At 68.8% G+C, this 111142-nt stretch carries 108 protein-coding genes (2 of these 108 running past the window's edge); 60 read left to right on the top strand and 48 right to left on the bottom strand.

What is annotated here, in order from left to right:
* The 3 genes in view from M2351_RS00500 to M2351_RS00510 are tightly spaced (at most 7 nt apart) and all read right to left on the bottom strand, a layout consistent with a single transcriptional unit that may run on beyond the window.
* On the bottom strand, positions 1–761 hold the 5' portion of the coding sequence (locus M2351_RS00500; RefSeq protein WP_264654224.1) for a shikimate dehydrogenase. Its footprint begins 79 nt before the window's first position; 761 of the gene's 840 nt are visible here — the first part of the coding sequence; the start codon lies at positions 759–761; its stop codon lies off the left edge, out of view.
* A 7-nt stretch (positions 762–768) separates the two neighbouring features.
* Positions 769–1371: a Maf family protein gene (locus M2351_RS00505; RefSeq protein ID WP_264654225.1), complete on the bottom strand. Its 603-nt coding sequence runs from the start codon at positions 1369–1371 to the stop codon at positions 769–771.
* Entirely contained in the window at positions 1368–2246 is an 879-nt protein-coding gene (locus M2351_RS00510; RefSeq protein ID WP_264654226.1) for a pyruvate, water dikinase regulatory protein, read from the bottom strand. Before M2351_RS00510 ends, M2351_RS00505 begins: the two co-directional genes overlap by 4 nt.
* Before the next feature lie 448 nt (positions 2247–2694).
* Between M2351_RS00510 and hemE the strand changes: the two genes are divergently transcribed.
* The 3 genes from hemE (at position 2695) to hemJ (ending at position 5315) form a co-directional block, all read left to right on the top strand.
* Positions 2695–3720 carry a uroporphyrinogen decarboxylase gene (hemE, locus tag M2351_RS00515; protein WP_264656809.1) on the top strand — a complete coding sequence of 342 codons (1026 nt, stop codon included), beginning with the start codon at positions 2695–2697 and terminating at the stop codon, positions 3718–3720.
* Between the two features lie 85 nt (positions 3721–3805).
* Positions 3806–4846: a ferrochelatase gene (gene hemH / locus M2351_RS00520; RefSeq protein WP_264654227.1), complete on the top strand. Its 1041-nt coding sequence runs from the start codon at positions 3806–3808 to the stop codon at positions 4844–4846.
* 40 nt (positions 4847–4886) lie between these two features.
* Positions 4887–5315, top strand: a complete 429-nt coding sequence (gene hemJ / locus M2351_RS00525) for a protoporphyrinogen oxidase HemJ (RefSeq protein ID WP_264654228.1) — start codon at positions 4887–4889, stop codon at positions 5313–5315.
* Positions 5316–5459: 144 nt separating this feature from the next.
* Here hemJ and M2351_RS00530 read toward each other — a convergent pair whose 3' ends face one another.
* Positions 5460–8222: a cation-transporting P-type ATPase gene (locus M2351_RS00530; protein WP_264654229.1), complete on the bottom strand. Its 2763-nt coding sequence runs from the start codon at positions 8220–8222 to the stop codon at positions 5460–5462.
* 385 nt (positions 8223–8607) lie between these two features.
* Between M2351_RS00530 and rho the strand changes: the two genes are divergently transcribed.
* Positions 8608–9864, top strand: a complete 1257-nt coding sequence (gene rho, locus M2351_RS00535) for a transcription termination factor Rho (RefSeq protein WP_264654230.1) — start codon at positions 8608–8610, stop codon at positions 9862–9864.
* Between the two features lie 140 nt (positions 9865–10004).
* On the opposite strand, the gene secB is transcribed toward rho, so the two are convergent.
* Both secB and M2351_RS00545 read right to left on the bottom strand, forming a co-directional pair.
* Positions 10005–10484 carry a protein-export chaperone SecB gene (gene secB, locus M2351_RS00540; protein ID WP_264654231.1) on the bottom strand — a complete coding sequence of 160 codons (480 nt, stop codon included), beginning with the start codon at positions 10482–10484 and terminating at the stop codon, positions 10005–10007.
* Between the two features lie 144 nt (positions 10485–10628).
* On the bottom strand, positions 10629–11198 hold the full coding sequence (locus tag M2351_RS00545) for an FxsA family protein (protein ID WP_264654232.1): 570 nt from the start codon (positions 11196–11198) through the stop codon (positions 10629–10631).
* A 239-nt stretch (positions 11199–11437) separates the two neighbouring features.
* Between M2351_RS00545 and M2351_RS00550 the strand changes: the two genes are divergently transcribed.
* Positions 11438–12142 (top strand): Tim44/TimA family putative adaptor protein, encoded by a 705-nt coding sequence (locus tag M2351_RS00550; protein WP_264654233.1) that lies wholly within the window; start codon positions 11438–11440, stop codon positions 12140–12142.
* 29 nt (positions 12143–12171) lie between these two features.
* The gene (gene mltA, locus M2351_RS00555) at positions 12172–13374 is read left to right on the top strand and encodes a murein transglycosylase A (protein WP_264654234.1); all 1203 of its coding nucleotides are present in this window, start codon (positions 12172–12174) and stop codon (positions 13372–13374) included.
* Between the two features lie 202 nt (positions 13375–13576).
* Here mltA and M2351_RS00560 read toward each other — a convergent pair whose 3' ends face one another.
* Genes M2351_RS00560 through hisB form a run of 7 tightly spaced genes read right to left on the bottom strand, consistent with a single transcriptional unit; the run spans position 13577 to position 17692 of the window.
* A complete protein-coding gene (locus M2351_RS00560; RefSeq protein WP_264654235.1) occupies positions 13577–13945 on the bottom strand; it encodes a histidine triad nucleotide-binding protein in 369 nt (122 codons plus the stop codon).
* A 13-nt stretch (positions 13946–13958) separates the two neighbouring features.
* Positions 13959–14306 (bottom strand): phosphoribosyl-ATP diphosphatase, encoded by a 348-nt coding sequence (locus tag M2351_RS00565; RefSeq protein ID WP_264654236.1) that lies wholly within the window; start codon positions 14304–14306, stop codon positions 13959–13961.
* Positions 14299–15084 (bottom strand): imidazole glycerol phosphate synthase subunit HisF, encoded by a 786-nt coding sequence (gene hisF / locus M2351_RS00570; protein ID WP_264654237.1) that lies wholly within the window; start codon positions 15082–15084, stop codon positions 14299–14301. Before hisF ends, M2351_RS00565 begins: the two co-directional genes overlap by 8 nt.
* Positions 15084–15833 (bottom strand): 1-(5-phosphoribosyl)-5-[(5-phosphoribosylamino)methylideneamino]imidazole-4-carboxamide isomerase, encoded by a 750-nt coding sequence (gene hisA / locus M2351_RS00575; protein ID WP_264654238.1) that lies wholly within the window; start codon positions 15831–15833, stop codon positions 15084–15086. The genes hisF and hisA overlap by 1 nt, the downstream gene beginning before the upstream one ends.
* A gap of 14 nt (positions 15834–15847) precedes the next feature.
* Positions 15848–16390, bottom strand: a complete 543-nt coding sequence (locus M2351_RS00580; RefSeq protein WP_264654239.1) for a GNAT family N-acetyltransferase — start codon at positions 16388–16390, stop codon at positions 15848–15850.
* 3 nt (positions 16391–16393) lie between these two features.
* Positions 16394–17038 (bottom strand): imidazole glycerol phosphate synthase subunit HisH, encoded by a 645-nt coding sequence (gene hisH / locus M2351_RS00585; RefSeq protein ID WP_264654240.1) that lies wholly within the window; start codon positions 17036–17038, stop codon positions 16394–16396.
* Positions 17039–17068: 30 nt separating this feature from the next.
* Positions 17069–17692, bottom strand: a complete 624-nt coding sequence (gene hisB, locus M2351_RS00590; protein ID WP_209767982.1) for an imidazoleglycerol-phosphate dehydratase HisB — start codon at positions 17690–17692, stop codon at positions 17069–17071.
* A gap of 147 nt (positions 17693–17839) precedes the next feature.
* Here hisB and M2351_RS00595 point away from each other — a divergent pair, with 147 nt between their 5' ends.
* From M2351_RS00595 to hslU, 3 genes are read left to right on the top strand one after another with little or no spacing between them, the layout of a single operon-like run.
* Entirely contained in the window at positions 17840–19357 is a 1518-nt protein-coding gene (locus M2351_RS00595) for a serine protease (RefSeq protein WP_264654241.1), read from the top strand.
* A gap of 60 nt (positions 19358–19417) precedes the next feature.
* Positions 19418–19966 (top strand): ATP-dependent protease subunit HslV, encoded by a 549-nt coding sequence (gene hslV, locus M2351_RS00600; protein WP_264654242.1) that lies wholly within the window; start codon positions 19418–19420, stop codon positions 19964–19966.
* 51 nt (positions 19967–20017) lie between these two features.
* The gene (gene hslU, locus M2351_RS00605; RefSeq protein WP_264654243.1) at positions 20018–21370 is read left to right on the top strand and encodes an ATP-dependent protease ATPase subunit HslU; all 1353 of its coding nucleotides are present in this window, start codon (positions 20018–20020) and stop codon (positions 21368–21370) included.
* Positions 21371–21640: 270 nt separating this feature from the next.
* Here hslU and M2351_RS00610 read toward each other — a convergent pair whose 3' ends face one another.
* From M2351_RS00610 to znuC, 8 genes are all read right to left on the bottom strand, one after another.
* Positions 21641–23179, bottom strand: a complete 1539-nt coding sequence (locus tag M2351_RS00610; RefSeq protein ID WP_264654244.1) for a sensor histidine kinase — start codon at positions 23177–23179, stop codon at positions 21641–21643.
* Between the two features lie 165 nt (positions 23180–23344).
* Positions 23345–23746, bottom strand: a complete 402-nt coding sequence (locus M2351_RS00615) for a helix-turn-helix domain-containing protein (RefSeq protein ID WP_264654245.1) — start codon at positions 23744–23746, stop codon at positions 23345–23347.
* 13 nt (positions 23747–23759) lie between these two features.
* The gene (locus M2351_RS00620) at positions 23760–24323 is read right to left on the bottom strand and encodes a Smr/MutS family protein (RefSeq protein WP_264654246.1); all 564 of its coding nucleotides are present in this window, start codon (positions 24321–24323) and stop codon (positions 23760–23762) included.
* Between the two features lie 115 nt (positions 24324–24438).
* Positions 24439–25113: a LutC/YkgG family protein gene (locus tag M2351_RS00625; protein WP_264654247.1), complete on the bottom strand. Its 675-nt coding sequence runs from the start codon at positions 25111–25113 to the stop codon at positions 24439–24441.
* 2 nt (positions 25114–25115) lie between these two features.
* Positions 25116–26537, bottom strand: a complete 1422-nt coding sequence (locus M2351_RS00630; protein WP_264654248.1) for a LutB/LldF family L-lactate oxidation iron-sulfur protein — start codon at positions 26535–26537, stop codon at positions 25116–25118.
* 4 nt (positions 26538–26541) lie between these two features.
* Positions 26542–27312 carry a (Fe-S)-binding protein gene (locus tag M2351_RS00635; protein WP_264654249.1) on the bottom strand — a complete coding sequence of 257 codons (771 nt, stop codon included), beginning with the start codon at positions 27310–27312 and terminating at the stop codon, positions 26542–26544.
* An 80-nt stretch (positions 27313–27392) separates the two neighbouring features.
* On the bottom strand, positions 27393–28178 hold the full coding sequence (gene znuB, locus M2351_RS00640) for a zinc ABC transporter permease subunit ZnuB (protein WP_264654250.1): 786 nt from the start codon (positions 28176–28178) through the stop codon (positions 27393–27395).
* Complete coding sequence (znuC, locus tag M2351_RS00645) at positions 28171–28920, bottom strand: zinc ABC transporter ATP-binding protein ZnuC (RefSeq protein WP_319801859.1); 750 nt, start codon at positions 28918–28920, stop codon at positions 28171–28173. The genes znuB and znuC overlap by 8 nt, the downstream gene beginning before the upstream one ends.
* 169 nt (positions 28921–29089) lie before the next feature.
* On the opposite strand from znuC, the gene znuA reads away from it, so the two are divergent.
* Complete coding sequence (gene znuA / locus M2351_RS00650) at positions 29090–30040, top strand: zinc ABC transporter substrate-binding protein ZnuA (protein ID WP_264654252.1); 951 nt, start codon at positions 29090–29092, stop codon at positions 30038–30040.
* 54 nt (positions 30041–30094) lie between these two features.
* Positions 30095–30892, top strand: a complete 798-nt coding sequence (dapB, locus tag M2351_RS00655; protein ID WP_264654253.1) for a 4-hydroxy-tetrahydrodipicolinate reductase — start codon at positions 30095–30097, stop codon at positions 30890–30892.
* Positions 30893–30997: 105 nt separating this feature from the next.
* Here the strand turns inward: dapB and M2351_RS00660 are convergent, their stop codons facing one another.
* From M2351_RS00660 to M2351_RS00675, 4 genes are all read right to left on the bottom strand, one after another.
* Positions 30998–31510 (bottom strand): universal stress protein, encoded by a 513-nt coding sequence (locus M2351_RS00660; RefSeq protein ID WP_264654254.1) that lies wholly within the window; start codon positions 31508–31510, stop codon positions 30998–31000.
* 1 nt (position 31511) lies between these two features.
* Positions 31512–32210 (bottom strand): TIGR02186 family protein, encoded by a 699-nt coding sequence (locus tag M2351_RS00665; RefSeq protein WP_406567389.1) that lies wholly within the window; start codon positions 32208–32210, stop codon positions 31512–31514.
* Between the two features lie 95 nt (positions 32211–32305).
* Positions 32306–33223 carry a sulfite exporter TauE/SafE family protein gene (locus M2351_RS00670; protein WP_264654256.1) on the bottom strand — a complete coding sequence of 306 codons (918 nt, stop codon included), beginning with the start codon at positions 33221–33223 and terminating at the stop codon, positions 32306–32308.
* A gap of 65 nt (positions 33224–33288) precedes the next feature.
* On the bottom strand, positions 33289–34287 hold the full coding sequence (locus M2351_RS00675; protein ID WP_264654257.1) for an adenosine kinase: 999 nt from the start codon (positions 34285–34287) through the stop codon (positions 33289–33291).
* 197 nt (positions 34288–34484) lie between these two features.
* Here M2351_RS00675 and fabF point away from each other — a divergent pair, with 197 nt between their 5' ends.
* The 3 genes from fabF (at position 34485) to M2351_RS00690 (ending at position 37642) form a co-directional block, all read left to right on the top strand.
* Positions 34485–35741, top strand: a complete 1257-nt coding sequence (gene fabF, locus M2351_RS00680) for a beta-ketoacyl-ACP synthase II (protein WP_264654258.1) — start codon at positions 34485–34487, stop codon at positions 35739–35741.
* A 118-nt stretch (positions 35742–35859) separates the two neighbouring features.
* Complete coding sequence (locus tag M2351_RS00685; RefSeq protein ID WP_264654259.1) at positions 35860–36588, top strand: EI24 domain-containing protein; 729 nt, start codon at positions 35860–35862, stop codon at positions 36586–36588.
* Between the two features lie 175 nt (positions 36589–36763).
* Complete coding sequence (locus tag M2351_RS00690) at positions 36764–37642, top strand: bactofilin family protein (protein ID WP_264654260.1); 879 nt, start codon at positions 36764–36766, stop codon at positions 37640–37642.
* Between the two features lie 189 nt (positions 37643–37831).
* On the opposite strand, the gene nth is transcribed toward M2351_RS00690, so the two are convergent.
* Positions 37832–38467: an endonuclease III gene (nth, locus tag M2351_RS00695; protein ID WP_264654261.1), complete on the bottom strand. Its 636-nt coding sequence runs from the start codon at positions 38465–38467 to the stop codon at positions 37832–37834.
* A 112-nt stretch (positions 38468–38579) separates the two neighbouring features.
* Between nth and M2351_RS00700 the strand changes: the two genes are divergently transcribed.
* Together M2351_RS00700 and M2351_RS00705 are read left to right on the top strand one after the other, a co-directional pair.
* On the top strand, positions 38580–39095 hold the full coding sequence (locus M2351_RS00700; RefSeq protein WP_264654262.1) for a DUF2244 domain-containing protein: 516 nt from the start codon (positions 38580–38582) through the stop codon (positions 39093–39095).
* Between the two features lie 100 nt (positions 39096–39195).
* The gene (locus tag M2351_RS00705; protein ID WP_264654263.1) at positions 39196–40074 is read left to right on the top strand and encodes a bifunctional transcriptional activator/DNA repair enzyme AdaA; all 879 of its coding nucleotides are present in this window, start codon (positions 39196–39198) and stop codon (positions 40072–40074) included.
* A gap of 6 nt (positions 40075–40080) precedes the next feature.
* Here M2351_RS00705 and M2351_RS00710 read toward each other — a convergent pair whose 3' ends face one another.
* Positions 40081–41553, bottom strand: coding sequence for a fused MFS/spermidine synthase (locus M2351_RS00710; RefSeq protein WP_264654264.1), 1473 nt, complete (start codon positions 41551–41553; stop codon positions 40081–40083).
* A gap of 2 nt (positions 41554–41555) precedes the next feature.
* Positions 41556–42803, bottom strand: a complete 1248-nt coding sequence (locus M2351_RS00715; protein WP_264654265.1) for an adenylate/guanylate cyclase domain-containing protein — start codon at positions 42801–42803, stop codon at positions 41556–41558.
* Between the two features lie 102 nt (positions 42804–42905).
* Between M2351_RS00715 and M2351_RS00720 the strand changes: the two genes are divergently transcribed.
* Positions 42906–43460 carry a NifU family protein gene (locus M2351_RS00720; protein ID WP_264654266.1) on the top strand — a complete coding sequence of 185 codons (555 nt, stop codon included), beginning with the start codon at positions 42906–42908 and terminating at the stop codon, positions 43458–43460.
* A gap of 148 nt (positions 43461–43608) precedes the next feature.
* Here the strand turns inward: M2351_RS00720 and M2351_RS00725 are convergent, their stop codons facing one another.
* Together M2351_RS00725 and ddpX are read right to left on the bottom strand one after the other, a co-directional pair.
* Positions 43609–44673 carry a polysaccharide deacetylase family protein gene (locus M2351_RS00725; protein WP_264654267.1) on the bottom strand — a complete coding sequence of 355 codons (1065 nt, stop codon included), beginning with the start codon at positions 44671–44673 and terminating at the stop codon, positions 43609–43611.
* A 213-nt stretch (positions 44674–44886) separates the two neighbouring features.
* Entirely contained in the window at positions 44887–45438 is a 552-nt protein-coding gene (ddpX, locus tag M2351_RS00730) for a D-alanyl-D-alanine dipeptidase (RefSeq protein WP_264656810.1), read from the bottom strand.
* 158 nt (positions 45439–45596) lie between these two features.
* Here ddpX and tsaB point away from each other — a divergent pair, with 158 nt between their 5' ends.
* Together tsaB and M2351_RS00740 are read left to right on the top strand one after the other, a co-directional pair.
* On the top strand, positions 45597–46295 hold the full coding sequence (gene tsaB, locus M2351_RS00735; protein WP_264654268.1) for a tRNA (adenosine(37)-N6)-threonylcarbamoyltransferase complex dimerization subunit type 1 TsaB: 699 nt from the start codon (positions 45597–45599) through the stop codon (positions 46293–46295).
* Positions 46292–46756, top strand: a complete 465-nt coding sequence (locus M2351_RS00740; RefSeq protein WP_264654269.1) for a GNAT family N-acetyltransferase — start codon at positions 46292–46294, stop codon at positions 46754–46756. The genes tsaB and M2351_RS00740 overlap by 4 nt, the downstream gene beginning before the upstream one ends.
* A 3-nt stretch (positions 46757–46759) precedes the next feature.
* Here the strand turns inward: M2351_RS00740 and M2351_RS00745 are convergent, their stop codons facing one another.
* Positions 46760–47050 (bottom strand): sulfurtransferase TusA family protein, encoded by a 291-nt coding sequence (locus M2351_RS00745; RefSeq protein ID WP_264654270.1) that lies wholly within the window; start codon positions 47048–47050, stop codon positions 46760–46762.
* A gap of 55 nt (positions 47051–47105) precedes the next feature.
* On the opposite strand from M2351_RS00745, the gene M2351_RS00750 reads away from it, so the two are divergent.
* The 13 genes from M2351_RS00750 (at position 47106) to trmB (ending at position 59245) form a co-directional block, all read left to right on the top strand.
* Entirely contained in the window at positions 47106–47522 is a 417-nt protein-coding gene (locus M2351_RS00750; protein WP_209767750.1) for a MucR family transcriptional regulator, read from the top strand.
* Between the two features lie 503 nt (positions 47523–48025).
* Positions 48026–48832: a GNAT family N-acetyltransferase gene (locus M2351_RS00755; RefSeq protein ID WP_454464579.1), complete on the top strand. Its 807-nt coding sequence runs from the start codon at positions 48026–48028 to the stop codon at positions 48830–48832.
* A gap of 7 nt (positions 48833–48839) precedes the next feature.
* Positions 48840–49670: a lysophospholipid acyltransferase family protein gene (locus tag M2351_RS00760; protein ID WP_264654272.1), complete on the top strand. Its 831-nt coding sequence runs from the start codon at positions 48840–48842 to the stop codon at positions 49668–49670.
* Between the two features lie 109 nt (positions 49671–49779).
* Positions 49780–49992: a YgaP family membrane protein gene (locus tag M2351_RS00765; protein ID WP_264654273.1), complete on the top strand. Its 213-nt coding sequence runs from the start codon at positions 49780–49782 to the stop codon at positions 49990–49992.
* Positions 49989–50531, top strand: a complete 543-nt coding sequence (locus M2351_RS00770; protein ID WP_264654274.1) for an RNA polymerase sigma factor — start codon at positions 49989–49991, stop codon at positions 50529–50531. The genes M2351_RS00765 and M2351_RS00770 overlap by 4 nt, the downstream gene beginning before the upstream one ends.
* A 142-nt stretch (positions 50532–50673) precedes the next feature.
* Entirely contained in the window at positions 50674–52080 is a 1407-nt protein-coding gene (miaB, locus tag M2351_RS00775; protein WP_264654275.1) for a tRNA (N6-isopentenyl adenosine(37)-C2)-methylthiotransferase MiaB, read from the top strand.
* Entirely contained in the window at positions 52077–53153 is a 1077-nt protein-coding gene (locus tag M2351_RS00780; RefSeq protein ID WP_264654276.1) for a PhoH family protein, read from the top strand. The genes miaB and M2351_RS00780 overlap by 4 nt, the downstream gene beginning before the upstream one ends.
* Positions 53153–53683: an rRNA maturation RNase YbeY gene (gene ybeY / locus M2351_RS00785; protein WP_264654277.1), complete on the top strand. Its 531-nt coding sequence runs from the start codon at positions 53153–53155 to the stop codon at positions 53681–53683. The genes M2351_RS00780 and ybeY overlap by 1 nt, the downstream gene beginning before the upstream one ends.
* Entirely contained in the window at positions 53680–54597 is a 918-nt protein-coding gene (locus tag M2351_RS00790; RefSeq protein WP_264654278.1) for a hemolysin family protein, read from the top strand. The genes ybeY and M2351_RS00790 overlap by 4 nt, the downstream gene beginning before the upstream one ends.
* 245 nt (positions 54598–54842) lie before the next feature.
* Positions 54843–56423, top strand: coding sequence for an apolipoprotein N-acyltransferase (gene lnt / locus M2351_RS00795; RefSeq protein ID WP_264654279.1), 1581 nt, complete (start codon positions 54843–54845; stop codon positions 56421–56423).
* A gap of 111 nt (positions 56424–56534) precedes the next feature.
* Entirely contained in the window at positions 56535–57026 is a 492-nt protein-coding gene (locus tag M2351_RS00800) for a helix-turn-helix domain-containing protein (protein ID WP_264654280.1), read from the top strand.
* A 266-nt stretch (positions 57027–57292) separates the two neighbouring features.
* Positions 57293–58462: a methionine adenosyltransferase gene (gene metK / locus M2351_RS00805; RefSeq protein ID WP_264654281.1), complete on the top strand. Its 1170-nt coding sequence runs from the start codon at positions 57293–57295 to the stop codon at positions 58460–58462.
* Between the two features lie 72 nt (positions 58463–58534).
* Positions 58535–59245: a tRNA (guanine(46)-N(7))-methyltransferase TrmB gene (gene trmB, locus M2351_RS00810; protein WP_264654282.1), complete on the top strand. Its 711-nt coding sequence runs from the start codon at positions 58535–58537 to the stop codon at positions 59243–59245.
* Here the strand turns inward: trmB and M2351_RS00815 are convergent.
* Positions 59223–59552, bottom strand: a complete 330-nt coding sequence (locus M2351_RS00815) for an antibiotic biosynthesis monooxygenase family protein (RefSeq protein ID WP_264654283.1) — start codon at positions 59550–59552, stop codon at positions 59223–59225. The genes trmB and M2351_RS00815 overlap by 23 nt on opposite strands.
* Before the next feature lie 298 nt (positions 59553–59850).
* On the opposite strand from M2351_RS00815, the gene rimP reads away from it, so the two are divergent.
* From rimP to M2351_RS00860, 9 genes are all read left to right on the top strand, one after another.
* Positions 59851–60336: a ribosome maturation factor RimP gene (gene rimP / locus M2351_RS00820; protein WP_264654284.1), complete on the top strand. Its 486-nt coding sequence runs from the start codon at positions 59851–59853 to the stop codon at positions 60334–60336.
* Between the two features lie 56 nt (positions 60337–60392).
* Positions 60393–61928: a transcription termination factor NusA gene (gene nusA, locus M2351_RS00825; RefSeq protein WP_264654285.1), complete on the top strand. Its 1536-nt coding sequence runs from the start codon at positions 60393–60395 to the stop codon at positions 61926–61928.
* An 81-nt stretch (positions 61929–62009) separates the two neighbouring features.
* A complete protein-coding gene (locus M2351_RS00830) occupies positions 62010–62711 on the top strand; it encodes an RNA-binding protein (RefSeq protein WP_264654286.1) in 702 nt (233 codons plus the stop codon).
* Positions 62712–62725: 14 nt separating this feature from the next.
* On the top strand, positions 62726–65539 hold the full coding sequence (gene infB / locus M2351_RS00835; protein ID WP_264654287.1) for a translation initiation factor IF-2: 2814 nt from the start codon (positions 62726–62728) through the stop codon (positions 65537–65539).
* Positions 65540–65685: 146 nt separating this feature from the next.
* Complete coding sequence (rbfA, locus tag M2351_RS00840) at positions 65686–66258, top strand: 30S ribosome-binding factor RbfA (protein ID WP_264654288.1); 573 nt, start codon at positions 65686–65688, stop codon at positions 66256–66258.
* The gene (gene truB / locus M2351_RS00845; protein WP_264654289.1) at positions 66248–67186 is read left to right on the top strand and encodes a tRNA pseudouridine(55) synthase TruB; all 939 of its coding nucleotides are present in this window, start codon (positions 66248–66250) and stop codon (positions 67184–67186) included. The genes rbfA and truB overlap by 11 nt, the downstream gene beginning before the upstream one ends.
* A gap of 15 nt (positions 67187–67201) precedes the next feature.
* Positions 67202–67471: a 30S ribosomal protein S15 gene (gene rpsO, locus M2351_RS00850; protein WP_209770494.1), complete on the top strand. Its 270-nt coding sequence runs from the start codon at positions 67202–67204 to the stop codon at positions 67469–67471.
* 284 nt (positions 67472–67755) lie between these two features.
* A complete protein-coding gene (gene pnp / locus M2351_RS00855) occupies positions 67756–69879 on the top strand; it encodes a polyribonucleotide nucleotidyltransferase (RefSeq protein WP_264654290.1) in 2124 nt (707 codons plus the stop codon).
* A 349-nt stretch (positions 69880–70228) separates the two neighbouring features.
* The gene (locus M2351_RS00860) at positions 70229–71428 is read left to right on the top strand and encodes an IS256 family transposase (protein WP_264654291.1); all 1200 of its coding nucleotides are present in this window, start codon (positions 70229–70231) and stop codon (positions 71426–71428) included.
* Positions 71429–71540: 112 nt separating this feature from the next.
* Here M2351_RS00860 and M2351_RS00865 read toward each other — a convergent pair whose 3' ends face one another.
* The 4 genes from M2351_RS00865 to ypfJ form a co-directional block, all read right to left on the bottom strand.
* Positions 71541–74243 (bottom strand): pentapeptide repeat-containing protein, encoded by a 2703-nt coding sequence (locus M2351_RS00865; protein ID WP_264654292.1) that lies wholly within the window; start codon positions 74241–74243, stop codon positions 71541–71543.
* A 98-nt stretch (positions 74244–74341) separates the two neighbouring features.
* The gene (locus tag M2351_RS00870) at positions 74342–74674 is read right to left on the bottom strand and encodes a DHCW motif cupin fold protein (RefSeq protein ID WP_264654293.1); all 333 of its coding nucleotides are present in this window, start codon (positions 74672–74674) and stop codon (positions 74342–74344) included.
* Positions 74675–74775: 101 nt separating this feature from the next.
* The gene (locus M2351_RS00875) at positions 74776–75498 is read right to left on the bottom strand and encodes a pyridoxamine 5'-phosphate oxidase family protein (RefSeq protein WP_264654294.1); all 723 of its coding nucleotides are present in this window, start codon (positions 75496–75498) and stop codon (positions 74776–74778) included.
* Positions 75499–75636: 138 nt separating this feature from the next.
* A complete protein-coding gene (ypfJ, locus tag M2351_RS00880; RefSeq protein WP_264654295.1) occupies positions 75637–76548 on the bottom strand; it encodes a KPN_02809 family neutral zinc metallopeptidase in 912 nt (303 codons plus the stop codon).
* A 129-nt stretch (positions 76549–76677) separates the two neighbouring features.
* On the opposite strand from ypfJ, the gene M2351_RS00885 reads away from it, so the two are divergent.
* Complete coding sequence (locus tag M2351_RS00885) at positions 76678–77229, top strand: TspO/MBR family protein (protein WP_264654296.1); 552 nt, start codon at positions 76678–76680, stop codon at positions 77227–77229.
* 3 nt (positions 77230–77232) lie between these two features.
* On the opposite strand, the gene M2351_RS00890 is transcribed toward M2351_RS00885, so the two are convergent.
* A complete protein-coding gene (locus M2351_RS00890) occupies positions 77233–78270 on the bottom strand; it encodes a lysine-2,3-aminomutase-like protein (protein WP_264654297.1) in 1038 nt (345 codons plus the stop codon).
* Positions 78271–78333: 63 nt separating this feature from the next.
* Between M2351_RS00890 and M2351_RS00895 the strand changes: the two genes are divergently transcribed.
* The 6 genes from M2351_RS00895 to M2351_RS00920 all read left to right on the top strand — a co-directional run bounded on the left by M2351_RS00895 (position 78334) and on the right by M2351_RS00920 (position 84363).
* Complete coding sequence (locus tag M2351_RS00895) at positions 78334–79092, top strand: glycerophosphoryl diester phosphodiesterase (RefSeq protein ID WP_264654298.1); 759 nt, start codon at positions 78334–78336, stop codon at positions 79090–79092.
* Between the two features lie 221 nt (positions 79093–79313).
* Positions 79314–80711, top strand: a complete 1398-nt coding sequence (locus M2351_RS00900; RefSeq protein WP_264654299.1) for an NAD(P)H-dependent flavin oxidoreductase — start codon at positions 79314–79316, stop codon at positions 80709–80711.
* 224 nt (positions 80712–80935) lie between these two features.
* Entirely contained in the window at positions 80936–81367 is a 432-nt protein-coding gene (gene irrA, locus M2351_RS00905) for an iron response transcriptional regulator IrrA (RefSeq protein ID WP_264654300.1), read from the top strand.
* 364 nt (positions 81368–81731) lie between these two features.
* A complete protein-coding gene (locus M2351_RS00910) occupies positions 81732–82145 on the top strand; it encodes a rubrerythrin family protein (protein WP_264654301.1) in 414 nt (137 codons plus the stop codon).
* A 233-nt stretch (positions 82146–82378) separates the two neighbouring features.
* The gene (locus M2351_RS00915; RefSeq protein ID WP_264654302.1) at positions 82379–83734 is read left to right on the top strand and encodes a heterodisulfide reductase-related iron-sulfur binding cluster; all 1356 of its coding nucleotides are present in this window, start codon (positions 82379–82381) and stop codon (positions 83732–83734) included.
* A gap of 11 nt (positions 83735–83745) precedes the next feature.
* Positions 83746–84363, top strand: a complete 618-nt coding sequence (locus tag M2351_RS00920; RefSeq protein ID WP_264654303.1) for a DUF3501 family protein — start codon at positions 83746–83748, stop codon at positions 84361–84363.
* A gap of 109 nt (positions 84364–84472) precedes the next feature.
* Here the strand turns inward: M2351_RS00920 and M2351_RS00925 are convergent, their stop codons facing one another.
* Entirely contained in the window at positions 84473–85057 is a 585-nt protein-coding gene (locus tag M2351_RS00925) for an SH3 domain-containing protein (RefSeq protein WP_264654304.1), read from the bottom strand.
* Positions 85058–85291: 234 nt separating this feature from the next.
* On the opposite strand from M2351_RS00925, the gene M2351_RS00930 reads away from it, so the two are divergent.
* Positions 85292–86281, top strand: coding sequence for a 2-hydroxyacid dehydrogenase (locus tag M2351_RS00930; protein WP_264654305.1), 990 nt, complete (start codon positions 85292–85294; stop codon positions 86279–86281).
* Positions 86282–86492: 211 nt separating this feature from the next.
* On the opposite strand, the gene M2351_RS00935 is transcribed toward M2351_RS00930, so the two are convergent.
* The gene (locus M2351_RS00935; RefSeq protein ID WP_264654306.1) at positions 86493–86945 is read right to left on the bottom strand and encodes a Uma2 family endonuclease; all 453 of its coding nucleotides are present in this window, start codon (positions 86943–86945) and stop codon (positions 86493–86495) included.
* Positions 86946–86984: 39 nt separating this feature from the next.
* Positions 86985–89684 carry a bifunctional acetate--CoA ligase family protein/GNAT family N-acetyltransferase gene (locus tag M2351_RS00940; protein ID WP_264654307.1) on the bottom strand — a complete coding sequence of 900 codons (2700 nt, stop codon included), beginning with the start codon at positions 89682–89684 and terminating at the stop codon, positions 86985–86987.
* A gap of 324 nt (positions 89685–90008) precedes the next feature.
* Here M2351_RS00940 and M2351_RS00945 point away from each other — a divergent pair, with 324 nt between their 5' ends.
* A complete protein-coding gene (locus M2351_RS00945; RefSeq protein ID WP_264654308.1) occupies positions 90009–90950 on the top strand; it encodes an L-lactate dehydrogenase in 942 nt (313 codons plus the stop codon).
* 337 nt (positions 90951–91287) lie between these two features.
* Here the strand turns inward: M2351_RS00945 and M2351_RS00950 are convergent, their stop codons facing one another.
* Together M2351_RS00950 and ppa are read right to left on the bottom strand one after the other, a co-directional pair.
* Entirely contained in the window at positions 91288–91788 is a 501-nt protein-coding gene (locus tag M2351_RS00950) for an O-acetyl-ADP-ribose deacetylase (protein WP_264654309.1), read from the bottom strand.
* Positions 91789–91830: 42 nt separating this feature from the next.
* Positions 91831–92388 carry an inorganic diphosphatase gene (gene ppa / locus M2351_RS00955; RefSeq protein WP_264654310.1) on the bottom strand — a complete coding sequence of 186 codons (558 nt, stop codon included), beginning with the start codon at positions 92386–92388 and terminating at the stop codon, positions 91831–91833.
* 278 nt (positions 92389–92666) lie between these two features.
* Here ppa and M2351_RS00960 point away from each other — a divergent pair, with 278 nt between their 5' ends.
* Positions 92667–94394, top strand: coding sequence for an extracellular solute-binding protein (locus M2351_RS00960; protein WP_264654311.1), 1728 nt, complete (start codon positions 92667–92669; stop codon positions 94392–94394).
* A 180-nt stretch (positions 94395–94574) separates the two neighbouring features.
* Here M2351_RS00960 and M2351_RS00965 read toward each other — a convergent pair whose 3' ends face one another.
* The 3 genes from M2351_RS00965 to M2351_RS00975 form a co-directional block, all read right to left on the bottom strand.
* On the bottom strand, positions 94575–95258 hold the full coding sequence (locus M2351_RS00965; RefSeq protein ID WP_264654312.1) for a cytidylate kinase-like family protein: 684 nt from the start codon (positions 95256–95258) through the stop codon (positions 94575–94577).
* Positions 95259–95389: 131 nt separating this feature from the next.
* Positions 95390–96928, bottom strand: a complete 1539-nt coding sequence (gene ubiB, locus M2351_RS00970; protein ID WP_264654313.1) for a 2-polyprenylphenol 6-hydroxylase — start codon at positions 96926–96928, stop codon at positions 95390–95392.
* 3 nt (positions 96929–96931) lie between these two features.
* A complete protein-coding gene (locus M2351_RS00975; RefSeq protein ID WP_264654314.1) occupies positions 96932–97747 on the bottom strand; it encodes a class I SAM-dependent methyltransferase in 816 nt (271 codons plus the stop codon).
* 160 nt (positions 97748–97907) lie between these two features.
* Here M2351_RS00975 and M2351_RS00980 point away from each other — a divergent pair, with 160 nt between their 5' ends.
* From M2351_RS00980 to M2351_RS01020, 9 genes are all read left to right on the top strand, one after another.
* On the top strand, positions 97908–99941 hold the full coding sequence (locus M2351_RS00980; RefSeq protein WP_264654315.1) for a tetratricopeptide repeat protein: 2034 nt from the start codon (positions 97908–97910) through the stop codon (positions 99939–99941).
* Between the two features lie 90 nt (positions 99942–100031).
* A complete protein-coding gene (gene mutM, locus M2351_RS00985) occupies positions 100032–100874 on the top strand; it encodes a bifunctional DNA-formamidopyrimidine glycosylase/DNA-(apurinic or apyrimidinic site) lyase (protein ID WP_264654316.1) in 843 nt (280 codons plus the stop codon).
* Positions 100875–100888: 14 nt separating this feature from the next.
* Positions 100889–101344 (top strand): hypothetical protein, encoded by a 456-nt coding sequence (locus M2351_RS00990; RefSeq protein ID WP_264654317.1) that lies wholly within the window; start codon positions 100889–100891, stop codon positions 101342–101344.
* An 81-nt stretch (positions 101345–101425) separates the two neighbouring features.
* Positions 101426–102202 (top strand): enoyl-CoA hydratase, encoded by a 777-nt coding sequence (locus M2351_RS00995; protein ID WP_264654318.1) that lies wholly within the window; start codon positions 101426–101428, stop codon positions 102200–102202.
* Between the two features lie 173 nt (positions 102203–102375).
* Positions 102376–102636 carry a 30S ribosomal protein S20 gene (gene rpsT, locus M2351_RS01000; protein ID WP_264654319.1) on the top strand — a complete coding sequence of 87 codons (261 nt, stop codon included), beginning with the start codon at positions 102376–102378 and terminating at the stop codon, positions 102634–102636.
* A gap of 875 nt (positions 102637–103511) precedes the next feature.
* Complete coding sequence (gene dnaA, locus M2351_RS01005) at positions 103512–104987, top strand: chromosomal replication initiator protein DnaA (RefSeq protein ID WP_264654320.1); 1476 nt, start codon at positions 103512–103514, stop codon at positions 104985–104987.
* A 136-nt stretch (positions 104988–105123) separates the two neighbouring features.
* Positions 105124–106059 carry a GGDEF domain-containing response regulator gene (locus tag M2351_RS01010; RefSeq protein ID WP_264654321.1) on the top strand — a complete coding sequence of 312 codons (936 nt, stop codon included), beginning with the start codon at positions 105124–105126 and terminating at the stop codon, positions 106057–106059.
* A 128-nt stretch (positions 106060–106187) separates the two neighbouring features.
* The gene (locus M2351_RS01015; RefSeq protein WP_264654322.1) at positions 106188–107384 is read left to right on the top strand and encodes an extracellular solute-binding protein; all 1197 of its coding nucleotides are present in this window, start codon (positions 106188–106190) and stop codon (positions 107382–107384) included.
* A gap of 138 nt (positions 107385–107522) precedes the next feature.
* Complete coding sequence (locus M2351_RS01020; protein ID WP_264654323.1) at positions 107523–108575, top strand: ABC transporter ATP-binding protein; 1053 nt, start codon at positions 107523–107525, stop codon at positions 108573–108575.
* 9 nt (positions 108576–108584) lie between these two features.
* Here M2351_RS01020 and M2351_RS01025 read toward each other — a convergent pair whose 3' ends face one another.
* The 3 genes from M2351_RS01025 to M2351_RS01035 all read right to left on the bottom strand — a co-directional run.
* Positions 108585–110276, bottom strand: a complete 1692-nt coding sequence (locus tag M2351_RS01025; RefSeq protein WP_264654324.1) for a copper resistance protein CopC — start codon at positions 110274–110276, stop codon at positions 108585–108587.
* Between the two features lie 24 nt (positions 110277–110300).
* On the bottom strand, positions 110301–110828 hold the full coding sequence (locus M2351_RS01030) for a YcnI family copper-binding membrane protein (RefSeq protein ID WP_264654325.1): 528 nt from the start codon (positions 110826–110828) through the stop codon (positions 110301–110303).
* A 189-nt stretch (positions 110829–111017) separates the two neighbouring features.
* A protein-coding gene (locus M2351_RS01035; RefSeq protein ID WP_264654326.1) for a DUF2946 family protein crosses the window boundary here: on the bottom strand, positions 111018–111142 show its end. 271 nt of this gene lie beyond the right edge of the window; the window shows 125 of its 396 coding nt (coding positions 272–396); its start codon lies beyond the right edge, outside the window; it ends in the stop codon at positions 111018–111020.

Raw genomic sequence — 111142 nt, forward strand, 5'->3', positions numbered from 1 at the left:
GCCTGATGGAGCAGCATGCCGACGCCGTCCACCACGCGGTTGCCGCGGGTCTGCGCCGCCTCCAGCAGCGGGGTGATCAGGGGCGTGTAGACGATGTCGGTGACGACCGCCGAGGCTGGCAGGGCGCGCAGGTCCAGATCCAACGGCGGCTGGCCGGCCATGCCCTGGGTGGTGGTGTTGACGACCAGGGCCGCCCCCTCCAGCAGGGTTTCACGTGAAACCCAATCGGCGACTTCGATGGCGCCGCCAATATCTCCGGCGAGTTCCTCCGCCCGCGCCTTGGTCCGGTTGACCAGCCAGACCAGCGGCGCGCCCTCGTCCAGCAGCGAGGCGACGACCGCGCGCGCCGCCCCTCCGGCGCCGATCACCAACGCCGGCCCATCGGACGCCTTCCAGCCCGGCGCGCCACTCTTCAGGTTCTCGATGAAGCCGAAGCCGTCGGTGTTGCGGCCCTCCAGCGTCCCGTCCTCGCCGACCACGATGGTGTTCACCGCGCCCATGCGCTTGGCCGTGGCGTCCAGCCGGTCCACCGTGCGGTAGGCCGCCTCCTTGTGCGGGACGGTGACGTTGCAGCCGCGGAAGCCCAGCGCGGGCAGGGCGCGGATGGCCTGCTCCACGCAGTCGGGCGGAACGGCCAGCGGCACGTAGGCGCCGTCGATCCCGTAGCGCTCCAGCCAATGCCCGTGCAGCCGGGGGGAGCGCGAATGCCCGACCGGCCAACCCATGACGCCGGCCAGCCTGGCCTTGCCGCTGATCATCATTCCGCCCTCACTCCCCAATCACCCCATGCACGCGCAGGAACCCGAGCAGCGGCAGAAGCGGCAGCCCCAGGATCGTGAAGAAGTCGCCGTCGACGCGCTGGAACAGCTGCGCCCCCAGCCCTTCCAGCTGGTAGGCGCCGACGGAGTGCAGCACGCCGTCGCCGGTCTGGTCCAGATAGGACTCCAGGAAGGCGTCGCTGAAGGGGCGCATGGCCAGGCGGGCGCGGTCCACCTGGTGCCACAGCCGCTCCCCGTCGCGCACCACGACGGCGCAACTGACCAGCCGGTGCGTCTTGCCGCGCAGATCCTTCAGCTGCTCCCGCGCGGCGTCGCGCCCGGTCGGCTTGTCGAACCAGCGGCCGTCGCATTCCAGCATCTGGTCGGCGCCGATCACCAGCGCGCCCGGATGCTTGCGGGTCACGCGCTGCGCCTTCAGTTCGGCCAGCGTCTCCGCCACCTCGTCCACGCCGATGCCCTCGGTGCGGGCGGCGAGCTTGATTTCCTCCTCGTCCACCGCGGTGGGGGCCAGGGTGACGCGCACGCCGGCGCGCTCCAGCATCTCCGCGCGCGTCTTCGAGCCGGACGCCAGGACGACCGCCGGACCGCTCACGGCACACCGCCGGGCTTGCCGCCGCCGCCACCACCCGGAAGCACACCGCCCGGCAGACCGAGGCCGCCGGACTGGCGCCGGGCGAGCAGCATCATGATCTCCGCCGCGGTCTCCTCGATGGAGCGGCGGGACACGTCGATCACCGGCCAGCCGCGCCGGCTGAACATGCGCCGCGCGTCGGTCACCTCGTTGCGCACCACCTCCGGGTCGGCGTAGGTGGAGCTGTCGTTCTGGTTCAGCAGCTTCAGCCGGTTGCGCCGGATCTGGACGAGCCGGTCCGGGTCCTTGGTCAGGCCGACGATCAGCGGGCGGGTCAGCTTCTCGATCTCCGGCGGCAGGGGGCAGCCCGGCACGATCGGAATGTTCGCCGCCTTGATGCCGCGGTTGGCCAGATAGATGCAGGTCGGCGTCTTGGAGGTGCGCGACACGCCCATCAGGATGACGTCGGCCTCGTGCAGGTCCCAGTTCGACTGGCCGTCGTCGTGGGCCAGCGCGAAATCCATGGCGTCCATGCGGCCGAAATACTCGGCGTCCAGCGCGTGCTGGCGGCCGGGCTGGCGCTGCGATTCCACGCCCAGGAAGGCGGCCAGCGCGTTGATCAGCGGATCCAGCACCGGGATGCAGGGCACCTGCACCTCACGGCAGAAGTCCTGGAGCCGGCGGCGCAGCGTCTCGTCCACCAGCGTGAACATGACGAGGCCGGGATGCTCCTGGATGCCTTCCAGCACCATGTCGAGCTGCCGGTCGGTGCGCACGAGGTTCCAGAAATGCTCGACCGGACGCACGTCGTCGAACTGGATGACGCAGGCGCGGGCCACGCTGTTGATCGTCTCGCCCGTCGCGTCGGACACAAGATGCAGATGGAACTGTCTCATCCGTCCCCAAAGTGTTGTGGAGAACCCGATCCAAACCTGTGGATATCGGGGATCCCCGGATTCTATCCCCCAGGGCGGGACTCACCGCCCCCGCTGGAGCCCCCTTCGGGATGATTCCGCCGCCCTCTTCGGAAGATGGGAACAACCGGCCGCGCGGACCATGTTATCCACGGGATTCCCAGGCTTCGTGATATAGCATTTCCGCCGTTTCCGGCGAAAGCGTCCGGAGTCGTCCACAGAAGGCCGAATCGGTCCCCAGGAATCGAGTCCGCCTGTGGATGAATCCGGGCAAAGCGGGGATTCCCGCTATCCACAGGCTCCCACTACCCCATCTTCCTTTCTCATCTTAAAAAGAATACTGAGTAGGGGAGATAAGCCCGGGCGCTGGGATTCCGGGGAAAACTCCATCTGTAGGGAACGATCCGCCGTGTCCGAAATTCTGAAGCCGATGCTCGCCGCGCTCGCCGGCGAGGTGCGTTCGCGCCCGCCCTTCTGGCTGATGCGCCAGGCCGGGCGGTACCTGCCGGAATACCGCGCCCTGCGGGCCAAGGCGGGCAGCTTCCTGGACATGTGCTACAACCCGGACCACGCGGTGGAGGTGACGCTCCAGCCGCTGCGCCGCTACGACATGGACGCGGCGATTCTGTTCTCCGACATCCTGGTGGTGCCGCACGCGCTGGGGCAGCCGCTGGCCTTCCAGGAAGGCGAGGGGCCGAAGCTGGACCCTGTGAGAAACGTGGAAGACCTGAAGCGCCTGTCCCGCGACCGCTTCCACGAGCGGCTGGAGCCGGTCTACGAGACGTTGCGCCGGCTCTCCAGCGCGATTCCGGAACACACCACGTTGATCGGCTTCGCGGGCGCGCCCTGGACCATCGCCTGCTACATGGTGGAAGGGGCAGGGTCCAAGGAATACGCGTATGTGAAGCGCTGGGCCTACAGCGACCCCGCCGGATTCGGCATGCTGATGGATCTGCTGGTCGAGACGACCGCCGATTACCTCTGCACCCAGATCGAGGCGGGGGCGGAGGTTGTGCAACTGTTCGACAGCTGGGCGGGCGTCCTGCCGGCCGGGGAGTTCCGCCGCTGGGTCATCGAGCCGACGCGGCGGATTGTCGCACTGGTGAAGGCGCGCCACCCCGGAATCCCGGTCATCGGTTTCCCGCGCGGTGCGGGCCTCTGCTATGAGGACTACGTGTCCGGGGCTGGGGTGACCGCGGTCGGGCTCGACACCACCGTCCCGCCTCTCTGGGCGGCCCGCAACCTGCAATCCCGCGTGCCGGTGCAGGGCAACCTGGATCCGATCATGCTCGCCGTCGGTGGCGAGGCGCTGCGCACGGCGGCTACGGACATCCTGGAGACGCTGTCCGGCCGGCCCTTCGTCTTCAACCTGGGCCACGGCGTCATCCAGACGACCCCGCCGGAGCATGTGGCGGAGCTGGCACGGCTGATCAAGGAATGGCCGAACCGCGGATAGATTCCGCAGCTGGGGGGCTGGACATGGGCGCGGCCGCGCTCCAGTTTACGGCACCATGTCCGCCCCACCATCCGGTTCCCGATCGATGCAGCGCGTAGCCGTCGTCCTGTTCAACCTCGGCGGGCCCGACAGCCCGGAGGCCGTGCGGCCGTTCCTGTTCAACCTGTTCGCCGACCCGGCGATCATCCGCATCCCGAATCCGTTCCGCACGATTCTCGCCAGCTTCATCTCGGGCCGGCGCGCCAAGGCGGCCAAGGCGATCTACGCCGAACTCGGCGGCAAGTCGCCGCTGCTGGAGAACACCGAGGCGCAGGCCGCGGCGCTGGAATCGGTTCTGAAGGGGCAGGGGATGGAGGCCAAGGTCTTCATCGCCATGCGCTACTGGAACCCGATGAGCGCCGAGACGGCGGCCCGGGTGAAGGAGTATGCGCCGGATCTGGTCGTGCTGCTGCCGCTCTACCCGCAATTCTCCACCACCACCACGGGCTCCAGCGACCGCGTCTGGCGGGAGGCGGCGAAGACGGTGGGGCTGACCGCGCCGACGCGGCTGCTCTGCTGCTACCCGACCCAGGCGGGCTTCATCGACGCGTCGGCCGCGGTGATCCGGCTGCTGTACGAGCAGGCCGGCAAGCACGGCAAGCCGCGCGTGCTGTTCTCCGCCCACGGGCTGCCGAAGAAGGTCGTGGCCGGCGGCGACCCCTACCAGTGGCAGTGCGAGCGCACGGCGGAATCCATTGTCGCCGCGCTGGGCATCGACGACCTGGACTGGGTCAACTGCTACCAGAGCCGGGTTGGCCCGCTGGAATGGATCGGCCCCTCGACCGACGCGGAGATCCGCCGCGCCGGCCAGGACGGCGTGCCGATCCTGGTGGCGCCCATCGCCTTCGTGTCGGAGCATTCCGAGACGCTGGTGGAGATCGAGATCGAATACCGCCACCTTGCCAAGGAGGTCGGCGTGCCCTGGTTCGGCCGCGTGCCGACGGTAGGGGTGGAGCCGGCCTTCATCGAAGGGCTGGCCCGGCTGGTCCGCCTGTCGGTCGGAAACAAGGCGCCCATCTGCGCCCAGAACGGCGGCAAGGTCTGCCCGGACGGCTTCTCCGGCTGCCCGCAGCAGGCCCGCGCGTAAATCCACGGAGAAGGGCCAAGAAATAGAGAAGGGGACTTCGGTGCTGTACGACTGGATCAAGGCGCTGCACGTCATCAGCATCATCGCCTGGATGGCCGGGATGCTCTACCTGCCGCGCCTCTTCGTCTACCACTGCGAGACGGCGCCGGGCTCCGACTCCTCGGAGCGGTTCAAGGTGATGGAACGCCGCCTGATGCGCGCCATCATGAACCCGGCGATGATCGCCGCCTTCGTCTTCGGCATCACGCTGATCGCACTGAATCCGGGCTGGATGAGCCAGGGATGGCTGCACGCCAAGATCCTGTTCGTGCTGGGCCTCGCCGCCGTGCACGGCATGATGTCGCGCTGGCGCAAGGACTTCGAGGCCGACCGCAACACGCACCCCCAGCGCTTCTTCCGCATCATGAACGAGGTGCCGACCCTGCTGATGATCGGCATCGTCATCCTCGTCGTGGTGAAGCCGTTCTGACGCTCCTTTGCCCTTCTCCCCTCCGGGGCTCGCCGCCGACCGCGAAGCGGGATGAGCGCCAAAGGCGATCATAGGCGGCGAGTGGTTGGGATGAGGGGGCGGCCGAAGGCCGGAAACGCCGCCTCATTGCAGCGCTTGGACGCCCTACAGGCGCCCCCTCACCCTCTCACCAGGGGGGAGAGGGGATTCGGAGCGCCGGAATCGCCGCGTCAGGGCCTTTTCCGCCTCAACCACCAGGAACACGGCCACGGCTGCCGCGGCCATCCAGGCCCAGTCGGCAGCACCCGCCGGCGCGGTGCCGAACAGCCGCTGCAGGGGCGGGGCGTAGGTGAAGGCCAGCTGCAGGGCTAGCATCAGCGCTATGGAAATCCACACCGGCCGGCTGCCGAACAGTCCCGCCCGGTTCAGCACCGACCCGGAAATCGACCGCGCGTTGAACAGGAAGGCGATCTCGCCCAGCACCAGCGCGTTCACCGCCATGGTGCTGGCGACCTCCGGCGGGTCGCCATGGCCCTCGTGGAGGCGGAAGAAGCCGAAGCTGGCGGCCACCAGCAGGGCCATCACCAGCACCATCCGCGCGATCAGGACGGGCGGCAGGATGGGCTCCGCCGGCGGGCGGGGTGGGCGGTCCATCACGCCGGGCTCCGGCGGTTCGAAGGCCAGCGCCAAGCCAAGCGTCACCGCGGTGACCATGTTGACCCACAGGATCTGCACCGGCGTGATCGGCAGCGTGTAGCCGCTCAGCACCGCCACCATGATCACCAGCGCCTGGGCGCCGTTGGTCGGCAGCAGGAACAGGATCGTCTTGCGCAGATTGTCGTAGATGGTGCGGCCTTCCTCCACCGCGCGGGCGATGGAGGCGAAGTTGTCGTCGGCCAGCACCATGGCGGCGGCCTCCTTCGCGGCCTCCGTCCCCTTGTGGCCCATGGCGATGCCGATGTCGGCGCGCTTCAGCGCGGGCGCGTCGTTGACCCCGTCGCCGGTCATGGCGACGGTCTGCCTGGCCGCCTGGAGCGCCTGGACAAGCCGCAGCTTGTGCTCCGGCGCCGTCCTGGCGAAGACGTCGCGGTCGCGGGCCACGGCGCCCAGGGCCTCGTCGTCGAGCCCGTCCAGCTCCGCCCCGGTCACCGCCGGGCCGGACAGGCCGAAGCGGCGCCCGATGGCCTGCGCGGTGCCGGCGTGGTCGCCGGTGATCATCTTCACCCGAATGCCCGCGGCCTGGCAGCGCCGGACGGCGGCGATGGCCTCCTCCCGCGGCGGGTCAATCAGCCCGCACAGGCCAAGCAGCGTCAGCCCACCATCCAGCTCCTCCACGGACAGGCCGCCGGTCACCGACGGATCGGTTTGAACCGCCAGCGCCAGCACCCGCTGCCCCTCGGCCGCCAGCGCATCCACCCGTGCCAGCCACGCCGCCGCGTCGAGCGCTTCCGGCCCGCCCGGTCCGAGAACGCGGTCGCACAGGGCGAGCAGCCGCTCCGGCGCGCCCTTGACGTACAGCACCCACCCGCCGGACGTACGGTGCAGGGTCGCCATGAACTTGTGCTCGGACTCGAAGGGGATGACGTCGACGCGCGGGTGTGCTGCGGCCTCCGCCGCCGGGTCGAGCCCCGCTTTGCGGGCGAGCGCCAGCAGGGCGCCGTCGGTCGGGTCGCCGGATACGGTCCAGTCGCCGGATTCGTCCCGGTGCAGGGCCGCGTCGTTGCACAGTAGGGCGGCGCGGGCGAGGTCCGCCAGGACCGGTTCCCCGAACGGCTCCACCGCCTCCGCTCCCCGCCGGAAATCCCCCTCCGGCCGGTAGCCGTCGCCGGTCACCGCGTAATCCGCCGCCGCGGTGACGACCGTCTGCACGGTCAGCTCGTTGCGGGTCAGCGTGCCGGTCTTGTCGGAGCAGATCACTCCGACCGAGCCCAGCGTCTCCACAGCCGGCAAACGGCGGATGATGGCGTTGCGTCGGGCCAAGCGGGTGACGCCGATGGCCAGCGCGATGGTCATCACCGCCGGCAGCCCCTCCGGAATCGCGGCGACGGCCAGCCCGACCGCGGCCATGACCATCTCCGCCCAGGGCTCGCCCCGCAGCAGCGTGCCGTACAGGAAGGTCAGCGCGGTCAGCACCAGGATGCCGGCGGTCAGCCAGCGGCCGAACACGGCCATCCGTGCGAGCAGCGGCGTGGTCAGCGTCTCCACGCCCGCCAGAAGCCGGCCAATGCGCCCCAGCTCCGTCGCGTCCCCGGTGGCCACTACCACGCCGACGGCCTGCCCCTGGGCCACCAGAGTGGCCGAATAGGCCATGCCGGTGCGCTCGGCCAGCGGGGTGGCGGGGTCCACCGCGTCGGTGTTCTTGGCGACGGGCACGGACTCCCCGGTCAGCGCCGCTTCCTGGACGCGCAGCCCCCTGGCGTGGATCAGCCGCAGGTCGGCCGGCACCCGGTCGCCGGAGCTGAGCGCCACCCGGTCGCCGGGGACCAGCTCGTCGGCCGGGACGGTGATCCGCCGGCCGCCGCGCAGCACGATGGCCTGCGGCGACAGCATGCCGCGGATCGCGTCCAGCGCCTGCTCGGCCTTGCCCTCCTGCACGGCGCCGATCAGCGCGTTGATCAGCACCACGCCGGCGATCACCGCGGCATCGACCAGTTCCCCCAGCGCCAGCGTCACCAGGCCGGAGGCGATCAGCACGTAGATCAGGATATTGTCGAACTGCGCGGCGAAACGCCGCAGGGCGGAACGCCGGGGCGGCGGGGTCAGCCGGTTCGGCCCGACACGCTCCAGCCGCGCCCGCGCCTCCGCCGCCGACAGGCCGCCCTCCGGGCTGCCCAGGGCGGCCAGCGTGTCGGCCGCGGGCTGCGCGTGCCAGGGCAGGGGGACGATGGAGGTGGGCTGGGGTGGCGCGGCCGGGGCGTGGCGGTCCATGATGGTCGCTCCCTCACTCCATCGGTGTCCGGATCCTTGCAACCGTGTACGTTGGAACCGGTGGGGCCGTACCTCAGGGGTTGCGGCAAAATGACCCGGCGGAATCCCCTTCCGGAACCGCCTATTCGTGATTCCTGCACGGTTTCGCTTTCGTTTGACTTGCAGACGGCGATCCGCTAACCATTTCAATCACCACGGGGCGGCAAGCCTCGCGGGTACCCACGCCCACATCCGCCGTTCCGTCCCTCCCCAACGAACTGGGCGCGACGACCGAAGGCCCTTTGCGCCGCCTTCAGCGCCGTCCGACGCCCAACCGACGCACCCTGCGCCGGCCCGGGACTCATGGCACTCCCCCGCATGACGACGATTCCCTAAGGCACCACCCATGCATCTCCAAGAGCTGAAGTGCAAGAGCCCCGCCGAACTTCTGGCGTTCGCGGAGGAGCTGCAGATCGAGAACGCCAGCACGCTCCGCAAGCAGGACATGATGTTCGCCATCCTGAAGCAGCTGGCGGAAAACGACGTTCCGATCTTCGGCGACGGCGTGCTTGAGGTTCTTCAGGACGGTTTCGGGTTCCTGCGCTCGCCCGAGGCCAACTATCTGCCCGGTCCCGACGACATCTACGTCAGCCCCAGTCAGGTGCGCCGCTTCAGCCTGCGCACCGGCGACACGGTGGAAGGACAGATCCGCTCGCCCAAGGACGGCGAACGCTACTTTGCCCTCCTCAAGGTCAACACCATCAACTTCGATGCGCCGGACAAGGTCCGCCACCGCATCAACTTCGACAACCTGACCCCGCTCTACCCGGAAGAGCGGTTGCGCATGGAAGTCGACGATCCGACCAAGAAGAACTACACCGGCCGCATCATCGACTTGGTGGCGCCGCTCGGCAAAGGGCAGCGTGGGCTGATCGTCGCCCCGCCGCGTACCGGCAAGACGGTGATGCTGCAGAACATCGCCCATTCCATCGCCACCAACCATCCCGAAGCCTACCTCATCGTGCTGCTGATCGACGAGCGGCCGGAAGAGGTGACCGACATGGCCCGGTCGGTGCGCGGCGAGGTCATCAGCTCCACCTTCGACGAGCCGGCGACCCGCCACGTCCAGGTCGCCGAGATGGTGATCGAGAAGGCCAAGCGCCTGGTCGAGCACAAGCGCGACGTCGTCATCCTGCTGGACAGCATCACGCGCCTGGCGCGCGCCTACAACACGGTGGTGCCGTCGTCGGGCAAGGTGCTGACCGGCGGCGTGGACGCCAACGCGCTGCAGCGGCCGAAGCGCTTCTTCGGCGCGGCCCGCAACATCGAGGAGGGCGGCTCGCTGACCATCATCGCGACCGCGCTGATCGACACCGGCAGCCGCATGGACGAGGTGATCTTCGAAGAGTTCAAGGGCACCGGCAACTCCGAGATCGTGCTGGACCGCAAGCTCTCCGACAAGCGCACCTTCCCGGCCATCGACATCTCCAAGTCTGGCACCCGCAAGGAGGAACTGCTGGTCGACAAGGGCACCATCTCGAAGATGTGGATCCTGCGCCGCATTCTGATGCCGATGGGCGTGACCGACGCCGTCGACTTCCTGGTCGACAAGCTGAAGCACACCAAGTCGAACTCGGAATTCTTCGAGAGCATGAACCAGTAGGGTCTGGTGTCCCGCTTGCGGGCGCTGACGGCGTCAGGCGGCCTTTGGCCGCCGAGAGCCCCGAGAGAGGGGTAGGACAGGACACAAAAAAGGCGGGAGGCCCGAAAGCCTCCCGCCTTTTTCTTTGGTCTTAGTGACCCTTACGCTTCGGCCGACGGCTGCGGGCCGGTCTGGCGGCGGTACAGGTCCACGAAGTCGATCGGGTTGATCATCAGCGGCGGGAAGCCGCCGTCCTGGGTGCAGGCGGCCACGATGGCGCGGGCGAACGGGAACAGCATGCGCGGGCCCTCGATCAGGAGAACGGCGCGGTGATGCTCCTGCGGCAGGCCCGGCAGCTGGAACAGGCCGCCGTAGGCGACCTCCACCAGGAAAGCGACGCCGTCGCCCTGCTTGGCCTCGCAGTGCAGCTTCAGGACGACCTCGTAGACGTCCTCGCCCATCGGCTGGGCCTGGACGTCCACGCCGATGTTGACCTGCGGCTGCGGCTGGCCGGGCAGAAGGCTCTGCGGCGCGTTGGGGTTCTCGAAGGACAGGTCCTTCACATACTGCGCGAGCACGTGCATCGGCAGCGAGCTGGCGGCTTCCTGCTGGTCTTGGCCGTTGGTCTGCTGATCGGACATCAAACAACTCCTGGCCGCGGGGCGGCGTGACGGTGGTCGGTGTTCAAGACCCGCTGGCTACCACGGATCCGCCGCACCGACAATGGAAAGCCGGGGGGAAAGCCGGGGGGAAAGAGCCGGTGCGGAGGGAAAGCTCCACCCGCATCACGGGCGGAACTTGGAGTCCGGCGGGGCCCAGCGCGACTCCCCGGCTCCGGACCCGATCCGCGGCTCGTCGCCGGCCTTCTCCTCCTCCGGCGTCACGTCGTGGTAGTCGGCGTCGATAACACCCGGCTGGGGCCGGTTGAAGGGATCCGGGCCGGGGCCGCCCGGACCGTTGGTCCAGCTGCGGCCCCCCATCTGGCCGTGCACACGGAAGGACGTGCTGCCCTTCATACGGTCGAACAGCCAGCGGCCCAGCGCGTTGCGCAACGGCCGCACGAACAGCAGAAGCCCGACGATGTCGGTCAGGAATCCTGGGATGATCAGCAGGATGCCGGCGGCCACGACGCAGAAGCCCTCGAACACCGCGCCCATCGGCACCTCGCCGCGTTCCGCGGCCTCCTGGGCGCGCTTCAGCACGGACAGCCCCTGCCAGCGAATCAGGACCGATCCCAGGATCGCGGACAGGATCACCAGCCCGACCGTGGGGCCGGAACCGATCCAGTCGCCGACCTCGATGAAGACGGCGATCTCCGCAATCGGCAGGAGAAGCAACAAAAGCAACGGATTCATGGTGTCCTTGCTCTTTCAACCTCAAGGGCCTATCTAGGCTTGGGTAAGCCGCAAGGCGTCGGGGGACGGAGGGCATGGCCGGTACGGATAGGCCGGTCCGGTGTACGGTCAGGGTACACTTAATGCGCACCCGACGGCGGATCCAGTAGGGGATCGCGGCCCTGACCAGCATTTGTACGCCGGCCCTCGGGCACACCGCCCCGGGGGCGCCGGCCTCCAGTCACCCGGAAGGATGGACGATGGGAGATGGGTTTGTGTTCGTCGAAATCCTGATCTTCGCGATGATCGCGGCGTTCCTCGTGTACCGCTTGCGCAGCGTGCTCGGCCGCCGCACCGGCGAGGAACGGCAACGGCCAAACCCCTTCACGTCCCGTCCGGATGCGCCCCGCGCCGGCGCGCCGGACAACGTCGTCCCGATGCCCGGCCGCGACCGCCCGGCCCAAGCCGCGTCCGCTCCCGTTTCGCCGGCCCAATCTCATGACGAGCCGGTGTCGCTGCACGCCGCGCTGGCGCAGATCGCCGCCGCTGACCCGTCCTTCGACGAGAAGCATTTCCTCCAGGGCGCCTGCGGTGCCTTCGAGATGATCGTGGAGGCCTTCGCCAAGGGGGACACCGCCACGCTGCGCCCGCTGCTGGCCGACGACGTCTACGACAACTTCGCCCGCGCCGTCCGCGAGCGCCAAGCCGCCGGGGAGACGCTGGAGACGCGCATCGAGCGCATCGCCGACGCCGACGTGGTGGAGGCCCGTATGGACGGCCGCACCGCGCTGGTCACCGTGAAGTTCGTGTCGGAGCAGATGAATGTCGTGCGCGACCGCAACGGTGCCGTGGTTGACGGCGACCCGAACGCCGTGGTCGAGGCGGTGGACGTCTGGACATTCGCCCGCAACACCCGCGCCAGCAACCCGAACTGGTCGCTGGTCGAGACGCGCACCACGCACTGATTACGACCCGCACTGATCACGACGTCTTGATGATCCCGACATTTCTGATCCGTTTCAGCGCCGCGGCAGCCCTTGCCGCGGCGTTTTTCGTGGCGTCCTGCGAGCGGAAGGAGGAGGCGAAGGCCCCGCTGCCGCCCGACAAGCTGGTCCTGAAGCCTGTGGCCTTCACCGACCTGCCGGGCTGGACCGCCGACCGCGTGGCCGACGCCGTGCCGGCCTTTCGCCGCTCCTGCGCCAAGCTGGCGGCGCTGCCGGCGGACCGGCCGGTCGGGCCTGACGGGGTGGGGGGCCGGGGTGGCGACTGGCAGGCCCCCTGCGCGGCGCTGGCGGCGCAAATCCCCGGCGACGACGGGGCAACCCGCGCCTTCTTCGAACAGTGGTTCACCCCCTACGCCGCGGCCAACAACGACACCCGGCGCGGCCTCTTCACCGGCTATTACGAGGTGGAACTGGCCGGCAGCCGGACGCCCGACCCAGCCTTTCCGGTTCCGCTCTACAAACGGCCGAGCGATCTCATCCTGGTGGACCTCGGCGACTTTGCCGACCGTTGGAAGGGGGAACGCACGGCCGGCCGGGTTATCGACGGGCGCCTGAAGCCCTTCGAGGACCGCGCCGCCATCGAGGCTGGGGCGCTGCGCAACAAGGGGCTGGAGCTGCTGTGGCTGCAGGACCCGATCGCCGCCTTCTTCCTGCACATCCAGGGATCCGGCCGCGTGCGCTTCCCCGACGGGACGGAGACGCGCGTCGGCTACGCCGCGCAGAACGGCCACAAGTACGTCGCCATCGGCAAGGAGTTGATCGACCGCGGCGAAATCCCGCGGGAGCAGGTGTCGCTCCAGTCCATCCGTGCCTGGCTGAAGGCCCACCCGGACAAGGCGCCCGACCTGATGAACAGCAATCCCTCCTACGTCTTCTTCCAGGAGCTGAAGGGGGAGGGGCCGAACGGCGCGCAGAACGTGGCGCTGACCCCTGGCCGCAGCCTGGCCGTGGACTCCAAGTTCCTGCCCTACGGCGTGCCGGTCTGGCTCGACGCCGAGGATCCGCTCGATCCACAGGCGCGGCTACGCCGCCTGCTGGTCGCCCAGGACACCGGCGGCGCCATCCGCGGCCCGGTCCGCGGCGACGTCTTCTGGGGCCACGGCGAGGAGGCGGAGAAGCGCGCCGGCGTGATGAAGAGCGCGGGGGAATACTACATCCTGCTGCCTAAGACGGTCGCCGCGCCGGGTTCGTAGAGGGTCTTTTTCGGCGAGCGAAGTGGTCGTGTTGGGCCCCCACCCTGACCCTCCCCAACTTCGCGGGGGAGGGGATTTCTCCTCCCCCCGTCGAAGATGGGGGGAGGTCGGGAGGGGGGCCCAGCGCAACCACGTCTCGCAAACAGCAAGGGCGCCGGGGTTTCCCCTCGGCGCCCTTCATGTTTCACGTGGATCACCCGGCTCAGGCCGGGTTCAGCATCCGGCCGAGGTGGCGTCCGGCGAAGACGTGGATGTGGAGGTGCGGGACCTCCTGGTTCGCGTCGGGGCCGCAGTTGGACAGGATGCGGTAGCCGGGCTCGGCGGCGCCGGCCTGGCGCGCGACCTCGCCGACGGCGCGGAACAGGCCGGCGATCTCCGCCTCGGTCGCGCGGGCGGTGAAGTCGTCCATGTCCACATAGGCCCCCTTGGGGATCACCAGGATGTGGGTCGGGGCCAGCGGGTTGATGTCGTGGAAGGCGAGCGCGTGCTCCGTCTCCATGACCTTCTTGCAGGGGATTTCGCCGCGCAGGATGCGGGCGAAGACGTTGTTGCTGTCGTAGGTTCGGGCCATCGGTCTCTCTCCCTTATGCCTTGCGCGCCTTTTTCTCGGCAATGCCGCTGGTGCCCTCGCGCTGGGCCAGCTTTTCCCATACCTCGGCCGGTTCCAGCCCGGCGTCGGCCCACAGCACCATCAGGTGGTAGAGCAGATCGGCGGATTCCGAGGCGAGCGCCGCCTTGTCGCCGCGCACCGCCTCCAGGATGGCCTCCACCGCCTCCTCGCCAACCTTTTGGGCGATCTTGGAGGTGCCGCGGCTGAACAGCTTGGCGGTGTAGGAGGTCTCCGGGTCGGCGCCCTTGCGCGCCTGGACGGTGGCGAACAGGCGGTCCAGAACCTCCGCGTTCACCGCCTTGGACTTCTTGTCGTCACCCATGGGCCACCTCAGGCGCGCGGGCGGGGCGCACCGGGATGCCGGCGTCGGCCAGCGCGGCCTTGGCTTGCCCGATGGTGTAGGTGCCGAAATGGAAGATGGAGGCCGCCAGCACCGCCGTGGCGTGGCCCTCGCGGATGCCCTCCACCAGATGGTCCAGCGTGCCGACGCCGCCCGAGGCGATGACGGGGATGCGCAGGCCGTCGGCCACCTTGCGGGTCAGCGCCAGGTCGAAGCCGCTCTTGGTGCCGTCGCGGTCCATGGAGGTCAGCAGGATCTCGCCGGCCCCGTAGGACTCCATGCGCTTGGCCCACTCCACGGCGTCGATGCCCGTGGCCTTGCGGCCGCCGTGGGTGAAGATCTCCCAGCGGCCGGGCTCCACCTGCTTGGCGTCGATGGCGACGACGATGCACTGGGCGCCGAACTTCTCCGCCGCCTCCTGCACGAACTCCGGCCGGTGGATGGCCGCGGTGTTGATCGACACCTTGTCGGCGCCGGCCAGCAGCAGCTTGCGGATGTCCTCCACCGCGCGGACACCGCCGCCGACGGTCAGCGGCATGAAGACCTGCTCCGCCGTGCGGCGCACGACGTCGTAGATGGTGTCGCGGTTCTCGTGGCTGGCGGTGATGTCCAGGAAGGTCAGCTCGTCCGCGCCTTCCCGGTCATAGACGCGGGCTTGCTCGACGGGATCGCCGGCGTCCACCAGATCGACGAAGTTGACCCCCTTCACCACCCGGCCGTCCTTGACGTCCAGGCAGGGGATGACGCGCATCTTCAGCATCAGTCGGCATCCCCGGAGACGGTGTTGGAGGACAGCAGCTCCAGCGCTTCCTTCGGCTCGATCCGGCCGTCGTACAGCGCGCGGCCGCAGATGACGCCCTGGATGCCCGTGTGCTCTTCCCGCTTCAGCGCGACCAGGTCGTCGATGGACGACACGCCGCCCGACGCGATCACCGGCGTGGTCAGGTGGAAGGCGAGGTCGGAGGTCGCCTCCACGTTCACGCCGCCCATGGCGCCGTCGCGGTTGATGTCGGTGTAGATGATGGCGGCCACGCCGCTGTCCTCGAACTTCAGCGCCAGATCCAGCGCCCGGATGGTCGAGGTCTCGGCCCAGCCGGCGACGGCCACGAAGCCCTCGCGCGCGTCGATGCCGACGGCGACCTTGCCCGGGAACTCCCGGCAGGCCTCCTTGACCAGCTCCGGCTCGCGCAGCGCCACGGTGCCCAGGATGACGCGGCTGATGCCCTTCTCCAGCCACATGCCGATGGTCTTCAGGTCGCGGATGCCGCCGCCCAGCTGCACCGGGATGTCGACGGCGCCGAGGATGCCCTCCACGGCCCCCCCGTTGACCGGCTTGCCCTCGAAGGCGCCGTTCAGGTCGACCAGGTGGAGCCACTCGAAGCCCTGGCTTTGGAACAGGCGGGCCTGCTCGGCCGGGTCCGTGTTGAAGACGGTCGCCTGGCTCATCTCACCACGCAGGAGCCGGACGCAGGCACCGTCTTTCAGGTCGATGGCGGGATAGATGATCATCGCGGTGTCTCGTCCTATGGCGTGTCGGGGGGCGTGTCGGGGGTGAGGTCCTTGGCGTAGAAGTGTCCGGCAAGCCGATGGCCGTCCACCAGCGCATAAAAGGGGTGGGTGCCCCAGCGCTTGAACCCAAGATCCTCGTAGAGCCGGATGGCGGCGTCCTGCGTCTCGCGCACGTCGAGGTTCAGGACCCGGAAACCGGCGGTGCGGGCCTCCGCCTCCACCGCCTGGGTCAGGCTGCGGGCGAGGCCGTGGCCGCGTGCCCAGGGGGCGACGAAGCTGGTGGTCAGGCTGGCGGCGTGGGCCTGCGCCTCGTTGTTGCGCGCCGGCTTCACCAACTGGGCGGAGCCGGCGATGACGCCGTCCAGCCGCGCCACGAACAGGATGCGCTCCGGCACGACCAGGACGCCCTTCCAGTAGCGCTCCATGATGTCGCGCGACGGCGGGGCGACCCAGCCGAAGCCGCCGCCGACCTTGATGGCGTCGTCCGCGGCGTCGCACAGGTCGTGCAGGTCGCCGGTCTTCAGCGCTTCGACGCGCTCGATGGCGATCTCCGCCATGGGTTACACCCGCCAGGTCAGGAAGTTGGCGACCAGAGCCAAGCCGGTCGCCTGGCTCTTTTCCGGGTGGAACTGGGTGCCCACCAAGTTGTCGCGCCCGATCACCGCGGCGAACGGCCCGCCATAATCGGCGGTGGCGATCACATCGTCCGGGTTCTCCACCGCAAAGCGGTAGGAGTGGACGAAATAGGCGTGCGCGCGGTCGGGCAGTCCGGCCAGGATCGGGTGCGGCCGGCGGATGTCCAACTCGTTCCAGCCCATGTGCGGAATTTTCAGGCTGGCGTCGGCCGGCTCCAGCTTGGCGACCTCACCCTTGATCCAGCCCAGCCCCTCGGTGACGCCATACTCGCGCCCGCGCTCGGCCATCAGCTGCATGCCGACGCAGATGCCGAGGAAGGGGCGGGCCTTGACGTGCACCACCTCCTCCAGCGCGTCGAGCATGCCCGGCACCTCGGACAGGCCGCGCTTGCAGTCGGCGAAGGCGCCGACGCCCGGCAGCACGACGCGGTCGGCCTTGCGCACCGCGTCGGCGTCGGAGGTCACCAGAACCTGGACACTTGCGTGGGACTCCGCCGCCGCACGCTCCAGCGCCTTGGCGGCGGAACGCAGGTTGCCGGAGCCGTAATCGATCAGCGCAACGGTTTCCATGGAACGAAAGCTTTCAGCAAAGAACCGGCTTCAGAGGGACCCGCCGAGAGTCCCCTTGGTGGAGGGCACGGCGTCGCGCTTGCGCGGGTCGATTTCAATCGCGGCGCGCACCGCGCGGGCAAGCGCCTTGTAGCAGCTTTCCACGATGTGGTGGTTGTTTTCGCCGTAGAGGTTTTCAACGTGAAGAGTCACGCCGGCGGCCATGGCGAAGGCCTGGAACCACTCGCGGAACAGCTCCGTGTCCATGTCGCCGATCTTGTCGCGGCTGAAATTCACCTTCCAGATCAGGTAGGGCCGGTTGGAGAAGTCCAACGCGACGCGCGTCAGCGTCTCGTCCATGGGGATGTAGGAATGGCCATAGCGCTGGATGCCCTTGCGGTCGCCCAGAGCCTTGGCGACGGCCTGGCCGATGGCGATGCCGCTGTCCTCGGTCGTGTGGTGCGCGTCGATGTGCAGGTCGCCTTCGGCCAGGACCGTCAGGTCCATCAGGCTGTGGCGCGACAGCTGCTCCAGCATGTGGTCGAGAAAGCCGACCCCCGTCTTCACGTCGTAGACGCCGGTGCCGTCTAGGTTCACGGCAACCCGGATGCGGGTCTCGGTGGTGTTCCGCTCGATCGAGGCGCGGCGGCCGCCATTGGCAGGGCTCTGGTCCATGGAGTCGGTATTTAGCAGGAAGCGCGCCCCCACGCCAGCGGCGCACGGCCGGTATTCGCGGGGAAAGGGCGTGGGATCGGCGCCGACGTTGCCGACCGTGCGTGTGCCGGCTATCATCATGCACACGTAGGACGAGCATAACCGAATATGCCATTGTTCCGACATCGCTTTTTAACGCTGGCCGTGGCACTTCTGCTGGCCGCCTGCGCCACGGGCGGCGACCGGCCGCAACCGCCCGGCGCCCCACCGGTGGCGCGCGGCTCGACGGAGCCGGTCCGCTTCGACGATCTCTCCCTCGGCTCCATGCGCCGGGGCACACGGATCGGGAGCTACGTCTGGAGCGTGGAGTGCTGGCCGCCCTACGAGGACGTCTATTGGACGAGCGCGCGGAGCCTGCACGAGAACTCCACCTTCACGGAGCGCTTCGCGGAGGTGCTGGGCGACGCCGGCTTCGACGTGGCCGGGCGCGTCGCCGGCGACCACGAGCGCGGCCTGGACCGCAACCGCGCCCGCTACGTCGTCCAGGGTGACCTGCGCGGCATCGACCTGGAGCTGTGCCGCCGCCGCAACTGGCTGACGCTGGGTGACAAGGGCGTGTCCGGCACCGGCAGCGTCCGGGTTGACTGGTTGGTCTACGAGGTGGCGACCGGGCGGCTCGTCCACCGCGTCGCGACCAGCGGCGTGGCCCGGAACGGCACCGGGGTGCCGCAGGGCGACGTCCTGCTGATCGAGGAGGCCTTCAGCACCGCCGCGGAAGCGCTGGGCGCCGACCCTGGCTTCCGCGCCGCCGTGTCGCGGGGGAGTGGGCTTGTGTCAACCGGCCCCGCGGCGCCGTCACGAGTGTCAAGTCGACCGCTTGCGTCAACAATCCCCCTTGTGTCAATTGACGAACCGTCAAGTCCGGGTTTCGTCAACCCGGGCGGAGCGTCAAGCGGTGGGCCGCACCTGGCGCCGCTCACACCACAGCCCGCGGCGCTGGCCGTGCGCGGTCCCGCCCCGGCGGACGGCTACGCCGACGACCCAGCGGCTCCCGTTTCCGCCGCCCTGGTGCGGGTGGGGGAGGGGAGGGGCGTCGTGATCGGGGAGTTGGACGGCCAAGCGGTGATCCTAGCGACGCTGGCCGGGCTCGACACGATGGTTGCCGTTCACCCCGCGCCGGGCGTGGCCCTCAATGGTGTGGTCGTGGCGCGCGACGCGGCGAGTGGGACTTCGCTGGTCCGGGTGCCGGCCCGCCTGACCGCCGCTCCCCTGCGCGGCGGCGAGGCCGCGGTCAGCGAGCCCGTAACGGTGCTGGCGAAGACCGGGGACGTCGCCTCCTCCGGCATGGTGGCTTCCCTCCGCCCCGACCCGCGCAGCGGTCTGGACCTGATCCAGGTGGAACTTGACGATATGGACCGCGAACCGGCCCCCGGCGCGCTACTGGTGGACGAAGCGGGGAACCTGCTCGGTTTCGGCCACGGACCGGCGGTCCCCGGCGGTGCGCACGGCTTGTCCGCCTTCCTGCCCATAGGGCCGATGTTGACACGACTGGGCGTGGAGTTGACACAAGCCCCCGCGGGAGCGCCGACACGCGCGTCCGCTGCCCGTCTTCGGGCACCTCTTCGGGCCCGTCTTCGAGCCCAGGGGGACAGGAGTCTTGACGGGGACCGGCCTCCCCCCACATAGACCCGTGACCCAATGTGCCTTTACCGGGCACGGTCACCTTACCTTTCGAACACGGTCCCAATGACATCGCACGATCCCATCCAGTGGCACGGCACCACCATCCTGTCGGTCCGCAAGAACGGCCAGGTGGTGATCGCCGGCGACGGTCAGGTGTCCGTCGGCCAGACGGTCATGAAATCGAACGCCCGCAAGGTGCGCTGGCTCGCCGGCGGCACCGTGATGGCGGGCTTCGCCGGCGCCACCGCGGACGCGTTGACCCTGTTCGAGCGTCTGGAAGCGAAGCTGGAGCAGCATCCCGGCCAGCTGACCCGCGCCTGCGTGGAGATGGCCAAGGACTGGCGCACCGACCGATACCTGCGGCGGTTGGAGGCCATGATGGCCGTTGCCGACCGCCACGTCAGCCTGATCCTGACCGGCAACGGCGACGTGCTGGAACCGGAGGACGGGCTGATCGGCATCGGCTCGGGCGGTGCCTTCGCCCTGTCGGCGGCGCGCGCGCTGATCGACGTCGAGGGTTTGGACGCGGAGGCCGTGGCCCGCAAGGCGATGAAGATCGCCGCCGGCATCTGCGTCTACACCAACGAGAACGTCACCCTCGAAAAGATCTGATCGCGTCCCATTCCGATGACCACCTCCCACCCCCAGCCCGGGTCCGCCGCCATGACCGCCGCTTCCTCCACCGGCTCCGCCGCGTCCAGCACCGCCGCCTTCAGCCCGCGCGAGATCGTGTCGGAGCTTGACCGCTACATCGTCGGCCAGCACGAGGCCAAGCGCGCGGTTGCCATCGCGCTGCGCAACCGCTGGCGCCGCCAGCAGCTGCCGGAGGGCCTGCGCGAGGAGGTCCTGCCGAAGAACATCCTGATGATCGGCCCGACCGGCGTCGGCAAGACCGAGATCGCCCGCCGTCTGGCGAAGCTGGCCCAGGCGCCCTTCCTGAAGGTCGAGGCGACCAAGTTCACCGAAGTCGGCTATGTCGGCCGCGACGTGGAGCAGATCGTCCGCGACTTGGTCGAGGGTGCCATTGGCATGACCAAGGAGCGCCTGCGCAAGGAGGTCGCCGCCAAGGCCGAGCTGCGCGCCGAGGAGCGGGTGGTGGACGCGCTGTGCGGCGAGAACGCCAGCCCCGAGACGCGCCAGAAGTTCCGCAAGATGCTGCGCGAGGGCACGCTGAACGACCGCGAGATCGAGGTGCAGGTCGCCGACAGCGGCGCCGGCAGCCTGCCGACCTTCGACATCCCCGGCATGCCCGGCGCCCAGATGGGCATGCTCAACCTGAACGACATCTTCGGCAAGGCCTTCGCCGGCCGCACCAAGCCCCGCCGCATGACCGTCCAGGAAAGCTACAACGTGCTGATGGCCGAGGAGTCGGACAAGCTCCTCGACCAGGAAAAGGTCGTTTCGGAAGCGATCCAGTCTGTGGAGCAGAACGGCATCGTCTTCCTGGACGAGATCGACAAGATCTCCGCCCGCTCCGACTACAAGGGCGGTGCCGACGTCAGCCGCGAGGGTGTGCAGCGCGACCTGCTGCCGCTGATCGAGGGCACGACCGTCAGCACCAAGCATGGCGCGGTCAAGACCGACCACATCCTGTTCATCGCGTCGGGCGCCTTCCACCTTGCCAAGCCGTCGGACCTCCTGCCGGAGCTGCAGGGCCGCCTGCCGATCCGCGTGGAGCTGAAGGCCCTGTCCCAGGACGACTTCAAGCGCATCCTGACCGAACCGGAAGCGAGCCTGATCAAGCAGTATAAGGCCCTGTTGAAGACGGAGGAGGTCGACCTCGTCTTCACCGACGACGCCATCGACGAGCTGGCACGCTTGGCCGCCGACATCAACGCCACGGTGGAGAACATCGGCGCCCGCCGCCTGCACACCGTGCTGGAACGCCTGCTGGAGGAGATCAGTTTCACCGCCAGCGACAAGGCCGGCACCACCGTTACGGTCGACGCGGCCTACGTCCGCGACCAGGTGGGCGGTCTGGCAAAGAACGCCGACCTGTCGAAGTTCATTCTGTAAGGGCTGTCGCGCCGGGCCCCTCTCCCGACCTCCCCCCACTTCGCTCTCGCGCAAGCGAAGCTTGCGCTGACGCGTCAGGCGGACCCTTTGGGTCCGCCGAGAGCGGGGGGAGGGGCTTTGGTCGCGGAGTGGCGGAGTCCCCTCCCTCGCCTCTCGCGCATGCGAAGCGTGCGCTGACAGCGTCAGGCGAACGCCTTTGGCGTTCCCTGAGAGCCGAAGGTGGGGGAGGGTTAGGGTGGGGCCCAACTCCCGGCGCTTTCCTGAAACCCCTCACCAATCGGCCAAAAACCGGTCCTTCGGCAGGTGGATGATCACGCGGGTGCCGCCGCCGTCGCGGGCGCGGATTTCCAGGCGGCCGCCGTGCTGCTCCACCAGGGACTTGGCGATGGACAGGCCGAGCCCGATGCCTTCGAAGCGGCGGGCGAGCGTCGATTCGCCCTGGACGAAGGGTTGGAACACCGTTTCCAGCCGGTCCTCGGGGATGCCGACGCCGGTATCGAACACCTCCGCCACCAAGGCGCCCTCGGCGTCCACGCGCGCCGACACGCCGATGCGGCCACCCTCCGGCGTGAACTTGATGGCGTTGGACAGCAGGTGCAGAAGCACCTGCTTCAGCGCACGCGGGTCGGCCAGCAGAGGCGGCAACTCCACCCCGATGTCGGCCTCGACGCGCAGCTTGCCGCGCTCCGCCCGCTTGGCGACCAAGCGCAGGCAGGTGACCACCACGTCGCGGAAGTCGCACAGCGCGTCCTCCAGGTCGACGCGCCCGGCCTCGATGGTGGCCATCTCCAGGATGTCGTTGATGTTGGCCAGCAGAAGCTCGCCCGACCGTTTGATCTCGGCCGCATAATTCATGTACATCGGGTTTTCCAGCGCCCCCAGCATCTGCTGATGGATGACATCGGCGAAGCCCAGGATGCCGTTCAGCGGCGTGCGCAGCTCGTGGCTCATGTTGGCGAGGAAGGCGGTCTTGGCGCGGTTGGCCAGCTCCGCCGCCTCCTTCGCCTCGATCAGCGCCCGTTCGGCCGCCTTGCTCTCACCGAGGTCGCGCAGCATGGCGACGAAGACGTGGAAGCCCGGCAGGTCGATCTCCGACAGCGAGAGCCAGGCCGGGAAGTCGGTGCCGTCGCGCCGTCGCGCCACGATCTCGCGCCCGATGCCGATGACGTGCTTCTCGCCCGTTTCCCGGTAGCGACGCATGTAGGCGCCGTGCCGCTCCGCCTCGTCCGGGGGCATCAGGGACACAATGTGCCGCCCGGCCAGCTCGTCCTGGCGGTAGCCGAGCAGCCGCTCCGCCGCCTTGTTGCTGGCCATGACGACGCCGTGCGCGTTCACCGTCAGAATGGCCTCGACCGCCTGCTCCACGATGGCCCGGTTGCGCGCCTCGCTGCGCTGCAACTGCTCCTCCGCCGCCCGGGCGGAGGTCACGTCCTCGATCACCGCGCTGAGCGCCAGGAGCCGCCCGTCCGGGCCGCGCAGCGCCAAGGGGCGCATCGACGCGCGCATCACCGTTCCGTCGGCGCGCAGGAACCGCTTCTCGAAGGCGGCCAGCCGCGCCTCGCCCCGCACCACCCGGTCGAAGCGCTCGCGCTCCCAAACCCAGTCGTCGGGGTGGGTGATGGCGGACAGGGGCTGGCCGGTCAGCGCGTCCGGGCTGTAGCCCAGGTTGGCGGCGAAGGCGGCGTTGGCGGCCAGGATCGCCCCGTCGAGCCCGGCGACCACGATGCCGACCGACGCGTTGTTGAAGATCATTCGGAACAGGGCGTCCGTGCCGCCATCCTGCGGCATCCAGCCGGCCGCGGCGGTCATCGGACGATCCTGTCGGGACGGGCGGGGACAATACGCACCATGGGCGGGATTCATAGGCCCTAACGCCCGCGAAATCGACCCGAAAGGGCGGTGTGGGCAGTTCCCGGGTTGCGACCTATTATCCCACAAAGCGTCTCGGGGTATGGGCCGCCATGACAGCTGTCGTCACCGGCGCCGTACGCCCGCCCGGCGCCGGGCCACGGACACGCCACCGGCCGCCTCGTCGAGCACGCCGAGCAGCCGGTCGAGCGTCGGGTCGTCCAGTTCCTGGATGCGCTCGGCCAAGCGGTTGGCCAGTTCGGTCGCCTTGGGGCTGAGCCCGGCGGTGTCAACCGTCACGCGCGGGTGCGACAGGGCGGCCAGCCGCTCCAGATCCTCGGCCTCGTCCCAGATGATCCCGAAATAGGCGCAGATCTGGCGGACCAGCTGCGGGGAAGGCTGGCCGCGCTTGCCGTGCTCCAGCGCCGACAGGTAGGCCGACGAGATGTGCAGGTCCGCCGCCATCTGCTTGAGCGTGACGTCCTTGCCCTCGCGCAGGGCGCGGACCCGTTCGCCGAAGGGGGTCATGGCGGCCCTTGTCCTACCGGTGGTCGCGGCGGCGCTTGATCAGCACGTACAGCGCGCCGTCCCCGCCGTGGCGCGCCTGGGCCGGACGTACGGCCAGCACCATGGGGCGCAGGGGAGAGTCGGCCAGCCAGCGCGGCACCGACTGGCGCAGAACGCCCGCACCGCCGCTGTACGTGCCCTTGCCGGTGATCACCAGCACGCAGCGCCGCCCCTCGTGCCAGGCGCGGTGGACGAAGCCCGACAAGGCGCCGTGCGCCTGCACCTGGGTCATGCCGTGCAGGTCGATGCGGCCGTCGATCTCCATCTCGCCGCGCTTGAAGCGGTCGGCGGTGCGGCGGTCGATGTTGTCGGTGTTGCCGACCGTCAGCGGCGGCTGGCTGGGGCGCCGGCCCATCGGCGCGCCGCCCTTCGGCGGAACGGTGGGGGGAGGGGAGGCAGTGGTGGCGACCGGCTCCGGCTCCATGGCCGGGGCCGGTGGCGGGTCCTCGACGGTGCGGCCGGGCATCGGGTCCGCGTCGCGCATGGCGATCCGCCACAGGCGCCGCTCCTCGGTGGTGACCGAGCGGCGGCGGGTCATCTCAAGGGCCTCGGCGCAAGTGGCGCGCTGGCCGGGAGGCGGAGCGGATCGGACACGGGTTGACGCAAGTTCCGGCACGGAGTTTTAGGGATAAACCCTTGAACAAGCGGCCCTGTCAATCCTCCACCAACAGAATGTGCAGCCGCCGCGGCCCATGGGCGCCCAGCTCGATGCGCATCTCGATGTCGCCGGTTCGTGACGGACCCGTAATGAAATTGACCGTGCGCGGCATGGTGCCCGCCACTCCCAGACCGCGCAGCCGGTCCCAGGCGTCCTCCATGGTGCCGACGACTTGGCTGCGCGTCAGCACCACGATGTGCGTGTCGGGCAGGAAGTTCAGCGTGGTCGGTCGTTCCGCCCCCGAAAGGAGCATGAGGGAACCGGTCTCCGCCACGCCGGCGAAGGCGCCGGTCACCGACGCGCCGTCGCTGTCGCGGGCGCGCCCTTTCGAGACCGTAAGGGTCGGCCGCTCGTTCCAGGGGATGGCGTCGAGCGCCGCGTCCGGGGCGACGCGGATTTCGGCCGGCAGGTTCAGGCCGGCCAGATACTCGGCCACGGCGCGCGGCACGTCGCCCAGGGCCGGCAGCCGCTCCACCGTCGCCGCGACCTCCGTCGCCATGGCGACGAAGAGGTCGACCTGCTGGTCTTGTGGCAGCTGGGCGCGGGCCGGGACGAGGTTGCGCGGGTGGACGGCGAGGCGTTTGCGCGCCTCGTCCGATCCTTCCGCGGAGCCCAGCGCCTTGCGGATGCCCCCGAGGATCTGGGCGCGGGCGGAGGAGGTGTCGGCCATGGTCAGCGCTTTCCCTTCTTCTCGGCCCACATCTGCTGGAAGGTCTTGCCCTCCGGCGCCGGCATGTCGCGGTACTGCGTCCAGCCCTGGGCCAGCGGCAGTTTCGCGAAGCGCCCCTTGCCGCGGCCGAGCGCGCCCAGCGCCCGCACGGCCATGCGCGTCGCCGCGTGGTACAGCGCCGGGCGCCGCGCGAACCAGGCCCACAGGCCCAGGCCCTTGCGCATGGCCGCGGGCTGGAGGCCCTGTTCGAACTCCTTCTCCCGCCAGTGGCGCATCATCTTCGGCAACGGGATACGCATGGGGCAGACCGCCTCGCACCGCCCGCAGAAGGTGGAGGCGTTGGGCAGGTGTCCGGCCTCCTTCACGCCCAGCAGGGCCGGCTGCATCACCGACCCGATCGGCCCCGGATAGACCCAGCCGTAGGCGTGGCCGCCGACCGCGCCGTAGACCGGGCAGTGGTTCATGCAGGCGCCGCAGCGGATGCAGCGCAGCACCTCCTGGAACTCCGTCCCCAGCAGCGCCGACCGCCCGTTGTCGAGCAGCACGACGTGGAACTCCTCCGGCCCGTCCAGGTCGCCGGGGCGCCGCGGCCCGGTGGAGAAGGTGGTGTAGGCCGACGCCTCCTGCCCCGTGGCGGAGCGCGCGAGCAGGCGCAGCACCAGGGCGGCGTCCTCCAGCGTCGGCACGATCTTCTCGATGCTGGCGATGACGACGTGGACGCGCGGCAGGATTTGCGTCAAGTCGCCGTTGCCCTCGTTGGTGACGATGACGGTGGACCCCGTCTCCGCGATCATCAGGTTGGCGCCGGTGATGCCGACGTCGGCCTGCTGGAACTTGCGGCGCAGCACCGTCCGCGCCTCGGCGATCAGCACCTTGGGGTCGTCCAGCACGCGGTCGGGGGGCAGGTCGGTGTGGGCCTGCCGGAAGGTGCCCTCCACGTCCTTCTTCGACAGGTGGAAGGCCGGCGCGATGATGTGGCTGGGCGGCTCGTGCCGCAGCTGGATAATGTATTCGCCGAGATCGGTCTCGATCGGCGTCAGGCCGTTGGCCTCCAGGTAGTCGTTGATCCCGATTTCCTCGGAGACCATCGACTTGCCCTTGGTGACCGTCTTGGCGTTCGCCGCGCGGCAGATGCCCAGGATAGCGTCCCGCGCCTCCTGGTCGGTGCGGCACCAATGGACGTGGCCGCCCTGCCCGGTCACCTTGGCCTCAAAGGCCTCCAGGTAGGTGTCCAGGTTCGCCAGGACGTGGTTCTTCAGGTCGCGGCCCTGATCGCGCAGGGCCTCGAACTCCGGCAGGCGATCGGCGGCCTGTTTGCGGCGGTTGACGAAACCAGCCGGCGCGATGGCCAGGACCTTTTGCAGACGCTCGTCGCTCAGCGCCTTGCGGGCGTTCTCGGGAAAAGCGTGGGTGGTCGGCTGCATGGTTTCACGCCTTCTCGCCGATGGGAGGGGTGTCGGTGACGCCGGCCAGCACCTCCGCCACGTGGCGCACGCGGATGGCGGAGCCCTCGCGCTTCAGCTTGCCGGCCATGTTCAGCAGGCAGCCCATGTCGCCGGCCAGAAGCGTATCCGCCTGGGTTCCCTGGATGTCGGCGGTCTTGGCCTCGACCATGCGGTTGGAGACGTCCGGGTACTTGACGCAAAAGGTCCCGCCGAAGCCGCAGCAGACCTCCGCCCCCGGCAACTCGTTGAGCGTCAGCCCTTCCACGGAGGCCAGCAGGCGGCGCGGCTGCTCCTTGACGCCCAGCTCGCGCAAGCCCGAACAGCTGTCGTGGTAGGTGACGGTGCCGTCGTAGCGCGCGCCGGTGTCCGTCATCCCCAGCACGTCGGCCAGGAAGGAGACCAGCTCGTAGGTCCGCGCCGACAGGCGCTGCGCCCGCGCCGCCCAGGCCGGGTCGTCGGCCAGCAGCTCCGGATAGTGCTTCTTGATCTGCCCGCCGCAGGAACCGGAGGGCACGACCACATAGTCGAATCCCTCGAAGGCCGCGATGGTGTTGCGGGCAAGCTCCTGCGCCGTCCTGCGGTCGCCGGAATTGAAGGCCGGCTGCCCGCAGCAGGTCTGCGCCGACGGCACCTCCACCGTGCAGCCGGCATCCTCCAGCAGCTTGACCGCGGCGAAGCCGACGGTCGGGCGGAACAAATCGACAAGGCAGGTGACGAACAGTCCGACTCGGGGTGCGGGGTGCTTCTCGGCCATGATGTCCCGTTCTTCTTGGGTGCTGATCCCCTCGACCGAGGACTGTAGGTGGTCGTACCGGGGATGGCAACGGGGTGGGCTCAGGACCGCACCGGCACCACCGCACTCGCCAGGAACAGGGCTGCCGCAGCGACCACGACGCTCGGGCCGCCGGGCAGGTCCCAGGTGAGGGAGGCGTACAGGCCGCCCAGCACCGCGGCCATGCCGAACACCGAGGCCAGCCCCGCCATCATCTCCGGCGTGCGGGAAAACCGACGCGCGGCGGCGGCGGGGATGATCAGCAGGGACGTGATCAGCAGGATGCCGACAATCTTCATCGCCGCCGCGATCACCAGCGCGATCAGCAGCATGAAGGCCAGACGCAGCGCCTCCACCGGCATGCCCTCGACCCGCGCCAGATCCTCGTCCACCGTCACGGCCAGCAGGCGGCGCCACAGCAGCACCAGCCCGCCCAGCGCGACGGCCCCACCGCCGTAGATCCAGGCGAGATCGGCCGGCGTGACCGACAGGATGTCGCCGAACAGGTAGGAGATCAGGTCGACCCGCAGAGTCTCCAGAAAGGCGATGGCGACCAGCCCCAAGGACAAGGAGGAATGCGACAGGATGCCCAGCACGGTGTCCGACGCCAGCGCCCGGTGCCGCTGCAGGCCGACCAGCGCCAGGGCCAGCGCGACGCAGACCCCGACCACCCCGACCAGCGGGTTGACGCCCAAGAGGAAGCCGAGCGCCACGCCCAGCAGGGCGGAATGGGCCAGCGTGTCGCCGAAATAGGCCATCCGCCGCCACACCACGAAGGATCCCAGCGGCCCAGCCATCAACGCGATGCCGCAGCCGGCGGCCAGCGCCCGCAGGACGAAATCATCCATGGCAGCAATCCCCGTCGTGGCCCTGCACCACGGTGCCATTGGCAGCGTGCGCATGGTCGTGGTGGTGGACATAGACCGCGAGGTCGTCGGCGTGACCGCCGAACAGGCTGCGGTATTCGGGGTGGCGGCGCACGTCCTCCGGCGTGCCGTGGCAGCAGACGTGCCGGTTCAGGCACAGCACCCGGTCGGTGCGCGCCATCACCGTGTGCAGGTCGTGGCTGACCAGCAGGACGCCGCAGCCGTGCGTCCGGCGGAGAGTCTCGATGCGGCCGAACAGCTCCGCCTGACCGTGCACGTCCACCGCCTGGTCGGGCTCGTCCAGCACCAGCAGGTCCGGGTCGCCCAGCAGGGCGCGGGCCAGCAGCACGCGCTGAAGCTCCCCGCCCGACACGTTCTGCACCGGACTTCCCGCCAGATGGGCAACGCCGGCCTCGGCCAGCGCCGCCTCCACCCGGTCGGCGGTCACCGGCCGCCACAGCGCCAGAAAGCGGCGGACCGTCAAGGGCAGGGTTGCGTCAACTGTCAAGCGCTGCGGCATGTAGCCGATGCGCAGCCCCGGCCGCTTGCCCACCGTTCCCGACGCGGTGCGGACGAGGCCCAGCACGGCGCGCACCAGCGTCGTCTTGCCGGCGCCGTTCGGGCCGATCAGCGTAACGATCTCCCCCGGCCGTACCTGGAGGTCGACGCGGTCGAGGATGACGCGGCCGCCCAGCCGCACCGTCAACTCTCTTGCGTCAATCAAAGGTGCGTCAACAAGGGGGGCGGGTGTGTCAACCGGCTGGGTTGCCGACGGAGCGGCCGTGCCATGAAGCTTCATTGACATGTTATGTTATAACGTGACATTGATCCGGACGATCAACCCTATGCGCCCGAAACGGCCGACTGTCCAGCCAGACATGAGGAACTCACCCATGCGCCTCGCGCTGCCCGCCGCTTTTGTTGCCCTGCTCGCCGCAACTCCGGCGCTGGCCGACGTGCCAAAGGTCGTCGCCTCGATCAAACCAGTGCACGCCCTGGTCGCGGCGATCATGCAGGGGGTGGGGGAGCCGTCGCTGATCGTGCGCGGCGCGGCCTCCCCCCACACCTACGCGCTGAGGCCGTCGGACGCCCACGCGCTGGCCGAGGCCGACCTGGTCTTCTGGATCGGGCCGGAACTGGAGGGCTTCCTCGCCAAGCCGCTGGAAGCCACCGCCACCAAGGCCACGGCCGTGGAGCTGATGGAGGCGCCGGGCGTCACGCTGCTCGACGCCCGCGAGGGCGGCGCCTGGGATCCGCACGACCACGGCGCCGGAAACGATCATGGACATGACCATGCGCATGGGCACGGCCATGATGAGGGGCATGAGGAGGTCAACACCCACGTTTGGCTCGACCCCGACAACGCCCGCGCCATGGTGGTCGCCATCGCCGACGCGTTGGAGGCCAAGGATGCTGCACACGCCGACGCCTACCGGGCCAACGCCGAGCGCACCGCCCGCGGTCTCGCCGCGCTGGACGCGGAACTGAAGGCCACGCTCGCTCCGGTCCAGGACAAGCCCTTTATCGTCTTCCACGACGCCTACCAGTATTTCGAGGCGCATTACGGCCTGAACGGAGTCGGCGCCATCACCGTCAACCCGGAACGCCGCCCCTCGGCCAAGCGCCTGTCCGACATCCGCGCCAAGATCACGTCGCTGGGCGCGGTCTGCGTCTTTGCGGAGCCGCAGTTCGAACCGGCCCTGGTCGACACCATCGTGCAGGGGACGAAGGCCAGGAAGGGCGTGCTCGATCCCGAAGGCGCCGGCCTCTCCGACGGGCCGGACCTTTACCCCACGCTGCTGCGCAACATCGCAGCCTCGCTCAAGGGCTGTCTCGCCTCTTAAGCCGGGCGCCCGGCTGTGCTAGACCCTGGTGGTGCTTTTTCGAGGGAGGCAGGCATGAAGATCGGGGTCGTCGGGTGCGCGGGGCGCATGGGGCAGATGCTGGTGCGCGAGATCGCCGCGACGCCCGGCTGCACGCTGGCCGGCGGGACGGAGCGGGTCGGCGGCCCGGCGCTCGGCAAGGACATCGGCACGCTGGCCGGGATCGACCCGCTGGGCGTCGTCGCCATCGACGACGCGGCGGCCCTGTTCGCGGAGGCCGACGCGGTGATCGACTTCACCAGCCCGGACGCCACCGTGCGCCACGCGGCGCTGGCCGCCCAGTCGCAGACCGTGCTGGTCGTCGGCACCACGGGCATCGGCCCGGCCCAGCAGGAGGCGATTGCCCAGGCCGCCACCCACACGCCCATCGTCCAGTCGCCGAACATGTCGCTGGGCGTCAACCTGTTGCTGGCGCTGGTGGAGCAGGTCGGCCGCGCGCTGGGCGACGACTTTGACGTCGACATCCTGGAGATGCACCACCGCCACAAGGTGGACGCGCCGTCGGGCACGGCGCTCGGCCTCGGCCGCGCCGTGGCGGCGGGTCGCGGGGTGGATTTGGAGGATGTCTGGCAGAAGGTCCGCGACGGCCACCCCGGTGCGCGCCCGCGCGGCGAGATCGGCTTCGCCACGCTGCGCGGCGGCGACGTCATCGGCGACCACACGGTGGTCTTCGCCGGTGACGGCGAGCGGGTCGAGCTGACCCACAAGGCGTCGGGGCGCCAGATCTACGCCAAGGGGGCCGTCCGCGCCGCCCGCTGGGCCAACGACAAGACCCCGGGCCTCTACAGCATGAAGAACGTGCTGGGGATGTAACGCGGGCGGAGGGAAGATTCACCACCAAGACACCAAGACACCAAGAGGCCACGATATGCAGGGCGCGAGGACTCTTGGTGCCTTGGTGTCTTGGTGGTGAAAAACTTACGTGATCGCGTCCAGCGCGTCGTCGCTCAAGCCCCCGGGGACGATGGTCAGCGGGATGCGCAGGCGGGTCAGGCCGCGGCCGGTGAAGTAGGCGATCAGCGGCCCCGGCCCCTCCGGGTCGGTGCCGGCGGCCAGCACGAGGATGGAGATGCTCGGCTCCTCCTCGATCAGGGCCAGCACCTCGTCTCGGGGATTGCCCTCGCGCACGTAGAGGGCGGGCAGGGTGCCGGTCAGCCGGTTCACGTCGCGGGCGAGCTTCTGGAGCTTCTGCTCCGCCTCGCTGCGCTGCTCCTCCTTCATCAGGTTTTCCACCGCCAGCCAGCTCTGCATCTCGGCGGGTTCCAGCACGGTGACCAGCGCCACCTTGCCGCCGGACTTGCGCGCGCGCAGGCAGGCGTAGCGCAGCGCGACGGGCAGTTCGGGGCTGTCGTCCACGACGACGAGGAAGATGCGCACCGGCGGCTTCGGGGCCGATTCCTCCGGGTTGGTGGATGCGGTCGGTTCGTTCATGTCACACCCTCCGGAAAGCGGCGCCGGCCAGCCAGCCCGCGGCGATTGCGCCGATCACCGCCGCAACACCGTAGAAGACGGGCTGGTTGCGGGCAAAATCAAACACTTCCGCGCTGAATCCCACCTTGGAGACGACGAGCGGCGTGGTCTGGGCGCTGACCACCTCGCCCTCGCGGATCAGCATCGCCTCCACATTATACAGCCCCGTCGGCACGTTGGCGGGAAAGAAGATGTTGGTCCGGAACAGCCGCTCGCCAAGGAAGGACACCTGGCCCAGCGTGATGCCGTACAGGCCGGCGCGCTGCTTGTTGCGGATCAGCGCGGAGCGGAACAGGGCCAGCTGCTCCGGCGCCAGCTGCTCGCGCGGGCCGAGCTGGAGGTTCGGCAGGCCGATCTGGTGGCGCTCCAGCACCGGCTTGGTGACGAACTGGTCGAGCGGCCGGTTGGTCGCGACCATGTAGAAGCTCGGCACCTGCTCGAACCGGACGCTACGGGCGTTCAGCCAGATGCCGGCGATGCGCTCCTTGCGGCGCACGGTCACCGGGCCGCGCGGGCCGGTCACCACGATGGCCACGTCGCCCGCCCCGTCGGTGGTGCCGAACAGCACGACCTCTGTCCCGGTGAAGCCGGTGGTGATGGCGATCAGGTGGCTCGACAGGTCGGCGACGAGCTGCTGCGCCCACACCGTGCCCGCCACCATGGCCGCGATCGCGACCCCGCCGGCCAGCCCGGCCAGCCCGCCACCGATCCGGACGGCCCAGACGGCTTTCCGGCTGTGGTCTTTCCGGCTGGGCCTCACGAAATCCTCGTGGAGATGGTGAACAGGTCGTCGGGCTCGACCACAAGGTCCACGGCGAGCTTCAGGGCGACCGCGACGACCAGCGCCGCCAGCAGCAGGCGCGCCTGCTCGCCGCGCAGCTTGCCGCCGGCCTTGGTGCCGAACTGCGCGCCGATCACGCCGCCGACCAGCAGCAGCAGGGCCAGCATGGCGTCCACGGTCTGGTTGGTCGCCGCCTGCAACAGCGTGGCCATGGCCGTGGTGAAGATGATCTGGAACAGCGAGGTGCCGGCGACCAGCCCAGTGGGCATGTTCAGCAGGTAAATCATCGCCGGCACCAGAAGGAAGCCGCCGCCGATGCCCATGATCGCCACCAGCATGCCGCCGACCGCGCCGATGCCGGCCGGCAGCAGGGCGGAGATGTAGAGCTTGGAGCGCTGGAAGCGCATCTTCAGCGGCAGCCCGTGCAGCCAGATGTGCCGGTGCAGCTTGCCGCGCTTGGCGGTGGGGGCGCGGCGGCGGATCAGCGCGCGGCTCGATTCCACCAGCATCATGGCCCCGATGGTGCCCAGGAAGAAGACGTAGGCCAACGTGATCGCCACGTCGATCTGGCCGATGCGCTGCAACAGCGCGAAGATCCACACGCCGACGACGGTGCCGACCATGCCGCCCAGCAGCATGACGATGCCCAGCTTCACGTCCACGTTGCCGCGCCGCCAGTGGGCCAGCACGCCGGACACGCTGGCCGCGACCAGCTGGTTCGCCTGGGTGCCCACGGCGACGGCGGGCGGCACGCCGATGAAGATCAGCAGCGGCGTCATCAGGAAGCCGCCGCCCACTCCGAACATGCCCGATAAAAACCCGACGAGCCCCCCCATGCCGAGCACGAGCAGGGCGTTGACCGACATCTCGGCAATCGGCAGGTACACTTGCATGATGGGCAGGGCCGGCGAACGGAGGGGCGTCCGCCAGCTTAACCCACGGGGGACCGCCCCGGCAATTAGGCCAGAGCGCCCTTTTCCGTCACCAGATCGGCCAGCTTGACCTCCGGCCGGGCGCCGACGTGGCTGATCACCTCGGCCGCGGCGACGGCGCCGAGCCGGCCGCACACCGCCGGGGACAGGCCGCGCGTGAAGCCGTAGAGGAAGCCCGACGCGTACAGGTCGCCGGCGCCGGTGGTGTCCACCACGCGCTCCACCGCGGCGGCCGGAACCTCGACCACCTCGCCGCCGGACACGATGACCGCGCCCTTCTCGCTGCGGGTCAGGGCGGCGACCTTGCCCAGGCGCTTCACCGCCTCCAGCGCGTCCTCGAACCGGTCGGTCTTGTACAGCGCGGTGATCTCATGCTCGTTGGCGAACAGGATGTCGACGTGGCTCTCGACCAGCTCCAGGAACTCCGCGTGGTGGCGGTGGACGCAGAAGCTGTCGGACAGCGACAGCGACACCTTGCGGCCGGCGCCGTGGGCGACGGTGGCCGCCTTGCGGAAGGCCTCCTTCGCGCGGGGCGGATCCCACAGGTAGCCTTCCAGGTACGTGACCTGGGAGTTGGCGATCAGGGCCTCGTCGATGTCCTCCGGCCCCAGCTCCACGCAGGCGCCGAGGAAGGTGTTCATGGACCGTTGGGCGTCCGGCGTCACCAGGATCAGGCAGCGCGCGGTCGGGGCACCGCCGTGGCCGGCCGCGGTCTCGAAATGCACGCCGGCGGCGCGGATGTCGTGGCGGAAGACTTGGCCCAGCTGGTCACCGTGGACCTTGCCGATGTAGGCGCCCCGGCCGCCCAGCGATGCGATGCCCGCCATGGTGTTGCCGGCGGAACCGCCGGAGATTTCCACGCCGGGGCCCATGCGGCCGTAGAGATCCTCCGCGCGGGCGGCGTCGATCAGGGTCATGGCCCCCTTCTCGATGCCGTTGGCGGCGAGAAAGGCGTCGTCCGCGTGCGCGATGACATCCACGATGGCGTTGCCGATGCCGGTAACGTCGAATTCGGCCGAAGCCATGGGCACTCCTTGTCGGGAACTGCGATTGCAAAATTGGCGGGGAGTATAGCCGCGCGCGCCCACTTCACAAGCCTGGCATCACAAGCGCGGTGCGCGGGACCGGGCTGTAACTTGCATCATAAAATTTACTCTGTTAGCGTCCGCGTCGGGCTCGGCGGAAGGCCGCCCCCAACAACAGCGTGGATGGAGAATTCGGCATGAGGCGGGTCGTGGTCACCGGGATGGGCGCCGTCACGCCCCTGGGCGTGGGGGTGGAGCGCAGCTGGCGCCGCATCCTGAACGGCGACAGCGGTGTGCGCGCGGTGTCGGGCATCGACGCCGCCGACCTGCCGTGCCGCATCGCCGCACAGGTCCCGGCCGAGGGGGAAGACGCTTTTGACCCGGACGCGTTGGTGCCGCCCAAGGACCAGCGCAAGATGGACCGCTTCATCCTCCTGGCGCTGGCCGCTGCGGAGGAGGCGGTGGAGACCGCCGGCTGGCGCCCCACCGATGCGGAATCGCTGGAACGCACCGGCGTCCTAATCGGCTCCGGCATCGGCGGCCTGCCCGGCGTGGCGGAGGGGGCGGTGACGCTGCATGAGAAGGGTCCGCGCCGCATTTCGCCCTTCTTCATCCCGTCCAACCTGATCAATCTCGCCTCCGGCCACGTGTCGATCCGCCACGGCTTCAAGGGGCCGAATCACGCGGTGGTCACCGCTTGCGCGACGGGCGCCCACGCCATCGGCGACGCGGCGCGGCTGATCGCCTTCGACGACGCCGACGTGATGCTGGCCGGCGGGACGGAGGCGGCGGTGTCGCGCCTCGGGCTCGCCGGCTTCTGCGCGTCCCGCGCCATGTCCACCGGCTTCAACGACGAACCGCACCGCGCCTCCCGCCCCTGGGACCGCGATCGCGACGGCTTCGTCATGGGGGAGGGGGCCGGCGTCCTGGTGCTGGAGGAGTTGGAGCACGCCCGCCGCCGCGGCGCCCCGATCCTGGCGGAGGTTGTCGGCTACGGCCTGTCCGGCGACGCTCACCACATCACCGCGCCGGCCGAGGACGGCAACGGCGCCTTCCGCGCCATGCGCGCCGCGCTGAAGCGCGCCGGGCTTGACCCGGCCGACGTGGACTACGTCAACGCCCACGCGACCTCTACTCCCGCCGGCGATCCGGTGGAGATCGCCGCGGTCAAGCGCCTGTTCGGCGCCCACGCCGGGGATCTGTCCATGTCCTCCACCAAGTCGGCGACCGGCCACCTTCTGGGCGCGGCCGGGGCGGTGGAGGCGATCTTCTCCCTGCTGGCGCTGCGCGACCAGGTGGCGCCGCCGACCATCAACCTAGACGCGCCGTCGGAGGGCTGCGACCTCGACCTCGTGCCGCACCGCGCGAAGGAGCGGCGCATCCGCCACGTCCTGTCCAACTCCTTCGGCTTCGGCGGGACCAACGCGGCGCTGGTCTTCGCCCCGCCTCCCTGAGTGAAGGGTGCGGCGAAAAGGACCGGGGCGGCCCTGGAACCGTGGCGCGGGCGGGCGTAGATATGCAGCGCACCATTGTACGGACCTTGGGACAGGGACTTTGGGACAGGGAACCGGGATGATCCGCGCGCTGCTTCTCGCCATCGGCCAACTCTCCGACCCGGGCTCGCGCCGGGTGGTGTGGATCGGCGTGCTGTCCGCCGCCGCGGCCTTCGCGTTGCTGGCGACCGGCGTGTGGTGGGCGCTGTTCCACACCGTGCTGACCGGCTACGCCTGGGTGGACTATGTGCTCGACCTGCTGGGCGGGCTGACCGTGCTGGTGCTCGCCTGGCTGCTGTTCCCCGCCACCGTCGGCACCGTGTCCAGCTTCTTCCTGGACGAGGTGGTGGAGGCGGTGGAGCGGCGCCACTACCCGCACCTGCCGCCGCCCCGGAAGACCGGTGTGGTGGAAGAGTTGGGGACCGCCCTGCGCTTCCTGGCGGTGGTGCTGCTGGTGAACATCGCCGCCCTGCCGCTGTATTTCCTGTTGCCGGGGTTGAACCTTCTGGTCTTCTACACGGTCAACGGTTATCTGCTCGGCCGTGAATACTTCGAGATGGTGGCGATCCGCCGGCTTGGACGGAAAGAGGCGGCCTATGTGCGGCGGTCCAAGCCGTTGAAACCATTTTTGGCTGGTGTCGCAATTGCCTTCCTTTCGACCATCCCGATCGTCAACCTTCTGGTGCCGGTGATCGCGAGCGCTTTCATGGTCCACGTCTATCATTCGATGGTGGGGCCGATGGTGGGGCATTCGTTGGCTGGGCAGCCCACGGCGGGACCCTCCCTGGCGGGGCGGTCGCGGCCGTGAAAGCTCCCATGAAAGCCTGGGTGAAAGCCCACGTGAAAGCCCCCTTGCGGCCGGCCGGATGACCGTGTTACCCCGGCTGGGGTGGGCTTTTCGCCTGCCGCGCGCGTTCCGCGCGGCCGACCGGGCCCGTCATCCGACCTTCGCGATGACCTGACTGACCTGGGGATCCACGTTCATGCTGTTCGGACGAAAGACTCCGCCGAAAGCCCAAGGCGCCGCCCAAAGCCCGGACGGGGCCGTTCCGGCCGCGGAGGCGAACGCCGCCGAGCCGGCGGTGGCCATGTCCCCCCTTTCCTCCCTGGCGAACGCGTCCGCCGCCCTGGCGGCTCAAGGCGTTCAGGGCCAAGCCGTACAGGCACCAGCCGGTCACCCTGCGGCTCCGACCAGCCGCACGCCCACCTCCGAGCCGTTTTCCTCCAAGGGACCCGAGATGAACACGACCAGCCCGAAGCCGCCGACCGGTGGCCCGATCCCCGGCGCGAGCTACAAGCCGACCGACATCCCGCGCCGCACCGTCGACCTGCCGGGCGTCGCTCCGCGCAAGCCGGAAGGCTTCGGCGCCCTGTCCAATTCCGCTGCCTCTCCCGCGGCCCCGGCCGCCGCTCCCGCCCCGGCCGTGTCGCCCGTCGGCGCGCCGCTGGCGTCGGAGCAGCGCCGCCTGATCGTCGGCCGCGACATTTCGCTCAACGGCGAGATCGGCTCCTGCGACGTGCTGGTCGTCGAAGGCACCGTGGAGGCCAAGCTGCGCGACGGCCGCTCCATCGAAATCGCCGAGACGGGCCTGTTCAAGGGTTCGGTCGAGATCGACGAGGCCGACATCGGCGGCCGCTTCGAGGGCGACATCACCGTGCGCGGCCGTCTGGTCGTGCGCTCCACCGGCCGCATCAACGGTGCGGTGAAGTACGGCCAGCTGTCGGTCGAGGCCGGCGGCCTGCTGAACGGCAGCATCGGCCAGTACAAGGCCGACGCCCAGCCCGCCGCCGAGGCGGCCCCGGCCCCGGCCGCGGTTTCGGCCGCCACCCCGGCCAAGGACCCGATCGTGGTGGACGGCTAAACGCCGCTAAACGGCTGATCCGTCATTTGTTTCAGCAAAGCCCGGCCGGACGAGAGTCCGCGCAGGGCTTTGTTTTTGGCGGTGTGGGGTGGTCGTGTTGGGCCCCCACCCTAGCCCTCCCCCACTTCGCAGGGGAGGGAACTCCGCCGCTCCGACGCTAGCTCCTCCTCCCATCCCCGCCGCGACGCGCTACGCCGCAGTCTTGTCCTTGAAGCCGCACAGATCGCTGACGGGGCAGGCGGGGCAGTCGGGCTTGCGGGCCTTGCAGACATAGCGCCCGTGTAGGATCAGCCAGTGGTGGGCGTGGCGGCGGTAGGCCTTGGGCACCGCCTTCAGAAGCTTCGTCTCCACCGCGTCCGGCGTCTTGCCGGGGGCGAGGCCGGTGCGGTTGCCGACGCGGAAGATATGGGTGTCGACCGCGATGGTCTCCTCGCCGAAGGCGACGTTCAGCACCACGTTGGCGGTCTTGCGGCCGACGCCGGGCAGGGTCTCCAGCGTCTCGCGGTCCTGCGGCACCGCGCTGCCGTGGTCGCGCACCAGGATCTCCGACAGCTTGATGACGTTCTTGGCCTTGGTGTTGAACAGGCCGATCGTCTTGATGTAGCCGCGCAGCCGCTCCTCCCCCAGATCGACCATCTGCTGTGGCGTGGTGACGACCTGGAACAGCGGCCCCGTGGCCCTGTTGACACCCACGTCGGTGGCCTGCGCCGACAGGACGACGGCGACCAGCAGCGTGTAGGGGTTGACGTATTCCAGCTCGCTCTTCGGCTCCGGGTTGGCGGCGCTGAGGCGGCGGAAGAATTCCTGGACGGCGGCGGGCTTCATGATATCCACCATAACGGGACCTCGGCACCATAGCGGGACCTTGGCCGGTCATGCAAACATGCCGCAGGGCCGGATGCTGGATCGGCCTCCTCAGGTCTATTAGGTTCGTCATATGACCATGACGCCCGACGCCCATCCCAGACCGGCCCGCGTCTTCTTCGACGCCATCCTGCACCCGCACCGCAGCCTGGGACGGAAGGGATTCCGGATCCTGATGGCGGCGGTGATCCTGGCCAACCTGGCGGTGGCCGGCCTCTTCGTTGCCAACGGCGCCTGGCCGGTGGTGCCCTTCTGCGGGCTGGACGTGCTGGTGCTGTGGCTGGCCTTCCGCGTCAACTACCGCTCCGCCCGCCAGTACGAGCGGGTGCGCCTGACCGACGCCGACCTCACCGTGCAGCGCGTGGATTGGAAAAAACCGGAGCGGCGCTGGACCTTCCAGCCCTACTGGCTGCGCGTCACCATGGACGACCCGCCGCAGCACGAAAGCCAAGTGACCCTGTCCTCCCACGGCAAGTCGGTGGTCGTGGGCTCCTTCCTGTCGCCGGACGAGCGCGCGGAGTTCGCCCGGTCCCTGCGCGACGCGTTGGCGGCGTGGCGCCGCACGCCCTGTCCGCCGGAACCCGTTTAGGCGCGTTTAAGCGCAAGAAACGGGTTGGTCGCCCCTCGGCACCGGCGCATCCTTGACCCAACTTGGAGCCCCAAAAATTGGAGTCAGGGAGTCCGCCGCCATGCCGTGCCTGAACCCAACCATCGATCCGGTCGACGCGCAGCACCACCGCGCCATCGCCGCCGCCATCCGGCATCTGGTCGAGAACTGGCAGGACCAGCCGCCGCTGGAGGATCTCGCCGCCGTGGCGGGGATCAGCCCCTTCCATTTCCAGCGCCTGTTCACCCGCTGGGCCGGCATCAGCCCGAAGCGCTTCGTGCAGTTCCTGACGCTGGACAACGCCAAGCGCCTGCTGGCGGAGAACCACAGCGTGCTGGACGTGGCGCTGGACGTAGGGCTGTCCGGGCCGTCGCGGCTGCACGACCTGTTCGTCGCCTGCGAGGCCATGACCCCCGGCGAGTACAAGGCGCTGGGCGGCGGGCTGACCATCCGCTGGGGCCTGCACCCGACCCCCTTCGGCCCGTCTCTGGTGGCAACGACCGACCGCGGCGTCTGCTGGCTGAGCTTCGCCGAGGAGCCCGACGGCCGCGACGCGCTGAATGAGCTGCGGGAGGCTTGGCCGGCCGCCCGGCTGTTGGAGGACGCCGATGCCACCCGCATGGCCGCGGCCCGCGCCTTCCGCTGGGATGGGGTGGATTCCGAACCGCTGCGCCTGTTGATGAAGGGCACCAACTTCCAGATCAAGGTGTGGGAGGCGTTGATGCGCATCCCCTCCGGCGTCGTGGTCAGCTACGAGGACGTGGCCCGCGCCATCGGCCGGCCGACGGCGATGCGCGCGGTGGGTGCCGCCATCGGGCGCAACCCGGTCTGCGTTCTGATCCCCTGCCACCGGGTGATCCAGAAATCGGGCGTCATCCACAACTACCGCTACGGCGTGCCGCGCAAGCGCGCCCTGCTCGCCTGGGAACAAGGGCGGGCGGAGACGGAGGAGGCCGCGTAACGGGCTTCAGCGCCCGTAAAGGGCGGCGAGGCTGCGCAGGTCGATGTCGCTGCGGTCGTCGGTCAGGACTGGCTGCCCGGCGGCCTCGGCCGGGGCCAGTGTCTTCAGCAGCTGGGACGCGGCGTACGCGGCGGCTTCGGGGGCGTGCTCCAGCCGTACGCGCAGGTCGTCGAGCGTACGCTTCTCCTTGGTCGCGATCAGCAGCCAGTTGCCGCGCCCGGCGTCGGCCACGTACACCGACGGGAACACCGTGCCCTGCGTCGCTGCCAGCGGCCCGACCAGCGCGTCGCGGTCCTGCGGCGAGACGACGTTCATCACCACGACACCGCCCGGCGCCAGCCGGCGCTCCACCGCGGCGAAGAACTCGCGGGTCGCGGTGAAGAAGGGGATCACGGCGGTGGAATAGAGGTCCACGATGATCAGGTCGTGCTGCTCCGTGGAGGTTTCCACGTGCCGACGTGCGTCCTCCACCGCCACGCGCACCCGCGGGTCCAGCCCGAACCGCTCCCGCGCCACCTCGACCACGGCGGGGTCCAGCTCCACCCCCAGAACGTCGGCACCGGGCCAGACGGTAAGGATGGACCGCGGCACCGCGCCGCCAGCCAGCCCAAGCACCAGAACGCGTGTCCCGCCCGTCCGACCGTTCGTCAGGGCGGGGGTCGCGGTGAACAGGTCGTAGTAGAGGCCGGTCGGCCCGCCGTCCTTGCGCAGCCGCGACTGGGTCGCCCACAGCACGTTCAGGTGCAGGCGGATCTCGTGGGCGTCCTCGCGCACCATGATGGTGTTGTGCGGCGTCTCGCGATACAGGGCGAAGCCCTGACCTTCCCCGATGCTGGCGGCCCAAGCAGCCGGAACCGCCAGCGCGGCGGCGGCGGCCATCCTCCACCTGCCCGGAACCATCGCGCAGGCAAGCGCCGGCAGCACCGCGGCCAGCGCGTAGCCGGCCGACACGCCGAGTTCCGGGATGGCGTAGAAGGCGGCGAAGAAGGTGCCGCCGATGCTGCCCAGCGTACCGACGGCGTAGATCCGCCCGGCCGCGGCGGCGCCGGACAGGGCGCTCAACCCAGCGCAGATCGGCGACACCATGGCCAGCGCGAAGGAGGGTGCGCCCAGCACCAGCGCCGCGCCGAAGACCGATCCCTCCGCCGGGTTCATGCGTTCCGCCACGTCGGCCAGCATCGGCCGGCCGAGCCATGGCGTCAGCCCCGCCGCCACCGCGCCGGCCAGCAGCGCGAAGCGCAGCGCCGGCACCGCCTTCGGCCCGTCGCCAACCTGCCCGCCGGTCCAATAGCCCGCGGCCATGAAGGCCATCACCACCCCGATGACGGCGCCCCACTGGTACACCGAATAGCCGAAATGCGGCGCCATCAGCCGCCCGCCCAGGATCTCCATCATCATCAACGACCACCCCGCGGCAAAAGCCGCGGCGGCGAGCGCGTAAGCGCGGGTGGGGGAGGTGGGCGGTTCGGGCTGGATCACGCTCAGCCCTTCAACCCATAGACCTCGATCGGGTCGTGCAGGCCCTTGACCGGATGCCAACCGACGGAGACGAGGCGGTCTCCGCAGGTGGCGGCGATCTCGGCTGACGTCAGGATGGTGCGGTCCAGGCGGTTGCACAGGCCCTCGATCCGGCTGACCAGGTTCACGGCCGGGCCGATCACCGTGAAGTCCAGGCGGTTGGCCGAGCCGATGTTGCCGTACATGACGTCGCCGAGGTGCAGCGCGATCCCGCAACGGAGCGTCGGCTGGCCCCAGGCGGCGCGCTCCGCGTTGCGGGCGTTCATCGCCTTCAGCGCGTCCTCCGCCGCGTCCAGCGCCTTCGTGCAGGCCGCGGCGCCGCTGTGGTCGCCGTCCTCCAGCGGGAAGATGGCCAGCATCGCGTCCCCGATGAACTTCAGGATCTCGCCGCCGTGCTGCTCCACCGACCCGCCCATGATCTCGAAATAGTCGTTCAGCAGGGCGATCAGCTCCTCGCGCGGCAGGCGGTCGGCCAGCGGCGTGAAGCCGCGCAGATCGCAGTACCACAGCACGGCGCGGACGTTGGCGCCGGTGCCGCGCCGGATGTCGCCGGACAGGATGCGCGTGCCGCTCTGCCGCCCGACGTAGGTGTCCAGCACCGTGGCGGCGAGCCGCCGCAGCGCCAGCGTCTCCAGGACCGCGCCCAGCGCCGGCAGCACCGCGTCGACCAGCGCCAGATCGGCGGTGGAGAAGCCGCCGGGTCGGTCGGTCGTGAAGCTCAGCACGTTGCGCCGCCCGCCGGCGAACAGCACCGTCATCGCGACGTAGTCGGTGGCGCCCTGCTCGCGCAGCTCGGCGAAGACGGGGTAGGGCCAGGGTGGCTCCATCTGCTCCAGCCGGTAGCGCAGTCCCTCGGCCCCGTCCTCGATCAGCGTGGCGAAGGGGCTGGTCAGGTATTCGGTGCTGGTCTCGGTCCCGTGCGCGCGGGTCGCGACCTCCACATTCTCGGCGTTGCGGCGCCAGAAGAAGGCGATGGTGCGGATCTGCGGGTGCAGCAGCGGCAGGGCGCAGACGACGCGCAGCAATGGCACGCCGGCGGCCATCAGCCGATGGCAAAACCGGTCCATCAATTGCTGGACGCTGTCGGCGTGCCGCCCTTCGCGCAGGAGCCAGTCGCTGACCGCCCGAGCCCGGTCAGGGGGGCAAGGGGAGGGCAGGCCAGGGGGCAGGTCCGGCTGCGGAACGGCGGCCGCGGATTCCGGGATGCTCACGATGCGGTAACCATACGGACGCGATGCTTGATCTGGCGGCGGATTCTGCCCAAGTTTTGCGTACGCCGCCAGTGTTGTTCGGCGTCGATGGAGGATATCACCATGTTCATTCAGACCGAGCAGACGCCCAACCCGGCGACTCTCAAGTTCCTGCCGGGTCGTGACGTGCTCGGACAGGGCGCGGCGGACTTTCCCACCCGCGCCGAGGCCGCCCGTTCGCCGCTCGCCCAGCGCCTGTTCGAGATCGACGGCGTGGAAGGCGTGTTCCTGGGCGCCGACTTCGTCACCATCACCAAGGCCGGGGCCAAGGAGTGGTTCCTGCTGAAGCCGTCGATCCTCGGCGTCATCATGGAGCACTTCACCGCCAACCGGCCGGTCCTGCTGGAGGATGCCGGCGACGGCCACGCTGAGGGGAACGAGGATGACGGCGAGATCGTCACCCAGATCAAGGAGCTGCTCGACACCCGCGTGCGCCCGGCGGTGGCCCAGGACGGCGGCGACATCACCTTCCACGGCTTCGAGGACGGCGTCGTCTACCTGGCGATGAAGGGGTCCTGCTCCGGCTGCCCCAGCTCGACCGCCACGCTGAAGGCCGGCATCGAGAACATGCTGCGCCACTACATCCCGGAGGTCACCGAGGTCCGCGCGGTCCGCTGACGGCTGATCGTCTCTGTGGCGAGAATTCACCACAGAGACACGGAGGCACAGAGATTTTCAGAAAGGGTCTCGCCGACACGGCCACGAGCCGCCAGGCGGGACCTTTTTCGCAGGAATCTCTGTGTCTCCGTGGTGACCGCTTCCGATTTTACTCCGGCACCACGAACTGCATGCCGAGCCAGCGCCAGCGGCCGTCCTGGGTCGGCAGGGTGCAGTTGACGCGCGACCGGCCGGGCGGAAAGGGGTCCTTGATGCGGACCTCGACCCGGTCCTCGGTCATGCGCTCCAGGACCGTGCGGCCCTGGCCGGAGGCGAAGCAGGCCAGCCGCGACAGGTCGCCGATCCCTTCGCCCACGGTGAAGCCCACCGGCGGCGGGTTGACCGTCAGGAACGGGTCGTCCGGCGTCAGGTCGGTCACCGGCAGGGGCAGGGCGTTGGCGGCCAGCCGGAAGCGGTCGACGCTGCCGAAGCTCTCGTTCATGACGAAGCGCGGCAGCAGCCAGCGGTCGGCCTGCGGATAGAGCACGCCGGACTGCTGGCCGAAGGCGGCGGCGAAGCCCTGCTCCGTGATGATCGTCCGGACCGCCGAGGACACCTCCCCCTGCGGGTAGGCGAACAGGGTCGGGCGCTGGCCGGTTTCCGCCTGCAGCCGGTCGGTCATGCGGCGAAGCTCCGCCTTGATGTCGGCGGCGGAGCGCGGCACCAGCGACTGGGTGGCGGCGCCGAGGCCGCCGATGGTCACCCCGGCCGCGGCCAGCTGCCGCACCTCCGCCCAGGTCATGTGGGCGGGGGAGCCGCGGTCGATGGCGTCGGTGGCGACGAACAGCGTGAAGGGCAGCCCGGCGGCCTTCAGACGCGGCCAGGCCTCGCGGAAGGCGGAGCGGCTGGCCTCGTCGATGGTGATGGCCACCGCGCGGTCGGGCAGCGGCGTGCCGTTGCGCAGCGCCTCCAGGATGCGGGGAAGCGGCAGGACCTGGTAGTCGCCGTCCTTCAGCTCCTCCAGATGCGCCTCGAACTGGTCGAGACGGATGCTGACCGACGGCGTCTGGTCCTCGCCGAAGCGGTCGTAGGCGAACACGACGGCGGTGGATGGGGTTGCGTACGGGGCCGCGCCTGCCGACTGGTCCGCCGCCACGGCGGGGCCGCCCACCAGGGTTTGGAAGACCCAGGCGGCGGCCACGGCGAACAGTGCGGCGGCGCGTCGGAATGGCATATCGGCCCATACGGATCGCGAAGCCGGGCGGGTGTCCGGCTTACCTCGGGTGGTGGTGTGGCACATTCACCCCACCCGGAACAAGTCCGCAACGCCCGACGGCCGCCGCGTCCAACGCTGGAGACGGAGGGTTGATGCAGGGATGCAACAAACCAGGGCCGAGAAACCAGGGCCGAGAAACCAGGGCCGAGCCGTAGGGTGCCCAACGGCATGTTACGCCATCAGCACACCGCCCGCCGCCGCGTCGGTCAGCAGGGGATAGCCGTCGGCATCGGGCAGCTGGTAGTGCCACCACTCGCAGGCGTAATGGCTCCAGCCGGCGGCGGCCATGACGCCCAGCAGCAGGGCGCGGTTGCGCTGCTGTTCGGCGGTCAGGTCGGTGCGGGCGTGGTGCGAGCGTTCGGTCATGTCGTCGAAGCCCGTGCCCATGTCCAGCGGCCGGCCGGCGTCGTCGGCCAGCGTCAGGTCCACCGCCACCCCGCGCGAGTGCATGGAGCCGAGTCGCGGGTCGGCGACGTAGGCCGGGTCGGGGAAGGCTTCCCAAAGCCTCCATTGCGCCTCGACGGGCCGGAAGGCATCGTAGATCCGCAGCCGGCAGCCGATGCCGCGGGCCAGCCCGATGGCCGTCCGCAGCCGCGCCGCGGCGTCGGGGTGCAGCAGGCACAGGGAGCGGCGGTAGATCGGCACGCCGGCGATGTTGCCGGGCGTGGCGTACAGCAGCTCGATGTCGACGTCGAAGTCCGGCGGCGCGATGGTGGTGAGCATGGCCTGCATGGGTTGGGCCTGAATGGGTTGGAAAAGGACCCGGCTGTCTATCATGGCCGCGCCCGCGTCCGGTAGCGGGGGCTCGGCAAGGGTGGGTTTCGCCAGGGCGTGGCCTTGGGGTAAGAGGTGCGGATCGTGTTTGGGAAGGTGACGGGGCGATGAGGGTTTTGGGTTTGGACACGGCGACGTCGGGCTGTTCCGCGGCGGTCTGGCAGGACGGGCGCGTCACCGCGCGGCGCGCCGAGCCGATGGCCCGCGGCCAGGCGGAGGTGCTGGTCCCCATGGCGGAGGCCGCGCTGGCCGAGGCCGGGGTCGGCTTCGACGGGCTCGACCGCATTGCCGTGACGGTGGGGCCGGGCGCCTTCACCGGCCTGCGCATCTCCCTGGCGGCGGCGCGCGGCTTCGCCCTGGCCGCCGGGCTGCCGGTGGTCGGCATCACCACCTTCGACGCCGTCGCGCACGGCCTTCCCGTGGAGGAGTGGCAGGGCAGGGCGGTGCTGGTCGCCGTGGATTCCCGCCGGGCCGAACCCTTCCTCCAGCTCTTCACCCCGGAGCTGGAGCCGCTGGGCGAGCCGGCGATGCCCGATCCGGCGGCGGTGCCCGCTTGGCTGGCCGGGCTGTTCCCCCACGGCCCGCTGCTGGTCGCCGGCGACGGGGCCGGCCTGCTGCGCCCGCTGCTGGAAGGGCGGCCCGACACCGCCTTCGCCGCCGGCCCCGGCACGCCGGACGCCGCCGTGGTGGCCGCGCTGGGGGCATCCCGGGCTGTGGGCCTGCCGCCTCAGCCCTTCTACCTGCGCCCGCCCGACGTGACGCTGCCGCGCCCGCCCGTCCCCTCGCCGTCCAAAGAACCGTCATGAGCGACGCCGTCACCTTGCAGCCGGCCGGCCCGGTCGAGGCGGCGGTGATGGCGGCCCTTCAGCAGGCCTGCTTCCCCGACGACCCCTGGGACGCGCATTCCATCGCCACCCTGGCCGGGCAGGCGGGATCCTTCGCGGTGCTGGCGCTGGCGGGGGAGGACCCGGTCGGCTTCGTCCTGGCCCGCGTCGCGGCCGAGGACGGCGAGATCATCGCCATCGGCGTGCTGCCGGATGCCCGCCGCGGCGGCGTCGGGCGACGCCTTGTCGCAGCGGCGCGGGACGGCGCCGGGCGGCTCGGCGCGACGGCGCTGTTCCTGGAAGTCGCCGAAGACAACGCCGCCGCCCGATACCTGTATAAATCCTGCGGTTTCTTTCCCGTGGGCCGTCGTCCGGGGTATTACAAACGACCAGAGGGAAGGGTTGCGGCGCTCGTCCTCCGGTACTCCTACGCCGACGAATAAACATTAACCTTTTTGAACCCAAAGACGGTGGATCCCGGTGGGCTCATTGGGATTTTCGGGCTTTAGGGAGAGAATGGAGTGACCCAGTTCGGTTAAGGAACGGGGCACATTCTCCAAGGGTTCGCCCGCGTTCAGCCGGACTTCGAGGGTCTGCCCCGGTGCCATGCGCTCCACCTTCAACTTGGTCTTGACGAAGGTTAACGGGCACACGTCGGAGGTGATGTCCAAAAAGAAATCCGGCGAGTTTTTTTCGTACACTGCTTCCTCTTTACGAGCAAAGGATGGATATTGCACGCGGCCAGAAACCTCTTTATATGGAGAGGAACGCCAAGCCGCGGAGCAAGCTTACATGAGCAATGGGAACCCTTCCAACGCGCTGTTGTCTCTGACCACGGAGATCGTTGCGGCGCACGTCTCCAACAATACAGTTGCTCTCAGCGATCTACCGACGCTGATTGAGCAGGTGTACAAGTCACTCGCGAATGTCGGCACGGAGCCGGTCGTGACGGAGGAGCGGCCGCAGCCCGCGGTGCCCATCAAGAAGTCCGTCACGCCCGATTACATCGTGTGCCTGGAGGATGGCAAGAAGCTGAAAATGCTGAAGCGCCACCTCAAGACGGCTTACAACATGTCGCCGGAGGAATATCGGGACCGCTGGGGCCTGCCCGCGGACTACCCGATGGTCGCCCCGAACTACGCCCGCCAGCGCAGCTCGCTGGCGAAGCAGATCGGCCTCGGTACCCGTGCCCGTCGCGGCGCCGCCTAAGGCCGCTATGGCTTGAGCGTTGTCTTCCGGCGGACCGCCGCTCCGGCGGTCCGTTCCGGAAACCGGTTTCCTGCGGTCCACGCACCGCGGTCCGCCCGGCCGTTCCGGATAGAGGACGGTTCCGAATACTTCGAATTCCATACCGTTTCCTTTGCTTTCGTCATCCGTCCGCTGGGAGACCCCCATCGGTCGGGGCGGGGCAGGGTGGGTCCGCCGACACCGGGGCGTGCGTCGGCGTCCGCGACGATGCCCCCGCGCCTTCGGCGACGATGCCCCCGCGCCTTCGGCGACGATGCCGTTGACCGGCAACCCGCCATTTGTGCTATCCCTAACGAGCGATCGGTGTCCTGGGATCGGGCCGGGCTCCTCCTGGAGCGCCGGCGTCCGGCATGGGCCCGACGCGTCGTCGATTGAAAAACGCCGCCGTTTGGCGCAGCTTCACACCGCTCCACCGCCACGCCCCTTTCACTACGCCTGCGAACCGTCGAATGGCTGATACGAGCATGGACCAGGACAGTTCCTCCGAACTGCGCATGGGTTCCCTGGAAGTCAGGCTGGCGGAAAGCGCCGCCGAGGTCGACTGGGCGCAGGCGCTCCGCTACCGCGTCTTCTACGAAGAGATGTCGGCGATCCCGACCCCCGACATGGCGGCGCGCCACCGCGACTTCGACGACTTCGACACGCTGTGCGACCATCTGCTGGTCATCGATCACGCGCGCGGCGACGGGCCGGAGTCCGTGGTCGGCACCTACCGGCTGATCCGCCGCTCGGCGGCGGCGAAGGCCGGCCGCTTCTACTCCAGCGACGAATACGACATCAGCCGGCTGGTTGACCTTCCCGGCGAGATCCTGGAACTCGGCCGGTCCTGCGTGGACGCCGCCTACCGCACGCGCGGCAGCATGCAGCTGCTGTGGCGCGGCATCGCGGCCTATGTCTTCCACCACGACATCGCGCTGATGTTCGGCTGCGCCAGCCTGCCGGGCACCGATCCGGCCGCCTTGGCGGAGCCGCTGGCCTACCTGTACCACCACCACCTCGCCCCGCCGGAGCTGCGCCCCGTGGCTCTGCCGGAACGGCACGTCAGCATGGACCTGCTGCCACGGGAGCAGATCGACCCGAAGCGGGCGCTGACCGTGCTGCCGCCGCTGATCAAGGGTTATCTGCGGCTTGGCGGCTTCATCGGCGACGGGGCGGTGATCGACCACCAGTTCAACACGACGGACGTGTCCATCGTGGTGAAGACCGACCTGATCACCAACAAATACTCCAAGCATTACGAGCGGCGTGGTCATTTCGGTCAGACCGCGTGAGCCGGCCATGACGGCGCAAACCGAAGTGGCGGATTCGGATGAGACGGGGGCGCGCCCGCTGGGCTCGCCGGTCCGGGGCGCGTTGCGCCTGGCGCTGTATCTCGCCTGGACGCTGCTGCTGGTCCCGGTGCAGGCGCTGGCCGTGGCGCTGAAGCTGCCGCTGCGCCACCGCCTTCCGCTGCTCTACCACGGCGTCTGCGCCCGCATCCTGGGCTTCGAGGTGGTGGTGCGCGGGGAACGCGCGCAGCCGGGGCCGGTGCTGTTCGTCTCCAACCATTCCTCCTATCTGGACATCACGGTGCTGGGCTCGGTCATCCCGGGCTCCTTCGTCGCCAAGAGCGAGGTGGCCGGCTGGCCCTTCTTCGGCGCGCTGGCCAAGCTGCAACAGACCGTCTTCGTGGAGCGCAAGGCCCGCGCGGGCGTGGAGAAGCAGCGCGACGAACTGGGCGCGCGGCTGGACGCCGGCGACAGCCTGATCCTGTTCCCGGAAGGCACGTCCAGCGACGGCAACCGCACGCTGCCCTTCAAGACGGCGCTGTTCGCCGTGGCCGCCCGGCGCATCGGCGGCACGCCGCTGACCGTGCAGCCGGTCAGCATCGCGCCGACGCGGCTGGACGGCGTCCCCATGGGCATCGCCTTCCGGCCCTGCTACGCCTGGTACGGCGACATGGACCTCGCCCCGCACCTGTGGACGGTCTTCACGCTGGGCCGCATGACGGTGGAGGTGGAGTTCCACCCGCCGGTGACCATTGAGGGCTTCTCCAGCCGCAAGGCGCTTGCCGACCACTGCCAGCGCGCCGTCGCGCGCGGGGTGGAGCGCGCCGTGTCAGGGCGCTGAGTCCGCTTTTCCGAAAAAAGTCGAAAAAATCGCCGACCCCGCGAATCCCTTCGCCGCCTTCCGGCCTCTTTGGGGATGAGGCGTTCTGCCTCGGCTTGCAGCGGAGGGTATGATGGCGTTCTACAGGAAGAACATCGGCGGCGTGCATCAGGCGGTTCGGGTGGCGGGCGGCCTTGCCGTCGCGGCTGGGGCTTTCGCGGCATTGTCCGGTGCGACCGCGTGGCTGGTTGCCGCCGGCGGCGCCGCGTTCGCCCTGACCGGGCTCGTCGGCTATTGCCCGATGTGCGCGGTCGCCGGCATCGGCAAGGGAGGTCCTGCATGAAGGCGGCGGCAAGCGCGGCCGGTATGCCGGCGGATGTGCTGGCAGACGTGTTCGAGGCGGCGCGCCTGGGCGACCAGGGCGCAATCGCCCGGCTGCTGGAAAAGGCGCAGCCCGACATCCGCCGCTACGCCCGCGCCACCTGCCGCACATCGGCGGACGCCGAGGACGCCGCCCAGGAAGCCCTGTGGCGGCTGTTTCGGCACGTCGGCACCATCCGCTCGCTTTTGTCCTTCTCGGGTTGGCTGTTCAGCGTGGTGCGGCGGGAATGCCTCCGCCTCGCCCGCCGGGCCGGCGCGACGGTCGCGGAGAGCGCGGCCGAAGCGGTGCTGCTCGACCGGACGGACGCCGAACTGCGGCTCGACGTGGCGGCGGCCTTCGAGGCCCTGCCGCCGCATTACCGCGAGGTCGCGTTGATGCGCGACGTCAACGAAATGACCATCGACGAGATCGCCGCGGCGCTCGGCACCACGCGGCAGGCGGTGAAGGCCCGTCTGCACCGCGCCCGCCTGCTGATGCGCGAATACCTGACGCGAGATTAGCCCGCGGTTGACTCGTTTTGCCGCACTCGTGCTACCATATGGGCTGGAAGCGATGCCGCGACGCGGCGGATCGCGCGCCTGACGGTTCCAAAATCACTGGGCCGTCTCGGCGCGCCTTTTTGTATTGGTGCGGAAGGGATCGTTGAGTAAGAAGCTCTTCATCAAGACCTGGGGCTGCCAGATGAACGTCTACGACTCCGCCCGCATGGCGGATGTCCTGGCACCCCTGGGCTACCGGCCGGTGGACGAGCCGGACGGCGCCGACATGGTGATCCTCAACACCTGCCACATCCGCGAAAAGGCGTCCGAGAAGGTCTTTTCGGAACTCGGCCGCCTGCGCCAGCTGAAGGACATCAAGGCCGACGCCGGCGACGGCCGGATGATCGTCGCGGTGGCCGGCTGCGTCGCGCAGGCGGAAGGGGAGGAGATCGTCGCCCGCGCCCCCTACGTGGACATCGTCTTCGGCCCGCAGACCTACCACACCCTGCCGGAGATGGTGGCGAAGGCCAGCCGCCGCGCGGGCAGCGTGCTGAACACCGACTTCCCCGTGGAGTCGAAGTTCGACTTCCTGCCGGACGAGAGCGCCGCCCAGGGCGTGGCCGCCTTCCTCGCCGTGCAGGAGGGCTGCGACAAGTTCTGCACCTTCTGCGTCGTGCCCTACACCCGCGGCGCGGAGTTCTCGCGCACCGGCGCGCAGATCCTGGCGGAGGCCCGGCGCCTCGTCGCCGGCGGCACGCGGGAGATCAACCTGCTGGGCCAGAACGTCAACGCCTGGCACGGCGACGGGCCGGACGGCGCGACCTGGGGCCTCGGCCGGCTGGTGCGCGAACTGGCGGAGATCGACGGGCTGGAGCGCATCCGCTACACCACCTCGCACCCGCGCGACATGGACGAGGATCTGATCCGCGCCCACGCCGAGGTGCCGCAGCTGATGCCCTACCTGCACCTGCCGGTGCAGGCGGGGTCCGACCGCATCCTGACGGCGATGAACCGCAAGCACACGGCCGACGACTACCGGCGCATCGTCGACACCTTGCGCGCCGCCAAGCCGGATCTGGCGCTGTCGGGCGACTTCATCGTCGGCTTCCCCGGCGAGAGCGACGCGGATTTCGCGGAGACGCTGCGGCTGGTCACCGACGTCGGCTACGCCCAGGCCTATTCGTTCAAGTACAGCCCCCGCCCCGGCACTCCGGCTGCGCTGGAAAGCGCCCAGGTGCCGGAGGATGTGAAGGACGCCCGGCTCGCGGCACTCCAGCAGTTGCTGAACGCGCAGCAGCAGGCTTTCAACCAGGGCTTCGTCGGCCAGACCGTGCCGGTCCTGTTCGACCGCGTCGGCAAGCGGGGCGGGCAGCTGCTTGGCAAGAGCCCCTACATGCAATCGGTGCATGCCGACGCCAACGAACGGCTGTTGGGACGGATCGTGGAGGTGCGGATCGACGCCGCCCACCCGAACAGCCTGGCCGGCACCGTGGCGACCGGCGAATACCACTTGTCCCCAATTGGGCAGATTGGCCCGGAAGGGACGCAAACCCTGGAGGCGACCGTTTGAACGGCTTGCCCGATCAGCGAATCGATCTGAACTTCGACGACAACCGGCTCCTGCCGATGCTGTACGGGGAGCATGACCGCCACCTCGCCCGCATCGAGAACCAGCTGGGAGTCTCCCTGATCTCCCGCGGCAACACGCTGACCATCGCCGGTCCGGCGGAATCCGCCGAGACCGCCCGGTCCGCGCTCGACGCGCTCTACGAACGGCTGAAGCGCGGCATGGCCGTGGGCACCGGCGAGGTGGACGCGGCCGTGCGCATGGCCACCGGCACCGGCGGTGCGCTGCGCGACCAGACGCTGGCGACGCTCAGCCGCGCGGAAGTCGCGGTGCGGACCCGCCGCAAGGGGGCCATCACCCCGCGCTCGCCCATGCAGGCGACCTATCTCCAGGCGCTGGCCGAGAGCGAGATGGTCTTCGGCCTGGGGCCCGCGGGCACCGGCAAGACCTACCTCGCCGTGGCGCAGGCGGTGGCGATGCTGACCACCGGCCAAGTGGACCGCATCATCCTGTCGCGCCCCGCCGTCGAGGCGGGGGAGCGGCTGGGCTTCCTGCCCGGCGACCTGAAGGAGAAGGTCGATCCTTACCTGCGCCCGCTCTACGACGCGCTGCACGACATGCTGCCGGCGGAGCAGGTGAAGAAGCGGCTGGAGTCCGGCGAGATCGAGATCGCGCCGTTGGCCTTCATGCGCGGCCGCACGCTCGGCAACGCCTTCGTCATCCTGGACGAGGCGCAGAACACCACGCCCATGCAGATGAAGATGTTCCTCACCCGCCTGGGCGAGGGCGGCCGCATGGCGGTGACCGGCGACATTTCGCAGACCGACCTGCCGGCCGGCACCAAGTCCGGCCTGCGCGAGGCGCTGGACATCCTGCAGGGGGTGGACGGCATCCGCTTCGTCCATTTCACCGACGTGGACGTGGTGCGCCACCCGCTGGTCGCCCGCATCATCCGCGCCTACGACCGTTTCGACAGCCAGACCAAGGCCGCCCGCCGCCCGGCCGCTCCCCGGAACGGCAATGGCAATGGCGGTGGCGACGGCGCGACCAACCCCGCGGGGGAGGGGGCGCCGTGATGGCCGTGGACGTCGCCGTTTCACGTGAAGCAGGCGCCTGGGCCGACGACGCGGAATGGCTGTGCGAACGCGCGGCGCTCGCCGCGCTGGCCGCCAGCTACGACGAGGAGGAAGGGCCGGCGGAGCTGTCCGTCGTGCTCGCCGACGACGCGCTGGTGCACCGGCTGAACCGCGACTACCGCGGCAAGGACAAGCCGACCAACGTTCTGTCATTCGCCCTGACCGAGGCCGAGGAACCGGAGTTGGGCGAGGACGCCCCGGTCATGCTGGGCGACGTCATCCTGGCCTGGGAGACCGTCGCCCGCGAGGCCGCCGAGCAGGGAAAGACGCCTTCGGATCACATGACCCACCTTGTGGTGCATGGCGTTCTTCATCTTCTCGGGTATGATCACGAGACGGACGACGAAGCCGAGGAGATGGAGCAGCTCGAAGTCGAGGTGCTGGAGACCCTGGGAATCGCCGACCCGTACGCCGCCACGCGCTCCCCGCCCGGGGAGCCGAATTTGGACGAACAACCGCCGGACCGATGAGCGAAATTTCCGACAGTCGAACGCCCCGTGAAGACGGGGCCGAAGACCAGCACTCCCTGGGTCACCTGTTTCGCGGGTGGCTCCGGACCGTCCTCGGGGGGCGCGACGACGCCACCCTGCGCGCCACGATCGAGGAACTGATCGAGGAGCAGGACGCCGACGAGGGATCGTTGGGGGCGGGCGAGCGCGCCTTGCTCGCCAACATCCTCAAACTCCGCGACCGCACCGTCGACGACGTGATGGTGCCGCGCGCCGACATCGTGGCGGTGGAGGTGGACACGCCGTTCCCCGCCCTTGTCCAGCGCATGGCGGAAGACGCCCATTCCCGCATGCCGGTGTACCGCGAGACGCTCGACGACGTCGTCGGCATGGTGCACATCAAGGACGTGCTCGCCGCGCTGGCGCAGGGCAGGGCGGTGGCGCTGTCGGACATCGTCCGCGACCTGACCATCGTGGCGCCCAGCATGCCGGTGGTGGACCTGCTGGTGCAGATGCGCCAGAAGCGCCAGCACATGGCGCTGGTGGTCGACGAGTTCGGCGGCATCGACGGCCTCGTCACCATCGAGGATCTGGTCGAGGAGATCGTCGGCGAGATCGAGGACGAGCACGACGAGGAGGCCTCGCCCCGCCTCGTGGAACGTCCGGACGGCAGCATCATCGCCGACGCCCGCGTCTCCATTGAGGATTTCGAGGAGCGCGTCGGCTCCTTCCTGACGGAGGAAGAGCGCGAGGACATCGACACGCTCGGCGGGCTCGTCGTCTCGCTGGCCGGCCGCGTGCCGGGCCGCGGCGAGATGCTGACCCACCCCTCCGGCCTGGAGTTCGAGATCGTCGAGGCCGACCCGCGCCGCATCAAGCGCCTGCGCGTCCGCAACGCCCCCGCCAACAGCTCCGCCCTGGCCGAGGTGGGGTGACATCGTTCTGAAGCTGGGTGGTCGCACTGGGCCCCCACCCAACCCTCCCCCACCTTCGGCGGGGGAGGGCTTTCAGGGTCGCGCGGCGGAGTTCCCTCCCTTGCCTCTCGCGCATGCTTGCATGCGCTGACGGCGTCAGGCGAACGCCATTGGCGTTCGCTGAGAGCCGAAAGCGGGGGAGGGTTAGGGTGGGGGCCCAGCGCGACCACCTCTGTCGCAAGCACCGACATCCCGGAGTTCGCCTCTTGTCCATCACCGACACCATGACCACCCCGGCCCCGCTGGGCCGCCTTTCCGCGCGCCTCGCCGGGCTTGCCGGATGGCGGCGGATGGCGGCGGCGGCGCTGTTCGGCGGGCTGGCGACCCTGGCTCTGCCGCCGGCCGATGCCGTGCCGGTGCTGCTGGTCGCCTTCCCGGGCCTGCTCTGGCTGCTCGACGGGGCACGGACGGGGCGGCAGGCCTTCGCGGTTGGCTGGTTCTTCGGCTTCGCGCACCATCTGCTCGGCCTCTACTGGATCAGCGCGGCGCTGTTCACCGACATCGGCCGCTTCTGGTGGGCGCTGCCGCTGTCCGCCGCGGGGCTGCCCATCCTGATGGCCATGTTCAGCGGCTTCACGACGCTCCTGGTGTGGAAGCTGCGGGCGACGGGGCTGGCGCGGGTGTTCCTGTTCGCCGCCTCCTGGGCGCTGTTCGAATGGCTGCGCGGGCACGTCTTCACCGGTTTCCCGTGGAACCTCATCGGCTACAGCTGGACCGGCTTCCTGCCGGTTTTGCAGAGCGTCTCCCTGTTCGGCGTCTACGGCCTCAGCCTGCTGACCGCGCTGGTCGCGGCGCTGCCGGCGGTGCTGGCGGGATCCGGGCGACGCAGCTGGGGCGCCGTCATCGCCGGGCTGGCGCTGTTCGCCGCCTTGGGGACCTGGGGCGAGGTGCGGTTGCAGGGGGCGTCCGACGAGACGGTGCCGGGCGTGCGGCTGCGGCTCGTCCAGCCGGCCATCGACCAGCGCATGAAATGGGCGCCGGGCGAGCGCGTGCGGAACGTCCAGCAGCAGCTCGACCTGTCCGCCGCCGAGCCGGCGTCCCCCTCGGCAGCCCCACCCACCCACATCATCTGGGCGGAAACCGCCGTGCCCCTGTTCATTGAGCAGGACGCCCGCGTGCGCCAGGCGCTGGGATCCGTGACGCCGCCCGGCGGGCTGCTGATCACCGGCGCGCCGCGCGCCGCCGTGGATGCGGAGGGCGAGCAGCGTTACTACAACAGCATGGTGGCGGTGGACGGCAGCGGCGCCATCGCGGGCAGCTTCGACAAGTTCCACCTCGTCCCCTTCGGCGAATACATGCCGCTGCGCCGCTGGCTGCCGGTCGGGGCCATCGCCGGCAACGGGGCCGAGTTCTCGGCCGGGCCGGGGCCGGTGACGCTGGACCTCAAGGGACTGCCACCGGTCAGCCCGCTGATCTGCTACGAGGTCATCTTCCCGAACGCCGTGGTCGACCGCTCCCATCGGCCACAATGGCTGCTGAACCTCACCAACGACGCCTGGTATGGCAACACCGCCGGGCCGCACCAGCATTTCGCCATCGCGCAAACCCGCGCGGTGGAGGAGGGCCTGCCCCTCGTGCGCGTGGCGAACACCGGCATCTCGGGCGTCGTGGACGCCCATGGACGCATAGCTGCAATGCTCGCACTTGGTCACAGGGGCGTTGTCGATACAGCCTTGCCGAAAGCCCTTCCAATGCCCACACTTTACGGTTGGATGGGCGACTGGGTGTTCGGAGTACTGCTCCTGATCTGCTTCGCCGTCGGCCTGTCCGCTCGACAACGCCGCTAGCGCAACCGACAATCTTTTTCAATCACGCGCATCAGGAGCGGCGGGGCACCCTTGACTGCATACATGGATATGTCGTATCAAGGTTGCACAACTGTTTCAGGGAATTAGAGAATGCCAGCAACAGCAACGCGGGGCCGCCGGGCGTCAGCCGGCCGTCCCAAGACGGGAAAGCCGAACCCGATTGACGTTCACGTCGGTTCCCGCGTCCGGTTGCGCCGGACCCTTCTGGGCATGAGCCAGGAAAAGCTCGGTGAGGCCATCGGCCTGACCTTCCAGCAGGTTCAGAAGTACGAGCGCGGCGCCAACCGCATCGGCGCGTCGCGCCTGTTCGATCTCAGCCGCGTTCTCGACGTGCCGGTGTCCTTCTTCTTCGACGACATGCCGGCCGAGGCGGCCTCCGCCCCGGTGGATGACGACGAGGCGGCCGCTGGTGGCTTCGAGGAGCGCTCCTCGGGCGGCTACGAGCCGGACCCGATGGCCAAGCGCGAGACGCTGGAGCTGGTGCGCGCCTACTACCGCATCAACGACCCGTCGGTGCGCAAGCGCCTGTTCGAGCTGACCAAGGCGGTCGCCAACTCGGGCATGGTCGAAGCCGCCGAGTGACGGCCCGGGCGCTGACCCGGACAAGAATTTGAAGAGTTGGGGGGAGCGGCTTGCCGGCTGCATCCCCCCGGTTTGTTTTTACACACCCGCTAATCCCGCTCCGGAATGCCGGCAGGCCGTACCAAAGACGACCGGCAAAGGGAGATTGCTTGACCCACGCGGCAATTCTTGCCAAATACGGGCGAGGATCGGCTACCCAAAGGGCGCAAGGACCGATCCCAAGCTTTTTGTGTAAAAAGTTTTCCCGTCCATTGCCGAGGTTCGCCGTGGCCAAGCTCAACTACGTCTTCACCAGCGAGTCCGTGTCCGAGGGTCATCCGGACAAGGTGTGCGACCGCATTTCCGACGCGATCGTGGACCTGTACCTGTCGCACGACCCCTACGCCCGCGTGGCGGTGGAGACTCTGGCCACGACCAACCAGGTGGTGCTGGCCGGCGAGGTGCGCGGTCCGGAGAGCATCACGCCGGAGATGCTGGTGCAGGTCGCCCGCGCGGCGGTGAAGGACATCGGCTACGAGCAGGACGGCTTCCACTGGGCGAAGATGGACGTCAAGTGCTTCGTCCACTCGCAGTCGGCCGACATCGCGGTGGGCGTCGACGCGGCGGGTGAGAAGGACGAGGGGGCGGGCGACCAGGGCATCATGTTCGGCTACGCCTGCAACGAGACCCCGGCGCTGATGCCGGCGCCGATCTACTACTCCCACGCCATCCTGAAGTCGCTGGCCGAGGCGCGCCACTCAGGATCCGCCCCGCAGCTCGGCCCCGACGCCAAGAGCCAGGTGACGCTGCAGTACGAGAACGGCCGGCCGGTGCGCGCCACCGCCATCGTCGTCTCCACCCAGCACGCCGACGGCCTGACCCAGGAGGAGGTGCGCGAGATCGTCCGCCCGCACGTGCTCAACGTGCTGCCGCAGGGCTGGATGTGCGACGAGGCGCACTTCTACGTCAACCCGACCGGGCGCTTCGTGATCGGCGGGCCGGACGGCGACGCCGGGCTGACCGGGCGCAAGATCATCGTCGACACCTACGGCGGGGCCGCCCCGCACGGCGGCGGCGCGTTCTCCGGCAAGGACCCGACCAAGGTCGACCGCTCGGCCGCCTACGCGGCGCGGTATCTCGCCAAGAACGTGGTGGCCGCCGGCCTGGCCGAGCGCTGCACGATCCAGCTGTCCTACGCCATCGGCGTGTCCAAGCCGCTGTCGGTCTACGTCGACACCCACGGCACCGGCCAGGTCGACGAGGACCAGCTCTCCGCCGTGCTGCAGAAGCTGGTCGACCTGTCGCCCCGCGGCATCCGCACGCACCTCGGCCTGAACAAGCCGATCTACGCGCGCACCGCGGCTTATGGCCACTTCGGCCGCGACGCCGAGCCCGACGGCGGCTTCGCCTGGGAAAAGACCGACCTCGTCGGCGACCTCCGCACGGCGTTCTTCTAAGATCGACCAGTTTGGTTTGGCGTGCAGGGGCCCATGTGGCCCCTGCATCCGTTTCTGGACCTCGCATTGATCATGACCGACTCTTTTCCCGACGCTTCCAAGAGGCTGTACGGGCGGCGCAAGGGCCGTCCGCTGCGCAAGCGCAAGACCGAGCTGATCGACACGCTGCTGCCTTCGCTGCAAATCCCGGTGCCGCAGCCGGGCGAGCGCATCGACCCCCACGCCCTGTTCCCGAACCCGGTGCGCGACGTCTGGCTGGAGGTCGGCTTCGGCAGCGGCCACCACATGGCTTGGCAGGCGGCAAACAACCGCGACATCGGCGTGGTCGGGGCGGAGCCCTTCATCAACGGCGTGGCCGGCTTGCTGAAGCTGGTCGAAGACGAGGGCGTGCAGGACAACGTCCGCGTCCTGCCGGACGACGCCCGCCCGCTGCTCGACGCCCTGCCGGACGCATCCATCGGCCGCGCCTTCGTCCTGTTCGCCGACCCTTGGCCGAAGAAGCGCCATTGGGAACGCCGCTTCATCGGTCCGGCCAACCTGCCGCGCCTGTCGCGCGTCCTGAAGGACGGGGCGGAGCTGCGGCTGGCCAGCGACGACATGGGGCTGGTGCGCTGGATGCTGGAGCACACGGTCAAGCACCCGGACTTCGAATGGACCGCCCGCGGCCCTTCCGACTGGCGCCACCGCAGCGAGGACTGGCCGCCGACCCGTTACGAGGAAAAAGCCATCGAGGCCGGCCGCAAGCCGGTCTTCCTGCGCTTCATCCGCAAGCCGCGGGGCTGACCGGGTCCGGCGTTTCCACCACCGGCCCGGCGTAATGTTCCACGACCGGGAACGGGTCGTAGAAATGGTGGAGCAGGGCCTTCCAGCGGGCGTAGCGGTCCGACCCGCGGAAACCCTCCGAGTGGTCCTCAAGCTTTTCCCAGCGGACGAGCAGGAGGTAGCGGCCCGGCGCCTCCATGCAGGGCCGGACCTCCAGGCCGCGGAATCCCGGCGTCGCGGCGATCAGCGGCTGCGCCTCGGCCATGGCCCGCTCGAAGGCGGTGCCCTGGCCGGGAGGCACCGACAGGATCGCAATTTCCAGGATCATGCCTCGCTCACCACGTCATTTCCGTCCTGAATCGCGCGGTTCATCCCCCGACTGTAGCGCCGGGCGCGCCCCTCACCAAGCCGCCGTGCATAGGCCAGGTCGGAAAAGCGCTTGCGGCTTGCTCCGGAATGTCTATATTCACCGCATGAACCCATACGGATCGGCGGCTCGGGAAACCGGGCCGGCGGGACGCTTTGCGGGTGGGCTTAGGCCCACTTATTTTTTTATCAGCGCGTCGAATCCTCGGTTTGGTCCCAGGGCACCGGTCCGGGGAGACCGCGAGGGCGGGTCAGGTGGAATGGAAGCAACCGGTCGTATCGAGCAGATCATCACGCCGTCCGTCGAGGCCATGGGCTACGAGGTCGTGCGTGTGCAGTTGACCGGTGGGCAGCGCATGGTTCTGCAGGTCATGGCTGAACGCGCCGACGGCGCGGCCATGACGGTCGAGGACTGCGCCGACATCAGCCGTGCCATCTCCGCGGTTCTCGACGTTGAGGATCCGATCAAAAGCGCCTACACGCTGGAGGTCAGCTCGCCCGGCATCGACCGGCCGCTGACCCGGTTGAAGGATTTCGAACGCTTCGCCGGTTTCGAGGCCAAGCTGGAGACCCGGCTTGCCGTCGACAATCGCAAGCGCTTCAAGGGCATGCTGAAGGGCGTCGAGGACGGCCTTGTGTGCATCGAAACGGAACAGGGAGCCGCCCGCCTGGAGTTCGACAACATCCTGCGCGCCAAGCTGGTTTTGACGGATGAACTGATCCGCGCCAGCCAGGAGCAGGGTTGACGGCCCGGTCCGGGTTCGACCCGCAAGAACAAACGCCAGTCCAGGAAGTGTGACGGATGGAACTGCTGCAAGTCGCTGACGCGGTCGCCCGCGAAAAGAACATCGACCGGGACGAGGTCCTGGAGGCGATGGAACAGGCGATTCAGAAGGCCGGTCGCTCCAAGTACGGCCATGAGCACGACATCCGCGCCCGCATCGACCGCAAGACCGGCGACATCCACCTGACCCGCCACCTGGAGGTGGTCGAGACGGTGGAGAACGAGGCGACGCAGGTCACGCTCGCCTACGCCCAGCGCCGCAAGCCCGGCGCCCAGATCGGCGACTTCCTGGTCGACCCGCTGCCGCCCATCGACTTCGGCCGCATCGCCGCGCAGACCGCCAAGCAGGTCATCGTCCAGAAGGTCCGCGACGCGGAGCGCAAGCGCCAGTTCAACGAGTACAAGGATCGCATCGGCGAGATCGTCAACGGTCTGGTCAAGCGCGTCGAGTACGGCAACGTCACCGTGGACCTTGGCCGGGCCGAGGCGATCCTGCGCCGCGACGAGCTGCTGCCGCGCGAGCATTTCAAGAACGGCGACCGCGTGCGCGCCTACATCTACGACGTCCGCGAGGAAGCGCGCGGCCCGCAGATCTTCCTGTCGCGCACGCATCCGATGTTCATGGCCAACCTGTTCAAGCAGGAAGTGCCGGAAATCTACGACGGCATCATCGAGATCAAGGCGGTCGCCCGCGACCCGGGCAGCCGCGCCAAGATCGCGGTGATCAGCCACGACAGCTCCATCGACCCGGTCGGCGCCTGCGTCGGCATGCGCGGCAGCCGCGTCCAGGCCGTGGTGGGCGAGCTGCAGGGCGAGAAGATCGACATCATCCAGTGGAACCAGGAGCCGGCGACCTTCATCGTCAACGCCCTGGCCCCGGCCGAGGTCGCCAAGGTCGTGATGGACGAGGAGAACAGCCGCATCGAGGTGGTGGTGCCGGACGACCAGCTGTCGCTGGCCATCGGCCGCCGCGGCCAGAACGTGCGGCTCGCCACCCAGCTGACCGGCTGGGACATCGACATCCTGACCGAGCAGGAGGAGTCGGAGCGCCGCTCCGAGGAATTCCGCACTCGCTCGCAGCTCTTCATGGACGCGCTGGACGTGGACGACGTGATCGCCCATCTCCTGGTCGCCGAAGGCTTCACCACCGTGGAGGAGATCGCCTACGTCGAGACGGAGGAGCTGGCCGAGATCGAAGGCTTCGACGAGGACGTGGCGGAGGAGCTGAAGCAGCGCGCCCTGAACTTCCTGGAAGAGCAGGACGTCCGCATGACGGAGAAGCGCCAGGCGCTCGGCGTCGAGGACGCGGTCGCGGAAGTGACCGGCTTCACGCCGACGCAGCTGGTCAAGCTGGGCGAGAACGGCGTCAAGACGATGGACGACTTGGCCGACCTCGCCGGCGACGAGCTGCGCGACATCCTCGGCAAGGACGGCCCGTCGGAAGACGAGGCCAATGAGATCATCATGGCCGCCCGTGCCCATTGGTTCGATGGCGAGGAGGGTGCGCCGCAGGCGGCGCAGCCGTCCGCCGACGGACAAGCGGCGCAGGGATGACCCGGCGCGGTTGGGTCACGAAGGCCAGGAACGTCAAGGTTTGGGCCAGGAATATCAAGGTTTGGGATTGTATCGGTACGGATGGTTGGACTGAACGAAGCGATTGGACAAGACCCGGAAGGGCTGCCGCCATGTGAGCCGCAGGAGCCCGCGGACCTGGAAAAGGGTCCGCTGCGCCGTTGCGTCGCCACGGGCACGGTTCAGCCCAAGGATGGGATGATCCGCTTCGTGGTCGCACCGGACGGCGAGATCGTCCCCGACCTGGAGGAGCGGCTTCCCGGCCGTGGCTTGTGGCTGACGGCCGAACCGTCAGCCCTCGCCAAGGCGCTGGGCAAGAACCTGTTCGCCAAGGCGGCGAGGCGCGCGGTGCGCGTTCCGCCCGATCTGGCGGAACGGCTGGAGCGGTTGCTGGAGCGGCGTTGCCTGGATGCCTTCGGGCTGGCGCGCCGGGCCGGGCAGGCTCTGGCCGGGTATGAGAAGGTGCGCGAGGCGCTGAAGACCAACCAGGTCGCACGCGCCGGACCACCCTGTCTGCTGGTCGAAGCCAGCGACGGATCGCCCGACCAGCGGGGCAAGATCACAGCGCTGGCGCCGGATATGCCGGTGGTCGACCTCTTCGACTCGGCGGCGATGGCCGCCGCCTTGGGGAGGGAAGCCGCGGTGCATGCGGTGGTGGCGCGCGGGAAACTGGCCAAATCCTTGGTCCGTGACTCGGCGCGTCTCAAGGGTATCAAGGGCTTTGTCGCCGGCATTGCGCCGGCCGGCCGCGGAAGCAACGTCTGACCATTCGGGAACCGATGACCGACAGCAACGACCAGGACCAAAAGAAAGTCTTGCACCTCTCCGGCTCCGGCAAAGGGAAGCTGGAGCTGAAGAAGCCGGTCGAGACCCAGGTCCGGCAGAGCTTCTCCCATGGCAGGTCGAAGCCCGTGACCGTGGAGGTCAAGCGTAAGCGGGCCGTGGAGAAGGGCGCTCTGCCGGGTGTGGCCGACGGCGGCGCCGCCGCGCGCCAGGCCGCACAGGGCATCCCTGTCCGCGGCGGTGGCGGCCAGCGCCAGCGTGGCGGTGGTGGTGGCGGCGCCGTCCGCCAGCTGACCAACCAGGAACGCGAGGCGCGCATCCGCGCTCTCCAGGGCGCTGCCCAGGAAGAGCGCCGCCGCGCCGAGGTGGAGGCCGAACTCGCCGCGCTTGCGGCGGAGGCCGAGGCCGCCCGCGCCGCCGAGGCGGCGGAGGCCGCCGCCAACGCCGACACCCAGGTGATCGAGGAAGAGCCGCAGGTGCTCGACCCCGAGACGCTGCGCGAGCGTGAGCTTGCGGAGCTGCGTGGGATCGAAGAGGCGGAACGCGCCAAGGCCGCGGAGGCCGAGCGCCGGCGCCAGGAAGAGGAAGCCAAGCGCAAAGAGGCCGAAGAGGCCAAGCGCCGCGAGGCCGAGCCGCAGCAGCGCCGCGACGGTCCGAGCGCCCGCCCGGCCGGCGGCCCCGGTGCCCGTCCGGCGGCCGGTGGCCCCGGCGCCCGCCCCGCGGCGGGTGGTCCCGGTGCCCGCCCGGCGCCCGGTGCGGACGCCCAGGCTCCGCGCGGTCCGGCTCCGGCCGGTGCCGTCCCCGGCCGCTTCGGCGACGAGGAAGAGGACCGCGGTGGTGCGCGCGGCAAGCCGGGCAAGAAGGCTCCGACTCCGGCTCCGGTCCGCAAGGCCGCTCCGGGCGCCGACCGCCGCAAGGGCTCCAAGATGACCGTCTCGCAGGCGTTGAGCGACGAGGGTGGTGAGCGCACGCGCTCCCTGGCCGCCGTCCGCCGTGCCCGCGAGCGTGAGCGGCTCCGTCAGATGAGCCGCCAGGAGACGCAGAAAGTGACTCGCGACGTCGTCCTGCCCGAGGTGATCACCGTCCAGGAGCTGGCGAACCGCATGGCGGAACGCGGCGCCGACGTGATCAAGCAGCTGATGCGCATGGGCGTGATGGCCACCATCAACCAGACCATCGACGCCGACACGGCCGAGCTGGTCATCGCCGAGTTCGGCCACCGCGTGCGCCGCGTGTCGGAGGCCGACGTCGAGGTGGGCCTGCGCAGCAACGACGATGCGGCGGCGGTCCTGGTGCCGCGGCCCCCGGTCGTCACCATCATGGGCCACGTCGACCACGGCAAGACCTCGCTTCTGGACGCCCTGCGCCAGACCGACGTGGTCAGCCGCGAGGCCGGCGGCATCACCCAGCACATCGGCGCCTACCAGGTGCAGCTGGAGTCGGGTGCGAAGATCACCTTCATCGACACGCCGGGCCACGCCGCCTTCACCGAGATGCGCGCCCGCGGCGCCAACGTCACGGACGTGGTCGTGCTGGTCGTCGCCGCGAACGACGGCGTCATGCCGCAGACGATCGAGGCGATCCACCACGCCAAGGCCGCGAAGGTTCCGATCATCGTCGCGATCAACAAGATCGACCTGCCCGACGCCAAGCCGGACCGTGTCCGCCAGGAACTGCTCCAGCACGAGCTGGTGGTGGAAGAGCTGGGCGGCGACATCCAGACCGTGGAAGTGTCGGCCAAGGCCAAGCGCAACCTGGACAAGCTGGAGGAGGCCATCCTCCTGCAGGCCGAAATCCTGGAGCTGAAGGCCAACCCCGCCCGCACCGGCGAAGGCGTGGTGGTCGAGGCCAAGCTGGAGCGTGGCCGCGGTTCGGTCGCCACCGTGCTGGTCCAGCGCGGCACCCTGAAGGTCGGCGACGTGTTCGTCACCGGGTCGGAGTGGGGCCGCGTCCGCGCGCTCGTCAACGACCGCGGCCAGAGCGTCGAGGAAGCCAGCCCGGCCAGCCCGGTCGAGGTGCTCGGCCTCAACGGCACGCCGCTCGCCGGCGACGACTTCACGGTCGTCGAGTCGGAAGCCCGTGCCCGCGAAATCGCCGAGTTCCGCCAGCGCAAGAAGCGCGAGGCGGCGGTGGCGGCCTCGGCCCGCGGTTCGCTGCAGGACATGTTCAGCCGCATCCAGGCCGGCGAGGCCAAGGAACTGCCGGTCGTCATCAAGGGCGACGTGCAGGGCTCGATCGAGGCGATCTCCAACGCGCTCGAAAAGCTCACGGCCGAGAACACCGAGGTCAAGGTCCGCGTGCTGCACGCGTCGGTGGGTGCGATCAACGAGTCCGACATCACGCTGGCGAACGCCTCCAACGCGATGGTCATCGGCTTCAACGTCCGCGCCAACCCGCAGGCCCGCGACATGGCCAAGCGCGACGGCGTCGAGATCCGCTACTACTCGATCATCTACAACGTGATCGACGACGTGAAGGCGGCCCTCACCGGCATGCTGTCGCCGACGCTCCGCGAGCGTTTCATCGGCTACGCCGAGATCCGCGAGGTGTTCAACATCACCAAGGTCGGCAAGGTCGCCGGCTGTATGGTCACCCAGGGCACGGTCAAGCGTGGCGCCGGTTGCCGCCTGTTGCGCGACAACGTCGTCATCCACGAGGGCACGCTCAAGACGCTCAAGCGCTTCAAGGACGAGGTCAAGGAAGTGCGCGAGGGTTACGAGTGCGGCATGGCCTTCGAGAACTACGACAACATCCTGGCCGGCGACATCATCGAGGCCTTCGAGATCGAGGAGGTGGCGCGCGAGCTGTAAGCCCGTCGCCATACCCCGGTTCTTCGGGCCGGTCCCTCGGACCCGGCCGTTTTCAGAGACCTGTTCGGACAAGGGCGCCCGTGCGCCCTTGTCCTGTTTTCGTGGGAGGCCAGATCCCTCCCGCACCGCTTTTCGGGATCGACACCATGAGAAAAAAACACGACGCAGCCGGCAAGCCCCCGTCCCAGCGGCAACTGCGCGTCGGCGAGGAACTGCGCCACGCGCTCGCGGAACTGCTCCAGCGCGGCGATTTCCACGACCCCGAACTGGCGGCTCTGAACGTCACCGTGACCGAGGTGCGGATCAGCCCGGACCTGCGCAACGCCACCGCCTTCGTCACGCCGCTGGGCGGCGGCCACATGGACGAGACTCTGGCGGCGCTGCGCCGGGCGGGTCCGTTCCTGCGCGGCCAGATCGCGCGCGCCATCAACCTGCGCCACGCCCCGACGCTGAGCTTCGAGGCCGACACGTCCTTCGACTACGCCAGCCACATCGACAACATCCTGCACAGCCCGGCGGTCGCCCGGGATGTGGGCTACACCAGCCTCGCTCACGTCAACGGCGACGATGACGACGATGAGGATGACCTCGACGAGGGGGACGACTCCTGGGACGAGGACGACCGCCCGGAGGATGAGGACGATCTCGACGACGAGGATGACGACCTCGACGAGGAGGATGAAGGTGAGGCGCCGCGCGGGGGCAAGCGTGGCTCGTAAGCGCAAGGGTGAGGCGATCCACGGCTGGATCGTGCTCGACAAGCCGGAAGGCCTGACCTCGACCCAGGCGCTGTCCAAGGTGCGCCGCCATCTGAACGCCGAGAAGGCCGGGCACGGCGGCACGCTGGACCCGCTGGCCACCGGCATCCTGCCCATCGCGCTGGGGGAGGCGACCAAGACCGTCTCCTACGCCATGGACGGGGAGAAGACCTACCGCTTCACCGTCCGCTGGGGCGCCCGCACCACCACCGACGACCGCGAGGGCGCGGTGGTCGAGACGTCCGACGTCCGCCCGGACGCCGACGCCATCCGGGCGGCACTCCCCGCCTTCCTGGGTCACATCGAGCAGATTCCGCCGCAGTTCTGCGCCATCAAGGTGGACGGCGAGCGCGCCTACGACATCGCCCGCGGGGGCGATGCCGTGGATCTGGCCGCCCGCACGGTCCGCATCGACCGGCTGGAACTGGTGGAGACGCCGGACGCCGACCACGCCGTTCTGGAGGTCGATTGCGGGAAGGGCACCTACGTGCGCTCCATCGCCCGCGACCTCGCCGAACGATTGGGGACGGTCGGGCACATCGCGACGTTGCGCCGCCTGCGCGTGGGGTCTTTCAACCTGGAGCGGGCGATTTCCCTGGACGATCTGGTCGCGATGGAGCAAGGTGCGGCCGTCGAAAGACTTCTGCTGCCGATCGAGACCGCGCTGGACGACATCCCGGCGCTGGCCCTGACGGACGCGGAAGCGCACCGACTGAAACACGGCCAGACGGTGGCCCTCCTCACCCGGCAGGACCGCGAGCGCCTTACGGCGATCCGCGGTGATGTTGGTGGGGATGGCACCGTCATTGCGCTTTTCGGCGGGAAGCCGGTGGCGCTGGCGCGGGTGGAGGGGGCGGAAGTCCGTCCGGTGCGCGTCCTCAACCTTTAAGATACGGAGACCCCGATGTCGATCACGCCCGATCGCAAGCAGGAACTGATCAAGGAATATTCCCGCGGTGAGGCCGACACCGGCTCGCCCGAGGTCCAGGTCGCGATCCTGTCCGAGCGCATCCGGAACCTGACCGAGCACCTGCAGGGCCACAAGAAGGACTTCCACTCCCGCCGTGGTCTGCTGGTCATGGTCGGCCAGCGCCGCCGTCTTCTTGACTATCTCAAGAAGAAGGACAACAGCCGCTACGCCACGCTCATCGAGCGTCTGGGCCTGCGCCGCTAAGTTTTGAGGCGTCCGTCCTGGTGACCGAACACACGCTCCGATCCGCCCTTGGTCCGCCGCACCAGCTCCTGGTGCCAAGGGGACCGGCGCGCTGGTCGGGGCGTTCGGCTGTTGGCGAAGGTATGTTTTGATCAGACGGCCGGCTCCGGACCTTCCGGGACCGGCCGTTTGTCGTTTTGGGTTTTAGCCTCCGTTGTGGGGTTTCATGCGGGGTCGAACGACTGGTGGCCCCGGCCTAGGCCAGCAATCCGGCGGGCCTAGGTGTCGGATGGAAGGAAGACGCAATGTTCAAGGTGTTCCGCAAAGAAATCGAATGGGGTGGGCGCAAGCTGACGTTCGAGACGGGCAAGATCGCCCGTCAGGCCGATGGCGCGGTCCTGGTCACCTATGGTGAGACCACGGTCCTGTGCACGGTCGTCGGCGCCAAGTCGCCGAAGCCCGGTGTCGATTTCTTCCCGCTGACGGTCAACTACCAGGAAAAGTCCTTCGCGGCCGGCAAGATCCCCGGCGGCTTCTTCAAGCGCGAAGGCCGCCCGACGGAAAAGGAGACGCTGGTCAGCCGCCTGATCGACCGTCCCATCCGCCCGCTCTTCGCCGACGGCTTCCGCAACGAGACGCAGGTCATCTGCACCGTGCTGAGCCATGACCTGGAGAACGATCCCGACATCGTCGCCATGGTCGGCACCTCGGCCGCGCTGACCATCTCCGGCATTCCCTTCCTGGGCCCGATCGGCGCGGCGCGCGTCGGCTACGTCGACGGCCAGTACGTGCTGAACCCGACCATGGACCGCGTCGACGGCTCCGACCTCGACCTCGTGGTCGCCGGCACCCAGGAAGGCGTGCTGATGGTCGAATCGGAAGCCAAGGAGCTGTCCGAGGAGGTCATGCTCGGCGCCGTCATGTTCGGCCACAAGAATTTCCAGCCGGTCATCCAGGCCATCATCGACCTGGCCGAAGAATGCGCCAAGGAGCCGTGGGACCTGCCCGCGCCGGCCTATGACCGCGCCGCGCTCAAGGCGAAGCTGCGCGAGACCGTGGGCGCCGACGTGGAGGCCGCCTACACCGAGACGGTGAAGCAGTCCCGCTACGAGAAGATCGGCGCCGCCAAGGCGAAGGCGCTGGAGGCTCTGGCCGAGTCCTTCGAGTCGCAGGCCATCGCGACCGAGTTCAAGGAGCTGGAGGCCGACATCCTGCGCGGCGCCGTCCTGAAGACCGGCCGCCGCATCGACGGCCGCGACACCAAGACCGTCCGCCCGATCGTGTCGGAGGTCGGCGTGCTGCCGCGCGCCCACGGCTCGGCCCTGTTCACCCGCGGCGAGACTCAGGCGCTGGTCGTCACCACGCTGGGCACCAGCCAGGACGAGCAGATCATCGACGCGCTGGAAGGCGAGTACCGGGAGCATTTCATGCTCCACTACAACTTCCCCCCGTATTCGGTGGGCGAGGCCGGCCGCATGGGCTCGCCGGGCCGCCGCGAGATCGGCCACGGCAAGCTGGCCTGGCGCGCCATCCACCCGCTGCTGCCGAAGAAGGAAGACTTCCCCTACACGCTGCGCGTGGTGTCGGAAGTCACGGAGTCCAACGGCTCGTCGTCGATGGCGACGGTCTGCGGCACGTCCCTGTCGCTGATGGACGCCGGCGCCCCGCTGGCGCGCCCGGTGGCCGGCATCGCCATGGGCCTGATCAAGGAAGACACCGGCTTCGCGGTCCTGTCGGACATCCTGGGTGACGAGGATCACCTGGGCGACATGGACTTCAAGGTGGCCGGCACCGACAAGGGCGTCACCGCGCTCCAGATGGACATCAAGATCACCTCGATCACCGAGGAGATCATGAAGATCGCTCTGGGCCAGGCCAAGGACGGCCGCCTGCACATCCTGGGCGAGATGGCCAAGGCCCTGACCGGCGCCCGCGAGGCGGTGAACGAGAACGCCCCGCGCATCACCGTGATCAACATCCCGAAGGAGAAGATCCGCGACGTGATCGGCTCCGGCGGCAAGGTGATCCGCGAGATCGTGGAGCAGACCGGCGCCAAGATCGACATCGAGGACGACGGCACGGTCAAGGTCGCCGCGGTCGACACCAAGGCCGCCCAGGCCGCCATCGACTGGATCAAGGGCATCGTCGCCGAGCCGGAACTGAACGTCATCTACACCGGCAAGGTCGTGAAGGTCGTCGACTTCGGCGCCTTCGTGAACTTCCTGGGCTCCAAGGACGGCCTCGTCCACATCTCCGAGCTGTCGCCGCAGCGCGTCGGCAAGGTGTCGGACGTCGTGTCGCAGGGCGATTCGGTGAAGGTCAAGGTCATCGGCTTCGACGACCGCGGCAAGGTCAAGCTGTCCATGAAGCAGGTCGACCAAGCCACCGGCGAAGACCTGACCAAGAAGGACGCCCCGGCCGCGCAGTGATGCTGCGTCCACTCCCTCCCTCGCGCAAGCGGGGGAGGGCGCCTATTCTCCCTCCCCCGCCCAGCGGGGGAGGGTCGGGGTGGGGGCAAGGGTTCCGACCCGCATCCAAAAGAGAAAAGGCGCCGCAAGGCGCCTTTTTTTCGTGCTGGAACAAACCGGTGGGCCGAATGCTACGAGCTATGGGCCGATGATCGCGTCCCACCGCGTGGTGTCTGAGGCGTGAGGCTGGCCCGCCGGAGCGCTCCCCCATAGCTGGCGCAGGCGGGCCGGCCGTTCGGGAGCGGCGGTCACCGTGTTCTTCGGCTAAGTTGAGGTTGCTTAACGACCATCAACCAAGACGGAGACCACGATGACCGAGGACAGGATCGCTCTTCAGGAGCTGATTGGGAAGAGCGCCGATGCCGACTTTCTGCGCGAGATGGTCGGCTTCGCCGCCCAGCGCCTGATGGAGCTGGAGGTGGAGAGCCTGTGCGGCGCCGGGTATGGCGAACGCAGCGAGGACCGCCAGACCAAGCGCAACGGCTACCGGGAGCGGACCTGGGAGACGCGCGCCGGGGCCATCGACCTGCGCATCCCCAAGCTGCGGCGCGGCTCCTACTTCCCGGCCTTCCTGGAGCCGCGCCGCACCGCGGAGAAGGCGCTAATCGCGGTGATTCAGGAGGCCTACGTGCAGGGCATCTCGACGCGCAACGTCGATGATCTGGTCAAGGCGATGGGCATGACCGGCATCTCCAAGAGCCAGGTCAGCCGCCTGTGCCAGGACATCGACGAGCGCGTGCAGGCGTTCCTGAACCGGCCGCTGGAAGGCGACTGGCCCTTTGTGTGGCTGGATGCGACCTACGTGAAAGTGCGCCAGGACGGCCGCATCGTCTCGCTCGCCGCCATACTGGCCATCGGCGTCAACAGCGATGGCCGGCGCGAGGTGCTGGGGCTCGGCCTCGGGCTGTCGGAAGCCGAGACCTTCTGGACCGATTTCCTGCGCACCCTCACCCGCCGGGGCCTACGCGGCGTAAAGCTGGTGATCGCCGATGCGCATCTCGGGCTGAAGGCCGCCGCTTCCAAGGTGCTGGGCGCCACACTTCAACGCTGTCGTGTTCATTGCATGAGGAATCTCCTCGCCTGCGTCGGCAAGGCGCACCAGACGATGGTCGCGGCCACCATTCGCACCGCCTTTGCCCAGGAGACCGCTGAGGCGGCGCATGAGCAGTGGCGCCGGGTGGCCGACAGCCTGCGGCCGCGCTTTTCCAAGCTGGCGGCGCTGATGGACGAGGCGGAGTTCGACGTGCTGGCCTACATGAAGTACCCCAAGGACCTGCGCACCAAATTGCACAGCACGAATCCTCTGGAGCGGCTGAATGGCGAGATCAAGCGGCGCACCAACGTCGTCGGCATCTTCCCTGGCGAAGGGGCGGTTGTGCGCCTCGTCGGCGCCTTGCTGCTGGAGCAGCATGATGAATGGGCGGTGGCCCGGCGCTACATGACCATGGAAAGCCTGGCCGAGCTGTGCCACCCTCACACCCCTGATCCGCTGTCCATCGCAGCGGAGTAGACCGGCGGCCTCAACCCGCCGAAGAGCACAGAGGCCCCCTCAGACACCACGCCTCGGGGCACGATCGAGCCGAATGGCAATTCATGTCACGCAATTTGGCATGGCTATGTCATCATACCGTAGCGTCGTCGGTTATTGGCGCTGCTGAATTAAAAGCAGGGGCTGCGTCGGTTGGGCTTCCTGCCTGCGATATGCCGTTGGCCCCTATAAGGTTAGCGCCTGCTAACTGGATGCCAGTCAGGTCGGCTTCCGACAAGTCGGCGTTCGTCAGGTTGGCCCCCGTTAAGTTGGCCCCCGTCAGGTTAGCGCCCATTAAGCGAGCGCCAGTCAGGTCGGCTTCCGACAGGTCGGCCCCCGTCAGTTTGGCTCCCGCCAGAACGGCGTTCGTCAGATCGGCTCCCTCCAGCCCGGTGCCCCAAAGAATCGCGCGCGTCAGGTTGGCGCCCCTCAGATTGGTGCATGTTAGGATCGTGCCCCACAGGCTGGCGTCCTCCAGTTCAGCGCCTGCAAGATTAAGGCAGGATAAGCAAGCCCAGGCGACCCCGGATTCCGACGATGCTCCGATAAGACGATGCAGGGTCGCCCCCGCTAGCCGTGGTTCGCTCGGATTATCCGGGTCCAGTCTTATGATTGACCGATTGGGTGGATCCAAGGACACCAGCACCGTGGCATGAAGCGCGCCAAGGAGAGTAACTTCGGCGTTGCGGACCTGCCGTTCTGTTTCGCGCGCCCGCAAATTCCCGCTGGGCATTGGCATGCCGTGCCTGACGCAGTCCTGGAATAATTGGGTGAGGGTTGTCCGCCAACAAGCTACATCACGCGGCCCGTCGCCTTCGCGCGGCGGTGCAGCCACCTCCGCTTGCAAGAAGTTCAACAGATCGCTATCCATCGCGGCAGGTCCGCACAGAGACAACCAATTCTCCAAGCAGCTCATTACCCTATTGCGACGGTCGCCGCCCTTTAGATCGTCATGAGCGTCTGTGATCTCGCGCACGATGCGCCTTGCGGTGAGGAATTGGCCGAAGCTTTTGTGCGTGAACTCGACGGAGTGATGCATTTGTCCAGCGTGGGCACGGCAAAAGAAACTATCCAGCAGGCTGGTCAGCGCTTCGTCGCGATTTTCTGTCAAACGGACAAGATAACGGTCAAGTCCAGCTTTTTCCAATCGGCTTTTTACCACAGGGAAAGGGACAGTTCGATCGCCTCCACTGTGCCACGCCGCAACCGCAACTTCTTCCAACATCCGTCCTAGATCGGCGCGCGGGATAATGTCCGTGCTTTCGGTCCATCCTTCCTCCGATTTCCGGTGAAAACGGTTGAGCACATGACTAAAAAGCCGGCTGTAGAGGTCGTGCATCCCTTCAATGCATGTTGCTTTATCCTGTCCTTCTAGGACTAGAACCTGGGCGAGCAGCCAGTTTAGCAAGGGTTGATCAGTGAGCGAGCCCAAATGTACATTCGTTTGGCTTAGAATATCTGGCATACGCCTTTCCCGGTCGAAGCGACGCCACCAATCTGGGCGCTGATCGAGTCCCGCCAGCTTGCGATTGTCGAACCAGTCGAGCTTTTTCGATTCTACCCGGTAACGCAGAACATGTAGCCGGGACCCCTCAACGCGAGCAATGGGGTCTGCGGATCCGGCAGCGCCTGGCCGTCCGGCCAGCAGCAGCAATACCCGCATGCCATTGCGGTTCATTTCAGACAAAGCAAAACCCAAGTTATTTACGAAGCCGGTCAGGATCGCCACCGCGCCCTGGCCGGCCTTCGCCAATTCGTCCAAACCATCAAGGATCAGCACCAGGGGGGGGCCCAAATCTCCCTTCGCTCGCTCCAGCGCGTCGTGACCCAACTCGTTCCGGACGAAGCGGGCCAGTTCGGTGGCCGCATCGCCCGTGTAGTTCAACCGGCTGAGCGGCACCAGAAGCACCCGCCGGCCCTGTCGCGCCAGCCGTGCAGCCAGCATGGCGCAGGCGCTCGACTTGCCGGAGCCCGGTTCGCCGGACAGCACCCGAATGCTGTCCCTCCGGTTGGCATTGGCAGTCCAGCAGTCCAGCGCCTCGTCAAGCCACAGAATGGGAATCCGTCTGGAATCGCTCCTCCGGGCTGCAGACGGATCCGGCAACTCACCCAGGGATGCTCGCAACGGTACGTACAGATCGTGCAGCGAGCAGCGCGGAATCTTCTCCGGATCAAGCGACCGCAAGGGCCGATGCACCGCCTCCACCAGCCGCGCGCCGTAGGCCTGCCAGTCGAGCGCCCTCTGTGCGGCCGCATCCAGCGGCGTGCTGCGAGTCACTTCGGCGAGAAGGTCGCGGTAGTCGGCTTCCCTGTCCCGGTCGCGCAGTTCGCCGGCCAGCGCCAGCGCGAACTCCTCCTGGAAGGCCAGCTGCATCGGTTCGCGCTTATCTTCTGTCACGCCGCAGGCCTTCTGCCAGCCAGCGAAGGCGTCCAGCACCGCAGCTAGGGCCGGCCAGCGCTCCGGGTCGGTGAAGGCGTCCTTGGTCAATTCCAGGGAGGTGTCGGCAGCGAGGCCGGACAGTTGGGCCTCGATCTCGTTGGGGTCGGCCTCGGCGGTGAGGGCGGGGGCGCCGCGGGCGAAACGCTGAATCGTGCGCATCGCCGCCATGTAGGCCCCGCGCTGGAGCAGCAGGCGGGCGCCTTCTTCCGCGGTCGGGTCGCCCGGCCCTTCCTTGGTGAAGGCGGTCGCCGTGTCGATGACGCCTTTTACGGCGCTGTAGAACTTCCCGTCGAAGACATCCACCGCCACCTTGGTGAGGGCGATGGAGAGTTTCTTGTTATCAACCTTGATCGACATGCGGCGCTCCCTTTCGGAAGACCGCCCATAATGGGTTGAAACCTCTCCATCACTCAACCCATGCGACAAAACGCCTGCGGACCCTTGGCGTCGCGGGGTCAGTCCACGATGAACAGCTTGGCGCCGGTGCGGGTCGAGGAGCGGTGGGCAGCGTCGCCGAAGTTGGAGACTTGGTAGCTCATGCCCGGCAGAAGCTTAAAGCTGCGCCCGTCGCGCAGTTCGGTGTCCAACTCGCCTTCCAGCACGTACAGGACATGTCCGCGGTCGCACCAGTGGTCGGCGAGGTAGCCCGGCGAATACTCGACGCTGCGCACCCGTAGGTCGCCGATCTGGAAGCTGCGCCACGTGGCCATCCCGGTTTCGCCGGGGTGCTCGGTCGGCTCGACCTTGCTCCAGTCGGTGATGGTGAAGGGCAGGGGAGGAATGTTCATGATCGTGCTCTCCGGGCCATGGCGAAATTTGCCCGACGGCTTTACCACAGAGAAAAGGCGTCCGAAGGGACGCCTTTCGTCACAGTGCCGTGAAGGGACGCTCACTCCCCGTCGAACGTCGTCCGGTGGCTTTCCAGCATCACCTCGTCCAAGCGCCTTCCCGCCGTGAAGCCCTTCAGACCCTCCGGGAAAGCCACGCCGTCCACCAGACGCGGGCAGGGCTCGGGCGTGCCGATGACCTGGGTGACGGGGATGCGGGCGGCGTAGATGGGCAGGGCGTAGTCCTCCTCCTCGTCGCCAACGCCCTTGTTGCGGACCTTGGCGCTGGCCTCCGCGATCTCCATGCCGACGACCATGGTCGCCTTGATCTCCTGCGCGGTGCTGGGGCGCAGCTCGGCGTTGCGGCCGGGGTAGAAGCGGTCGATCATGGCGTCCAGCGCGCGGACCTTGGCCTCCGGATCCTCAATGATGTGGGCCGTGCCGAAGCACATGGCGGAGCGGTAGTCCACCGAATGGTTGAAACCGCTGCGGGCGAGCACGAGGCTGTCGAGATGCGTCACGGTCAGGCAGACCGGCAGCCCCGGCTTCTGCGCCCGCAGCATGCGGCTGGCGGCGGAGCCGTGCCAGTACAGGTGCGTGCCCTCGCGCCAGAAGGCGGTCGGGGTGCAGAAGGGCTGGCCGTCGATGACGTAGGCGATGTGCGCGACCATCGCCGCGTCGAGGATCGCGTGCACGCTGGCCTGGTCATAGTGGCCGCGCTCGTGCAGCCGCTTCACCCGGTTGCGGTCGGTGACGGAGTAGGTGTCGGTGGCGGCGTCGGACATCGGCGGGGCCTCGGGCAAGGGACGTCAGGTGGTGGCGCCATTTGGCGGTCAGGCCATATGGCACGACCAAATGGTCCCTTGCGAGGTCCGGAATCGCACCTTCCTATGGGTCCATTTTGAAACGCCCAACAGCCGGTGTTACAGTCGCTCGGCCGCGAAGGTGTCGCAGGAGCGCATCTGGCCGGAGTCGAACCCCGTGCGGAACCAGCGGACCCTCTGGGCGCTGCTGCCGTGGGTGAAGCTGTCCGGCGTCACGGTGCCGCGCGATTGCTTCTGAAGGCGGTCATCGCCGATAGCGCTGGCGGCGTTCAGGGCCTCGTCCACGTCGCCGGGCTCGATGATCTGCTTCTGGCGGTTCGCCTGGTTGGCCCAGACGCCGGCCAGGCAGTCGGCCTGAAGCTCCAGCCGCACGGAAAGGGCGTTGGCGTCGGCGCGGTTGCCGGCGCTCTGCTGGGCCTGCTGCACCCGGTCGGAGATGCCCAGCAGGTTCTGCACATGGTGCCCGACCTCGTGCGCGATCACATAGGCCTGGGCGAAGTCGCCCGGCGCGCGGAAGCGGTCGCGCAGGTCGCGGTAGAAGCTGAGGTCGATGTACAGCTTCTGGTCCAGCGGGCAGTAGAAGGGCCCCATGGCCGACTGTGCCGTTCCGCATCCGGAATCAACCACGCCGGAGAACAGCACCAGCTTCGGGTCCTGGTAGGTGCGGCCCATCTGCTGGAACTGCGCCTGCCAGACGTCCTCCGTGTCGGCCAGCACGACGGAGACGAAGCGCTTCAGCTCGTCGTCGGCGCCGCTGCGCGGGGCCTGGGACTGCTCGTAGCGCTGGTCCTGCTGCTGCGGGGCGTTGCCCTCGATCAGGTCCAGCGGGTTGACGCCCAGCAGAAGCGAGACGACCAGAAGGATGGCCAGCCCGCCGATGCCGAGCCCGCCGCGCCCGATCGGGATGCCACCGCCTCCAAGGCGTCCGCCGAAGCCCCCGCGCGTGAAGCCGCCCGATTCGCCGCGGCGGTCCTCCACATTCTCACTCTCGCGCCCACCTTCCCACCGCATCGTCCGATCCTCCGGTCATCCTGGGCTCACATCCTGGACTTAGGGAAACCGCCGGAGGGCGTCGCATGTTCCTGAAAGCGGCGTCCTGTCGCGCTTGATCGCAAGCGCGGCCGTTCCATCTGGTTGGGGATGAGCTGGAACTCGACCTCTGATCCACATTTCGCCCCCACCGATCCCGGCCGCCTGCCGTTCCGGGTGCGCTGGTGGCACGCGCTGGTTTTCTGGATCCTCGCCAACCTCTACGGCTTCTTCGAGCGGGGAGGGGATCCGTTCCCCGGCTACCAGAAGTCGCCGCTCCAGCCGCCGGGCTGGGCTTTCCCAGTGGTCTGGTTCACCATCAGCCTGATCCAGCTGTGGGGCGACGTGCGGCTGCTCAACACGCCGCGGACGATCCAGTACCGCGGGGCGTTGATCGGGCTGCAAGGGGCGCTGTGGCTGCTCTACGGCAGCTTCAACTTCGCCTATTTCACGCTGGGCAGCCCGATCCTGGCGGCGGCCTGGACGATCTCCTACTTCATCATCGCGGCCTTCAGCATCGCCTTCGTCTGGAAAGATGACCGCCTGATCGCGGCCAGCTGGGTGCCGCTGGTGCTGTGGACCGGATTCGCGTCCGTGGTCGCGGTGCACGGCGTGCTGCTGAACCCCGACCCGTTGTTTGGAACGCCGGCCTATCTGCGCTGAGCGTCAGCCCCGGTACCGGTGCGTCGCCCCGGTAAAGTCCTCGACCGCATAACTCCCGTCATCGCCCTCCGGCCGCACCCATCCCTCCGCCGCCGGGGCCTTGCCGTGCCCGCCGGGGATGTCCAGCACATAGGTCGGCTGGCAGAGGCCGGAGACGCGCCCGCGCAGCCCCTTCACCAGCGCCCGCCCCTCGGCCAGCGTCGGGCGGAAATGGCTGGTGCCGGCGGCCAGATCCGGATGGTGCAGGTAATAGGGTTTGATCCGGTTGCGCACCAACCCCCGGAACAGCGCCTCCAGCGCCTCCGGCCGGTCGTTCACCCCCTTCAGAAGCACCGTCTGGCCGAGCAGCGGAATGCCCGCCTCCACCAGCTGCGCCAGCGCGCCGCGCGCCTGCGTGGTCAGTTCGTCGGCGTGGTTGACGTGCACGGCTATCCAGGTCGCCACGTCCGGCGCGGTCAGCGCCTCCACCAACTCCGCCGTGACGCGCCCCGGATCGGCGACGGGAATGCGCGTGTGCAACCGCACCACCCCGACATGCGGGATGGCCGACAGGGCCTGCACGATGTGGGTCAATCGGCGCGGCGACAGCAGCAGTGGGTCGCCGCCGGTGATCACCACCTCCCACACCTCCGGGTGCTCCCGCACGTACGCCAGGGCCGCGTCCAGCTCGTCGGGCGACAGGGCCTCGCCGCCAGGACCGACCATCTCGCGGCGGAAGCAGAAGCGACAGTAGACCGCGCAGGCGTGCAGCGGCTTCAGCAGAACCCGGTCCGGGTAGCGGTGGACGATGCCCTTCACCGGGCTGCGCGCCACGTCGCCGATGGGGTCGGCGCGCTCCTCCGGCGCGGTGTACGCCTCTTCCGCGCTGGGCACGTACTGGGCGTACAGCGGGTCGCCGGGGGATGTACCCTCCAGCGCCTCCAGCAGGTACGGGGTGAGCGCCACGGCGTAGCGGCCGGCCACATCGGCGACCGCCGCGCCCGCCTCGGGCGTCAGCAGCCCGGCATCCACCAGATCGGAGACGCTGTGCGCAGCCTTCATCACATCTTCCCGAAAGGGCATTCCATCCTATAGTAGGGGCTCGCTCTTACTCCCGCAGGCCCCATGCTGTCGACTCTTCCCCGCCTCATCGGTCACCGCGGCGCCAAGGAAAGCGCGCCGGAGAACACGCTCGCCAGCCTCCGCGAGGCCGCCCGCCAGGGTGCCCGCTGGGTGGAGGTGGACGTCATGCTGACCCGCGACCGTCAGCCCGTTCTGATCCACGACGACACGCTGAACCGCACCACCAGCGGCTTCGGCCCGGTCCCCGACCTGACGCTGGCCGAGCTGAAGCAGCTCGATGCCGGCTCTTGGTTCAATCCCCGTTTCGCCAGCGAAACGGTGCCGACGCTGGAAGAGGCGCTGGCCCTGATCCTCGACCTCGGCCTTGGCCTGAACCTGGAGATCAAGCCCTATCCCGGCCAGGACGTGCCCACCGCGCAGGTCGCGATCGACACGCTGAAACGGTTGTGGCCGGCCGATCGGCCGTTGCTCCTCTCCAGCTTCGAGGTGCCCTGCCTGGAGGTGGCGCGCGACCTGGCGCCGGACATCCCCCGCGGTTACCTGCTGTGGGACCCGCCGGCCGACTGGGTGGCCATCGCCGACCGGGTTGGGGCCGCCACGCTCAACGTCCACCAGGACCGCCAGACGCCGGAGAGCGTCGCTGCCTACCGCGCGACCGGCCGGCCGGTTCTGGCCTACACGGTCAACGCCCCGCAACGCGCGCAAACGCTGTTCGGTTGGGGAATCACCGCTGTCTTCACCGACGCGCCGGGCCGCCTCGCCGCAGCCCTGGGAAAGGACGTGCCGGAGAAAAATCCCTAACCCATGAGAAAACGACATGACGCATAGGTAAACGCCTCTGTGGCAGATTTTTTTCTAACTCCGCGAATCCGCTCGTCCGCACGGAAATTTCCTCATATATAGATCGCTCGTGGCGGCAGGACCGTCGGGAGTAGGCCTCCCGGCGGGGTTTTTCGTCGTCCGGCAGGTCATGTTTCCTGGGTGCCCGGCGTGAGGGCGCTCGTTCGGTCTTGGAGGTTTCGTTGAAGGCGCTTAAGCCGTTGCTGATGTCTGGCCGGGAGGTTCTGCCGCTCGTCGAGGGTGGCAAGGGAATTGCCGTCTCCAACGGGGAAAGCTCCGGCGCCTGGGCGGCGGCCGGGGGCATTGGGACGTTCTCCGGCGTGAACGCCGACAGCTACGACGCGGACGGCAACCTCCTGCCGCAGGTCTATCACGGCAAGACCCGGCGGGAGCGCCACGACGAGCTGATCCGCTTCGGCATCGAAGGCGGCATCGCGCAGGCCCGCATCGCGCACGAGGCGTCGAACGGCCAGGGCCGCATCCACATGAACGTCCTGTGGGAGATGGGCGGGGCGGAGCACATCCTGCACGGCGTGCTGGAAGGCTCCCAGGGCCTGATCCACGGCGTCACCTGCGGCGCCGGCATGCCCTACAAGGTGGCCGAGATCGCGGTGCGCTACGGCGTCCACTATTACCCGATCGTCTCTTCCGCGCGCGCCTTCCGCGCCCTGTGGCTGCGCGCCTACCACAAGTTCCGCGACAACCTGGGCGGCGTGGTCTACGAGGATCCGTGGCTGGCCGGCGGCCACAACGGCCTGTCCAATTCCGAGGACCCGCAGAAGCCGGAGGATCCGTTCCCCCGCGTCCTGGCGCTGCGCCAGATGCTGAACAGCTTCGGCCTGAACGACACGCCCATCGTCATGGCGGGCGGCGTCTGGTGGCTGTCGGACTGGGAAGACTGGATCGACAACCCCGACCTGGGCCCGGTCGCCTTCCAGTTCGGCACGCGCCCACTGCTGACGCAGGAAAGCCCGATCTCCGCCGCCTGGAAGCACCGGCTGCTGACGCTGAAGGAAGGCGACGTCTTCCTGAACCGCTTCTCGCCGACCGGCTTCTACTCCTCCGCGGTCAAGAACCCGTTCCTGATCGACCTGATGGAGCGCTCGCAACGCCAGGTCGCCTACCTGCCGAAGCCGGTGGGCGAGCATTCGGCGGAGCTGCCGCTCGGTCCCCGCGGCCGCCCGGTCTACGTCACCGCGACCGACAAGGTCCGCGCCGAGGGCTGGATCGCCGAGGGCTTCACCACCGGGCTGAAGACCCCGGACAGCACGGTCGTCTTCGTGACGCCGGCGCAGGCGGAGGCGATCCACCGCGACCAGGTGGACTGCATGGGCTGCCTGTCGGCCTGCAACTTCTCCAACTGGGCGCAGAACGAGGAAGGCACCACCGGCAAGCGCGCCGACCCGCGATCCTACTGCATCCAGAAGACGCTCCAGGCCGTCAGCCACACCGACGACTGCGAGCACCAGCTGATGTTCGCCGGGCACAACGCCTTCCGCTTCGCCAGCGACCCCTACTACAAGGACGGCTTCATCCCGACGGTGAAGCAGCTGGTCGAGCGGATCGCCACCGGCTACTGACCGCCGGGCAAGGGGATCGCAAGACGGCAAACGGGCAATGAAGGCGGTATTTCGCGGGCATTCCGCGCAACCGTCTTGCCCGGCGAGCTGAAATCGTTCTAAAGTAACCGGACTGCGGCGGTTCGTCGCAGTCCGTTTTGTTTTCGGTGGCCCGGCGCCCTGCGCCCCAAGCCCCCGGCGTTGCGCCCGACCACGACGCCCGATCACGACAGACGCAGACCAGAATGACCGGCATCCGTCCTTACAAGCGCGCCCTCGATCGCCTGCAGACCGCGGGCTTCCGCCCGACCCGCCAGCGCCTGGGCCTCGCCCGGCTGCTGTTCGAGGGCGAGCACCGGCATGTGACGGCGGAACAGCTGCACACGGAAGCGATGGGCACCGACCTGCGCGTCTCGCTCGCCACCGTCTACAACACGCTGAACCAGTTCACCGCCGCCGGCCTGCTGCGCGAAGTGGTGGTGGAGGCCGGCAAGTCCTACTTCGACACCAACACCGCCGACCACCATCACTTCTTCCTGGAAGGCACCGGCCGGCTGGAAGACATCGCGGCCGACGACATCGTCGTGCAGAACCTGCCGCTGCCGCCGAAGGGCACGCGCGTTGCCCGCGTGGACGTCATCGTCCGCTTGGCCGAGGACGACGGCGAAGCCGCCTGAGGTCCGTAAAGCGGATTTCCATCCGCTTTGGACCGCGACGGCGGGCCCGGACGCCCATGCGTCCGAAGCCCGGCCTCTCGAGGGAACTTCGTTCCCGCTGGCGGCAGGCGGATGCCACAGGCATCCGCTGAGAGCCGGCCAATGAGGCCATCTGAATCTAAAGCGAACGGAAGTTCGCTTTAGGACTTCGCGAACAATTCTCATTATCATTTTAGCGCCAAAGCCCTGCCAATAGTTTTAGAGGCATTCTAAAACATTGACGAGGCGCCCCCGTCGGTGGCATAAGCCAAAGGCTATGCTCGGCCGCCTGAGGCCACATGCCCGCGCGCGACCGGGCCAGACAAACCGTCTGGAGGGAACCGCCATGTCGCTTAAGGGCACCAAGACCGAAGACAACCTGAAGGCCGCCTTCGCTGGCGAGAGCCAAGCCAACCGCCGCTACCTCTATTTCGCACAGAAGGCCGACGTCGAAGGCTACAACGACGTCGCCGCCGTTTTCCGCTCCACGGCGGAAGGCGAAACCGGCCACGCCCACGGCCATCTGGAGTTCCTGGAAGAGGTCGGCGACCCGGCCACCGGCTTGCCGATCGGCGAGACCTCGGCCAACCTGAAGGCCGCTATCGCCGGCGAAACCCACGAATACACCGACATGTACCCGGGCATGGCCCGGACCGCCCGCGACGAGGGCTTCGACGAGGTCGCGGACTGGTTCGAAACGCTGGCCAAGGCCGAAAAGAGCCACGCCGGTCGCTTCCAGAAGGCGCTGGACCAGCTGTAAGCCCGGCAAATCGCCGGCCTGAGGGCAGATTTTCACCACAGAGACACAGAGAACACAGAAACGATTGCGGAAGGCCGCCTTGCCGTCCGATCCACCCGGCGGCAGACCTGTCTGTTTCAAAATCCTCTGTGTCTCCGTGTCTCTGTGGTGAATTCGCTCTCCTGCGACACTCTTCCGCTCAGAACGAACAACGGCCGGCAAGGAACCGGCTCCCCAGGGAGGGGATCACGCCCATGCGCGAAGGCAGCCTGGAGGCGCCCGTCCGCCATCCGCTGGACTGGCGGAACCCGGACTTCTACGACGAGGCCAAGCTCGACGCGGAGATGCGCCGGGTCTTCGAGATCTGCCACGGCTGCCGCCGCTGCTTCAACCTGTGCGACAGCTTCCCGCGCCTGTTCGACCTCGTGGACAATGCCGGCGACGCCGAGGTGCACGGCGTGGAGTCCAGGGACTTCAAGGCGGTCGTGGACGCCTGCACGCTCTGCGACATGTGCTTCATGACCAAGTGCCCCTACGTGCCGCCGCACGAATGGGCGCTGGACTTTCCGCACCTGATGGTCCGCCACCGCGCGGTGGAGGCGAAGAAGGCCGGTGTCCCCTTCGCGCTGAAGCAGCTGACGCAGACCGACCGCAACGGCAAGCTCGCCGGGGCCGTGGCGCCGCTCGCCAACTGGGCGTCGGACGAGAAGAACACGCTGACCCGCCCGCTGCTGGAAAAGGTCGCCGACGTCCATCGGGACGCGCACCTGCCGAAGTTCCATGGCAAGACCCTTGCGATGCGCGCCAAAGCGGATCCGGCGCCGGTGAACACCGCCGCGCCGGCCTACGGCAAGCGCAAGGCGGTGCTCTACGCCACCTGCTTCGCCAACTACAACAACCCGGCCATCGGCATGGCCGCGCGCGCCATCCTCGCCAAGAACGGCGTGGAGACGGAGGTCGTCTACCCGTCCTGCTGCGGCATGCCGCAGCTGGAGCAGGGCGACCTGGAGAAGGTGGACCGCAACGCCGCCCGCGTGGCGACGGCGCTGGCGCCTTGGATCGCGAAGGGCTACGACGTGGTCGCCCTGGTGCCCAGCTGTGCCTTGATGCTGAAGATGGAATGGCCGCTGATCGTTCCGAATGACGCACCCCACCGCGGGGCGGTGCTGGATCTGGCCCAGGCCACCTACGACGTCAGCGAATACATCGTGGACATCGCCCGCAAGGACGGCTTGGCGGAAGGCTTGCAGCCGCTGCCCGGCGGCGTCGCGCTGCACATCGCCTGCCACGCCCGCGCCCAAAACATGGGCCAGAAGGCGACGGAGATGCTGCGCCTGATCCCGCAGGCCGACCTGAAGGTGATCGAGCGCTGCTCCGGCCACGGCGGCTCCTGGGGCGTCCTGACGGAGAATTTCCCGACGGCGCTGAAGGTGGGCAAGCCGGTGGCGAACCAAGCCGCCAAGGCGGGCAAGGCCTTCCTCGCGTCGGAATGCCCCATCGCCGGCCCGCACATCATGCAGGGCATCGAAAGGCTGAACGGTGAGGGGCCGCTGCCGGAGCAGCTGCACCCCGTCGAGCTATTCGCCCGCGCCTACGGCATCACCGTGTGAGGGACCATCCCATGACCATGCCCGCCACCATACCCGCCACCGGGCGCAAGACCGAGATCACCCGCGCCGACATTATCCCGCTCGACCAATACGGACGGGAGCGCGCCGCGCGCCGCAAGGCCCTGGTCGCGGTGAAGAAGAACCGCCGCGTGCCGGTCGGCCCCTACGCCACCTTCTACTTCGAGAACTACGACACGATGTGGCAGCAGATCCACGAAATGCTGTTCATCGAGAAGGGCGGGGAGGCGCAGATCGCCGACGAGTTGCACGCCTACAACCCCCTGATCCCCAAGGGACGGGAGCTGGTCGCCACCGTGATGTTCGAGATCGACGACCCGGCGCGCCGCGCCCTGGAACTCGGCCGGCTGGGCGGGGTGGAGGAGGCGATGACGCTGCGCTTCTCCGGCCACACCGTGAAGGGCCGCCCGGAGGAGGACGTCGAGCGCACCAACGAGACCGGCAAGACCTCGTCCGTGCACTTCCTGCACTTCGACTTCACGGCGGAGCAGGTCGCCGCCTTCCGCACTCCCGGCACGGAGGTGATCGTCGCCATCAACCACCCCAACTACGGCCACATGGCGATCATGCCGGACGCGGTGCGGGCGGAGCTGGCGGGGGATTTCGCTTAGAAAAAGCCTTCCGGTCGGAGAGCGGTGAGATCACCACAGAGACACGAAGGCACAGAGAGCGTTTTCTCTGTGCCTTCGTGTCTCTGTGGTGAAATGGCGCCCGTTGCACCTACTCGATCTTCTCTTCCTTGTAGGCGCCCCAGAACTCGGCGCGCTGGACCCAACCGCGGTAGCCCTTCAGGTCCACCTCGCACCAGTCGCCCTGGCACTTACGCAGCCAGCCGATCACGCCGGGCTGGGCGCGGGCGATCACGGCACCGTCGCTGCGCGGCTCCTTGCGGACGGTGCGGACCTCGCCGGTGACGACGACGCTGCGCTTGCCGGACAGCATGCTCTGGTGCACCCAGCCCTCGCTGCCTTCCCAATCGCGGATGCGGCGCCAGGTGTCGAACTCCTGGGTGATCTCCACCGGCATCTCCTTGCGCGTGAAGACCCATTCGATGGGGTAGCGCACGTTGGGGCCGGTGCGCGCGTTCACCTCGCCGGAGCGCAGTGAGACGAAGCGCGGGATCGGCAAGCCCGAGGCGTGGGTCGGGTCCTTCTCGCGGCGGCCCTCCGCGGCCGTCACGCCGCCCGGACCAGTGCCTAGGACGGTAACGGCCAGCGCCAGGACGGCGAGCGTTCGGCGGAGGGCAGACGTCGTCGGCAGCACCGGCAACCCCGTGCAGGAAAAGGTCGAGGGGATCGCCGCCAAGCGCCGGGAAAGGCTCCGGAAACCGGCGGCCGGGGCACTATAGTTAGGGGTAGCGGCCCGGGGCAAGGGCAAGGAACAGGTCCGGCGGCCCTGTCGCGCCTTGTCACACCCCACGGGCCACACCTTGCCCTGTTCGATCTCCGGAATCGACACTGTCATCTGGACAGCGTCACACCCGCTTGATACGACAGGAAATGATCCGGACGGGGAGCCGGACAGGGGAGGCAACGCCTGATGACCGAAAAGAAGAAGCCGATCGTCGTCGTGACCCGCAAGCTGCCTGACGTCGTCGAGACGCGGATGATGGAGCTGTTCGACGCGCGGCTGAACTCGGACGACGCGCCCCTGACGCACGCCCAGCTGATCGACGCGGCGCAGGTCGCCGACGTGCTGGTCCCCACGGTGACCGACCGCATCGACGGCGACATCATCGAGAAGGCCGGGCCGCAGCTCCGCCTGATCGCCTCCTTCGGCACGGGTGTCGACCACATCGACCTGAAGGCGGCCCGCGCCCGCGGCATCACCGTCACCAACACGCCGGGCGTCCTGACGGAGGACACGGCGGACATGACCATGGCCCTGCTGCTGGCCGTCGCCCGGCGCCTGGCGGAGGGGGAGCGGCTGGTCCGCTCCGGCCAGTGGAAGGGCTGGGGACCGACGACCATGCTCGGCCACCGCATCTGGGGCAAGCGGCTGGGCATCCTCGGCATGGGCCGGATCGGCCAGGCGCTGGCGCGCCGGGCGCGTGCCTTCGGCATGTCGATCCACTACCACAACCGCCGCCGCGTCTACCCCGACGTCGAGAAGGAGCTTGAGGCGACCTACTGGGAGAGCCTGGACCAGATGCTGGCGCGCATGGACGTTGTGTCCATCAATTGCCCGCACACCCCGGCCACCTACCACCTGCTGTCGGAACGCCGGCTGAAGCTGCTGCGTCCGCACTGCTACATCGTCAACACCTCGCGCGGCGAGGTGATCGACGAGACGGCCCTGACCAAGATGCTGTCCAAGGGCGAGATCGCCGGCGCCGGCCTTGACGTGTTCGAGCACGAGCCGGCGGTGAACCCGAAGCTGCTGCGGCTGGACAACGTTGTCCTGCTGCCGCACATGGGCTCCGCCACCATCGAGGGCCGCATCGACATGGGCGAGAAGGTCATCATCAACATCAAGACCTTCGTCGACGGCCACGCCCCGCCCGACCGCGTCATCGAGACGCTGCTGTAACCAGCCCGTAGCCCGTAGGTTGGGTGGAGGCGAAGCCGAAACCCAACAGACGCGCGTGGGAAGGGATGTCGGGTTGCGCTTCGCTCCACCCGACCTACGGGGGTGCGGTTACAGAATCCCCTCGTACAGGGCGGCCATGGGGATCTCGATGCCCACCGAGGCGAAGCGCAGCGTGCCGCCGCCGATGATGTCACGGACGACCCAGCTCTGCTCATCCTCGCGGTGCCACAGCTCGGCACGGCAAGCGGGTCGAGTCGAGCAGCAGGATCTCCTGCACCGACGGGATCTCCCGGTAGATCGCCAGCTTGCGCCCGCGGTCGTGCTCGGCCGTGGAGGGAGACAGGATCTGGACGATCACGACCGGATCGACGGTCCCGGGTTTGGTCGATGTGGGCCCGCAGCCAACGGCCACGTCGGCCTGGAACCAGGCATCATCGCGATCCGGCAGCCGGATTCCCGCTTCGACCCGCGCACGGCAGGGCGCACGCAGTCGCTTCCCGAATTCCACCACGACGTTGGCGGCAATCAGGGCGTGCGCGTCCGATGGCGGCGCCATGGCGACCGGCTCTCCGCTGATCAGTTCATAGCGCGTGTCGGTCCCGTCCTCCCAGACGAGGAACTCCTCCACGGTCATCGGTCGGCGCGCCGGTTCGGTCATGCCCATGAGTATGGGCCTCTCCCTGCGTGGTTCCAAGAGCGGCGCTTACTTCGCCGCCCCGCCGATCCCGCCGCCCAACTCGATGCGCACCTCCACGACGCCCGGCTCGTCCAGGTTCTCCTTGCGGATGAAGCCCAGCGCCCGGCACATGCCCAGCATGCTGGTGTTCTCGCGCAGCACCTCGCCGTAGACCTCCTTGATGCCGCGCGACCGCGCGTAGTCCAGGATCTTGTTCATCAGCTGGTAGCCGAGGCCCTGGCCCTTCATGTCGGACCGCACCATCACCGCGTATTCGGCCCGCAGGTTGTCGGGGTCGGCGGTGATGCGGACGACGCCGTACATGATGGTCTCGCCCGTCTCCGGGTCCGGCCCGACGGCGACCAGCCCCATCTCGCGGTCGTAGTCAATCTGGGTCAGGCGGGCGGCGGCCTGGTGCGACAGGCGCTTCAGCGGCGCGAAGAAGCGCAGGCGCAGGTCCTCCGGCGTCTGGTTGGCCACCATGTGGTGCACCAGCGGCTCGTCCTCCGGCAGGATCGGGCGGACGAAGAAGTTGCGGCCGTCCTTGATGGTGATGCGGTCCTCCAGCCCCTTTGGATAGGGGCGGATGGCCAGCCGCCGCGCGCCGAGAAGGGCGGGCACGCCGACCTTGATGCGCGCGTCCAGCGCCATCACGCCTTCCGAGTCGGCCAGCAGCGGGTTGATGTCCAGCTCCGCGATCTCCGGGAAGTCGACGATCAGCTGCGACACCTTGTTCAGGGTCAGCGCCACCGCCTCCAGGTCCACGGCGGCGCGCGAGCGGTAGCCCTGCAACTGCTTCCAGATGCGGGTGCGGCCCATCAGCTCCGTCGCCAGCTTCATGTTCAGCGGCGGCAATGCCAGCGCATAGTCCTCCACCACCTCCACCCCGATGCCGCCCTCGCCGAACAGCAGGACGGGGCCGAACAGCTCGTTCTCCGTCATGCCGACGATCAGCTCGTAGGCGTCGGGGCGGACGGCCATCTCCTGCACGGTGAAGCCCTCGATGCGGGCGTCGGGCACCGCCTCGCGCACGCGGGCCAGCATGGCCTCGGCCTTCGCGCGCACCTCGTCGGGGTCGGTCAGGTGCAGGGTGACGCCGCCGACATCCGACTTGTGGGTGACGTCCGGCGACAGGATCTTCAGCGCCAGCGGCCCGCCGATCATGGCGGCGCAGCGGGCGGCCTCCTCCGGCGTCTCGGCGCAGCGGGTGTCCACCACCGGCACGCCGTAGGCGGCCAGCACGCGCTTGGCCTCATACTCGGTCAGCCATTCGCGCTGCTCGGCGATGGCGCGGGAGATGATCTTGCGCACGCCGATGTCGTCGGGCTGGAAATCCTGCGGCACCGACGGCGGGGTTTCCATCAGCAGTTCCTGGTTCCGGCGGTATTCCACCAGATGCAGGAAGGCGCGCACCGCGTGGCTGGGCGTGTCGTAGGTGGGGATGCGGCTGGCGGCGAACAGCTTGCGCGCCTCCACCGCCGTGTGGTCGCCGACCCAGCTGGTCAGCACCGGGTGCTTGCGCGCCTTGTTGGCGACCATCGTCTCCACCACCGCCTGGGCGGCGGCCAGGCTGTCGGTCGTCGCGGTGGGGCAGTTCAGCACCAGCACGGCGTCGTTGCCGTGGTCCTGCAACAGGGCGTTCAGCGCGTCGGCGTAGCGCTTGGGCGGGGAATCGCCGCCGATGCGCAGCGGGTTGCGCAAGCTGCAGCCGGCGGCACCCAGCGCCTTCTCCAGCGCCTCCTGCGTCTCATGCGCGAACTGGGCGAGCCGGCCGCCGGCCAGGATCAGGCTGTCGGTCGCCATCACGCCCATGCCGCCGCCGTTGGTCAGGATGGCCAGGCGGGAGCCGGTGATCGGCACGCCGGTGGCCAGCGTCCCCACCGCATCGAACAGCTCGTCCAGGTCGGTCACGCGCAGGATGCCGGCGCGGCGGAAGGCGGCGTCGTAGACGGCGTCCGACACGGCCAGCGACCCGGTGTGCGACGCGGATGCCTCCAGCGCCTCCTCCGTTCGGCCGGCCTTGATGACGATGACCGGCTTCTGGCGGGCGGCGGAGCGCGCCGCCGACATGAACTTCCGCGCGTCGGAGATGCTCTCGATGTACAGCAGGATGGCCCGCACCGTGGCGTCGCCGGCCAGATAGTCCAGCAGGTCGCCGAAATCGACGTCGGCCTTGTCGCCCATGGAGATCAGGTGCGAGAAGCCGATGCCGCGCGCCGTCGCCCAGTCGGCGATGGAGGTCACGACCATCGACGACTGCGCCACCAGCGCCACGTCGCCCTTCTTCGGCGTCACATGGCCGAAGCTGGCGTTCAGCCCCCGCCCCGGCACCATGATGCCCAGGCTGTTCGGCCCCAGCACCCGCATCAGGTGCGGCTTGGCTGCCTCGCGCAGGGTCTGCGCCTGCTCCTTGCTGAAGCCGCTGGAAATGACGATGGCCGCCTTGGTGCCGCGCTTGCCCAGCGCCTCCACGGTGGCCGGCACGGTGTTGGCCGGCGTGCAGATCACCGCCAGGTCCGGCGCGATCGGCAGGTCGTCCACCGTCTTGTAGGTCAGCACGCCCTCGACCGCGCGTTCCGACGGGTTCACCGGCATGATCGGGCCGTCGAACCCGGCGTTGAACAGGTTGCGCGCCACCACGGCACCGATGGTGTTGGCCTTGCGGGTCGCCCCGATCAGCGCGATGGAGGTAGGCTTGAACAGGTGGTCGAGGTTGCGAACGGTCATGACCGGATCCAGGCTTGGTCTCTGATGGGCCGAGGGGTGGACCGACGGGCTTTGAACACGCCAGAGGCGGAGCTTTTGGCGCACAGGGCTTTCGGCGGATTCCCAGCAAACAGCGGTAGTATGGCAATCACGGGGCGGGAACGCGACCGATCGCCGCTCATGCTGCGCTGCAAAAATATGCGATGGTATTACCTTTGTACAGGCGCCCTTTGTCGCGCCCCCATTGCGCATCCGTACCAATCGGCGATGTCAGGGCCTTGAGTCCGGCGCCGGATGGCCCCACCCTGAAGGGGCACGCGGGACGGGAAGAAGGGGGCTTGTGCCATGAAGGTTGGTGTCGTCGGGGCCGGCGCGGTGGGGGCGACCGCCGCTTTCGCCATGGTGATGAGCGGGTCGGCCAGCGAGGTCGTGCTGGTGGACGCCAACGAGAAGCTGGCGGCGGCCCAGGCGCAGGACATCGCCCACGCCGTGCCTTTCGCCCGCGCGGTCCAGGTGCGCCACGGCCCCTACGCCGAGTTGGCCGGGGCGGGCGTGGTGGTGCTGTCCGCCGGCGTCGCGCAGCGGCCGGGGGAGACGCGCCTGCAATTGCTGGAGCGCAACGCCGCCGTCTTCGGCGCGGTGATCCCGGCGGCGCTGGCCGCGGCGCCCGACGCGATCCTTCTGGTGGCGACCAACCCGGTGGACGTGATGACGCAGGTGGCGACCCGCATCTCCGGCCTGCCGCGCTCGCGCGTGATCGGCTCCGGCACCGTGCTGGACACCGCGCGCTTCCGCGCCCTGCTGGCCGCGAAGCTCTGCGTCACGCCGAAGTCCGTGCACGCCCATGTGGTGGGGGAACACGGCGATTCGGAGGTCCTGCTCTGGTCCGGCGCCACCGTGGCCGGCGTGCCGGTGGACCGCTGCGCCGACCAGCTCGGCCGCCCGCTGACCGCGGAGGACCGCACCGCCATCGACGAGGGCGTGCGCCGCGCCGCCTACCGCATCATCGACGGCAAGGGCCACACCGCCTTCGGCATCGGCGGCGGCCTGTCGCGCATCGTCGCCGCGATCGCCGGCAACGAACAGGCGGTGCTGACCTGCTCCGTCCTGAACGACGACGTGCTGGGCGTCCCGGACGTCGCCCTATCCCTGCCGCGCGTCGTTGGCCGCTCCGGCGTGCTGAGCACCATCCTGCCGGGCTTCTCCGCCGAGGAAGCCGCCGCGCTGAAGCGAAGCGCCGAGATTTTGAAGGAAGCGGCGACATCGGTGGAGAAGTCGCTGTCATGACGGTGGGGAGTTGTCGATCCTTGTCGGACAACAGGGTCTACACGGATTTCACGGATTTTGGCACGGATGACACGGATTTTGGTTTTCCGTGACCCTGAAAGTGGCCGCATTGGGCCTCCACCCAACCTCCCCCACTTCGCGGGGGAGGGGCTTGATCGCGGAGCGGCGGCAGTCCCCTCCCTCGCCGAAGGTGGGGGGGGTAGGGAGGGGGCCCAACGCGGGGGCTTTTCCCCGTGCTTAAGAACTGATGTTGGGTTGCGCTGGCGCTTCACCCAACCTACAAAAGATCAAAAAATATAAATCCGTATACATCGGTTTCCCGACAAAACTCCAACCCCTACACCAACGCCCTATATATCCCCGCCGTCTCCGCATCGAACACGACGAACCGCACCTCTTCGATCGTGTCGTCCTTCGACATCTCGTCCCGCACCGCCGCCACCGCGATTTCCGCGGCGCGTTGCTTGGGAAAGCCGTAGATGCCCGTGCTGATGGCCGGGAAAGCCAGGGTGCGGATGCCATGCCGACGCGCCAAGGCCAGCGCCGAGCGGTAGCAGCTCTCCAGAAGACGTTCCTCGTCCGACCCGCCGCCGTGCCAGACCGGGCCGACGCAGTGGATGATGTATGGGGCGGGCAGGTTGTAGCCCTGCGACAGGCGGCAGTCGCCCGTGGGGCAACCGCCGATCCCGTCCAGTTCGCGTTGCAGGTCCGGCCCCGCGGCGCGGTGGATCGCCCCGTCCACGCCGCCGCCGGCCTTCAGGGCGGCGTTGGCGGCGTTGACGATGGCGTCCACCGTCTGGCGGGTGATGTCGTCCTCGACGACGCGGATCCGGTCCATGCAACCTCGTCCTGCTTTACAAGTCGATCAGACCAAGCGCGATCAGACCACCGGGCCCGGCTGGCCCTTGGTGGCGGCGGCGGCGCGCTCCATGCCTTCCTGGATCTTCTTGGCGGCTTCCTGCTCGTCGCCCCAGCGCAGGATCTTGACCCACTTGCCCTTCTCCAGGTCCTTGTAGTGCTGGAAGAAGTGGGCGATCTGCTCGGTGGTGATCTCCGGCAGGTCCTTGTAGGACTTCACGCTGCTGTAGAACGGGTGCAGCTTGTCGACCGGCACGGCCAGCAGCTTCTCGTCCTCGCCGCCCTCGTCCTCCATGTACAGCACGCCGATCGGGCGCGAGCGCAGGACGGCGCCCGGAATGACCGAATGGCGGCCGACCACGCAGACGTCCACCGGGTCGCCGTCGCCCGACAGGGTGTGCGGGATGAAGCCGTAGTTGCAGGGGTAGTACATGGCCGTGTGCAGGAAGCGGTCGACGAACATCGCGCCCGACTCCTTGTCGATCTCGTACTTCACCGGCTCGCCGCGCAACGGGATCTCGATGACCACGTTCACGTCCCACGGGGCGTTCTTGCCGACCGGAACCTTGCTGAGATCCATGGAAACTATCCTTCGACTGCAATAGCGGAATGCGCGGGATTGAGGACGTCGATTGAGGACGTCGGCCGTACCTCCCGACGCCGCGCGCGCGGAGTTTAGGCAGAAGCGGGCATAAGTCAAAGACACTTGCGCGGGTGCGTCAAAGGGACGAGCCTCATGTGATGCGTCCAGCCCTTCTTTCGCTGCTTTTTCTCGCCATTGTCTCCCTGCCGGTCCAGGCCGAAACGGTGTCTGGGGGGAGTGGTCACACCACTTCGGACCCCCGTCATGGAATCGTCATGCATGGTATTGCCATGCACGGTGACCTTGCCCTGCCGCCGGGCTTCGATCATTTCGGCTACGTCAACCCGGACGCGCCCAAGGGGGGCGTCCTGCGGCAGGCGGTCACCGGCGGCTTCGACACCCTGAACCCGCATGTGGTGAAGGGGGTTCCCGCCCTGGGGCTCGGTTTCGTGTTCGAGACGATGCTGGTCCGCTCCTGGGACGAGCCCTTTTCGCTCTACGGCCTGCTGGCCGAAAGCCTGGAGGTGCCGGAGGACCGCGGCGAGGCCATCTTCCACCTGAACCCGGCCGCGCGCTGGCACGATGGCACGCCGATCACCGCCACCGATGTCCTCTTCTCGCTTGAGGTGCAGCGGGTCCACGGCACGCCCAACCGTCGCCAGTTCTACGCCAAAGTCGCGACCGCCGCGGCGCTGGACGACCGCACCGTGCGCTTCACCTTCGCTCCCGGCCCGGATGGCACGCTCGACCGCGAGATGCCGCTGCTGATGGGGCTGATGCCGATCCATTCCAAGGCGTGGTGGGCGGGCAAGGATTTCGAGCGGACGACGCTCGACCCACCCATGGGCAGCGGTCCTTACCGGGTGGCCCTGGTCGACGCCGGCCGGCGCATCGTCTACGAACGGGTGCGCGACTACTGGGGCCGCGACCTGCCGACCCGCCGCGGCTTGTTCAATGTGGACGCCCTGGATTTCACCTACTACCGCGACGACACGGTGGCGCTGGAGGCTTTCAAGGCCGGGGAGGGAGACGTGCGGCGCGAGTCGGACCCTGGAAAATGGGCCACCGGCTACGACGGCCCCGCTCTGCGCGACAGGCGCATCGTGCTGGAGGAACTGCCGCACCACCGGCCGGAGTTTGCCCGCGGCCTGATCTTCAACACGCGCCGCCCCCTGTTCCAGGACCCACGGGTGCGTCAGGCGCTGGGTCTCGCCACCGACTTCGCCTGGATCGGCAAGACGCTGTTCCACGGCGCGCTGGTCCGCACGGCGAGCTACTACCCCAACTCCGAGCTGGCGGCGACGGGGGTGCCGGAGGGGCGGGAGCTGGCGGTGCTGGAACACTTCCGCGACCGGCTGCCGCCGGCCCTGTTCACCCAACCCTTCGCCCTGCCGCAGACCGACGGCACCGGCCCGGCCGGGGGGCGCGCCAACCTGCGGGAGGCGATGCGGCTGCTGGGGGAGGCCGGCTGGCGCGTCCGCGACGGGCGGCTGCTCGACGCCGCGGGCCACCCCTTCGCCTTCGAGATCCTGCTGGGCACCCCCGCCGACGAGCGCGTGGCGCTGGAATTCGCCCGCACCCTGGAACGGCTGGGCATCGCCGCGTCGGTGCGTGCGGTGGACAACGCGCAGTACCAGGCGCGGCTGGACCATTTCGACTTCGACATGACCGTGCGCTGGTGGGTGTCCACCCTCTCGCCCGGCAACGAGCAGCTCTACTACTACGGCTCCGCCGCCGCCGACCAGCCCGGCAGCCGCAACCTCGCCGGCATCCGCGACCCGGTGGTGGACGCCATCGCCGCCTCCATCGCCGAGGCCCGCACCCGCGACGACCTCGTCGCCCGCGTCCGCGCGCTCGACCGGGTGCTGCTGTGGGGCCACTACATGGTGCCGCTGTTCTACAGCCCGGTGGACCGCATGGCCCGCTGGTCCCGCCTGAAACGGCCGGAGGTAACGCCGCTCTATGGCCCGCTCATCGAATCCTGGTGGGTGGAGGGGCCGTGAGAGACGTGCTCATTCTTCACAAATTTCGCGGATTTGGGCGCGGGTTTTCGGGATTTTTTTGATGGAACGTGCCGACGCTCGGGCCGTTCGAGGAAGCTGGCGGTCAGCAAGCGAAATCATCCCGGAAATCCCTGTAAAAATCCCCGAAATCCGTGAAGACGGAGCACACGCCCGAGAATCCTACCCCCGCTCCCTATGCGCCCGGTAACCCTGCACGATCAGGTCGGCCACGGCGTCCAGGCTGACGAAGTGATCGGTGTTGACGATCAGGTCGTATTGCAGCGGGTCGTTGTTGGTGACCTTGAAGGTCTCCTGGAAGAACTTGGCGCGGGCGGCGTTGACTTTGTGCAGCTCGGTCAGCGCCGCGGCGACCTTGCCCGCGTCGTCGCCGGCCAGCCGGCGGGCGCAGACCTCGTCGGAGCCGACGATCCGCACGCGGAAGCGCGGCGCCCCGCGCAGAAGCAGGTGCGCGCCGCGCCCGACGATCACGCCGCCGCGAAAGGCGATGCCGTTGACGACGCGGGTCAGCAGCTGCTGGTACTCCGACAGCGGGTCGTGCAGCCCCATCAGGCTGGCGTAGAGGAACATGCCCGCGCGCCCTGGCAACCTTTCGTCCAACTGCCGCATCAGCGCGGGGTCGGACTTGGCCGCGGCCACCACGGCGTCGAGGATTTCCTTGTCGAAGCAGGGAATGCCCAGCGCCGCCGCCACCTTCGGCGCGATGACGTCGCCGCCGGCGCCATGATCGCGCGCGATGGTGACGACGGGGGGCGGCTTCTCCAGCGCGCCGGAATGCGGCCGGTGCGGGTGCAGCTGGTCGGTCTGGATGTAGGTGAGGAGCGCCTGGAATTCGTCGCGGGCCATCGGCAGCCTCCGGATCCGGTTGCGACAACGTTCCGTGTCTGGGGCCAGTGTCCGGCTGCCGCAACGTCCGGTCAAGCGCGCCCAAGGGGGGAGGGGCGAGCGGTCGCACCCCCTCCGATATCCACCTGTGGTTACAGCAGTTCCACCGCGATGACCGCCAGCAGCACGAGGATCGCCCAGATCGCGATGCGCTCGCTCAGCCGCCGCTCCACCCAGCGTTCCAGCATGAAGAGGATGGAGTTCGGGTGCAGGCGCAGGCCCCCCTCGGCGATCTGGGTGGCAGCTTCCTCGGCCCGGCGCACCAGATGCGGCAGGCGGCGGATGGTCACCACGGCGGCCTCCAGGTCGTCGAGGATCTGCGCCTCCGGCCCGCGGTTCTCGCGCATCCACTCCTCGATCAGCGGGCGCGCCAGCTCCCACATGTTGATCTTGGGGTTCAGGATGCGGCCCACGCCCTCCGCGGTCAGCATGCTCTTTTGCAGGAGCAGCAGCTGCGGCTGCGTTTCCATCTCGAACTGTTCCGTCACCGCAAACAGCTGCGCCAGCAGCCGCCCGACGGAGATCTCGTTCAGCGGCTTGTTCTGCAACGGCTCGCCGATGGCGCGGCAGGCCTGGGTGAAGACCTCGATCGACTGGTGGCGCGGGACGTATCCGGCGTCGAAATGGACCTGCGCGACGCGGCGGTAATCGCCGGTCAGGAAGCCGATGAGCATGTCGGCGAGGTAGGTCCGCGTCGCCCGGTCCAGCCGGCCCATGATGCCGAAATCGACGGCGGCGATGTTGCCGTTCTCGTCGACGAACAGGTTGCCGGGATGCAGGTCGGCGTGGAAGAAGCCGTCGCGGAACACCTGGTTGAAGAAGCTGGCCGACGCCTTGGCCAGGATCTCGTCCCGGTCGAAGCCCTGCGCCTCCAGCCGGTCGTACTCGTCCACCTTGACGCCGCGGATGCGCTCCAGCGTCAGGACGCGCCGCGCGGTGCGGTCCCAGTCGATGGTCGGCACGTTGAAGGTCGGGTCGCCCTTGAAGTTCGCGGCCAGCTCCGACGCCGCCGCGGCTTCCATCCGCAGCTCCATCTCCAGGCGGGAGGTGCGGGCGAAGGTGTCCACCACCTCGCGCGGGCGCAGCCGCTTCAGCTTGGGCATGACCATGACGGCCAGCTCGGCCAGCCAGTAGAACAGGTCGATGTCCCGCTCGAAGGCGGTCTCGATGCCCGGCCGCAGCACCTTCACGGCCACCTCGCGCCCGTCGGCGGTCACCGCGAAGTGGACCTGCGCGATGGAGGCGGCGGCAACCGGCGTCTCGTCGAAGCTTTGGAACAGCGCCGCGATGGGGGCGCCCAGCTCCTCCTCGACGATGGCGCGGGCCTTGGTACCGGGGAAGGGCGGCAGCTTGTCCTGCAGCTCGGCGAGGTCAAGCGCCGTCCGCTCCCCCACCAGGTCGGAACGGGTGGACAGCAGCTGCCCCAGCTTGATGTAGGTTGGCCCCAGCTCCGCCAGCGCGCGGGCGAGGCGCTGGCCGACGCGGCCCGGTTCCTTCCGGTTGCCGACCCAGCGCCAGAACATCGCGATGCCCGGCGCGCTGTCCGACAGCGTCTCCGGCAGCGCGTTGTAGCGGGCCACCGTGCGGGCGATGCCGAACAGGCGGACGAGGTTGCGGACGGTTCGGAACACCGGTCAGATCCGCCAGCCGGAATGGATCGCGGCGATGCCGCCCGTCAGGTTGCGCACGCGCACGGCGCCGAAGCCGGCCGCCTCGATCCGCTTGACCAGCGCCTGCTGCTCGGGGAAGCGGCGGATGCTTTCCACCAGATAGCGGTAGCTGTCCTCGTCGCCGGCCACCATGCGGCCGAGCTTGGGCAGGACGTTGAAGGAATAGAGATCGTAAATCTCGCGCAACACCGGCAGGACCACGTGGCTGAACTCCAGGCAGAAGAACTTTCCGCCGGGCTTCAACACGCGGCGCGCCTCGGAAAGCGCGGCGTCGATGCGCGTAACGTTCCGCAGGCCGAACGCAATGGTGTAGGCGTCCACCGATCGGGATGCCACGGGCAGCTTTTCCGCGTCGCCCACCGTCCAGTCCACGCCGCCCAGGATGCCGCGGTCGAAGGACCGGTCGCGGCCGACCCGCACCATCGACTCGGTGATGTCGCACACCACGGCCCGCCCGCCGCCCCGTTGCAGGAAGCGGAAGGCGATGTCGCCGGTGCCGCCCGCCACGTCCAGCAGGGTCATGTCGGCCTTCGGCGCGACCATCTCCATCAGCGTGTCCTTCCACAGCCGGTGGATGCCGCCCGACATCAGGTCGTTCATCAGGTCGTAACGGCCGGCCACGCTGTTGAACACGGCGCGGACGAGACCAGACTTGGCGTCCGGGTCCACGGGCTTGTACCCGAACCAGTTCCCTTCCGGTCCCACCCCAGGGGTGGAAGCGGAGGCGGAATTGGTGGTGGAGGCTTTTTTCGGGTCGGGAGGGGTGTGCGGATCGGTCATGGCGCGCAACATAGCGCGGGCCCCACGCGCGCGCCAGCGGGGGCGTGACCGTGGCAGGGCGGCAAATCGCGCTTTTTTCGCGGGCTTGACCCCCGCGCCCGGCTTCGCCAGGGTTCCGGCCGGGGATCGGCCCACATGAGAGAGGGGAGCGGGGAGGGGAATGGCGACGGTCCAGGAGGCTCTGCTCATCGCCTTCGACCACCAGCAGGCCGGGCGCCGGGCCGAGGCCGACGCCCTGTACCAGCGCATTCTCGACGCCGTCCCCGGCCACCCGCCGGCCCTGCACCTGCGCGGCCTTCTGCTCGCGCAAGCGGAACGGCTGGAGGAGGCCTGCGCCCTGATCGCCGAGGCCATCGCGGGCGACGGCTCCGTCCCCGACTACCACAGCAACCTCGGCGCCGTGCTGGAGGCGCTGGGCCGCGTCGAGCCGGCCACCGATTGCCTGATCCGCGCGGCGCGGCTCGATCCGACGCGGGTCGTTCCGCTCAACGGCTTTGCGCTGCGCCGCCTGACGAACGGCGCCCGGCCGGACCTTGCGGAGCGGGCGCTGCGCGCGGCCATTGACCTCCGGCCGCTCGACCCGGACCTGCGCGTCAACCTCGCCCAGGCGCTGGACTGTCTGCGGCGGCCGGCGCACGCGCTGGCCGAGCTGCGCGTCGCCGCCCTGCTGGCGCCCGGCGACCCGGCGCTGCTGCGCGATCTGGCGGAACGGCTCGGCGTCGAACCGGGGGAGGCGGGGGAGCGGGCGCTGCGGCGGGCCCTGCGCCTCGACTCGGCGTGGCCCAGCCTGTGGGACCGACTCGGGACCCGGCACAAGACAGCCGGTCGGCTCACCGAGGCGAACCACGCCTACGAACGCGGGCTGGCCCTTGACCCCGCGGGGGCGGAGCTGTGGAACAACCGCGCCAGCGTCCTGAAGGGCCAGGGCGCCGCGGACGGCGCGCTGGGCGCGCTGCGGATCGCGGCCGCGCTGCAACCGGCCTCGTCCGCCATCCGGAACAACCTCGCCGACGCCCTGATGCTCGCCGGCCGCCCGGCCGAGGCGCTGGAGCAGGCCGACGCTGCGCTGGCCCAGGCGCCCGACCTGGCCGACGCGCGGTTGGCGCGCGCCACCGCCCTGCTGACTCTGGGCCGCTTCGCCGAGGGCTGGGACGCCTGGGAGAACCGCTGGGCGGGCCAAGTCTGGGCAGACCAAATCGATCGATTTCCGCAACCCGCCTGGACCGGGGAACCGGTGGAGGAGGGGCGCCTGCTCGTCTGGGGGGAGCAGGGCGTCGGCGACGAACTGCAATTCGCCGCCCTGCTGCCGCTGTTGACGCAAGCGGGCGTCCGCTGCCTGCTGGAATGCGACGCCCGGCTGGCCCTGCTGCTCGCCCGGTCCCTGCCGGAGGTGGAGGTCGTTGCGCGCGGCACCCCGCCGGACCCGCGCCTGACCGCGCCCGGCATCGCCGCGCAGACTCCGTCCGGCAGCCTGCCGCGCCGGCTGCTGCGCGACGCCACTGACTTCCAGCGCCTGCATCCTTACCTCGTTGCGGATCCGGCGCGCACCGCCGCCTTTCGGGCCGCGGATGGGCCAGCGGACAAGACGGGCAAGCCGCTGGTCGGCATCGCCTGGCACACCACCAACCCGAAATGGGGCCGCAGCCGGAACATTCCGCTGCCCGATCTGGCGCGGGCGCTGCACGCCGCCGGCGCGCGCATGGTCGTGCTCCAATACGGCGACTGGGCGGCAGAGGTGGCGGCGCTGGCGGGGGAGGGGATCGACATTGCCATCCCCACGGCCCTCGACCTTCGCGACGACCTGGACGGCCTCGCCGCCCGCATCGCCGCCACCGATCTGGTGGTCACCATCGACAACGTGACCGCCCACATGGCCGGCGCGCTGGGCCACCCCGCCTGGGTCCTGCTGGGCCACGCCGCCGACTGGCGCTGGCTGCGCGACCGCCCCGACTCCCCCTGGTACCCGTCGGCCACCCTGTTCCGCCAGCCGGCGGCGGGGGATTGGGGTGCCGTGCTCGACGCCGTCCGGGAGCGTTTGTGTCAAGTGAGGGGGAGCGTGTGTCAAGTGGGCGGGGAGGGGAAGGGGAGTGGTTGCGCTGGGCCCCCACCCAACCCTCCCCCATCTTCGACGGGGGAGGGCTTTCAGGGACGCGCGGCGGAGTCCCCTCCCTCACCGAAGGTGGGGGAGGGCTAGGGTGGGGGCCCAACTCCAACCACTCCCCACAACCAACTCCCCACCCCCCCCACTTGCGTCACCCCCTCCCCCTCACCACTCTTCCGGACCATGCCCGAACTTCCCGAAGTCGAAACCGTCTGCCGCGGCCTCGCCCCCCACCTGGAAGGGCGTGTGCTGGTGCAGGTGCTTCAGCGCCGGCCGAACCTGCGCTTTCCGTTTCCGCCGGACTTCTGCGCGCGGCTGACCGGCCGCCGCGTCGAGTCGGTGCGTCGGCGCGCCAAATACATCCTGGTCCATCTGGACGATGACACGGTGCTGATCGCCCATCTCGGCATGTCCGGGCGGATGATCATCACGCCGGAACGACCGGCCGAATACGGCGCGCACGACCATGTGGTGCTGGAAACCGACGCCGGCACGGTGGTCACCTTCAACGACGCCCGCCGCTTCGGCCTGATGGACCTTGCCACGGCGGAAACGCTGGCCGGCCACCCGCTGCTGCGCAGCCTGGGGCCGGAGCCGCTGGGCAACGAGTTCTCCGGCCCGGTGCTGGCCGAACGGCTGGCCGGCAAGATGACCAGCATTAAGGCGGCGCTGCTCGACCAGACGGTCGTTGCGGGGCTCGGCAACATCTATGTGTCGGAAGCGCTGTTCCTCAGCCGGATCAGCCCGACGCGCATCGCCGCCACCGTCACCGGCGCCAAGGCGGACCGGCTGGCGACGGCCATTCGGGAGGTGCTGGGCCGGGCCATCGCGGCCGGTGGCTCCAGTTTGCGCGACTACCGGCAGGCGTCGGGGGAGCTGGGCTATTTCCAGCACCAGTTCTCGGTCTACGACCGCGAGGGCCAGCCCTGCCCAGGCTGCACGTGCGATGTGACGAAGACCGGCGGAATCCAGCGGATCGTGCAGGCCGGGCGCTCGACTTTCTATTGTCCGCAGCGCCAGCGCTGATATACGTGGAGTCCATGACGGCTCCATCGGCCACCGCCCGGGCGGCGCTCGCCGCTTTCCTCCTCGCCGGCCCCGCCATCGCGGGCCTGGCCGGACATCCGCTGCCCGCCAGGGCTTCCGACTCCTCACGCTTCGTCACCGGGATGGGCGACGTGCCGGTGATGCCGGGCCTCGTCCCCGCGGATGAGCCGCCGCTGGTCTTCGACAAGCCGGGGGGCCGCATCGCCCAATCGGTGATGGCCGGGCGGGTCGACCGCAAGGCGGTGCTGGCCTTCTACACCCAGACCATGCCGCAGCTCGGCTGGAAGCACGCACCCGAATCCAAGGCGGCATCCAAGGCCGCCGGCACGCGCTTCCTGCGCGACGGCGAGGAACTGCGCCTGGAGTTCGTCGAACCGGGCGCGGCCCCGGCCCAGGCATCAAGCCGGGCCGACGTCACGACCGTGCGCTTCTCGCTGATGCCGCACTGAACCCCAAACCACACGAATCATAACGCCCAACCATAACGCCCCCGTTCGCGAGGGGCAGACACACCGGGAGCAAGCTGCAACATGCCGTATGAAACGATCCTCGTGGAAATCCGCGGCCCCGTCGGGCTGATCACGCTGAACCGGCCGAAGGCGCTGAACGCCCTGTCCGACCAGCTGGTGACCGAGCTGGGCCAGGCGCTCGACGCGCTGGAGGCGGACGACGCCATCGGCGCCATCGTGGTGACCGGGTCGGAGAAGGCCTTCGCCGCCGGCGCCGACATCAAGGAGATGCAGGGCTTCTCCTACATGGACGTCTACAAGTCCAACTTCATCACCGCGAAGTGGGAACGGCTGGCCAAGACCCGCAAGCCGACCATCGCCGCGGTCGCCGGCTTCGCGCTGGGCGGCGGTTGCGAGCTGGCCATGATGGCCGACTTCATCCTGGCCGCGGACACCGCCAAGTTCGGCCAGCCGGAGATCACCATCGGCACCATCCCCGGCGCCGGCGGCACGCAGCGCCTGACCCGCTTCGTCGGCAAGTCCAAGGCCATGGAGATGTGCCTGACCGGCCGCATGATGGACGCCGCGGAGGCCGAGCGCGCCGGCCTCGTCAGCCGCGTCATCCCGGCCGCCGACCTGGTGGACGAGGCTGTCCGCGTCGCCGAGAAGATCGCCAAGCTCTCCCGCCCGGTCGTCATGATGGCCAAGGACGCCGTCAACGCCGCCTACGAGACGACGCTGTCCGAGGGCGTGAAGGTCGAACGGCGACTCTTCCACTCCACCTTCGCCACCGAAGACCAGAAGGAAGGCATGGCCGCCTTCGCCGAGAAGCGCCAGCCGGACTGGAAGCATCGCTGAGATCCGTTGCTCCCTCCCCCGCATCTAGCGGGGGAAGGGCATGTCACCACCAAGATCTCGCCTCGTTTCACTTAAGCGAAATCAGTGTCTGTGCGCGCCTTGACTCTCATTCGGGTGGAGCGTATAAGGCCCCCTCGCACTGGGACAGGCGTGTCGTCCGGAGTAGGGTTTTCATGGCCAATCATAAGTCTGCTGAAAAGCGCATTCGTCAAACCGCGCGTCGTACGGAGATCAACCGTAACCGCGTGAGCCGCATCCGCACCTTCGTGAAGAAGGTCGAGTCCGCGATCGAGTCCGGCAACAAGGTCGAGGCCGCTGAGGCCTTCAAGGCCGCCCAGCCGGAAATGATGCGCGGCGCTTCCAAGGGCGTTCTGCACAAGAACACGGTGTCGCGCAAGCTGTCGCGCCTGTCGGCCCGCATCAAGGCTCTCTGAGTACTCTCAGCGTTATTAAGCCGCGCACCAGGTATGGGCGCGGCTTTTTGCGTTTTCAGAGACCAAAATCCATGTATCGCGCCCAGGTTCCCGGCAGCACAGGCCAGGAATCATTGGGCGGCGATTCATGGGTTATTGTTTGAGCGGCGGTCTTTGCTCGAACGCCAACCCTTGTGGCATTTTGGACCGTTCGCTTTCTGTCCCATTGCCTCGGATGGGGAGTCTGATTAGACTTTCGATCCGTCGGGGATGGCGAGGTGATGCCGATAGCAAAGTCTTGCGCCGTCCATCTGGGAACGGAGACGTTCGAAGCCGCAGGGCGCTGAGTCGACGGAGAGTCAACCGGCGTTTCACGAGTGGCCCTCTCTTTAAAACTTGGTGTTGGGAAGGCGGAACTCCTGGTTTCGCCGAGGGGCCCGTTTCGCCGAAGGTATAGCGTTGCCGTCCAGTTTGGAGGCATCCACCGTTGGAGTCTTCCGGAGAGGAACAATCCGTACGGCGGAGCTTACCTTAAGGGACGGCCCGAAGGGTTTGGGAAGAGAGCGTCCGAAAACGGACGCCGGGGGCGCCGCGCGCGGGGATGCATGCGGAGACAGGCTGGTCCGAATTTCCGGTCTGCCTGTTGCGCAAATGGCACATGTGGCGCGGATGACACGCGCCAGCGGCGCGGATGGGGAGCGGTTTCGTCTTCGCTTGATGCGTGTCCGGGTTTCGGGTGTGTTGGTTTCAGGTGCGTTGGTTTCAGCTTGGGCCCGCAATGCGGGGCCCGGCGACTGGGTTTTGAAAGCGGGGGTCCGACGGTTGGCTTGGCCCCGTTCGACCAGTGGCCGTGACGGTCTTGGCCGTCCGGGGGAAAGGAGCGGGGTAGGGAAAGCATGTCGGTCGGCGCGTCGTTGGATCAACAGTGGGCCCGCATCCGGGGCCGCCTCAAGGACGAGGTGGGCGAGATCGCCTACCGCAGCTGGCTGCAGCCGCTCTCCTTCGCTGGCATCCGGGGTGGCGAGGTCCGCATCGTGGTGCCCACGCGCTTCATGCGCGACTGGGTGCTGACCCACTACGCCGACCGCATCCGCAACCTATGGTCCGGCGAGAATCCGGAGGTCCAGTCCATCGACGTCGTGGTGGCCGCGGCCAACGCCCCGGCCGCGCTCGCGGACGACGGGGACGACGACCTGGATGGAAACGACGCGGCCCCGGCCCCGGCGCGGCTGGTCTCCGCCCAGCCGACCTCCTACACCAGCGGATCTTACGCGGCTGGTCCGCCGTCGCCGGCCTTCTCCGACGAGTCGCCGACCGCGGTCGCCTCGGTGCTGGAGGACCGCACCGACATCTCCGCCCCGCTCGATCCGCGCTTCACCTTCGAGAATTTCGTGGTGGGCAAGCCGAACGAGCTGGCCCACGCCGCCGCCCGCCGGGTCGCCGACGCGACCTCGGTCACCTTCAACCCGCTGTTCCTCTACGGTGGGGTGGGGCTCGGCAAGACCCACCTGATGCACGCCATCGCCTGGCAGATCCGGCGGAACGATCCGAACCGCAAGGTGATCTACCTATCGGCGGAAAAGTTCATGTACCAGTTCATCCGGGCGCTGCGCTTCAAGGACACCATGGCCTTCAAGCAGCAGTTCCGCTCGGTGGACGTGCTGATGATCGACGACGTCCAGTTCATCAGCGGCAAGGACAGCACGCAGGAAGAGTTCTTCCACACCTTCAACGCGCTGGTCGACCAGAACCGGCAGGTCATCATCTCCGCCGACAAGAGCCCGTCGGACCTGGAAGGCATGGAGGAGCGGCTGCGCTCCCGCCTCGGCTGGGGCCTCGTGGCGGACATCCACCCCACCACCTACGAGCTGCGGCTCGGCATCCTCCAGGCCAAGGCCGACGCGCTGAACGCGGCCATTCCCCTGAAGGTGCTGGAGTTCCTGGCCCACAAGATCACGTCGAACGTGCGCGAACTGGAAGGGGCGCTGAACCGCATCGTCGCGCACGCGGAGCTGGTCGGCCGGGCCATCTCGCTGGAATCGACGCAGGAGGTGCTGCACGACCTGCTGCGCGCCAACGACCGCCGCGTCACCATCGACGAAATCCAGAAGCGCGTGGCGGAGCACTTCAACATCCGCGTCGCCGACATGCATTCGGCCCGCCGCGCCCGCGCCGTCGCCCGGCCGCGGCAGGTCGCCATGTACCTGGCCAAGCAGCTGACCGCTCGCTCCCTGCCGGAGATCGGGCGCAAGTTCGGCGGCCGCGACCACACCACCGTCATGCACGCCGTGAAGAAGGTGGAGGAGCTGCGGACCACCGACCCCGCCTTTGCCGAGGACGTGGAACTGCTGCGCCGCATGCTGGAAAGCTGATCGTCTTTCCTGGGCGTTATTCCTCACCGTCTTTCAGCCGGCGCAACCCGACTCCGCCGAAAAGCGTAGGACTTTAGCCAAATCCGCGGTAAACACCCGTTTGCAGCGGTTGATGGCTTGGGGTTTTCACGCAACCATGGAGACGAACGTCCTCATCGCCGATGACTCCGCGGTTGTCCGGAAGATCCTGAAGGACCACTTGGAGGCCTCCGGCTACCATGTCCTGGTCGCGCGCGACGGCCAGGAGGCATGGGACCTCTACCACCGCAATGACATTCACATTCTGATCACCGACCTGGAAATGCCGCGCATGGACGGGTTGGAGCTGTGCTGGCTGATCCGGGCGGAGGACGACCAGCACCGCACCTTCTGCATCCTGATGACCGCCGACGACGACATCCAGCGCCGGATCGAGGCGTTCGACGCGGGTGCCGACGAGTTCCTGACCAAGCCCATCGACATGCCCATGCTGCGCGCCCGCGTGCGCGCGGGGGAGCGCATCACCCGCACCCACCGGGTGATGGCGGAGATGCTGAACACCGACTACCTGACTGGCGTGCTGAACCGCCGCCGCTTCATGGAACGGCTGGAGCAGGACTACCGCCTGGCCCGGGACGACGGCTCTCCCGCCGCCCCCTTCACCATCGCCCTGTTCGACATCGACCATTTCAAGGCGATCAACGACACCCACGGCCACTCCAACGGCGACATCGCGCTGAAGCGCTTCGCCGAGACCTGCGCGGCCCACGTGCCGCCCGGCGGCTTCGTCGGCCGCATGGGCGGGGAGGAGTTCTGCATGGTCCTGCCCGCCGGCGACGTCGAGTCGGCGATATCCAAGGCGGAGCAGGTACGGCTGGCGACATCCGCGCTCGTCGTGACCACGGCGGAGGGCGTGCCCTTCTCCTTTACCGTCAGCATCGGCATGTGCCCGGCCGAAGGCACCGAGTCGGTCGCCGACCTGCTGGCCCGCGCCGACGAGTCGCTCTACTTCGCCAAAAACAGCGGCCGCAACCGCACGGTGGTCGCCGGCACCGGCGGCGTGGTGGTGAAGGCGCGCTTCTACGTGATGTAGACCGCGGCCAATCCCGGGCTCCCATGACAGCACGATGAAGTTTGGCACCGCTCCCGCTTGAGCCATGGACGCCCGCCAAAGATCGCGGCACAGTTGCCCTCCGGACAAAAAAAGGGAGTGAGGGAGCCATGGCCGACGGCAACAACACGGGCAAGGGAACCACCAGCAACGAATTCCGGTCGAGCGTCGCCACCCAGCGCGCCGCCAAGGGCTTCACCCGCCGCCTGCTGCTGCAAGGTGCTGCGGCCGCCGCGGGCGTGGCGTCGGTCGGCCCCTTCATCCTGCGCGAGGGCCGCGCCGCGTCGGGGTCGGTGAAGATCTTCTCCTGGGCCGGCTACATCAGCCCGGACATGCTGGCCGACTTCGAGAAAAAGACCGGCATCAAGGCGACGCTGACCGAATACGGCACCAACGACGAGCTGCTGAACCAGCTGAAGGCCACGGGCGGCGCCGGCTTCGACATCATCCACCCGACGGTGGACCGCGTGCCGAACTACGTCGAGTTCGACCTCATGCAGCCGCTGGATGAGTCCAAGGTGAAGTGGGACGGCTGCCTGAAGTCCTCGGTCGAGGGTTCCGCCGGCATGGGCGGCGTGGTCGGCGGCAAGCGCTACTTCGCCCCGGCCGACTGGGGGACGGAGGCGATCGCCTACGACATGAACAAGGCCCCGCTGAAGTACGGCACGGCCAGCTACGGCGACATCTGGAAGCCGGAATACGCCGGCAAGGCCACCGTGCGCGGCCATTCCTCGCTGATCGGCATCGGCCTGTGGCTGGAAGGCCAGGGCAAGCTGCCGCACCCGATCCGCGAGCAGTTCAAGGACGAGGCGAAGGCCCGCGCCAACTTCGACGCGATCCTGAAGGTCGCGACCGCGAACAAGAAGGCGGTCGGCCAGTTCTGGTCCAACGAGAACGAGGCCCAGGGCGCCTTCCGCACCAACGGCTGCGTCATCGGCCAGACCTGGGACAGCACGGCCGTGGCGCTGCGCAAGGAAGGCCTGCCGGTCCGCTTCATCGCGCCGAAGGAAGGCGCCTTGGCCTGGATGGAAGGCTACGCGATCCCGAAGAAGGCGGAGAACCTGGAGCAGGCCTACGCCTGGATCAACTGGTTCTACACGCCGGAGGCCGGCGCGCTCTACACCAACCACTCCGGCATCTCCAGCACCGCCGTGGGGGCGGAGGCGCACCTGACCGACCTCAACAAGCAGTTCTTCGCCGACGCCTACCCCGGCGACGCGCTGCAGAAGCTGTGGTGGTGGCCAATCCAGGAAGCCTGGTACGTCTCCATCCGCAACGAATACCAGGACCGCTTCCTGGCGGCGTGATTTTCACCACAGAGACACGGAGACACAGAAAAAAATATCTCTGTGTTCCTCCGTGTCTCTGTGCCTCTGTGGTGACGTCCGCTTTCGGGGCCACCTCCGGGCCCACTTCCAGGCCACGACACGCTTTTCGAGACAGGCATGAGCCAGGACGTCCAGCTCGACTCCGTCACCATGCGGTTCGGCGCGGTCACCGCGGTCCGCAACGTGTCCCTGACCATCCGCGCCGGGGAGTTCTTCAGCTTCCTGGGGCCGTCCGGCTGCGGGAAGACCACGATCCTGCGCATGATCTCCGGCTTCATGGAACCCACGGAGGGCGCCATCCGCATCGGCGGGCGCGACATGCGCGGCATCGGCCCGAACAAGCGCCCGACCGCGCTGATCTTCCAGAACCTCGCCCTGTTCCCGCTGATGACGGTGGCGGAAAACATCGGCTTCGGGCTGGAGGTGCGCGGCATCCCCTCCGCCGACCGCAAGGCCCGCGTCCGCCAGCTCCTCGACCTCGTGGCCCTGCCGGAGACGGCGGACAAGAAGGTCACGGAGCTGTCCGGCGGCCAGCGCCAGCGCATCGCCATCGCCCGCGCGCTGGCGGTGGAGCCCGCCGTCCTGCTGCTTGACGAGCCGCTGTCGGCGCTGGACCTGAAGCTGCGCCAACACATGCGGGCGGAGCTGCGCGACCTTCAGAAGCGTACCGGCGTCACCTTCATCTACATCACCCACGACCAGGGCGAGGCCCTGACCATGTCCGACCGCATCGGCGTGATGTCCCGGGGGGTGCTGGAGCAGGTGGGCGACGGGCGCAGCATCTACGACCATCCGGAAACGTCCTTCGTCGCCTCCTTCGTGGGGGAGAACAACCGCTTCGCCGGAACGGTGGCCGATGCCGACGCAACCCGCGCGGCGCTCGACACCCCCTATGGCCGCTTGGTCGGCCGCAACCCGCGCAACCTCCGGCCCGGCGACCGCGCCACCCTGTATGTCCGCCCGGAGCGAGTCACGGCGGGAGCCGAAGCCGAGAACATCCTGGAATCGCGCGTCACCCACCGCGACTTCGAAGGCGCTTTCATCAACGCCTTCCTGGAAGGCGACATCACCGTCCAGATCCCGCATGTGGGCGCCGAGCCCCCCTTCACCCCCGGCCAACCCGCCCGCATCGCCTTCCGCGCCGACGACGCGGTGGTGCTGCCGGAGTAGGGGGGTGCCTCACCTTACCGTCACCTCCGTCCGGTACAGCGCCTTCTCGAAATCGCTGACCAGCGCGTCGACCCGCACCGTCCAATCCCCCGCCAGCGGCAGTTCCACGCCGTCCGCCGCATAAAGGCCCGGCCCGGCCTTCGCCAGAACCCGACCGATCGGCTCGATCCCCGCCGAGGGCAAGGCGAGTTCGGCGGAGACCTCCTGGGCGTTGAGCGGCGTCCCGTCCGCCTGCTCGATCTGCACGGCGAGGCGGTTCGGCCCCGGCCGGGCCGGCGTCACGGTGATCAGCGCCGGGCGCCCCCGCACCGTGACCACGGCCGAGAAACCGGCGGACGTGGCCACGTCCGACTTGGCCACGTCCGACTTGGCCACGTCCGACTTGGCCACGTCCGACTCGGCTACGTCCGACTCAGCCAGCGCGCGCGGCGGCGGGGTCGTTCCCAGCCCGGCGGTGAACAGCAGGACCAGCGCCGCGGCCACCATCTCCGTGAACAGGCTGCCGCGCAGCCGCGCCGCGGCAGCCGGGCCGGCGATCGCCAAATCCGGCGTCAGCCTCAGCCGGTTCACCGCCGCCAGCACCAGCATCGCCAGCACGCACACCATCTTGCCGAGCCAGAGCTGGCCATAGGCGGTGTCGACGATGGCGCGCGGCTCAACCAGCTGAAGCACGCTCAACACCGCCCCGGCGAGCACCAGCACGGCCACCGCGCCCATCGCCAGGCCGGAGAAGCGGCGCACGATCCGCACGGCCTCCGTCGCCGCTTCGGTCCGCAGCACCACCGCCAGCGGCCAAAATGACCCGATCCAGAAGGCCACGCCCAGCGCGTGCAGCGCGACCAGCGGCACGCTCAGCCAGCGCGGCTCGGCCGTCGCCGCGTGGCCGGTGGCGGTCAGCGCCAGCGCGGCGCCCACCGCGCCGGCCAGCAGCAGCGCGGATCCGGCCCGCCCGCGCTCCTCCAGCGCCAAGCCCAGCGCGGTGGCGACCAGGCCCAGCAGGGCGAGCGCGGCGCTGGCGCCCGTGCTGCTCGCCGCCCCGGTCTTCCAGACGGCGGCGGCGGCGAGGCCGGTCAGCGGCGCCCCCTCCAGCACGGCCCCGGCCAGCCCGACGTTCAACACCGCGGCCAGGGCGGCGACGCCGACGCCCAGGCACAGGCCGGGCTTCAGCCGCCGGCCAACCGGGCTCCACCCATCCAGGACCATGATCAGGAACAGCCCGCCGCCCACGGCGACCAGCAGGCTACCGTAATGCAGCCACCGCGCCGCCGCCGCGGCCAGCAGCGTGGACTGACGCGCCTCTTCGGCCTGGACGACTCCGCGGTCCGGCGCGGCGCCGATCCCGAACAGGATCGACCCCGCGACCGGATGCCCGTCCGCCGAGACGACGCGGAAGCTGACCACATGGGTCCCCGCCGCCAGCCCGGCGGGCAGGGCGACGCGCAGCGTCCCGTCCTCGGCCTTGGGCGGGGAGGGCAGGGCGACCTCCGCCCCGCCGGGGCCAAGCACACGCACCGACACCGGGCTGACCGGCTCGTTGAAGCGCAGGCTGACCTCGGCCGGCGGGCGGTCCAGCCGCGCCCCGTCCGGGGGCACGGCCTCGACCAGCACGGCGTGCGCCCAGGCCGACGATACCGCCAGCATCAGCAGCAGGGCGGCCAACCACCCTTTTATCAGGGGCCACCCCATCAGGTGTCGGCGCATGCCGTCGTCTCCTCCAGGCGGTCCTTACGGCTTCGCGGTCAGCGTCACGCCGGGGGCCGGTTCCTTGTAGTCGTGGTCGGTCTTGCCGGCCTCCGGGATCTCGATCCAGCGATGAACGCCCTTTTCGCATTCCTGGACCACGGGGAAGTACACGACCGTGCCGGCCGGCTTCTCCGGCAGCTTGGCGCGGAAGACGAACTCGTCGTAATGGGCGTCGGCCAGCTTGCCGCCGCTCCAGCTGATCTCGGTGACGCCCTTGGTCAGCTTCTCGTCGTAGTAATCGTAGGCCTGGGCATACTGGCCTTCCTTGGTGGTCAACGTCCAGCCGGCCTTCGGCATCGGCTTCACGGCGACCACGCCCTCGGGGATCTGGACGCGCAGCGTGGTGGTGGCGGTGCCTTCGCAGCCGTGGCCGACGCGCAGCACGGCCTTGTACAGGCTGCCGGCCGGGGCCTGTTTGGCCTCCAGTGTTGTGTGGGCGAGCGTGCCGGCAACCGGCAGGCAGGACAGGACGACGGCAGCCATCAGGGCGCCGCGGGTGGTGCGGGACATGGGAATCTCCGGTGTGTGTGGTGTGTCTGGGGATGGTGGGGATGCGCCGGTGTGCGGGGCGGGTTTGCCCCCACCCTCCCGCTTTGCGGGTCCCTCCCTCCCCCGCTCTCGGCGGACCCTTTGGGTCCGCCGAGAGCGGGGGAGGGGTAGGGTGGGGGTAAAACTCCCCAACCTCTCAGCGCATCGGCGTCAGACACTCACCGGAGGCGCCCGCGCGGCGTAGGGCCGCGTCGGCTGGCCGTCGTGGACAACCTCGTCCATGGGCAACGGCGCCGTGACCACCACGGCAACCGGCGGAACCGGAACGGGGGCCA

Source organism: Azospirillum canadense, assembly GCF_025961225.1.
GTDB lineage: Bacteria > Pseudomonadota > Alphaproteobacteria > Azospirillales > Azospirillaceae > Azospirillum > Azospirillum canadense.

What these genes read in the sequence shown, in the direction of transcription:
- M2351_RS00920 (WP_264654303.1), top strand. Translation starts at nt 83,746, where the DNA reads ATGACCATGCCCGCCACCATACCCGCCACCGGGCGCAAGACCGAGATC.
- nusA (WP_264654285.1), top strand. Translation starts at nt 60,393, where the DNA reads ATGGAACTGCTGCAAGTCGCTGACGCGGTCGCCCGCGAAAAGAACATC.
- M2351_RS01020 (WP_264654323.1), top strand. Translation starts at nt 107,523, where the DNA reads ATGAGCCAGGACGTCCAGCTCGACTCCGTCACCATGCGGTTCGGCGCG.
- rho (WP_264654230.1), top strand. Translation starts at nt 8,608, where the DNA reads ATGCATCTCCAAGAGCTGAAGTGCAAGAGCCCCGCCGAACTTCTGGCG.
- pnp (WP_264654290.1), top strand. Translation starts at nt 67,756, where the DNA reads ATGTTCAAGGTGTTCCGCAAAGAAATCGAATGGGGTGGGCGCAAGCTG.
- M2351_RS00870 (WP_264654293.1), bottom strand. Translation starts at nt 74,674, where the DNA reads ATGAACATTCCTCCCCTGCCCTTCACCATCACCGACTGGAGCAAGGTC.
- ybeY (WP_264654277.1), top strand. Translation starts at nt 53,153, where the DNA reads ATGGCCGTGGACGTCGCCGTTTCACGTGAAGCAGGCGCCTGGGCCGAC.
- M2351_RS00800 (WP_264654280.1), top strand. Translation starts at nt 56,535, where the DNA reads ATGCCAGCAACAGCAACGCGGGGCCGCCGGGCGTCAGCCGGCCGTCCC.
- mutM (WP_264654316.1), top strand. Translation starts at nt 100,032, where the DNA reads ATGCCCGAACTTCCCGAAGTCGAAACCGTCTGCCGCGGCCTCGCCCCC.
- M2351_RS00755 (WP_454464579.1), top strand. Translation starts at nt 48,026, where the DNA reads ATGGACCAGGACAGTTCCTCCGAACTGCGCATGGGTTCCCTGGAAGTC.
- M2351_RS00550 (WP_264654233.1), top strand. Translation starts at nt 11,438, where the DNA reads ATGGGAGATGGGTTTGTGTTCGTCGAAATCCTGATCTTCGCGATGATC.
- rpsT (WP_264654319.1), top strand. Translation starts at nt 102,376, where the DNA reads ATGGCCAATCATAAGTCTGCTGAAAAGCGCATTCGTCAAACCGCGCGT.
- znuA (WP_264654252.1), top strand. Translation starts at nt 29,090, where the DNA reads ATGCGCCTCGCGCTGCCCGCCGCTTTTGTTGCCCTGCTCGCCGCAACT.
- M2351_RS00860 (WP_264654291.1), top strand. Translation starts at nt 70,229, where the DNA reads ATGACCGAGGACAGGATCGCTCTTCAGGAGCTGATTGGGAAGAGCGCC.
- M2351_RS00660 (WP_264654254.1), bottom strand. Translation starts at nt 31,510, where the DNA reads ATGAACGAACCGACCGCATCCACCAACCCGGAGGAATCGGCCCCGAAG.
- M2351_RS01030 (WP_264654325.1), bottom strand. Translation starts at nt 110,828, where the DNA reads ATGTCCCGCACCACCCGCGGCGCCCTGATGGCTGCCGTCGTCCTGTCC.
- M2351_RS00960 (WP_264654311.1), top strand. Translation starts at nt 92,667, where the DNA reads ATGCATGGTATTGCCATGCACGGTGACCTTGCCCTGCCGCCGGGCTTC.
- M2351_RS00935 (WP_264654306.1), bottom strand. Translation starts at nt 86,945, where the DNA reads ATGGGCATGACCGAACCGGCGCGCCGACCGATGACCGTGGAGGAGTTC.
- M2351_RS00635 (WP_264654249.1), bottom strand. Translation starts at nt 27,312, where the DNA reads ATGGCCGAGAAGCACCCCGCACCCCGAGTCGGACTGTTCGTCACCTGC.
- M2351_RS00665 (WP_406567389.1), bottom strand. Translation starts at nt 32,210, where the DNA reads ATGGTGGCGGGCACGGTGTGGGCGCAGCAGCTCGTCGCCGACCTGTCG.
- hisA (WP_264654238.1), bottom strand. Translation starts at nt 15,833, where the DNA reads ATGATCATCTATCCCGCCATCGACCTGAAAGACGGTGCCTGCGTCCGG.
- dapB (WP_264654253.1), top strand. Translation starts at nt 30,095, where the DNA reads ATGAAGATCGGGGTCGTCGGGTGCGCGGGGCGCATGGGGCAGATGCTG.
- M2351_RS00595 (WP_264654241.1), top strand. Translation starts at nt 17,840, where the DNA reads ATGCCATTGTTCCGACATCGCTTTTTAACGCTGGCCGTGGCACTTCTG.
- M2351_RS00675 (WP_264654257.1), bottom strand. Translation starts at nt 34,287, where the DNA reads ATGGCTTCGGCCGAATTCGACGTTACCGGCATCGGCAACGCCATCGTG.
- M2351_RS00720 (WP_264654266.1), top strand. Translation starts at nt 42,906, where the DNA reads ATGTTCATTCAGACCGAGCAGACGCCCAACCCGGCGACTCTCAAGTTC.
- hslU (WP_264654243.1), top strand. Translation starts at nt 20,018, where the DNA reads ATGACCGCCGCTTCCTCCACCGGCTCCGCCGCGTCCAGCACCGCCGCC.
- hemE (WP_264656809.1), top strand. Translation starts at nt 2,695, where the DNA reads ATGCTCGCCGCGCTCGCCGGCGAGGTGCGTTCGCGCCCGCCCTTCTGG.
- M2351_RS00940 (WP_264654307.1), bottom strand. Translation starts at nt 89,684, where the DNA reads ATGACCGTTCGCAACCTCGACCACCTGTTCAAGCCTACCTCCATCGCG.
- infB (WP_264654287.1), top strand. Translation starts at nt 62,726, where the DNA reads ATGACCGACAGCAACGACCAGGACCAAAAGAAAGTCTTGCACCTCTCC.
- hemH (WP_264654227.1), top strand. Translation starts at nt 3,806, where the DNA reads ATGCAGCGCGTAGCCGTCGTCCTGTTCAACCTCGGCGGGCCCGACAGC.
- M2351_RS00625 (WP_264654247.1), bottom strand. Translation starts at nt 25,113, where the DNA reads ATGGCCGACACCTCCTCCGCCCGCGCCCAGATCCTCGGGGGCATCCGC.
- M2351_RS00915 (WP_264654302.1), top strand. Translation starts at nt 82,379, where the DNA reads ATGCGCGAAGGCAGCCTGGAGGCGCCCGTCCGCCATCCGCTGGACTGG.
- M2351_RS00580 (WP_264654239.1), bottom strand. Translation starts at nt 16,390, where the DNA reads ATGGCGGAGATCGCCATCGAGCGCGTCGAAGCGCTGAAGACCGGCGAC.
- rpsO (WP_209770494.1), top strand. Translation starts at nt 67,202, where the DNA reads ATGTCGATCACGCCCGATCGCAAGCAGGAACTGATCAAGGAATATTCC.
- hslV (WP_264654242.1), top strand. Translation starts at nt 19,418, where the DNA reads ATGACATCGCACGATCCCATCCAGTGGCACGGCACCACCATCCTGTCG.
- M2351_RS00945 (WP_264654308.1), top strand. Translation starts at nt 90,009, where the DNA reads ATGAAGGTTGGTGTCGTCGGGGCCGGCGCGGTGGGGGCGACCGCCGCT.
- M2351_RS00750 (WP_209767750.1), top strand. Translation starts at nt 47,106, where the DNA reads ATGAGCAATGGGAACCCTTCCAACGCGCTGTTGTCTCTGACCACGGAG.
- mltA (WP_264654234.1), top strand. Translation starts at nt 12,172, where the DNA reads ATGATCCCGACATTTCTGATCCGTTTCAGCGCCGCGGCAGCCCTTGCC.
- M2351_RS00700 (WP_264654262.1), top strand. Translation starts at nt 38,580, where the DNA reads ATGACCATGACGCCCGACGCCCATCCCAGACCGGCCCGCGTCTTCTTC.
- ppa (WP_264654310.1), bottom strand. Translation starts at nt 92,388, where the DNA reads ATGGATCTCAGCAAGGTTCCGGTCGGCAAGAACGCCCCGTGGGACGTG.
- M2351_RS00875 (WP_264654294.1), bottom strand. Translation starts at nt 75,498, where the DNA reads ATGTCCGACGCCGCCACCGACACCTACTCCGTCACCGACCGCAACCGG.
- M2351_RS00630 (WP_264654248.1), bottom strand. Translation starts at nt 26,537, where the DNA reads ATGCAGCCGACCACCCACGCTTTTCCCGAGAACGCCCGCAAGGCGCTG.
- M2351_RS00865 (WP_264654292.1), bottom strand. Translation starts at nt 74,243, where the DNA reads ATGTCGATCAAGGTTGATAACAAGAAACTCTCCATCGCCCTCACCAAG.
- dnaA (WP_264654320.1), top strand. Translation starts at nt 103,512, where the DNA reads ATGTCGGTCGGCGCGTCGTTGGATCAACAGTGGGCCCGCATCCGGGGC.
- M2351_RS00910 (WP_264654301.1), top strand. Translation starts at nt 81,732, where the DNA reads ATGTCGCTTAAGGGCACCAAGACCGAAGACAACCTGAAGGCCGCCTTC.
- M2351_RS00705 (WP_264654263.1), top strand. Translation starts at nt 39,196, where the DNA reads ATGCCGTGCCTGAACCCAACCATCGATCCGGTCGACGCGCAGCACCAC.
- rbfA (WP_264654288.1), top strand. Translation starts at nt 65,686, where the DNA reads ATGAGAAAAAAACACGACGCAGCCGGCAAGCCCCCGTCCCAGCGGCAA.
- trmB (WP_264654282.1), top strand. Translation starts at nt 58,535, where the DNA reads ATGACCGACTCTTTTCCCGACGCTTCCAAGAGGCTGTACGGGCGGCGC.
- fabF (WP_264654258.1), top strand. Translation starts at nt 34,485, where the DNA reads ATGAGGCGGGTCGTGGTCACCGGGATGGGCGCCGTCACGCCCCTGGGC.
- M2351_RS00990 (WP_264654317.1), top strand. Translation starts at nt 100,889, where the DNA reads ATGACGGCTCCATCGGCCACCGCCCGGGCGGCGCTCGCCGCTTTCCTC.
- rimP (WP_264654284.1), top strand. Translation starts at nt 59,851, where the DNA reads ATGGAAGCAACCGGTCGTATCGAGCAGATCATCACGCCGTCCGTCGAG.
- irrA (WP_264654300.1), top strand. Translation starts at nt 80,936, where the DNA reads ATGACCGGCATCCGTCCTTACAAGCGCGCCCTCGATCGCCTGCAGACC.
- M2351_RS00965 (WP_264654312.1), bottom strand. Translation starts at nt 95,258, where the DNA reads ATGGCCCGCGACGAATTCCAGGCGCTCCTCACCTACATCCAGACCGAC.
- M2351_RS00980 (WP_264654315.1), top strand. Translation starts at nt 97,908, where the DNA reads ATGGCGACGGTCCAGGAGGCTCTGCTCATCGCCTTCGACCACCAGCAG.
- M2351_RS01010 (WP_264654321.1), top strand. Translation starts at nt 105,124, where the DNA reads ATGGAGACGAACGTCCTCATCGCCGATGACTCCGCGGTTGTCCGGAAG.
- M2351_RS00545 (WP_264654232.1), bottom strand. Translation starts at nt 11,198, where the DNA reads ATGAATCCGTTGCTTTTGTTGCTTCTCCTGCCGATTGCGGAGATCGCC.
- M2351_RS00770 (WP_264654274.1), top strand. Translation starts at nt 49,989, where the DNA reads ATGAAGGCGGCGGCAAGCGCGGCCGGTATGCCGGCGGATGTGCTGGCA.
- tsaB (WP_264654268.1), top strand. Translation starts at nt 45,597, where the DNA reads ATGAGGGTTTTGGGTTTGGACACGGCGACGTCGGGCTGTTCCGCGGCG.
- M2351_RS00995 (WP_264654318.1), top strand. Translation starts at nt 101,426, where the DNA reads ATGCCGTATGAAACGATCCTCGTGGAAATCCGCGGCCCCGTCGGGCTG.
- M2351_RS00760 (WP_264654272.1), top strand. Translation starts at nt 48,840, where the DNA reads ATGACGGCGCAAACCGAAGTGGCGGATTCGGATGAGACGGGGGCGCGC.
- M2351_RS01025 (WP_264654324.1), bottom strand. Translation starts at nt 110,276, where the DNA reads ATGCGCCGACACCTGATGGGGTGGCCCCTGATAAAAGGGTGGTTGGCC.
- M2351_RS00510 (WP_264654226.1), bottom strand. Translation starts at nt 2,246, where the DNA reads ATGAGACAGTTCCATCTGCATCTTGTGTCCGACGCGACGGGCGAGACG.
- M2351_RS00740 (WP_264654269.1), top strand. Translation starts at nt 46,292, where the DNA reads ATGAGCGACGCCGTCACCTTGCAGCCGGCCGGCCCGGTCGAGGCGGCG.
- M2351_RS01015 (WP_264654322.1), top strand. Translation starts at nt 106,188, where the DNA reads ATGGCCGACGGCAACAACACGGGCAAGGGAACCACCAGCAACGAATTC.
- M2351_RS00565 (WP_264654236.1), bottom strand. Translation starts at nt 14,306, where the DNA reads ATGGGTGACGACAAGAAGTCCAAGGCGGTGAACGCGGAGGTTCTGGAC.
- hisB (WP_209767982.1), bottom strand. Translation starts at nt 17,692, where the DNA reads ATGGACCAGAGCCCTGCCAATGGCGGCCGCCGCGCCTCGATCGAGCGG.
- M2351_RS00830 (WP_264654286.1), top strand. Translation starts at nt 62,010, where the DNA reads ATGGTTGGACTGAACGAAGCGATTGGACAAGACCCGGAAGGGCTGCCG.
- M2351_RS00815 (WP_264654283.1), bottom strand. Translation starts at nt 59,552, where the DNA reads ATGATCCTGGAAATTGCGATCCTGTCGGTGCCTCCCGGCCAGGGCACC.
- M2351_RS00610 (WP_264654244.1), bottom strand. Translation starts at nt 23,179, where the DNA reads ATGACCGCCGCGGCCGGCTGGATGCCGCAGGATGGCGGCACGGACGCC.
- hisH (WP_264654240.1), bottom strand. Translation starts at nt 17,038, where the DNA reads ATGGAAACCGTTGCGCTGATCGATTACGGCTCCGGCAACCTGCGTTCC.
- znuB (WP_264654250.1), bottom strand. Translation starts at nt 28,178, where the DNA reads ATGGATGATTTCGTCCTGCGGGCGCTGGCCGCCGGCTGCGGCATCGCG.
- M2351_RS00765 (WP_264654273.1), top strand. Translation starts at nt 49,780, where the DNA reads ATGATGGCGTTCTACAGGAAGAACATCGGCGGCGTGCATCAGGCGGTT.
- M2351_RS00615 (WP_264654245.1), bottom strand. Translation starts at nt 23,746, where the DNA reads ATGACCCCCTTCGGCGAACGGGTCCGCGCCCTGCGCGAGGGCAAGGAC.
- M2351_RS00620 (WP_264654246.1), bottom strand. Translation starts at nt 24,323, where the DNA reads ATGACCCGCCGCCGCTCGGTCACCACCGAGGAGCGGCGCCTGTGGCGG.
- M2351_RS00790 (WP_264654278.1), top strand. Translation starts at nt 53,680, where the DNA reads ATGAGCGAAATTTCCGACAGTCGAACGCCCCGTGAAGACGGGGCCGAA.
- M2351_RS00950 (WP_264654309.1), bottom strand. Translation starts at nt 91,788, where the DNA reads ATGGACCGGATCCGCGTCGTCGAGGACGACATCACCCGCCAGACGGTG.
- M2351_RS00930 (WP_264654305.1), top strand. Translation starts at nt 85,292, where the DNA reads ATGACCGAAAAGAAGAAGCCGATCGTCGTCGTGACCCGCAAGCTGCCT.
- ypfJ (WP_264654295.1), bottom strand. Translation starts at nt 76,548, where the DNA reads ATGCGGTGGGAAGGTGGGCGCGAGAGTGAGAATGTGGAGGACCGCCGC.
- M2351_RS00670 (WP_264654256.1), bottom strand. Translation starts at nt 33,223, where the DNA reads ATGCAAGTGTACCTGCCGATTGCCGAGATGTCGGTCAACGCCCTGCTC.
- M2351_RS00890 (WP_264654297.1), bottom strand. Translation starts at nt 78,270, where the DNA reads ATGAAGGCTGCGCACAGCGTCTCCGATCTGGTGGATGCCGGGCTGCTG.
- M2351_RS00560 (WP_264654235.1), bottom strand. Translation starts at nt 13,945, where the DNA reads ATGGCCCGAACCTACGACAGCAACAACGTCTTCGCCCGCATCCTGCGC.
- M2351_RS00685 (WP_264654259.1), top strand. Translation starts at nt 35,860, where the DNA reads ATGATCCGCGCGCTGCTTCTCGCCATCGGCCAACTCTCCGACCCGGGC.
- hisF (WP_264654237.1), bottom strand. Translation starts at nt 15,084, where the DNA reads ATGCTGAAGATGCGCGTCATCCCCTGCCTGGACGTCAAGGACGGCCGG.
- secB (WP_264654231.1), bottom strand. Translation starts at nt 10,484, where the DNA reads ATGTCCGATCAGCAGACCAACGGCCAAGACCAGCAGGAAGCCGCCAGC.
- M2351_RS00975 (WP_264654314.1), bottom strand. Translation starts at nt 97,747, where the DNA reads ATGACCGATCCGCACACCCCTCCCGACCCGAAAAAAGCCTCCACCACC.
- M2351_RS00725 (WP_264654267.1), bottom strand. Translation starts at nt 44,673, where the DNA reads ATGCCATTCCGACGCGCCGCCGCACTGTTCGCCGTGGCCGCCGCCTGG.
- nth (WP_264654261.1), bottom strand. Translation starts at nt 38,467, where the DNA reads ATGAAGCCCGCCGCCGTCCAGGAATTCTTCCGCCGCCTCAGCGCCGCC.
- M2351_RS00895 (WP_264654298.1), top strand. Translation starts at nt 78,334, where the DNA reads ATGCTGTCGACTCTTCCCCGCCTCATCGGTCACCGCGGCGCCAAGGAA.
- M2351_RS00885 (WP_264654296.1), top strand. Translation starts at nt 76,678, where the DNA reads ATGAGCTGGAACTCGACCTCTGATCCACATTTCGCCCCCACCGATCCC.
- M2351_RS00530 (WP_264654229.1), bottom strand. Translation starts at nt 8,222, where the DNA reads ATGGACCGCCACGCCCCGGCCGCGCCACCCCAGCCCACCTCCATCGTC.
- M2351_RS00690 (WP_264654260.1), top strand. Translation starts at nt 36,764, where the DNA reads ATGCTGTTCGGACGAAAGACTCCGCCGAAAGCCCAAGGCGCCGCCCAA.
- ddpX (WP_264656810.1), bottom strand. Translation starts at nt 45,438, where the DNA reads ATGCTCACCACCATCGCGCCGCCGGACTTCGACGTCGACATCGAGCTG.